This is a genomic window from Neobacillus citreus, assembly GCF_018343545.2.
Classification (GTDB): Bacteria; Bacillota; Bacilli; order Bacillales; family Cytobacillaceae; genus Neobacillus; species Neobacillus citreus.
The window spans coordinates 1-90,681 of sequence record NZ_JAGYPE020000018.1; the positions used below are offsets into that span (position 1 = coordinate 1).

Genomic DNA, 90,681 nt, shown 5'->3' on the forward strand with positions numbered 1-90,681 from the left:
CCGACACTTGCCCACGGGCAAAATAACGGCTCTATTTTTACCCTTCACCCCATCGATACAGGCTCTCAGGCAAAATAGCCATCCCCCCTCTTTATTACAAACAAAAAAGGCCCAATTCACTCCCGAATTGGACCTTAGTTTTCTTTTGGCGACTGTTCTTATAAATACATATAATGTAAAAATCCAAAAAGTTGGTGATAGCATGACCCATATCATAACCGGACCAAACTGGGCAATTTACTCAGGTGTCCATGCACCTATGGTTGGTCCTTGGAACCAACCCATCCACCAGAATCATAATTACATCCACGTTGGACATCACTACTATCATTTGATCCCAACGCTCTACGGATATCCACCGGCATTTCCGTATCTAGGGCCATATGTCCCGTTTCGCAACTAAGCTAATTAAGTCTACATCACACGTTTAAACATTTTCTCCATCTCGTACACAGAGTAATGTACAATAATCGGCCTGCCATGCGGGCAGGTGAACGGATCGGACGCCTTTCGCAGATCGTCGAGAAGTGCTTGGATCTCATCACCCCGCAAATGGCGGTTCGCCTTGATGGAGGCTTTACAGCTCATCATGATTGCCGCTTCCTCGCGGAGTTTTTTAATATCCACTTTTTTCATTAATAGCAGCTGTTCAACCATTTCCTCAATGATTTCCTTCTCCTGCCCCTTTGGCAGCCATTGAGGGTGGGAGCGGACAATGAAACTATTGATACCGAACTCTTCAAGGAAAACACCGACCTTTTCAAGCTCATCCTTATGCTCGGTAATTTTAATATAATCATCAGTTGAATATTCAAAAGTCAACGGGACCAGCATCTCCTGCAGCTCCGGAGCAACCCGACCGACTTTTTCTCGGAAATACTCATACTTAAGCCGTTCTTGCGCAGCATGCTGATCGATGATATATAAGCCATTTTCATTTTGTGCAAAAATATACGTTCCGTGCATTTGCCCGATCGGATACATCCGTGGGACCCTGCTCTCTGTCTCTACAGCTGGCTCCACTTCAGGGTAATCCTCGGGCTCGTGTTGAGGAATTTCCTCATCTTCAAATGAATCATATTCCCTTTCACTAGTCGGTTTAACTTTTTCCATTTCCCTAAAGTAAGGAATTCCAACTTCAGGTTGCGGGACGAATTCCTCTTTCCTATTCGAAAAGTCAGTTTCCCGCACGGGTTCTTCTTTCATTTTTGTAAAAAATGGCTCAGCAACAGCAGTCGGCCGCTCCCCGCCAAAGCCAGAGGAAGAACGTGCAGGAGAAGTCCCCTCATCGAGCGCTAAAGCCGTCTGCTCCGTTTTAGGTTCCTCTCTTTTCGTATAGGCTGTTGGAATCAGTATCTTCGACTTAAACGCATTTTTTATAATAGAAGTGACCAGTTCGTTCATTTCCGCTTCTTTACTAAAGCGGACCTCCATTTTCGATGGGTGAACGTTTACATCGACGAGCAGCGGATCCATCTCAATATTGAGAAGCACGATTGGATACCGGCCAATCGGCAACAGCGTATGATACCCTTCGGTAATCGCCTTAGCCAGCGAATAATTTTTAATAAAACGGCCGTTAATCATTGTCGAGATATAGTTCCTTGAAGCCCTGGTCACCTCAGGCATGGATGCAAATCCACTCACTTTATAATCCAGCGATTTTCCCGAAATCGGCACCAGCTGTTTGGCGATGCTCATGCCGTAAATGGAGGCAAGAACCTGGCGGACATCGCCGTTTCCGTTCGTTTGCAGCAGCTTCCGCTCATTGTGAATCAATCGGAACGCCACCTCGGGATGAGAAAGGGCCAAGCGGTTGACGACATCGGTGATATTCCCTAGCTCTGTGTGAATCGTCTTCATGTATTTCAAGCGCGCAGGCGTGTTGAAAAACAAATCGGTGATGGTAATATCCATTCCCCGTCTGCTTGATGCTTTTTCAAAAATTTCAACCTTGCCGCCCTCAATCACTACGCGATTCCCGGCACCTTCACCGGTTGAGGTTTTCAGCTCAAGTCTCGAAACAGAGGCGATACTCGGCAGGGCCTCACCACGGAAACCTAGTGTCCGTATCCGAAACAGGTCATTTTCATTTTTTATTTTTGACGTGGCATGACGCTGAAAAGCCAGCAAAACGTCATCCTCTTCGATTCCATTACCATTATCGGTGATGCGGATTTTCGCTAGTCCCGCTTCTTCGACCTCAATTTCAACCACCGTACTGCCGGCATCAATGGCGTTTTCAACCAATTCTTTGACAACAGAGGCGGGGCGTTCGACTACTTCACCCGCCGCTATTTTATTAGACAGGGCATCATCTAGCTGGATAATCTTCCCCATGCATTCCGCCTCCTAAAAAAACTACTTTAATTTCTTCTGCAGTTCGAACAACACGTTAATCGCCTGGAGAGGTGTCACATCCAATAAATCCAGTTCCTTAATTTTATCAAGAACCTTCTTTTCTTTGGTAGAAAGCTCTGGTTTCTTCGTTTCCTTCGGTTCATCAAAGAACGAGAGCTGGGTGAGATGGTCTGGAACAACTTGGTCAGCCGCCGCTGTCATTGATTCCTGAACTGCAGCCGGAGCAGCCTCGGCCACTCGTTGTTCCTTCACTTCCCCAGGACCTCCCGGTTGCTGTTCAAAAGCAGTCAAAATCTCTTTTGCCCTTGCAATTAATTCAGCCGGAAGTTCGGCCAGCTGAGCCACATGAATTCCATAGCTCTTATCCGCTGGACCTTCCTTAATTTTGTGTAAAAAGACAACCTTGCCATGATGCTCAATCGCGCTGACATGGATATTTTTCAGTTTGGAAAGCTCTGCTTCCAATACCGTCAATTCGTGATAGTGCGTCGAAAATAGAGTTTTCGCCCCGATACGAGTATGAATATACTCGATGATCGCCTGCGCTAATGCCATCCCGTCATATGTGGACGTCCCGCGGCCGATTTCATCAAACAAAATCAAGCTGTTCTGCGTCGCATTTGCGATGGCATTCTTCGCTTCAAGCATCTCCACCATAAAGGTACTTTGTCCGGAAATCAAATCATCCGCTGCCCCGATGCGGGTAAAGACTTGGTCAAAAATCGGCAGCACTGCTTCTGAAGCCGGTACATAACAGCCGATTTGCGCTAAGATAGCTGTCAACGCAATCTGGCGCATGTACGTACTTTTACCGGACATATTTGGACCGGTAATCAGCAGCACTTCACGGTCGCCGTCCATCAAACAGTCGTTCGGCACATATTCCTGTGTATTTAACACCTTTTCAACCACAGGGTGACGGCCGTCCTTCACGACAACCCGGCGTTCTGATGAAAACTGCGGCTTCACATAGCGGCGATCTTCGCTCACCTGGGCAAAGCATTGCAGCACATCCAGCCCACTCACGGTTTTCGCCAAAGCTTGCAGGCGCGGAATGTATTCCTTCACCGTTTCGCGGATTTCCGTAAACAACTCGTATTCAAGCTCGCCAATTTTTTCTTCCGCTTGCAAAATTAACGCTTCTTTTTCCTTTAATTCAGGTGTAATAAAGCGTTCCGCATTTGTTAAGGTCTGCTTCCGCTCATATCGGCCTTCCTCAAGGAGATGAAGGTTCGCTCTTGTTACTTCTATATAATAGCCAAACACACGGTTGTAACCGACCTTTAAGGATTTGATACCAGTTTTCTCGCGCTCTTCCCGCTCCAGCTGGGCAATCCACGTTTTGCCGTTGCGGCTGGCATCACGATACTGGTCAAGCTGGTCATTATAGCCGTCCTGGATGATATTTCCTTCTTTTAACGAAAGCGGCGGATTCTCGACAATCGCCTGCTCCAATAAATCGGTGACTTCTTCACACGGATCCAATTTTTCAGCGATTTCGTTCACTCTGGAATCCTGCATGTTGAGAAGAATTTCTTTTAAAAATGGTACCTGCAGGAGCGAATACTTTAATTGCACCAAATCACGGGCGTTTACATTACCAAAGGCAACACGGCCCGCCAATCGTTCCAAATCATAAACTTCCTTTAATTTTTCACGAAGCTCCTGACGCTCAAAATAATGGTTCATGAGAACTTCCACCAATGTATGGCGATGCTCTATTTGTTCACGGTTAATCAAGGGCCGGTCAATCCAATGCTTTAATGTCCTGCCGCCCATCGCTGTCATCGTTTCATCCAACAGCCATAATAAGGAGCCTTTCTTCCCTTTCGAGCGAATCGTCTCAGTTAATTCCAAGTTGCGCTTCGAATAGTAATCAATTTTCATAAATTGATGGATTTGATAGGTTGTGACGGGCTGAAGATGGTCAAGGCTTCTCTTTTGCGAGCGGTATAGATAGTGAAACAGCCTTGCTGCCGTCTGCTTCAGTTTATCCTGGTTCAAATCCTCGAGCAGATTGGCAAAATTCATCTCTATTGAACTATTATCCTCAAAAGAAATGGCCAGTACATCGCGTTCGCGCATCTTCTTCTGAAGTTCGCCGTCAAAATTACTTGCAACGACGACTTCCTTCGCACCTAAAACAGCGAGCTCGTTCAGGACCTCGTCAAAATTGGTCAGTAGGGTTACTCTGCTTTCACCTGTGGAAATATCGTTATATGCTAGTCCGAATGTGGTATCGTCGAAAGCGGTAACCGAGGCAATATAGTTATTCTCTTTATCAGTTAACCCTTTGCCGTCCATCACCGTACCAGGGGTGATTAACTGAACCACTTCCCGACGCACGACTCCTTTTGCCTGCTTCGGATCCTCTGTTTGCTCACAAATCGCTACCTTGTAGCCCTTGGCAACTAATTGTTCAATATAATTGGCCGCTGAATGGTAAGGAACGCCGCACATCGGAATCCGTTCCTCTGTACCGCCTTCGCGGCTGGTTAAGGTTATCTCTAATTCCTGGGATGCGTTAATGGCATCCTCGAAAAACATTTCATAAAAGTCGCCTAAACGAAAAAATAAAAAGGCATCCTTGTAATCTGCCTTAACTGCTAAATATTGCTGTATCATCGGCGTGTATGCTGTCATAATTTCCTCCACCGTTTAAAAACTTTCGATTATCTTCGACAAACAATTATACCATAAATGGGGGGATATTTTGTTGGTAGAAAAAACTATCTCTATTGCTGTTAAAAAATTCTTCAGGTTATCGATGGTATATACTTCTAAAAGGTAAAATCTAATCAACCAGAGTCAGGATTGCAGTGACAGTTTGGGCATTATGAGCCTTCATAACGACTGGGGACTTGTTTCCTTGTGCTGTTCGGGCGTTATGAGCCCTTCATAACGACCGGCGACTTGTTTCCTTGTGCTGTTCGGGCGTTAAAAATCGATCATTTATATAACAGACTTCTTCCTAGATATTAGAAGAAACAATAATAAAGAAACCTGAGCTAAATAAAAGCCCAGGTTTCTTTGTTTTTTTATTTTGTACCTTCATTCGTACTATAGAAGAACTTCGCGGTAATGGAACCATCACCATTCTCTTTGATATCGGTTACATGGATACCAGAATCGGCTGGTGTCGCGCTATTGCCCTTCCAGAAATAGTATGAACCTGTGTGAACATTGGACGTAGTTGGCGTAATCTTGGAACCTGTCTTAAAGAAGTCCCCTGCATCACCACGGTTTTTATTTTTCTCTAAGTCATATTTTCCGTCCGCCTGCACGACAGATAATCCGTAGTGAGTAACAACTGTGCCGTCACCGGCTTTCGCTGACTGGTTGTATTGGAAGCGTTTGTTCATCCAGTTTTCCACGTTATTCGGACGGAAACCGGCGGTCTGATAGAGGCTGATGATATTTTCATCAACATGCCATGCTACTAAACCGTGCGAATCAGCACCTTGGCGAATTAGCCCTTTGTTAAAGCCGTCCTGCTGGACATTTTCAAACAAGAAATACTCTGTTCCATTGGAGCCTGGCACTTCCATTTTAACGATGCCATTATTCGCAGCAGATCTACTAATTGCCGGCAAGGTAATTGTTTGTACACCATCCCCAGGTTTAACCTCAATCGGCTCAGCCCATCCTAAGAAAATTTTTGAAAAAGGATCAAAATGGGTCGGTGAGTTACCGGAATACGCGCCGCTGTCCGGATATCGCATCCAAGAGCCACCTGCCATCATGGAATAGTTTCCTACTCCTTCAGATGAGTATGCCGTATCATAGAAATCCGGCAATCCTAAAGCGTGGCCGAATTCATGGGCATAAACCCCGGCAGTAGCAGGATATGGACCCGTTTTCGATGCTTCATCATATCCGCCTGTAGCTTCGTTAAATCCAGCTACGTTCCCGCCGATGGCTGGCTGAATGTTGTAGTTATTGACGATAACTCCGTCGTAGGTCATGTCTTCCGCAATCGTTTTATTAATCCAAGCCCCTTGGCTCATTCCAGCATATACATCAGCCGGTTTACCAGTTTCATAGTATTTGCCATAGTACAACGCACTTAATAGATTCCACTTATGAGACCAGAACTGAGCAGGGTCTGCACTCCACTCCGCACCGGTTCCTTCATGGATGACGAACACATTCGGAACTTCCCCTTTTACAGCGTACTTTGAAAAATCAATTTGGTCATCGGCAGCCTTTAATAAGTCGCGGATGAACTCACCTGTATGGGCATCGCCGTTCACATTACCTAAAACATATTTCCCATTTTCAGCGAACTTACCTTCCTGGTCTAAATAGTAGGAGGCTCCGTGGGGCAACTCTACCCAAACTAATTGTTTACCATCGTGAACAAGATTAATTACACCATTACTAGATTCGGTATAAGCATTTTGCATTGTACGGTCCGTTGGTGCTGGTACGCCTTTATATTCTGCATATTGAGAGAAATATGGTAATTCATACGGATTATACTCTGTTCCAAAAATCAAATCCTCATAGTAATGCGCTGGCACCTGTCCTTTCAGGTCCCCAATCGGCTCGTCACCATCTTTATATTTAGCCAAAATAACAAGTACAGGCACATCACCTTTTGCATCACGGTAAGCAACATGATTGTCTCCGGCCTGCTGGAATTTTGCCCCTTGATTTGCCAGTTTTTCTGCAGGGTCAACCTTTGAAAGATCTTTTCCCAGCTTCTTAGCTTTTTCAGCTAGTTCCGGAGCCGCACCTACATAATGGGCCAAACTTAAACCATATGTACTAGAAGCCTGTTTTGCTTCTCCGCCCGGCTGGAATCCCGCCAATGCAATACTTCCTGCCAACGCCAATGTTAGACCGGTTTTCGATAATACTTTTAACAAGAGCATCCCTCCTAATAAAATCGTACTATTCAAACATATCAAATTTTTCCAGTAGTCAAAAGGTACTTAATTCCCGCAACTTTGGTAACGTTTTCAATTTTTATAAGATGTAAGACCTACGATACAAATTCGGAAACACTATTGTAAAATTTTGTAATAATTTGCAAACCGATAGGTCCTTACAAGCAGAATATAAAACGGTCATAATATACTTAGAAGTATTTAAAATCGAATGGGAAAAGGAGATGGTATCAATGGATTGGTTTGGGGGCAGCTATAAAGACTTTGATTTCGAAATGTTCTCAATCAGTCATTGGATGATCATTGCCATCTTACTAGCAGGATCCACTGCAATTTTTGTAAATCGGAGAAAATTTTTCGACAACAACAAATGGAGAAAGGTAGAGATTGGAGCAGCGGTCTCGTTAATTTTAATAGAACTGACCTATCATTTCTGGATGTATATAAACGGAGACTGGGACGTTAGTCACGCTATTCCATTAGAACTCTGCAGCATCAGCTTAATTTTGACTGTACTTTTGTTACTAACTAGGAAGAAAATCATATATGAAATTTTGTTGTTCACAGCCCTATTAGGCGCGTCACAGGCCATTTTTACCCCAGCCTTAAACTTTGACTTTCCACATTTTCGTTTCTTTCATTTCTTTTACACACATTTGATGGACATCTGGGTAGTGTTCTATTTCACTTGGGTTAAGGGCTACCGCCCAACTATTTGGTCTGTCGTAAAGCTTTTTGTTTTCTTAAATGTGCTGATGCCAATCATCATGTGGATCAATAAACTTGTGGGCGGAAATTATATGTATTTAAGCCACAAACCGAAAACAGCAAGTTTATTAGACGTCTTGGGGCCATATCCATACTATATTTTATCGCTTGAAGGGCTGTTAATCTCGCTAAGTCTTATCGTCTGGTTAATTTTCCGGGAAAAAGGTAACGGAAACACCAAAAAAATAAAAGAACTGCCAATTCGCTAAACTTCATTATTGACCTTTTTCGATGTTCGAATTATAATAATAAACGTTCCTTAATTTTTATTTGTCCCGATAGCTCAGCAGGATAGAGCAACAGTTTCCTAAACTGTAGGTCGGAGGTTCGAATCCTCTTCGGGACGTACATACAAACACCCTTGCCGATGCAAGGGTGTTTTTGATTTGCTCTCTTAGTTTTTCTAAAACACTCGGTTAGTTTGTTCAATATATAAGTAATGAAATTCCTTTCAGAACATAAAAATAAATTATTAGACATGCTTCGGTTGCCGAATTAGGTCAGGAGGATTATTATGATTGAGGTATTTCATAAACTTATCAATATTGAAATCATTATCTGGTTATTCCCTATCATGTTTATGTTCCATGCCTTGGAAGAGATCATAACTATTGAGAGTTTTATAACAAAGTACAAAAAACAGATTCCGGATAGTTTCTTCGCCAAGCTTATACTAACCATTAAAAAAAGGTTGGGTGAGAAATCTGCCAAACTTCCTTGTATTTCTGACTATATTTAATCTGTTTTTTCTCCAGGCATTTTCCCATGTTGGTCAAACAATCATTTTTCGTGATTATACGCCTGGTGTTATAACAGCTTTATTCATCGTAATTCCCTATTCTTTTCTAACCTATTACCGCTTGTTCGAACTAGGTTTCATCGACAAACAGTTACTATTCAAAAGTATTCCGCTCACTGTTTTGATGATACCAATTTTTCTAATAGGGAATCTTCTAGGACAAAAATTAAATCGGTATTCTGTCTAATACAAAATGAAGGTTCCCAACCCTTTTGTAACTTACCATCACTCCGAGCCCCGTCCCGCTTTCCTTTAAGGAATAATACGGGGAGCCAAGGCGGTCGATTTGCTCTTGGCTCATCCCGATTCCTTTGTCCAAATGAATCATCCGTACTTTAAGATTCGGTTATTTCCTGTTTGCCTTTTAACTTATCTAAAATTTTTATTAACCCAATAAACCCTCTAATTGTAAACAGTGTGAAATTAACACTGACAAATGTATGGAAAGGTGACCATTTTTTCCATTTAAATAAACCGGTGTACTTTTCCATAATCCATTGCCCCACACTCATTGGTACACTAAAAATTAAGCTTTTTAACAAAATTTTACCGAAATTATCATTATACGAGATCTTTACCCAGATCACACTTAAAATCGGGAAAAATAACATGTCATAAATAATATTCGTTTTAAAAATTTTTGGAAAAGGACGAACTGGATATTCAAGTTTTTGTCTTCCAACAACATAAGCATCAATTAGAGTAGCAATAACACCTTTTGAGAAAAAAATCAAAAGATTTTCTCTCATTTTTGGTCCCTTGAATAAAAATGGAAAAGAAGCAATACATACTGCTAGTAATAAGTTTAACAACTTTTTCTCCACCTATTAACATCCTCTCATTTTCTGTAATCGTGATAACCTTAAATTGCCCAAAACAAATCTTTAATACAGGTAGTTTTTAGAATTTTTTTTAAAAGAAAACTAACGAAACGTTTCTATGGATTAGGTCGTTGACTCATGATTTTTTTAACCTTTTGAATGGTAATTGAAATCAAAAACAAATGTGTTACATAAATGTGACTTCCATTCCTGCCTAGAACAATATGGGGATATAAATAGTGAGGAAATTTTATTAACAAGAGTAAATCACCCCGTATGGTCTTTATGCATATACTTTGAAGAATTAAATTTTTAGTCCCAAAAACTCTGGAGGAATTAACATGAAACCTGTAGTTTATAGGTGCCCATTTTGTAATAACCATTTTTATGGTATTCCTTCCGGAGTCCCCGGAAGTTCAAAGAGAACGACATCAGGCCGCCAATTCCGGCGTTTGCTTACTCCGACTGACCATATCCTGATGTTAACCGACCATCAACCGCAAATGGTTTTTTCGGTCCAATCACATGATAGTGCACTCCTGCGCAACAATATTGCCGGATTGGCAAAAACCGCGAAATTATTCAGAATCCCTACTATATTGACATCAATAACCGCGGCAACTTTCAGCGGTAAAATTTTATCAGAAATCCAATCAGTCTTTCCTGATCAAATACCTATTGATCGAACAACGATGAATGCATGGGAGGATCCCAGAGTAGTAAGACAAATTAATGAATATAGGAAACGAAAAATAGTAATCGCCGGTCTTTGGACAGAGGTATGTTTGCTTGAACCGGTTTTGAGCGCTATCTCTGACGGATATGAAGTGTATTTTGTCTCGGATGCCTCAGGTGGGGTGAGTAAAGAGACCCACGACATGGCCGTCATACGTATGACACAAGCTGGAGCAACCCCAATTACTTGGCTACAATATTTGCTAGAGTTACAACGTGATTGGGCTCATAAAGAAACCTACAATGGGACACTCGATATTGTTAGACAGCACGGAGGTGCTTACGGATTGGGAGTTATTTATGCTAACGAGATGTTTGGACTTATTACGTAAGAAAAGGGATTAGTGATTTTGCTGAAGACTATTATTAGTTTACAATTTTTAAGATTTTTGGATAAAGACAGAAAAACTAACCGGAGGCCCGATTAGTTTTTATTAAAAAATTATTAATTTGTTTTTTTTACCCATCCTGCTATGGTAACAGTGCGTTTTGCCTGATGTTTCACGGCATCTTGAATGGCACGGACATCTTCAACCATCTTACCTGACTGATCTACTGTTACGCTGGTTCCATACGGATTTCCACCGGCCCCGAAAATGACTTGATTTGTATACCCTGGTGCTGCAATAATGGCTCCCCAATGATGCATCGTCGTATATAATGATAATATTGTGGCTTCCTGACCACCGTGTGAATTTTGTGCAGAGCTCATTGCACTTACCACTTTGTTGATAAGTTTTCCATTAAACCAAAGACCACCTGTTGTATCTAAGAACTGTTTCATTTGAGATGGCATATTACCAAATCGGGTTGGTACACTAAAAATAATGGCATCTGCCCATTCTAAATCACCAAGTGATACAGTCGGAACACATACCGCAACTTCCTCAACATAGTTTTTCCATTCCGGATTAGAATCAATCACAGATTGAGGAGCTAATTCTGGTACTTTTAAGACCTTCACCTCTGCTCCAGACTCCTGTGCTCCCTCTGCAGCCCATTGAGCTAATTGATAATTTGTACCTGTCGAACTATAGTAGATGATGGCAAGCTTTACATTTGACATCGTTCTCATTCTCCTTTTCTTTTATGAAAAAAATGAGCAAATTACCGAATCAGTATTGCTCTACATTAATTTTCATTTTTCCCTACCTATTATTTCCTTCACTCTAAATTGATATCCTAATTAAAGAATACATATTTAGAAACACGTGGACCACGCTTCTAGTGCTTGGCATATTACTGAACAAAATTTCTTTTTTTCAATTATTTACCTTCATTAGCATTGAACATATCACTTGCGTATTGGATACCTTAAGTACATCTACTTACACTTGGAGAGATGAACGATGAGAAATAGGCAAGTGATAAATGATATCACAGAAGTATGTTTACTAGCTGGAAAAATTATGTTGCAAAGTGGGCTGAGACCTATCGTGTAGAAGATACCATGATGCGGATAGCTAGATCCTTCGGCAGCAATGATCCCCAAAGCTATGTAACACCTACAGGAATTATATTTTCTTTACATAGTGCTGAGAAAACAAAATTACAAAGAATAACTAAACGCACAACGAATTTAAACAAAGTTATCAAAGTAAACAATATTTCTAGGAGTATTAGTAGTGGAGATATGTCAGCAGAAGAAGCTTACAAAATTTTAAAATCAATTGAAGAGGGATATCCTCAATATCCCATGTATATAAACATTGCTGCAGCTTCTATAGCAAGCGGCTTTTCCTTAATTATGTTTAATGGCGGATGGAATGACTTTTTACCATCATTCATTATAGGAGGGGCAGGTTTTACTTGCCAAATATTTCTTGATCGTTTGGTTAATATAAAGTTCTTCGCGGAATTTTTAGCCTCTCTTGTAATTGGACTAATGTCATATCTTTTTATAAAAGTTGGTGCAGGACATGATCTATCTAATATTATTATATCTTCCGTGATGCCTCTAGTCCCAGGTCTTCTAATTACCAATGCGGTAAGGGATTTAATGGCAGGACACCTCGTTTCCGGCTTATCAAAAGGTGCCGAAGCATCCTTAACAGCATTTGCAATTTCTTCAGGCATAGCAATCGTCTTTGCACTTTTTTAATGTGAAAGGAATAAATGTATGATTTTACAAGTTTTAACAAACTTTATTGTATCAGGAGCATTTGCTGTAATTTTTAATGTTCCACTAAATTCTTTATTCCAATGTTGCTTGGTTGGTATGATAGGTAGACTGTTACTTGTATTAATGGTAAACAATAATATTAATACAATCCTCGCCACTTTAACCGCAACATTTTTTATTGCTGTAATTAGTCAAATATTTGCAAAGATTTATAAAACCCCCATAATAATATTTACCATTTCAGGTATTATTCCTTTAGTTCCTGGAGGTTTAGCATATGATGCAACAAGAAATTTTGTTGAAAATCATTATAACTTAGCTATTCAGTTTGCCGCGAAAGCATTAATGACTTCTGGTGCAATTGCTTTCGGTCTCGTGTTATCCGAAGCTCTCACCCAAATCTTAAAATTTAGAAAGGTCTAATATCATATCAGTTGCCATGTATAAAAATTTGAGTTCATAATGGTAAAAGCTAACCGAATTATCGATTAGCTTTTTGCTGTATGATGGTAACTTTAGTTTTTATATTTTTTAATCTTCAGGCCTTGGACCTTCATCCATCCCCGAATTTTCAACGGTCATTACTGGTCGCACCTCTAAATCTCCTTCCACACGGATTTGACAGGACAGGCGCAAATGATCATCAAAAATTCCCTTCTCATAAAATGCAACTTTCTCAACATTTGTTAAATCGCAATATTCACCGCCCAAAATTTCTACTCTGCAGGTTGTACATTTTGCCCTCCCACCACATTTGTGCAGTATTTTTACACCGTTGTCTTCTAATGCTAATACCAATTTTTTACCACGTTCAATATCAAAAGTTCCATGTCCCAAAACAGTGATTTTGGGCATTTTTGTACCTCCATATCTATAAATTTGTAATTAATGTTTATGCACATTAAATTCCTCAAGCAGCATTTTTTCTGTTTGAGGCATGGTTAGACCTAAATGCCAGCAGCCCATTCCAGCTAATCCATATTGACGAACAAGACGGAATTTAACAAGCAGGCTTCTTGGGTCCTCAAACCATACTTCATGTAGATTTCCTTTTTTATCAACATAACGGAACCAGGGGGCAGCAGCATTTTCATCGTAATGAACTTGACTTTGGTATCCAGTATATAAATCAATGGCATGTTGGGTGGAATAAGCAGAACCTGATCGCTTATTCGTTCCGATAACCCAATCATAGGCATATTGAGGAATTCCAAGCATCAACTTGGATTTATCAACAACAGATACGGCATAATCAAGGGTTAATTTTACTTTGTCTATTGGAGCAATCGGACCTGAAGGACCTCCTGGCCAATGCCAATCATACGTCATCAAAAACATTCTATCTAAGTATTTCCCTAGTATTCGGTAATCATAGGCAGAAGAATAAGATGGGTTCTGATCCCCTTCTTTTGGTGGTACCGCCATCATAACTTCCATTCCTGCCGGATGTAGCTTGGCAGCTAATTCCTGAATAAACTGGTTAAGGTTTGCCCGATCTTTTGTCTTAACCTGTTCAAAGTCAATTACGACTCCTTTGTAATCATGGCTATCTAAAAGCGAGTAAATATTTTTGACAAATTTCTGTCTTAACCACGGCGTGCTTATTAACTTATGAGTTAGGTTCGGATCAAACCCCTTTTCACTTAAATTTGTAAGTGTTGCAAACGGAGGGAGGTTCTTATTCCATGCAATCTTATGAGCCTGGTTTTCGGGTGTTTCAATGATGTTTCCTTGTTCATCGGACCTATACTCAAACACGAAGATACTAGTAAGTGTACTTTTATAATTTTCCAACATCCAAGCATTAGAATTCTTATCTTTTGGAACAAAATAGGTGCCTGTCCAAATATTCATTTTTGGCGGACGAGGAATACTCAATTTCTGACCTGGAATAATTACACGGCTTTTTAAACCATTTTGCCGCATTAATGTTTCCTCACTAATAGCGTGTCGATTAGCAATTTCCCATACACTTTCACCGGGTTGAACGACATATGTCTCACCAGGTATTAATAAAGACTGTCCAAGCACAAGTTGAGTATTCTTTGCTAAACCATTTAGCTTAGCAAGATCGTCTTTGTTGATTTGGTATTTTCTCGAAATTTTTGACAGGCTGTCACCAGATTTCACTTCATGGATTACTTGGGCATAAGTATAAATGGGAGTCATTAAAACCATGAAAACTGTTAAAAGGAAAAATAATATTTTTTTAGTCATTAGGAAGCCTCCTGGAATAAATTTATCTCAAATGTTTAAACCTAATTACCCTTCAAATTGATGGGCTTAGTGGTATTAATTGGATACAATTTTCCGTTTAAGGCAAATGAAATTCTACCTGTTTCTTCTGAAACAACCAATGCAAGCGCATCGCATTGTTCTGAAATTCCAAGAGCTGCTCGGTGCCGTGTCCCTAGTTTTTTTTCTTCTATTATAGTTGTGGTTAAAGGAAGAACATTTCCTGCCGAAATAAGTTGGTTTCCCCGAATTAAAACAGCCCCATCATGCAAAGGGTTGCCCGGATAAAAAATGGATTCTATTAATTTAGGCGTTACTAATGCTCCAATTGCTGTTCCTATTTGAATATTAGGTTCAACCAAATCACGACGTTCCACAACGATCAGTGCACCATGCCTATGTTTCGAAAGGTGCTGAACAGAGGTGGATAAATCTTTATAAGTGTCCGTAAAAGATGATAAATAGCAATTCAAATAAAAAGAAGCAGCCATTGATTCAATTTCCATTAGATGTTCTTTAACATCTTCGAGACTTCCCAACAAACAATAATTTTCGTTACCAAGTACATTCAAGTTAGATTGGAGCATAAGAATTAGATGTTGAATTCCATCTTCTAAATGTTGTTTCATAGGTGAGAAGTCACAATTATTGCTGTCCATGAATGATCACTCCATATCCATATACCGTATTTCGTTTAGGGGAGCAAATGCAGGAAGAACCTGAAATTAATAAGGCTTGTCCTACAACAAGATGCGCATCTTTTTTTAAGCCATTTAATTTAGCAATAGCTTCTGGTTTAGTTTTGTATTGAATTGCTATATTGGTTAAGGTATCTCCATATTTTGTTTCATAAATGACTTGAGCATATGTTTGGATAGATTGAAAAAAACCAAAAATTCATATTAACAGAAGCGATGCAATTGTTTTAACCATCTTGAATTACCCCTTATTATTTTGCTATAAGGTAGTATTTGTTAGTTGTTTCATTTATATGAGAAGGAATGAAAAAACAGTAATTCTATCACTTTCTAGTCTTCCTTTGTTCAGCTAAATCAATCGATAGCTGTTTCATGTGTTGCTTCGTTAATGGATATAGAAAGACTAATATAAAGAAAATCAATAAATAGATAACTGCAGGTACGATGGTAGCTAGTTGATAAAGTCCATTCAGCGTACCTTGGGTTTGCACTGCACGTGCTGCATCATAGCCAATGGCTGTAATGGCAAAGCCGCCGATACCTCCAGCAATGGCTTGACCAACTTTGCGGGCAAAAGAATAGAAAGAATATACTGTACCATCTTCTCTTAATCCAGTCAGAAATTCATGGTAATCGATTACATCCGTAACAAAAGCCCATATCATGGTATTAAAGAAGGCATATCCAAACATTCCTACAGCTGAAATGGCAATGAATTGAGTTGTTGATAAATTTGGCAGGAGGTATAAAAGCATATATACCGAACCTGCTATTAACATTCCTATTGCTGTAGTCTCCTTTTTACCAAATTTGTTCACTAACGGTTTTACTAAAGGAATAGCAATAAATACAGTGACTGTTTGAATAATCCCGATAATACTTAATGCTGCTGTATTATGGAAGTATTCTTTAAACAAATATACGTTAACTGCACCAATCAGCATCGTACTCATCATGAATATTAGTGATGTTCGAATTTTTATCTTCAATTTAATAATCTCAGTACCGAGATGAAATATAAAAAAATAATTTCTATTTCCTGAATGATCCCCCCTATCAATTTAACCTCATACCATTTTAATTTTTCCTGGTATCTAAATGACTTTTTCATGATTCACTATTCGAATAAAGGTTCAATCGTTTGGTTACTTTGTGTAAACATAATAACTATTTGTAACTAAATTATCAATTTATATGTGTCAATTTTGTGAATGAACCAGGACAAAACCTTTGTTTTGGTAATTAAAATCCAGTAGTTACTTTATTTTATTAACTGACTCTGTTATTATTAAATTATAGTTATTAAAAATAACCTAGGAACCATTAGGGGTGTTTATATATGGATACAGAAAATAAATTATGCAGCAAAGTTGAAGAGTGCTATCATATTATGGGAAAGAAATGGATGGGATTAATTGTCCATACACTAATGGCGGAACCGAAAAGATTTAGTGAAATCCATGCCTTTATACCAGATTTAAGTAAAAGAGTATTAAATGAACGGATGAAAGAGCTTGAGGACAATGGGATTGTGTTAAGAAATGTTATTGCAGACCGTCCTGTACGGACTGAATATTCGCTAACAAAAAAAGGTACAGAGCTTGGACGATCGCTCAAAGCTTTAGAAGAATGGGCAGACAAATGGTTATAAAATAAAAATACTTCCATTTTAATTTTAAGAAAAAACACACTGCAAGTTCACAGTGTGTTTTTTATTGTTATATCAAAAAAGAGAGCCAATCCTCTCTCTCTTTGAATAGCTCTCTTAATTTTATATTTATTCCGTTTATTGATTTGCTTTTTTTACCCATTCTGCCACTGTAACAGTACGCTTTGCTTGATGTTTTACTGCTGCTTGAACATCTTCAATCATTTTTCCATCTTGACCAACAGTAACACTTGTTCCATATGGGTTTCCACCAGCTCCAAATGTAACTGGATCAGTATAACCAGGAGCAGCCACAATTGCACCCCAGTGATACATCGTTGTATATAGTGATAAAATAGTTGCCTCTTGACCGCCGTGAGCATTTTGTGCTGATGACATTGCGCTTACAACTTTATTTACAAGTTTTCCATTAAACCAAAGTCCACCTGTAGTATCTAGGAATTGTTTCATTTGTGATGGCATATTACCAAATCTAGTTGGTACGCTGAATATAATTGCATCTGCCCATTCTAAGTCGTCTAATTTAACCTCTGGTACATCTTTTGTTTTTTCAACTGTAGCTTTCCAAACCGGATTCCCTTCGATAGCTGATTGTGGAGCAAGTTCAGGTACTTTTAATACTTTTACCTCAGCACCTGCCTCTTTAGCACCTTCTTCTGCCCATCTTGCTAACTGGTAGTTTGTTCCGCCCATGCTGTAATAAATAACTGCTAGTTTAACATTTGTCATTTTTTCATTCTCCTTTTCTGATGAATTTCCAAATAATTTGGATAGAAAGCCCATATTGATACACCTCCTATTATTTCTTTTTTTTAATTTTACATTCTAAATTTTAGAAAGCATTTGTAGTCTCTTTTGAATCCTTGTTAAATATCAAGTGGCTTATTGCGAATAGCTTGCTTCCATTAATGATAAGATATACCATTTTCGTAAATCCTCCGGTTTGTTATCTTATTTAGTAATAATAAAATGATCTTGCCCCTTATTAAATATATGTTTCATTAATTATCTCCCTCCAGAACTCGAACCTCTACAGGCGGTAAGGTTTCTTCTAATTCTTCCCTTTTTGACTCTAGCCAAGATGGCAGCATAAGTTTCTGGCCGAGTTTCGCAACTGGTTCATCGACTGAAAAACCGGGCGGGTCAGTTGCTATTTCGAAGAGTATTCCTCCCTGTTCATGAAAATAAATTGCCTTAAAGTAATTCCGATCGAGAATTTCTGTCGGATGATAACCATTTTCCTCAAGAAGCGACTTCCATCTGCGATGATCTTCTTCATTCTTTGCTCTCCAGGCAATATGGTGAACCGTGCCTGCCCCCATTAATCCTCGGACAGATGGGGTAAGCTGAATATCAATCGTATTTCCAAGATGTCCTTCAGCCTTAAATCTTAGATAATCTCCATCTTGTCCGATACATTCTAATCCCATCACATTTTCTAGTACATCTGTTGTTTTATGCGGTTGAGCAGAGTTAAGGATAGCTCCGCTAAACCCTTTAATGGCATTATCCGCTTGAACCCCACCAAAGCTCCACTGGTTAGTTGGTCCCTCATCACTTTCGACAAGTTCAAGCAGCAAACCGTCTGGGTCGTTAAATCGGATATACTTTTCTCCGAAGCGAATGGAAGAAGTAGATTCAATATTGAATTTTTCAAATCGCTTTTTCCAAAATGGAAGCGAGCCCTTTGGGATGATGTAACTCGTTACTCCTACCTGTCCGGTTCCAATTCGCCCTTTTAGCTGTTTTTCCCAGGGGAAAAAGGTAATGACTGTTCCCGGGTTGCCCGTTTCATTTCCAAAGTAAAGGTGATACACCTCTGGACGATCAAAGTTGATTGTTTTCTTAATCAGCCTTAATCCCAGTACACCCGCATAAAAGTCGATATTCCTTTGGGCATCATTTACCATCGCAGAAATATGGTGGATACCTGACGTTTTTTGCATTGTAAGAATCTCCTCGTTTCACCATAGGATTTTTTTGAAGATTTATTTCGGACTTTCAATGGAAAAGAGAAACACTCCTTTTAAAATTATTGTTTATTATTTAATGAAATTATAGACCCTTTAATCCAAGATTCTTTAATTCGAGATATTAAAAAATAAAAAAACTATCCAATTGAAAATCGGCATTATTGAACTTCTTCTAAAAAGCTATCAATTTCATCTAGCAGGAATACTCTCATATTACGCGGCAAGAAACTCCGTATTTTTTCTTCATTAAATCCCACTTGTAATTTTTTTTCATCAAGGATTAATGGTCTTCTTAATAACCCAGGATTTTCTTTAATAATATTAAATAATTCTCGAAGTGATAAAGAATCCATATTTACATTCAGTTTCTGGAAAGCTTTTGAATTTGTCGAGATAATTTCGTCTGTTCCTTCCTCTGTAAACTGAAGGATGTTCTTAATCTCTTCTATCGTAAGCTTTTCAGAAGAAATGTTTCTTTCCTTAAATGGAATTTGATGATCCTCAAACCAAGCTCTTGCTTTTCGACATGAGGTACAACTTGGTGTTAGAAATAAAGTTACCATTTTAAACACTCTCTCCTTATCAAGTTAAATCAATTATTTATTGATTCCCAATTATCTCGAATTTAATTATCTTTAATTAAGGATATTTTTATTATATTTCTTCTTCCCTATTTGTCAACACTATTATTATAAAAAATTATTAATTGACACTCCTAATAAAATCTCATGCAACTTATATTGATTTATTTCCCTTTGTTTACTATAATGTAGTTAGGTTACTTAAAGTATACACGTTACTTTTTATATAAAAATTAGAAGTGAGGTAGTAAAATATGAATATGTTAGAATCAAAAGTAATTCAAACGAGATTTGAAAAAGAAATTTTTATAGATGAAAAATCAAACATTGAAATTAACGGGTTTCGTTCTCTCGATAAGAAATTTCATGAATTTATGATTGGCCTTGATCTAATAACGGATTAGGGATAATAAGTATTATGGAAATAAAAAAAGTTTTGCTCGTATAAGAATTTCGGAGGATTTACAATCTCTTTTCGTTCTAGAACCCGATATTCAAAGTATCTTTGCCGTCAAAAATCAACAAGAAAAAGAAGCAGCAATGGAATTAATTCAATATTTATTAATTGATTCACAAATTTTTAAACAAGTGGTAGCAGATATGATAGGTAACCTAAGAAAAACAAATGTAGTTAGCAGCTTGGAAATCAAGGAATTAAAGGTTAAACTGGCTGTACTTGAGGGATTATTAAATGTAAATGAGGAAAATATTCAATTCACATTGGCTTTTCCTCCTTTGTGTATTTGTAATGTTTCATACTTCACGAAAAAGCAACCTTATTTAAGACAAGGTTGCTTTCATTTACTATTATTTAGTAATGCGTTTTTGTAATTGTTCTCTTTCCGCTTCATATCCTGGTTTTCCTAGAAGCGCGAACATGTTCTTCTTGTATGCCTCTACACCCGGCTGGTCAAAAGGATTTACTCCCATTAACAAGCCGCTGATTCCACATGCTTTCTCAAAGAAATAAACCATTTCACCGAAGGTATATTCATTTAATTGATCCAGCTCTACAGATAGGTTAGGAACTCCTCCGTCCACATGAGCTAGAACCGTACCCTGTGCAGCATTCTTATTTACATAGTCCATTGTCTTCCCAGCTAAATAATTTAATCCATCAAGATCTGCCTCTTCCATCCCTAAAGTAATGTCAACTTTAGGTTCTTTTACAGATACCACGGTTTCAATAAGGTCACGGCGTCCTTCTTGGACATATTGTCCCATGGAGTGAAGATCAGTGGTGAAATCAACAGAAGCAGGATAAAGACCTTTTTGGTCCTTTCCTTCACTCTCTCCAAATAATTGTTTCCACCATTCAGAAACATAATGAAGAGAGGGTTCAAAATTCACTAGCAGTTCTACTGATTTTCCTTTTCGATAAAGAGCATTTCTGACGGCAGCATACTGATAACTATGGTTTTCTGACAAGTTCGGGTTATTATATCTATCCGCAGCAGCTGCGGCGCCTGCCATCATTTTATCAATATCTAATCCTGCAGTTGCAATTGGCAATAGACCTACGGCTGTTAACACAGAGTATCTGCCGCCAACATCATCAGGAATGACAAAGGTTTCATATCCTTCTTCATCGGCAAGTGTTTTTAATGCGCCTTTAGCACGATCGGTTGTTGCATAAATACGTTTTTTTGCTTCTTCTTTTCCATACTTTTTCTCCAAATATTCTCGGAAAATACGAAACGCAATAGCAGGCTCTGTTGTTGTACCTGATTTTGAAATCACATTAACGGAAATATCCTTGTCCTTAAGCACATCAAATAAGTGGGTCAGATAAGTAGCACTGATATTTTGTCCTGCAAAATAAATCTCAGTAGTGCCATCCATTTGATTATGAAACGTATGAGACAATGCTTCAATAGCAGCCCTTGCACCAAGATAAGAGCCTCCGATTCCGATGACAATTAAAGCATCAGAATTACTGCGGATTCTTTCTGCTGCTGCTTTGATACGCGCAAATTCTTCTTTATCATAGTTATGGGGTAAATCTACCCATCCAAGATAATCAGATCCTGGTCCTTTTTTTTCATGGAGCATCTCATGTGCAGTTTTTACAAATTCACTTAAATAGTCCACTTCATGCTGTTGCATGAAAGATAATGCATTTGAATAATCAAAAGTAATTGACATACGCTTGTTCCCCTCACCGGTTTTATTATGTAAGGGCGGTAATTCTCCTCTGACTAACGCCCTTAGCTTTTAAATGTTTTTATACAGTCTTCCAGTCAGCAGCAAATTTTTCAAGTCCTTGATCGGTCAACGGATGTTTTGACAATTGCTCAATGACCTTGAATGGAATCGTTGCAATATGCGCTCCTGCCATCGCTACACGGGTAACATGGTCTGGATGACGCACGGATGCAGCAATGATTTGCGCATCTAGATTTTGAATCCGGAACATCTCTGCGATTTTTGCGACAAGTTGTACACCATCTTCATTAATATCATCTAAACGTCCTAAGAATGGTGAAACATAAGTAGCACCTGCACGTGCTGCCAGCAATGCCTGGTTCACACTAAAAATCAAGGTAACGTTGGTTTTAACACCTTTTTTAGTTAAATAGCGGCAAGCCTCTAGTCCATCAAGGGTCATTGGAAGCTTGATGGTGATATTCTTATCGCCGCCGTTAATTTTAATAAGCTCGTCTGCTTCTGCAATCATTTGGTCAGCAGTTAAAGCATTGGGTGTTACCTCGGCTGAAACGGACTCCACTTCTGGAACGGCATTTAGGATTTCAGCAATTCGGTCTTCAAATTTAACTCCTTCTTTTGCTACCAATGAAGGGTTGGTTGTAACACCTGAAAGAACTCCAATTTTATACGCTTTTTTAATCTCATCTAAGTTTGCAGTATCAATAAAAAATTTCATTTTTGTTTTCCTCCTATTGTTAAAAATTCGGTTATTTTAATTCTTTACGACAGCGTGTCCGCCAAATTCATTTCTTAATGCGGCTACAACTTTACCTGTAAATGTATCATTATCTAAAGAACGGTAACGCATTAATAAAGACATTGCAATAACTGGAGTAGCCGTTTGTAAATCTAAAGCTGTTTCCACAGTCCATTTTCCCTCACCTGAGGAATGCATGATCCCTTTAATTTCATCTAATTTTGCATCTTTTGAAAAGGCATTCTCAGTCAATTCCATTAACCATGAACGAATAACAGAACCATTATTCCAAACTCTGGCGACCTTTTCATAATCGAAATCGAAATCGCTTTTCTCCAGCACTTCAAAGCCTTCGCCTATTGCAGCCATCATCGCATACTCGATACCATTATGAACCATTTTTAAGAAGTGACCGCTGCCAGCTTTTCCGGCATATAAGAAGCCATTTTCCACTGCTGTATCCTTGAAAAGGGGTTCCACTATCTCCCAAGCATCTGGGTCGCCTCCTATCATATAACAAGCTCCATTTCGGGCCCCTTCCATACCGCCAGAAGTACCGGCATCCATATATCTTACGCCTATTTCCTTTAATTCATTGTAGCGTTGAATCGATTCTTTATAGTGAGAATTACCGGCTTCAACGACAATATCGCCTTTTTCCAAATAGGGTAAGATCTCACCAATAACTATATCAACCACTGCGTGAGGAACCATTATCCAGACAATTCTTGGATGTTCCAAGGTCCGGATGAGTTCTTTATAACTTGATACACCAGTTGCTCCATATTTCTTCATATTTTCTACTGCACTTGGATTAACATCAAATGCTACCACTTCGTGATGGTGATCCATTAAATTTTGCCCTAAGTTAAGTCCCATTTTTCCTAAACCAATAAGTCCTACCTTCATTATGTTCTCCTCCAATGTTGGATAATAATTTTTCCATTTCTTTAATGGTCCACTTAAGAATGTTTTAAGATACTTTTCGCAATACTTACAACATTTTCAGGACTAAATCCAAATTGCTTCATAACAGCTGTTCCATCACCTGAAGCACCAAATGTCTCTATGGAAAGAATTTTTCCTTCAAAGCCCACAAACCTCTCCCACCCAAGGGAAATCCCCATTTCAATGGCAATTCGTTTAGAATTTGAAGAAGGGAGGACCTTTTCTTTATATTCCTTTGATTGGTGACTAAACAATTCCCAGCTTGGCATTGCAACAACCCGCACAGAGATATTATCCTTTTCAAGTTCTGTTTTTGCGTTTACGGCCAAGGATACTTCGGAACCGGTAGCAATTAAAATAACATCTGGTGTGGCATTTGTTTCTTCTAATACATAAGCTCCCCTAGAAAGCTTCTCTAGATTTGCTTTTGTTTCATTAAACACCGGTAAATTTTGTCGGCTTAGGATTAATGCAACAGGTCCTTCTGTTTGCTGAAGAGCATATGCCCATGCACTAGCTGTTTCGTTTGCATCTGTTGGTCGAATAACCGTTAACCCTGGTATGGAACGAAGCGCTGCCAGATGTTCAACCGGTTCATGTGTAGGGCCATCCTCACCTACTGCAATCGAATCATGCGTAAATACATAAATCACTGGAAGCTTTGATAGTGCAGCCAAACGGATAGACGGACGAAGATAATCATTAAATACAAAGAATGTACTTACAAAAGGTTTCACTCCGCCGTGATAAGCCATCCCATTCGCTGCTGCACCCATTGCATGTTCACGGACTCCAAAGTAAACATTACGTGCACCATACGATTCAACTGCGTACATTTGTTCACCTTTGATTTCAGTCATGGTGGAATGGGAAAGGTCTGCACTTCCACCAAATATGGCTGGAACAGATTTCACATAATGGTTAATGGCTTCGCCGCTGGCAACCCTTGTGGAAATACTTTTCCCAGATTCAAATGTTAATAAATCTTTTGTATCGATGAGAACTTTTCCATCAATAGCTTTGGTTAATTGATCAGCTAGCTCAGGGTAGGCTTGCTTATATGCATCGAATTGCTGAATCCAAGTTTGTTCAGCATCAATCCCTTTACGCTTTAATTGCGCAAAGTGCTCTTTTACTTCCTCTGGAACATAGAAATCTTCTTCATAGAGCCAGTTATAGGCTTGTTTTGTTGCTTTTCCTTCTTCCGCTCCAAGTGGTGCACCGTGTGCTTTATTGGTACCAGCTACCTTTGGACTGCCATAGCCAATTATCGTTCTGATTTCAATCAAACTTGGCTGATCTATATGATGTTTCGCTGCTTCAATCGCATTCGAAATAGCTTTAATATCATTTCCATCATCCACTCTGAGATAATGCCAGTTGGCTGATTCTGCTCTTTTCTCAATGTTTTCAGAGAACGAAGCGTTTAATTCACCATCCAGTGAAATATCATTTGAATCGTATAGCACGACCAACTTCCCAAGTTTCATGTGACCCGCCATTGACATAGCTTCATAGGAAATACCTTCCATTAGGTCGCCATCTCCGACTAACGCATAGGTGTAATGATCAATAATCGGATGCCCTTCTTTATTAAACTTCGCTGCTAAATGTGCTTCTGCCATCGCCATCCCAACAGTGTTCGCAATACCTTGACCTAATGGTCCTGTAGTCGCTTCTACACCAGCAGTATGACCGAATTCAGGATGCCCCGGCGTTCTGCTATTTAACTTTCTAAAGTTTTTCAAATCATCAATGGTAACATTATAGCCAGCTAAATGAAGCATGCTATACAGCAAACTGGATCCATGTCCCGCAGATAAAACAAATCGATCTCGGTTGAACCATTTCGGGTTTTCAGGGTTATGATGAAGATGCTTCGCCCATAATGCATACGTCATTGGCGCCGCCCCCATTGGTAGACCGGGATGACCAGAATTTGCAGCGTTAATAGCATCGATAGATAATGTTCTAATGGTAGTAACTGCTAAGTTCTCGATGTTTTGTGTCATTTTAATAAACCTCCTGGATACTTATTTCTGAAGTACTTTCTCTTTATTTTCTTCAACTTTTTCATCTAGCCACCATTTAAACCCATTTTCTAACAAGAGGGTATTTGCAGCATCCGGACCATAAGTACCTGATGAATATTCATGTAGTGGGAGTAGATTTTCCTCGAATGCATCAAGAATTGGTTGAACCCATTCCCACGACAATTCTACTTCTTTCCAATGGGCAAAGAAGGTGGAATTTCCGATTAAAAAATCATAAATCAGCCTTTCATAAGCCTCAGGTACTCCTAAGCCATTGCGTGATGAATCCTCACAAGAAAAATTAATTCTGACAGGTTCGATTTTTCCATTATTCATCGGATTTTTACTGTTTAATTGTAGTGAGACATTTTCTCCTGGGCTAATTTCGATGATTAATAAATTAGGTTCGACTTTTTGGTTATCGTTTATATAGTGTAAATCTAATGAATTTTTAAATTCGATTACGATACGAGTAGATTTTTCCTTCATTCTCTTTCCTGTTCGAATATAAAAAGGAACACCAGACCAAAACGGATTATCGATCCAAATTCGAGCAGCTACAAATGTATCAGTGTTGGAAGAAGGGTCCACTCCAGGTTCATCCTTATACCCTGGAACTTTTTGACCATTAATCTCACCAGAAAGGTACTGACCACGAACGATTTGGGTTTGAACATCTTCTTTTGTTACTGGCCTGAGAGCTTCCATTACCTTCCTTTTTTCATTCCTGATTTCAGAAGCATTGATTTTTTTGGGGAGATTCATGGCCGTCATCATTAGCATTTGCAGCATGTGGTTTTGAACCATATCCCGTATGGCTCCTGCTTGATCGTAATATCCTGCTCTTGTCTCAACCCCTACCGTTTCACTCGCAGTAATTTGAACGTTTGCGATATGTTCTCTATTCCATATTGATTGTAAGACTGGATTTGCAAATTCTAATGCCTCTAAATTCTGAACCATTGGCTTACCCAAGTAGTGGTCAATTCGGAATATCTCTTCTTCTTCAAATGCAGAACTTAATTTTTTATTTAGTTGACGGGCAGTTTGAAGATCACGCCCAAATGGTTTTTCAATCATCAAACGTTTCCAACCATTCGTTGCTCCTAAGCCACTATCTCTGATATTCAAAGCAATAATGTCAAAAAATTTTGGTGCAACAGAAAGATAGAACATTCGATTTTCTTTTATTTGCAATTCCGCTTCTCTTTGCTTAACCAACTGAAGTAATTTTTGATAATCTTCTGTATTGTTAACGTCTAAAGTGTTATATCGAAAAGCCTCTAGAAAATCTCCCATTTCGCCAGCGTCATGTTCCAAACGGCGTGAAAAGGTTAATATAGATTCTTTTACTTTTTCTTGAAAATCATTATGAGTGAGGGTACCTCTTCCAAGTCCAATAATAGATATTGGTTGTGGTAATTTTTGATCTAAATACAAATTATAAAGGGCGGGGAAAATTTTTCGCTTCGCTAAATCCCCTGTTGCCCCAAATAAGACAAAGGTCATTGATTCCAATTTAATTCCTCCTAGTATTTGAAAAACATTACCCTAATATAAAGTAAAGTTCAGAAGATCACTTTATCAATTCAACCATTGTTTCTTAATTTGCTCTTGTGCGATATGCAAAATCTGTTTTTCAGATGTGTCCCTTATAACAATTACATTGGTTAAGTAATTTTTCCCTTTGTAACTTAGCTTTACAGTTACTTCTATCATTATTGTCACCCCTATTTTAGGTTATCCTTATTTATTAGGTAACTTTTAATAACCTTAGTTACTTTATGTATTCATGATACATTTTGATTAAATTATCGTCAAGTTAAGTATCTTGAATTTGAGATATTTATTTTTTCAAAATAAAAAACCTATGGTCATTACGACAATAGGTTTTGGCAGTCTATGTAACAAGCACTTAGGTTATCTGAGGCAAAAGAACAATAAATTCGGTCCCCACTCCTTTTTCGCTTTTCACTTGGACCTTACCTTTAAACGAACGGATAATTTGATAGCTTACCATCATTCCGAGTCCAGTTCCGCTTTCCTTTAATGAATAATACGGAGATCCAAGGCGGTCGATTTGCTCTTGGCTCATCCCGATTCCTTGATCCTTAATACTAATTTTTATATAGCCATCTTCATTTGAAGCACACGAAATCCACACCATTCCACCGTTCGGCATCGACTCGATTGCGTTTTTCAAAATATTAATCATGGACTGGTCTAATTTTTGAGGATTAGCATAAACCCAACCGTTTTCAAAAATGTCCGTTTTTATCACAACATTATTGCCAAGGGCGTAACTGTGAATGAGATTAACCACACGATGTAATTGGTTCCCTACATCGACTCTTACTTCGTTATGGTTGGATGGTTTTCCAAAAGATAAGAAATCATTAATAATTTCATTGGCTCGATCTAACTCTTCAATGGATAGTTGAATGTATTCCTTCTTCTTTTGAGCCAAATCGGGCTCGTCCAAAAGCTGCAGGAAACCACGAGTCACCTGCATCGGATTTCTAATTTCATGAGCGAAAACACTTGTTAACTCACTGATTACTCGCAATTTCTCTGAGTCTTGCATCTCTAGCCGCAACTGGTGGAGCTCCCTGATTTTTTCAATTAACAAAGTGAAGGACCAGGTAAATACGACTGCAAAAACCAAATGAATCATCTGTACTTTTAGATGTTCAAATGTAAAACCTCTTAACATCCCAAAAACAGTAAGGCCAATTAAACAGTAGTAAAAGGCTAGGCCCACTGCAATTTTAACCCTTTTATCTTTTTTCGTATTTTTGAAAGACTTTTGAAAAAACAAGATAATAGGAAGTGTTAACAATAAGACAAGAACGGTATTATAGAAACCTATGCTGATGCCGGAATTAAGCCGATACAGTATGATTAGGCCAGAGAGGAAAATACTTGGCCAAAATCCTCCGTATAGGCTTCCTAATAAAAGAGGGATAATTCTTAACTCTAACCTGGCATTTTGACCAAAATTCACGGGAAAGGACATGCATAGTAATATTGACATTCCCCACAGAATGGTCATCGTGACGTGTCTATTTTTTTCACTCTTCACCTTCTCCATAATAAAGGTGGAGTAAATAAATATGGGAATAACCGTAAGTGTTAGCTGCAGTAAAAAATCCTTTATTATACTCATCTTCGTTACCTTTCACAGACCGTCCAAAAATTCTAGTAGTAATATTACATATTATACTTTAAATTTACTATAATTTGTCTACATAGTTTTTTCAAAATAATGTCATTTTTCAGACTGTAAAAAAGCACGGCTTATAATGAAGCCATGCTTTTGATGAATCCTCCATAAATTTAAAAATGAACAAAAAGGTCTGCCGTAGCTGCTTCATTTAAGACCCATTTGATAGGTACTATTAAATTTACAATTGATAATGAAAAAGTCAGCGGTGAATTAGGATTTGGTGAACTACACATTTCCCCAAATGAAAAAACGGTTATAGGCCATTTGAATTATTTGTTTCTTCCTTAGTTGGGTGCAGTGGTACGTTATTACGAAATATTTTAACAAAAAAGCGGATCTCATTTCAGATGATTGAAATGGAGGTAAATGCTGTTCGAAATCCAGCGCATGCCAATCGAATTGAGAAGCTTACTTTTACTGCCAACGTGCAAGCTGATGAACCTTTTAGTTCGCAACAGGCAGAGAAGATTGCAAATTTAGTTGTCAATAATTGCGGAATGATCCAGTCAGTTATTCATTCTATTGAGATTATTTTCACAATAAATTTGGTTCTTAAATGTATGGAAACCATCTGTAACAGAGGGTAACAAAAAAACGTGGAAGAAGATATTTCCGTTAGGAGACGCCCCTGCTGATGTACCTTATGAATTAAAAAGCAGTAAAAATTAATTAATTACCAAAAAACGGGACAAAAAAAGCTCTTGAATCATGGATTCAGGAGCTTCATTAACATATACTTATTTATTTAAATTGGAAATAAATCAGATGATAAATAGCGTTCACCAGTGTCGGGTGCCAGTGCTAAAACATTCGCGTGAGAAGGAAGATTTTTGGCAATTTCTAAAGCGTAGTAAATGGATGCTGCCCCGGAGGCTCCGACTAAAATTCCTTCTTCGGCAGCTACACGGCGTGCAATGTTCTGGGCGTCTTTATCATCAATTAATAAAATCTTATCATAAATGGATTGATTTAGAATTTTAGGAATGAATCCAGGACCTGTACCTGGGATTTTATGCGGCCCTGGACAACCCCCCGATAAAACAGGAGACCCGGCAGGTTCAACGACATAAATCTTTATATTTTGTATTTTTTCTTTTAACACTTCACCAGTGCCAGTAACGGTTCCGCCTGTTCCAGCCGTACAAACAAAGGCATCTAAATTCCCTTGAAATGATTCATAAATTTCAATCGCTGTAGTATCACGATGAGCATCTGAATTGGCAGGGTTTTCAAATTGCATCGGAATAAAGTGGTCAGGAATATTTTCTGCAATTTGATAAGCCTCTTCAATCGCTCCACGCATGCCTTTTTCCGAAGGAGTTAAATGCACTTCTGCACCATATGCTTTTAAAATTTTAATTCTCTCTTCTGTGGCATTACTTGGCATTGTAATAATACAACGATACTTCCTTGCGGCACACACCATGGCTAAACCGATTCCCGTATTACCAGAGGTCGGCTCAATGATGACGGTTTTGCCAGGAGTAATTTTCCCATCTTTTTCTGCTTGCATAATCATGTTAAAAGCAGCACGGTCTTTTACACTTCCTCCTGGGTTAAAGGATTCCAATTTAACATAAACAGAAGCGCCTTCCTGGTCGGGTAAATGATTTAACTTTACAATCGGGGTATGACCAATCAGTTCTAAAATAGAATTGTATAATTTCATATCAATACTCCATTTCATTCAGTTTATTTCTATTGGAATTATATGCTTTAATTCTCCAGAACTCAAATTACATATCTCTTAAATAAGTTTGAGATGGATTCTTATTTTGACTCTTTAAAATATTTTTACCAGCCACTTAAATAAAAAAAGGGCTTTTAGCCCTTTTTAAATTGGATAAGATGATTAACGTCCGTCTATATAAATTTTGTTACTTTTCAGTCGAATCAACATAATTCTGTATCCATTCGGGATGCTTTATTAACCCAGTAGAATCATCTGATTTATATCTCAATTCCTAGCCTCCTTCCCCTCTTTATCGTTTATTTAATATTTTAATAGGACCTCAGCTTATAAAATATTCATCCATGTCTTCACTGCCGTAGCGAATATTAAGATTCCCATAATGATTTGCAGAACTTTCGTATTGATCTTTTTACCAGCATTCGCTCCTAATGGTGAAGCAATTAAGCTGGCAAGTACCATGATGAGTGAAGGGAGGATTTCCACTTGCCCCGTAGAGATTTTTCCCGAAACGGCTCCAATCGATGAAATGAGCGTAATCGCTAAAGAAGAGGCAATAGTCATTCTTGTAGGAATCTTTAGCACCACAAGCATAATCGGAACTAACAGAAAGGCTCCTCCTGCCCCTACAATACCTGCCCCAATCCCTACGATAAAGGCAAATAGTGCTGCCAGCCATTTGTTAAATTTAACTTGTTCCAAAGGAATATTATCAATCCCTTTTTTCGGGACAAACATCATAATTACGGCAATTAGTGCTAAAACCCCATAAACGATATTAATTCCGCTTTCAGGCATATGTGTAGAGCCGAATCCTCCAATAAAACTTCCAATTAATATACTAATACCCATGTAGGCAATCAAAGTTTTATTCAGAAATCCACTTTTACGGTAAGCTAAGACCCCGCCGATGGTCGCGAAGAACACTTGGATTGCGGTAATTCCTGAAACTTCATGTGCTGTAAAATGACCTACTCCTAACATGACAGGAATATATAACAACATAGGAAAGTTGATGATGGCACCGCCTATTCCTAACATTCCAGAAATAAATGATCCTACAAATCCAATTAGGAGTATCGTAATTATAAAACTTATACTCATGTTGACCTCCTCTTTAAAAAAAGGAACCAAAACTGGTTCCTCTTATTTTTAACCCTTTATAATCCAAAACTTTAATACACCGTTCTCTTCTTCATGCCGATTTCCAGTTCTTGAACCTGTATATTTTCAAATAAAAATATTAGAATGTTAGAGTGACATCCGCGTCTTTAGCAAACTCTAAAAACGTTACTGCCCCGCCTACCTCAATTCCATCAACAAAATCTTCTGTCGCTAAACCCATCACATCCATCGTCATTTGGCAGCCAATGAATTTAACACCCATTTCTTGCGCCATAGCAGCCAATTCAGGAATGGTTGGAACATTCGCCTTTGCAAAACCTTCAGCAAAATGTTCCTTTCCTTCCGGCATTGGAAGTTGTTTGTTTGCTTCCTTATGGATTAAATTTAATCCTTCGAATGTAAAGAAAATAGCTACTTCTTGATCGGTTGCAGCGGCTGCCGTTGCGATATTAAACACTTTATAGGCATCAAATAAACCGCCATTACTTGCAATAATTGCTACTTTTTTATTCATTGTTAATTCCTCCTAATTTTTGATTAAACCAGTAGTTTTTCCATTCCATTGGCTCATTCCTGGAACCACATTAAAAACTTTTACAAATCCCTTTTCCGCCAACTTTTGTGCTGCCATATCACTGCGGTTTCCTGTTCTGCAGACGATATAGATTTCACCCTCTTTGTTTAAATCTATTAATCTCTCTTCCAATTCACCCAAAGGGATGGAGATAGCGTTTGGAATATGGTTAAAGGCATATTCTGCCGTTTCTCTGACATCTAGTACCACGATGGTTTCATTCTCAAGCTTTGCCTCTAGCTGATCATTGGTAATCACATGCGGATGTTTATGTTCTATTATTTCATCACCAGATGACTTTCTAAGATAATGTTTTAATACTTCTCCTTCTTCCAATGTGCCTAAATATTGATGCCCTGTGCTTTCAGACCATGCCTTAATATCTGCTTTGGACCCTTTATCTGTTGCCTGAACTTCCAATACTTGACCTGCCTCTAATTCCTGCATTGCTTTCTTGGTTTTAACAATTGGCATGGGACATGCCAAACCTTTAGCGTCCAAGATGATGTTTGCTTTCATGTTCTCCATCTTAAAACCTCCTGATTTATATACCAATACAGGTATTACTATTATTTTAAAAATTTCTCAACTTTCCAGGCCATCATTCTCCCTGTCATATTAAAGGGGAAGATTCCTCCCCTTTCGTTAAATAAACAGGTTCACATTGCCTTCTTCAGCGTCCGCTAGGTACGCAGCAACACCTGCATATTCAATGTTATCCAACAATTCCTCTTGTTGAAGACCTAACAGATCCATTGTCATGGTACAAGCCACTAATTTAACGTCCTGCTCTTGGGCCATTTCAATTAACTGAGGAAGCGGCATTGCATTGTGCTTTTTCATGATATCTTTAATCATTTTAGGACCGAAACCAGCAAAGTTCATTTTGGATAGTCCCATTTTATCTGCTCCTCTAGGCATCATTTTTCCGAACATTTTTTCCATGAACCCTTTTTTCAATGGAATCTGTTCATCTTTACGAAGAGCATTTAGTCCCCAAAACGTATGGAAAATGGTGACCTCGTGATCATAAGCAGCTGCACCATTTGCAATAATATAAGCCGCCATTGCTTTATCATAATCTCCACTAAATAGGACAATCGTTGTTTTTTTCATTTCCGTCATGTAGCAACCTCCTGATTGTAAAATTTTTAATTAAACCATTACGCGTACGGGTATTTTGAAGATCAAAAAAATTATCCTTTTTTAATCCAAAACTTTAATACCTCATTTTCTTCCTCATGTTTCAATAATTCATGTCCAGTCGATTTAGCCCAGGCTGCTAGGTCATTTTTTGCGCCCTTATCAGTTGTATGAATTTCTAATACTTGACCAGATTCAAGTTCATTCATAGCTTTCTTTGTTTTTACAATTGGCATTGGACATGCTAATCCTTTTGCATCTAATACTTTATCTATATTCATATGAAATCCACTCCTCTTGTTTTATCAATTACCCCAATGGGTATAATATTAAATAAAGGTAAAGCAGGTGTCAACCCTTTATATTATCTATTTACAATGAATTTTCTCCATTATTTATCCTTATATATATACCAAAAGGGGTATTTCTCTTGAGAAAATAATATACCCTCCAAGATATTTATTAACATCTTTTTGGGTATGGTATTTTCCTCTTAGGTTAACGGCTTTTTACAAGCAAATCGACCGCTTCTTTTACCATTTCTTCCATACTTCTTTCTCCTTGGTCATTCGCCTTTTGCACACATTCCACTAAATTGGAACTTACAATAACACCAATTGTCCGATCAATGGCCGTTCTCGATGCAGACAACTGAGTGATTACCTCTTTACAATCCTTGTTTTCTTCCATCATTCTCAAAATTCCTCTTAACTGTCCTTCAATACGTTTTACCCTATTTTTAATTTGATCATTATAGTCCATGTTCTTATCTCCTTTAACAACAATTATTTTCTACCTTTAATGATTTTTCCTCTATTGAAATTTTGTTATTGTCAGAAATGGAATATCCGACAACCCTAAAACCTTTATGTCTAAAAAAACGAACGCCAACATTTTTTTCAAGTGAACTCGATGCGATTATATATAAATCACCATCAGGTATTTCGTTTATATTTCTGTTTAGATAGGCAATCGGGATATTAATTGAACCTTTGATAGGATCGTTATTACATTCATTATAGTCTCTAATATCTATTATCATTATATTATCATCTTTAAGATCCTTCAAATTGATAAAATGAACACCAAGAACCGGAAAATATCTTCTATATAAAATAAATGATACAATTATTGTTAACAAAATTAAAACTATCATTTAAAGCCTCCTTCAATGAAACAAATTCATTGGCAAGGTTTATAATATACCCCGTTAGGTATTAATGTCAATAGAATCTAAAAATTTTTTTCAGTATGCAAAAAAAGACCGCAATGAACGTGGCGGTCTAAAGAATGATTTACTATTTACTTTTTTCAATCCAAAACTTGATCATGTTTTTATCGATTTCCGTTCTTAGGATGGTATGACCTGCATTTTTTGACCAAGCTGGCAGATCGTTTAAAGCTCCCTTATCCGTAACATGCAACTCCAATACTTGTCCGCTTTCCAATGAATCAAGACCTTTTTTTAATTTGATGATTGGCATTGGACAAGTTAGGCCACTTACATCTACAACCGAATCCACTTTTATGTTATTTGTATTGTTTACAACTGTTTCCCCAAGGTCGTTTGTGGAGGTTTCAACCTTTTTGTTTATATTGCTTCCAAATACGGAGGAATACGTTTTCCAGCCACCATCCACATTTTTAACCTGATAGCGGTTGTTTTTTAGAATTCTGCTCGCTAAATATCCTCTTAAACCGACCTGGCAACTGACATATATGGTCTGATCTTTAGGAAGCTCTTCTAATCGATTCCTTAAATCATTTAAAGGAATATTGATGGACCCTTCGATAAAACCAAACTCACGCTCCATTGGTTCACGAACGTCGATTAATAACCCTCCGTCTGCCACGATTTTGTCAATTTCATGCCATTGTACCATTTCCAGCTCGCCTTCCATGATGTTGGAAGCCACATAACCAGCCATATTAACTGGGTCTTTTGCAGATGAGTATGGCGGAGCATAAGATAATTCAAGGTTGGTCAAATCTTCTATTGTCAATCCACCTTTAATGGCGGTTGCAATCACGTCGATGCGCTTATCCACACCATCTGCACCGACTGCTTGGGCGCCGAAAATTTTCCCGTTTTCTTTATCAAAGATTAATTTTAAAGCAATTGGTGCTGCTCCCGGATAGTATCCTGCGTGTGAACTTGGGTGGATATGAACAACTTCATATGATACCCCTAAACGTTTTAATGTTTTCTCATTATTTCCAGTAGCTGCAACTGTTAGATCAAATACTTTGGCAATCGAAGTACCCATTGTTCCTTTATACTTCTCTTTTTTCCCCATCATATTATTTGCTGCAATTCGGCCTTGACGGTTTGCTGGCCCTGCGAGCGGAATCATGGCCTTTGTTCCGCTAATATAATCGACAACTTCCACCGCATCGCCAACGGCATAAATATCCTCATTAGAAGTTTGAAGGTATTCATTGGTAATAATACCTCCACGCTCTCCCAGTTCTAACCCTGCAGTCTTGGCTAATTCATTTTCTGGTCTGACTCCGATAGATAGGATCGTCATATCGGTTTCTATTTCTGTTCCATCAGAAAGAATAACCTTCTTCCCTTGATTAGCAAATGATTGCACACCATTTTCTAAAATCAACTTTACGCCTTTTTCTTTTAAATGAGTGTGTAAAATACTGGCCATTTCAAAGTCGATAGGTGCCATAATTTGATTTGCCATTTCAATAATGGTCACTTCGATTCCTCTATCTACCAGGTTTTCTGCCATTTCAATTCCAATAAATCCGCCGCCAACCACAACAGCTTTTTTAGGATTTTGGGAGTCAACGTAGTTTTTGATCTTATCAGTATCCGGTATATTTCTTAAGGTAAATAACGTCTGATTTTCATTTAATCCCGGAATTGGTGGAACGATCGGTCTTGCTCCAGGTGATAATAATAACTTATCGTATGTTTGCTGGTAAACTTCTCCATTTTGCAAATTCTTGATAGTTACTTTCTTATTTTCTGGATCAATGCTCATTACTTCACTTAAATTGCGAATATCAAGCTTGAAACGCTCTGACATTCCTTTTACCGTTTGTACTAATAGCTTGCTTCGGTCTTTAATCGTTTCACCGATATAATAAGGTAATCCACAATTTGCAAACGAAATATGTTCCCCACGCTCTACAAGAATTATATCGACGTCTTCACTTACTCTTCTTAATCTGGCAGCTGCAGTAGCGCCGCCAGCAACTCCGCCTACGATGATTACTTTCTGTGTCATATTTGTTCCCTCCAAGTAATATTTATAAATCTTAACAATTAAGAAATAAAATTAAGCATTATTAGATATACCCCAACGGGTTTTATACCTATATGGGTATTATAGAACGTAATAAAAAAATGTGAAGTTCCTTCATGAGATTTTCACATTTTCTTCACATTTAATTTTCACTATTTATTCACATTTAAATAAAAAAATATAATCATAGACCAAATAGAATTCCCATATTGGCTTAATAAACAAGACCAATAGTCATGGTTAATGCTGCGAATGGTAATAAAAATTTCTTCATTTAGTTTTCCCCCTATTTCTCTATTGCTTTTTACAGCATTGAATTAGACGGAGGAAAGGTCATTATAGTTTCACAAAATGGGAAATTTTTGTATTTTTTTAATAGAAATAACTTATTTTAAACTGGAGAAAATAATGAAGGATTAGCATGGATATGTTAATAAACCACATTTAGGAAAGGAAGGATGAAACCATGTCGATTCAATCCTTTCAACCGGGACAAATAGTATATGTAATTATTCGCAATCCTCATGCACAGGATGTGGCCAATGTCCAAGAAGCAGCGGTTGTCCAAAATCCCGATGCACCAGGTGATTTGGCGCTGTTTGTGTATGAAACCTATTATCCATTAAATGATGAAGTAGCAGTTTTTAGCTCTTCTTCCGAGGCGGAAAATGCCTTTCAGGAAGCATTCGGCTACACAAAAATCGAGGGTTATTATGGTTAAACCCTTTGTCCCTCAACTTGTCTATGTAGAACCCGATGCATTGACCTATCCACTTGGAAAAGAGCTTGTGTCCAAATTTGAAAATATGGGGATTGAGATCAGGCAAACCACCTCCCATAATCAAATTCGGAATTTACCTGGAGAGAATGACTTTCAAAGATATCGTGTCGCCAAATCAACACTCGTGGTCGGAGTAAGAAAAACGCTGAAATTTGATACCTCCAAACCCTCAGCAGAATATGCGATTCCCTTTGTGACTGGCTGCATGGGTCATTGCCATTATTGTTATTTGCAAACGACGATGGGCAGTAAACCCTATATCCGCACCTATGTCAACATTGATGATATTTTTGAAGCAGCCGAGAATTATATGAAGGAACGTGCTCCGGAACCTACACGATTTGAAGCATCCTGTACTTCGGACATCGTCGGTGTGGATCACTTAACTCACACCTTAAAAAAAGCGATTGAGTTTTTTGGTGAATCTGAATATGGAAAGCTTCGGTTTGTCACAAAGTTTGCCCATGTCGACCATTTGCTCGATGCCAAACATAATGGAAAAACCCGCTTTCGGTTCAGTATGAACGATGATTATATCATCAAAAATTTTGAGCCAGGCACCTCCCGCCAACAAGAAAGAATTGAGGCGGCCGGAAAAGTTGCGAATGCAGGATTCCCATTAGGTTTTATAATCGCCCCTATCTATTTACATGACGGTTGGAAGGAAGGCTATAAGGAAATGTTTGAAAAATTAGAGGCCGAACTTCCAAATGCAGCGAAAAAGGACTTAACCTTCGAGCTGATTCAACATCGCTTTACCAAACCGGCAAAAAAGGTCATAGAAAAAAACTATCCAATGACGAAATTGGAATTGGATGAGTCGAAACGGAAATGGAAATGGGGACGCTACGGGATCGGAAAGTACGTGTATACCGACCAAGAGCAAGAGGATATCAAAGATACCTTGGGTTCATATATCCATAATTATTTCCCTGAAGCAAAAATTGAGTACTTCACTTAAAGGAGTAGATTTTAATGACAAATTCAGATTTAAAAGAAAAGGTCCAGAAGGTTATCTCAGACCACAAAACGGGCATTCTATCGACAGTTGAAAATAATAAACCTCATTCCCGGTATATGACTTTTTATAACGACGAATTAACCTTATATACACCAACAAAAAGGGATACTGAAAAAATCGGGGAAATTGAGAAAAATCCGAACGTATCTGTTTTATTAGGCTATGAAAAAAAAGGACAAACTGATTCCTATGTTGAAATATCAGGAACTACCGCTGTTAATGATTCTACTCAGCTGAAACAACAATATTGGGAAGAGTCATTTAATCAATGGTTCAACGGCCCTGACGATCCGAACTATATTTTTCTGGAGATAAAACCAGAAACCGTTCGTATTATGAATCTTAATGGTGAACCATCACAAGAATTGAATTTGTAGATTCTCCCCCTTAAGGATTCAGTCGTGTAACTGAATCCTTTTTGTCTTCACGAACATATACACATATTTGTGACAAATTTAAAATATTTTTTGACAATTTTGTGAACAAAGTTTTGACAATTTTGTGAACTCGGTGAATAATATATAGTATAAGAATTTTGGAAGTGTAAATATCCTATCCCAAGGAGGTCGTAATAATGAATTCACGAATGAAAATATTACATGCAACAAAATGGGCCGGCAGTGTTACCTTACTAACAGGTATCATGATTTTTTTATACGGGATTGTAAGCGGTTTAATGCCGGTCACCGGGATTGGGATTGGTACCATTGTGGGAGCGGTGATGTTCTTTCTGATGGGAATGTTTTTTATCGCGACTGAGGAAATGGTAGAAAAGACGGATAAGGGATTAGAAATCCCGACAATGCCAATGAAACCGAGATTATATTTGGTAAAAAGATAAATGAAAACTCGCCGATTGGCGAGTCCGATAGGACGAAGACAGAGGCGTAGTTGAATTTATGCGTTAAGAAAGTATAAAGCTTTCGACAGAAAGTTTATACTTTTTTATTAGCAAAATGAAAACTCGCCGATTGGCGAGTCCGATAGGACGAAGACAGAGGCGTAGTTGAATTTATGCGTTAGGAAAAAAGAGAGCGTCTGTAAAAGACGCTCCCTTTCTTCATTTATCTACATATCCCAAAGGAAAATGAGTAATGTTCCAAAAACAGTAATCAGGGCCATGGCAATCATAAAAAATACCTTGCCATAAATTACCCACTTATCTTCTGATTCGCCAGCGTGCATAAACACAACAAGCTGCAGAAGAGCCTGAACAAATGCCGTGGCAACTAGGACAACCATTCCTTGTGCAAAGGAGAGTTTCAAGAAATAGACTGCCAGAGCAGCTGCCGTTAGGACTAAGGAAAAGACAAAACCTATTATTTGTTTTCGTGGGAATAATTCGCTCATCTTACATCATTCCTTTCAAATAGATGAAGCTGAAGATGAAGATCCAGACGACATCCAAGAAATGCCAGTAAAGTGAAAAGATAAAGGATTTATTCGCAGTTTCAGGCGTTAAGCCGCGTTTTTTCACTTGCAAAAGGATAGCTGTTCCCCAGAATAATCCGAAGGTAACGTGCAGTCCGTGTGTACCTAATGTAGTCATCAGCATGGCAGTAAACGCGCTAGTCTGCAATGTTGCACCATCATGGACATAGGTGATGAATTCATCAATTTCAAAGCCTAAGAACCCTAGACCAAGAAGAAGTGTAATCACAAAGAAGGTCATCATTGCTTTTTTGCGTCCTAGACGCATTGCGTGAACGCCAAGTCCAATTGTAAAACTACTTGTTAATAACAAAAGTGTTTCTATTATAACCGGAGCTATTTCAAAAATCTCTGTACCACTTGGACCGCTCCCAGTTCTATGCTCTAACGTAAAATAAGAGGTAAACAGTGTCGCAAAAAGCATAATTTCAGCAGCAAGGAAAACCCAAAAGCCAAAAATATTCAATCCATTTTGTTTTGTACCATATTCTAATGGCAGCGAGTGATCGACGTTCATTATTTAGCACCTCGCAGTTTTGTTTCAGTTTCTTCTATTTCTTTAACAGAAATATATCGGCCGTGGTCCTGTTCGAATGAGCGTAGAGCCATACATGCCAAAATTCCAATTAGTGAAAGAATTGCCGGAATCCATAAGGAGAAGACCAGTGAAAAACCTAACACAAAGAAGATCGCGCCCATAATAAATGGAACTCCACTGTTATTTGGCATATGGATTTTTTCCACTTTACCCGGGAACAGCTCATGACCTTTTTTCTTGGAATCCCAGAATGCTTCACTAGAAGCAACCTGAGGCTCGATGGCAAAGTTGTATTCCGGTACAGGAGTATGTGTTGCCCATTCAAGCGAACGTGCATCCCATGGATCTGCACCAACATTTCTTGGTGAATAACGAACACTGTAATAAACGTTATAGACAATCAATGCAAAGCTGATGGCCATAACACCTGCACCAACGAATGAAACCATATTTAATGGTCCATAACCTGTTGCTTCTGAATAAGTGTACATACGGCGTGCCTGACCATCTAAACCAGTAATGTACATTGGGAAGAACGCTAAGCAGAATCCGATCGTAAGCGTCCAGAATGACCATTTCCCAATTCTTTCATTTAACATAAAGCCAAACATTTTTGGCCAATAATAGGTTAGACCAGCAAGCATAGCAAATACTACACCCGGGATAATTGTGTTATGGAAGTGAGCTACTAAGAACATTGTGTTATGGTACTGATAGTCAGCAGCTGACATCGCTAGCATGACCCCTGTCATCCCGCCGATTACAAATAGCGGAATAAACCCTAGAGAGTATAACATTGGAACGGTAAATCGAATTTTCCCTTTCCATAACGTAAATAACCAGTTGAAGATTTTAACACCTGTTGGAACGGCAATCATCATTGTTGTGATGGAGAAGAAGCTGTTTGCAACTGCCCCCTGCCCCATCGTAAAGAAATGGTGCGCCCAAACCATACAGGATAGTGCTGAGATAATAACCATTGATGCAACCATTGATTTATAGCCATAAAGGTTACGTCCGGCAAAGGTTGAGATAACCTCACTGTAAATACCAAATGCAGGTAATATAAGGATATAAACTTCAGGATGTCCCCAAACCCAGAATAGGTTAGCCCAGAGCATATCCATACCGCCATTTGTCGTTGCAAAGAAGTGAGTTCCAAACAATCTGTCCATCGTTCCCATCGCAAGCGCCACTGTAATGACAGGGAAAACCGTTACGATGATAAGGTTTGTTACTAAAACAGACCATGTAAACATCGGCATTTTCATTAAGGTCATGCCCGGTGCTCTCATTTTCATGATTGTTGTAATCATGTTAATACCGGTCATCAGCGACCCGATACCGGATATTTGAATCGCAATCATATAATAGTTCGTTCCGACATGTGGACTGAAATCATTCCCTGCAAGCGGGAAATAAGAAGTCCATCCTGCATCAGGAGATCCGCCGATAACAAACGAGATATTAAACAACATCGCACCAAAGAAGAACAGCCAGAAGCTTAATGCGTTCAATCTTGGGAAGGCTACGTCACGGGCGCCAATTTGTAATGGAACCACATAGTTCATGAAAGCAAAGATGAATGGCATTGCCATAAACATGACCATGATAACCCCGTGTGTTGAGAAAACTTCATTATAATGCTGTGGATCTAGCAGTTTATTATCAGGTACAGCCAACTGGGCACGCAGCATAATCGCGTCCACGCCGCCGCGGAATAACATAATTAAGGCAGAGAGTAAATACATAATTCCAATCCGTTTATGATCAACTGTTGTTAACCATTCGCGCCATAAATATCCCCATTTTTTGAAATAGGTTAGGCCTGCAATAATGGCAACCACTGTTAGGCCAATCGCTACCATAGATGCATAGATTGCAAGACTTGGATTTGGTATGGCAAAACGTTCAAAGAACTCCATCCTTTATTAACTCCTTTCGAGAGATTAATTTTTTCAATAATTCGTTTCATTAACCCGTTCACAATTACTCATGATTTTGGTGATCTGACATATCCATATCCATTTCCATTTTTGAGTGGTCAGTTTGACCTTTCTCTGGTTTTGCGGAAGGACTGTGATCGTGTTCTGGTGCTGGACTAAATTTTAAATGAGTCCCTGTAAAAGTCATTTGTCCAAGGTGTCCTGGCTTTAATAACTCATCAAATTTTTTCTCTGATAAAGGTTTTGCCGTTTTCTTAACGTCTTTTACCCATTTATCGAAATCCTTTTCAGACATTGCTGTAACATTAAACGTATTTTCAGCAGTACCTTTACCGCTGAAGTTCGCATTACGGCCCATCATTTCACCCGGTTCATCTGCAGCTAAGTGCAGTGTCGTCACCATATCGGACATAGCGTATTTTTGACCGCCAAGTTGTGGAATCCAGAAGCTAGTGATTGGTCCGTAGGAATAAAGCTTAAATTCAATCGGCCGGTCTGTTGGAATATACAAATAGTTGACAGTTTCAATATTTTGTTCTGGATAACTAAAATGCCATTTCCAGTCAGATGAGGATGCATAAATGACTAAAGGATCTTTATCCTGATATTTTATTGGTTTTGCTTCGACAATATTGTTACTTTGAACAGAAACGATTGAAAAGTAAGTGACAATAATGACAGGAATACCGACGCAAATTAGCTCAACCCATTTATTTCCTTCAATGTGAGGCGGTTCATAATCTGGGCTTGCCTTTGAGGCACGATACTTAATTAGCACATAAATCAAAATAGCGAAAACTACAATTACAATGAACGACATGATCCCAATGGATAACAAAATATCATGGGCTTGCCTTTCGGCTTGCGGCCCTTTAGGATCAAGAACCATGAGTGGTTCACATCCTGTTAGCACTGTGGCAATAGTTAAAACAAGCAGTAATAATGCCGATTTTACTTTCATGCTAGTACCCCTTTCTTTTATTTAAAAAATATCATGTTAAAAAAATTTTTTGTTTGTGATTTACATCACATCAATTAGTAACTATCTTAATACCAAACATTATTAAAAGACACCCATTCGGAAGATTTGTCACTAAATGTTCAAAAAGAATTCGACATTTTGTAAAAGTAGGGTCTATACATTTGCTTTTTTAATATATTTTTAATATTGGTTAGCGGGTAGTTTGAGGATTATGGAAAAGCACCCTTAAAATCCCTTCACATTTATGTTTCTATTTAAAAAATTCAGATTCACTGTAGTGAAAAAACAAAGAAAAGAAGCGATCACGACCGATCGCTTCTTTTCTTTGTTTTTTATTGATTTAATGCGCTAACCGCATTGATTAATCCAAATCCAGCCTTTTCATCATAACCTGGTTTGAATACATCTTCTGCTGAAGACTGAATGATTTGTTTTACCTGCACAGGTTTAAGAACGTCTTTTCCGTACTTCGCGATGATCACTCCCGCTAAGGCAGCTGTTTTTGGTGCGGCCATTGAAGTGCCGGCATACCAAGCATAGCCATGCTCTAAAAAGTTACCTTGTTTGTCATAAAGTGGTACAGAACTAAAACAAAGGTATGAGTTGTCTCTTCCGGTTTTTGTGGCTGGATCATAATTAGGACCTAAATCTCCGCCAGGTGCCATTACATCAATTTTTCCTACCCCGTAATTAGAATAGAATGTTAGATTTTTTAGAGCTCCACCCGCTGAAACCCGAATCATAGTTTGACTGCTAGGGCTTCTGTGAACAGAACCATTGTCGTCACCAGCTAATTGTCCTGGACTGCTAATATCCACCCCATTATTACCAGCAGAACCAACAACTGTTACCCCTTTTTGGATAGCATATTGGATAGCCCTGTTAAATAATCGAACATCTGCCACAACATCTTTTGTAGCATACTCTGGATCTTGGAACCAGTCATAACCGCCAAGGGACATATTGACAACATCCACATTGTCGTCCGCTGCTGTCATCAGAGCCTCAGCAATATGGGCAGTTTCAGCACCGCCAGTTGGCCCAAAGACACGGTAGGCTGCTACTTTCAGATCAGGTCCTATTCCTAAGATTCTTCCCTTGCCAGCAATCGATCCGGCAACATGCGTGCCATGGCCATCTTCATCCATTGCATCTGTATAACCCGGTACAAATGATTTACCGTAGGCATAATTATCCTTTATATCAGGATGATTATAATCGATTCCAGTATCAACGACAGCTACAACAATATCATTTCCTGAAACAGGTTTACCTGTACCGCCCGGCAAACTCCAAGAGGCGCCATTATTTGTCACTTGCTTGATATCCCATTGATTCTGATTATACAAATCAGCGTTGGAAATATCCCCTGGCTCAACTGCTTCCTGATAAGCTGGTTTTTCCGGATACACAATATTCTCAACCCCTGCATCCAAAACAAGACTCGATTTTTTCACCTTATCTAGAAACGCAGTATTCGTTGAACTTACTTCAACAGCCCCCAGCTTATCCAACTTCCCTGTCACTTTTCCGCCGGCGTCCTTGATCATTTTTTCATATCCTGCAGGAAGCTGGGATTGATCCTTAAAAATTACTATGTACTCCTTGTTCACAGGTGCAGCACTGCTTTTTGAAATCCCTCCGCTAAATATAACGGATGCTCCCAAAGCAACGGATAAAGCGCTTCCAAAAATCTTCTTCTTCATCGTTTCAACCTCTCCCTTTCTCTTTTTCTCAATTTTCATTATATTATTTTAAAGGGACTGTAGACATTCTACTAAAGTCCTTATTACAATCTTTTTATGCACCACTTTGTTCCTATTTTTGAATAATTACCCATATTAATTTCCATTTATACCCAAATTAGTCCAATTGTTTGGATAACCCATGCAGGACAAACACTTTCCCAATAAAATAAATTACAAAACTTTTTAATGCTCCATATTTTAGGGAGTGGTCAAATGGGAGCAATTAACGGAAAAGAATTTATCGAACGTATGGATCGTTTAAACAAGGAAATTTGGCTGGATGGAGAACGGTTGGAAGGGAAAATTTCTGAACATCCTGCATTTAGAGGCCTTCTTCAAAGCAAAGCATCTTTATATGATTTTCAGTTTGATTTGACCCTGAAAGAAAAGCTAACCTTTTTATCCGATGAGACGGAAGAGCGGATTGGGCTATCCTATTTACAGCCACGGACGAAAGAGGATTTAAAAAGAAGGCGGACCATGATCGAAATTTGGGCCAGGCATACCAATGGGCTGATGGGTAGAAGTCCGGATTATATGAATTCAGTCGTTATGGCCTTTGCCTCCTCCGCCTTATTTTTAAAAGGGAGTGAGAATTGCTTTCCGGAAAATATTATTTCCCTCTATGAAAGGGCAAGGAATCAAGATCTCTCGTTTACCCACACCTTCATAACTCCTCAGGTTAACCGGTCGCAAATCAACTTTGAAAAATTGAAAGAACCAATTGCCGCCAAAATCGTCGGGAAAAACGAAAAGGGAATTATTATCAAGGGGGCTCGCCTGTTAGCGACCCAAGGCGGTTTAACTGATGAAGTCCTAGTTTATTCAGCCGGCGGAGTGACAAATGACGCGGATGCCTATGCATTTTCCATCCCTTCTGATACGAAAGGACTTAAATTTCTTTGCAGGGAGTCGTTTGTAGGCGGTGAGTCTGCCTTTGATTATCCGCTCAGCTCGCGTTACGAAGAAATGGATACGATTTTAGTCTTTGATAATGTGGTGGTCCCGTGGGAGAGAGTCTTTTTTTACGAAAATGTCGATGCAGCAAATGAATTCATGGAGAAAAGCTCATTCTACCATCACGCCTACCACCAGGCCATCACTAGACAGGTTGTGAAAACAGAATTTCTATTGGGACTTGCCGAGTCCCTGTCGGATACAATAAATGTTTGCGGTTATCAGCATATCCAGGAAAAACTTTCTGAAATTATCATTGGGCTAGAAACGATGAAGGCCCTTTTATTAAAGTCCGAGGAAGAGGCGGAAATGGATGAATGGGGTTATATGAGGCCTAACCTCATTCCTCTTAAAGTCGCTAGTAATGTTTTTCCAAGAATCTATCCGAGATTCAGTGAAATCATTCAATTAATCGGTGCAAGCGGCATGGTTACCCTGCCGACTGAAAAGGACTTTAATTCCCCTATTAAAAAGGATTTGGAACTTTATCTGCAAGGCTCTAGAAAAAATGCCGAAGAACGCATAAAGCTTTTTCGCTTAGCCTGGGACCTGACAATGAGCTCATTCGGTACAAGGCAAACCCAGTATGAACGGTACTTCTTCGGAGACCCAGTCCGCTTATCGAGCGGTTTGTATCATACCTATCCAAAGGAAGAATATTGCAAGCGAGTTAAAGATTTGCTTGATTTAAAAGAATAGGATATCCCTGCACACGGGATATCCTATTCTTCTAAATATTTTGATGTGTCACCTGCAACTTCGACAGCAATGGTCTTTTATTATCCCAAGAAACCCGAACCGGCAGATTAAAAAATTGGGTAAGGCTCTCGCTCGATAACAGTTCATTGGTGTTTCCGTACGCAAAAACCTGCCCCTCCTTTAGCAACAAGGTTTTATTGAATACAGGCAGAATCTCTTCAACATGATGTGTAACATAAATGATGGCTGGTGCATTTGGATTTTTGGCAATCGTCTCGATTGATTCCAATAGTTTTTCACGGGCAATAAAGTCCAGACCGTTTGTTGGCTCATCGAGAATCAGCAAAGACGGGTCAGCCATTAACGCGCGGGCAATTAACACCCGCTGTTTCTCCCCTTGCGATAAGGTTTCATAATTTCTGTTAGCATAATCGATGCAGCCAAGCTCCTCAAGTAAGGAAATGGCTTTTCTTCGTATTTCGTCTGTGGGAGCTTCATAGAGACCAATGGAAGCGAATGCTCCGCTTAGTACCACTTCAAAGGCATTATCGCCCGGGTGAAATTTTTCCTGAAGTGAGGATGAAACAAAGCCAATTTGCTTGCGCAGCTTTTCAGCAAGATAGGTTTTCCCAAACTCCATTCCTAAAACATTAATTTTTCCCTTTGTCGGGAAATTATAGGCGTTCAGCAAATTTAGGATGGCCGTTTTACCAGAACCGTTTAAACCGAATAAAACCCAATGCTCCCCTTTTTCTATTTGCCAATTGACATTTTTTAAAATCCATTTGTCGCTCCGTTTGAGCGAAACGTCCTCTAGTTGCAGAATCATTATTTTACTCCCCTCTTATGATTGACTTTATACATAATATAGTATCAAAATTTTCCGAAAATAAAAATATTGAGAGTTTTCCACTCTAAAAAAAGCAATTATGAACATTCTTTGAAACTATTCTATTTATAAGTGTTTCCCCAACTTTCGCCGCATAATTCTACAAATTTCTTGGTTTACGATTGCTATATTTTGAACGTAAGGAAAATATTAATTTACTATTGTTCAACATTTCACAATAAATGATTTTAGGGAGGAACAATCAATGGCAGTGGAAGAAAAAATGTTACAGCAAAAGCAAACAGTTTCGATGATTGACCGATTAGCAGCTAATGCCGCTCAGGCAGCTACGGAGTTTCGCAGCTTTACGCAGGAAATGGTCGATGAAATTGTCAAGCAGTTGGCACTTGTTGCACTCGAGAACCACGATAAATTTGCCAGAATGGCTGTTGAGGAAACGAATCGAGGCCTTTACGAAGATAAAATCACGAAAAATATGTTTGCAACAGAGATGATTTATCACACCCTTCGAAATCTGAAAACGGTCGGCATTATCAGTGAAAACGCGCATGAGGGCAGCTATGAAATTGCCGAACCTGTCGGGGTCATCGCCGCGCTGGTGCCTGTGACAAATCCCACATCCACTGTCATTTATAAATCTCTTATTTCTATGAAAACAAGAAATCCTATTGTTTTTTCCTTTCACCCCGTTTCACAGAATTCGGGAAGGTTCACAGCTGAACTTCTAAGAGAAGCCGCTGTCCGTGCAGGCGCTCCTGAAAATTGTATTCAATGGATGGAAACTACCACTCTGGATGGTATCAATATGTTAATGAAGCATCCAAAAGTATCGCTAATTCTTGCGACCGGAGGTTCTAGCATGGTGAAAGCCGCATATAGTTCCGGCAAACCGGCAATTGGTGTCGGACCAGGCAATGTACCTTGTTATTTCGAAAAAACTGCCAATATCAAGAGTTCCGTCCAAGACCTGATTATGTCGAAAACCTATGATAATGGAATGATTTGTGCCTCTGAGCAAGCGTTAATCATCGATAAAGAAATCTATACCGAAGTCATTACGGAAATGATCGCCAACAACTGTTACTTTTTAAATGAGGAGGAAAGGAAACAGTTAGAAAAAGTAGCGATAAAAGAAGAAACCGGATTCCTCAATCCGATGATTGTCGGTCTTCCAGCCTTTAAAATTGCCCAAATGGCCGGAATCGAAGTCCCATTTGATACCAAGGTTTTAGTGGTCGAGTTGGAAGGAGTCGGACCAAAATATCCGCTTTCCTGTGAAAAACTAAGCCCTGTTCTTGCCTGCTATAAGGCAAATAGTACAGAGGAAGCCTTTAACCTGGCAGAAGCCACATTAGAATACGGTGGACTCGGCCACACCGCTTCCATTCATACGGCTAATGACCAGATTGTTGAACAGTACGCGATGAGAATGAGAGCAGGAAGGATCCTAATCAATACTCCTTCCGCCCAAGGGGCAACTGGAAACGTTTATAACGATTTACTGCCGACACTAACCCTTGGCACGGGCACATATGGAGGAAACTCGGTTTCAGTCAATGTCGGTGCCATGCATTTACTTAATATTAAAAAGGTGGCCAAACGCAATAATAACGCCCAAATCCTAAGGACACCGCCACAAATTTATTATCGTAAGAATTCTGTTCAGGCATTGGAAATCATCCCGGATATTAAAAGGGCATTTATTGTCACAAGCCCAAGTTCGGTGAAAAACGGTTATGTCGATAAAGTGCTCCATTTTCTAACGAAACGACCTGATTTTGTCCACTATGAGGTGTTTTCTGAGGTGGAGCCTGACCCTAGCATCGAAACGGTCATGGCGGGTGCTGAATTGATGAGACACGCTAAACCGAATATGATCATTGCCTTAGGAGGCGGTTCTGTCCTTGATGCAGCAAAAGCGATGTGGTTATTTTACGAGGATTCTGAGGCAAACTTTAACACCTTGAAACTGAAGACTCTTAATCCGAGAAAACGAGTTGTGACTTATCCGAAGCTTCGGGAGAAGGCTAAGTTGATCGCGATTCCGACTACTTCCGGAACAGGTTCGGAGGTTACCTCCTTTGCCGTCATCACGGATAAAAAAGCGAATATTAAATACCCGCTTTCCGACCCTGAACTTTTACCAGATGTGGCGATCATCGATCCACAGTTCTCGATGACTGTTCCGAAGGAAAACACAGCAGACACCGGAATGGATGTCTTAACACATGCTCTTGAAGCTTTTGTTTCAGTCGTTGCCAATGATTTTACAGATGGACAGATTATTAAGGCCATTCAGCTAGTATTTGAGTATTTGCCAAGGGCGTACCGTAACGGTTTTGATGAGCTGGCCCGCGAGAAAATGCATTACGCTTCCACGATTGCGGGCCTTGCATTTAATAACGCCTATTTAGGAATTAATCACAGCCTTGCCCATGCGGTTGGCGCCGAGTTCAATATCGCTCACGGCCGCGCAAACGCGATTTTCTTGCCGCTTGTTATTCGCTATAACGCGGTGAAGCCGACGAAATTTACGCCATTTGCCGGTTATGAGTATTATAAGGCTGATAAACGTTATGCTGAGCTGGCAAAAATGCTGGGGCTTCCGGCACGGACAACGGAAGAAGGTATTGAAAGCTTGGTTGAAGCGGTGATTAGTTTGGCAAGAGAGCTCGATATGCCTTTAAGCGTCGAGGAATGCGGTGTGAGCCAACCTGTATATGAAAGTAAGATTGCCGAGATGGCCTTACATGCCTTTCATGATCCTGATACAAACGTCAATCCGAAGCGTCCATTAACTAGAGAACTGATGGAAATCCTGCGTCTAGCTTATAAAGGGGTATAGTTTTAATATATGGGAGGTGCCTCAATCGGGGATTTGAGGCACTTTTTTTGTTTGGGTTTATCCAATATAACGATTCGCAGATAAATTCAGGAATTCGCAGATATATTCGGGGATTCGCAGATATAATTGGAAATTCGCAGATATATTTCAAAATTCGCAGATATCCCTTAAAAATCCGCAGATATTTTTCGGAAGCCGAATCCGAGAATTGGGAATTTACCTATTTTTAATAAAAAATTTAAATTTCTCATAGATTTAATTATATCTTTCCAGTCTCTTCCCCAATATTAGCCCTACTTGATTAAAGAAAACCACTAAGATGACACCAACTGGGATGCTGATCCATATCATTGGCCAATCAATGACCTCAATCTCTAAGGCAAATTGGTAGAAATATAGACAAAATGGAATCAATAAAATAACGGCGGTTACTACACCTGGAGTATATCTTCTAAGAATGATAGCCTGGCCAATGTGGGTAAAGGAATGGATAAACAAAATGGAAACGACCGAAAGAATTCCTATCAAAGTCCAATCCTTTGCTTCCCCGCTCATCGCAACAATAACCACTATCAAAATACCCATATACTCAACCAATACAGCCAAAGCAAAACCGGCTGTATGCCTTGGAAACACCCGGATGAAGTAGTTGTGGAACCTTTGCGGAAGGACCTTTAGGATATCCTTCTCATTCCGCTTTAGCCAGCCTTCCATAACAATAATTTCTTCAAAGTCGTGCACGATAAAAGCACTTGCCACCGCCCAGATCAGAATGGTTAATGTCATCTTCCTCCTCCTCTCACAATAATAAATTATTATGCTAAAACCATGATATCAAATTGGGTAAATTATCCAAAACGAAAAAAAGCCACCCAATCAAACAGTTTTGATTTAGGCTGGCTTAATCCATCTTTTTATATCCTATTCTGCTAGAGACCTGTATTTCCCGCTAAAATAAATAAGCGGTTCGGCGTTTGATTCTTCAATGGAAATTTCAATTACCCTGCCTATAAATAGTGTATGGTCCCCTTCCACATGTGCAGCTGTTACTTCACATGCGACCTGCGCCAGTGCCCCGGCGATAACAGGCACCCCGCCCAGCCGGTCAAACGCCACTTCCCGATGCTCCTTCAGCTGCCCCGCGAAAATCATCGACAACTCCTGCTGTTCAGCCGACAGGATATTGACCGAGAATGTATTGGACTTTTTTATTTTTTCAAGCATAGATGCTTTTTCCGCAATTGATACGACAACCAGTTTTGGGTTGAGCGATACAGACATAAACGCATTTGCCGTCATCCCGTGAGCCTTGCCATCCACCTCTGTTGCCACCACTGTTACCCCTGTTGCAAACTTCCCCATCGCATTTCGAAATAAACGATCATCCATTAGCAGTCCCTCCCAGCTTTCCACATTAATTTATAACTATGTTGCAAAACCAATATAAATGAATGGTAAAAGCAGGTACCTTATAAAAAGCACTTGCTTTTAACATTCTATAAACCACCAAGCCCGGAAATCAGGATTCCAAAACAAGCTGTAAATAATAGAATATTAATCCCGAGACCAATCAATGCCCCCTGGCCCATCCGCTTCCTTCCCTTTGTAAAACAAATGATTGGAATCACAATCATGGCAATGGCGGCTATACATAGATAAGCAAAAAACATCGGGGAGAAAACTAACAAAACCAATAACCCTAGAAGATAAATCCCGATGGTGATGCCAATCCCAATCCATAGGTCTTTTAAACTCCCATCCTTTGAATTGTTCCCTTGATTTTGATTCATGCCTATTCCCCCCTTAAATGCTCAAAACTACTATTTTATAAATGTTCGTTCTTCCAGTTCCTGTTGGATTTTCTTCAATTCTTGTTCCTTTTCATCCCGATAAAATAAATTGTACGTATCAAACGGAATAATCCGGCCATCCGGATGGGCGATATGGACACAGGATTTTTTTACGGAGCGGACATCAAAGTTATGTGCATCTAAGAACTGCATAATAATCACCCGGAAGACGTTGTCATAGCCGATTTCTCCCGGCATTGCCACCTTTGGCAGGCAGCATAACAAGTCCTTCAAGGACAAGGCCGAGGAATCCGGAGAATGGTTCAAGGAGAACAATTTAAATATCATATTTTTAATATTATCGTCCTGTTCAAAAACGATGGTGTTGCGCTCGCCTTCCAGCAAAATATTAGGATCGATTAATCCTGTTAGCGGTGTCACATCCCCATTAAGCTTTAAGGCATAGCCCATTGCCAGGCAATCAGGATGGCATGGGACGGGGATTATATCCTTTGATCCAAACACATTCGATTGGTCAATAATCATTTGCCGTACTTCACTCAGCGTTAAGCGGTTAACAGAAGGGTCATATTCCTCCAATCTACCTGCTGCTTGAATAGGCTGAAAGGTCACCCCGCGGACACACTTCTGCTGCAGACCGTATTGAATGATTTTTCCTACTTCATGGTCGTTTAATCCCTTTTTCAAGGTGACAACAAGTGTAGTAGATATATTAAATTCATTTAAATGGTCAATCGCCTTTTGACGAATCTCTCGTAAATCTACTCCCCTTAATTCCTCCAATGCTTCTATTTCAAAGCTGTCAAATTGAAGATAGATTTCAAAGCCAGGAGAATACGAGGCTAAGCGCTTGACAAATTCCTTGTCATTTGCGATTCGGAGCCCATTTGTATTCACCATTATATGACGGATTGGCCGTGATTTTGCCATGTCCAGGATGTCAAAGAACTGCGGATGAATCGTTGGTTCGCCCCCGCTAATTTGGACGATATCAGGCTCACGCTCATTTTTAATAATGCTATCTAGCATAAATTCTATTTTTTCTATGCTGCGGAAGGTCCCTTTATGCGGCGAGGAATCCGCATAGCAAATCGGGCATTTCAGGTTGCAGCGCTCGGTAATCTCCAATAGTGTTAAACAGCTATGCTGTTCATGGTCCGGACAAAGGCCACAATCATACGGGCAGCCATATTTAATTGGCGTATTCCAGCGATATGGCATTTCCGAGGGCTTAATAAATTCACGGCACCACTTATAATAATCGACGTCTGTTGAAATCAAAACCTTTTCCCTGCCGTGCTGCATACAATGCTTAACCAAATAAACCTTTTCATTTTCAATGATGACCTTGGCTTCCACTTTACGATGACAGGTCGAGCAGATGCTGTTTGTTAATTCATAAAATAAATACGGCCGGTTAGGCATGGATTTCTCTCCTCTTCTCTGTTTGTTTTTTATTAATGAGCCATATGTAATACAAGATCCCCAGCAAGCTTGCCACTTGAATATTGTTTAAAAGCCAATATGGGTGCGGGGTTGGTTTAATAAAATCAATCATGAACCGAAACGTTAAATAACCAAGCATGTACAGCTGAAATAGCAGGCCTTCCCAGCCGATCCTATTTCTCTTTAGCTGAAAAAGTGCGACGGCAAGAGCACCCAAAAAAGCTATTTCATAAAGCTGTGTGGGGTGCCGCTTTATTCCGTCCCCAAAGTCCATCCCGGTGATCCAAGTTGTAGCCGTCCCATAAGTGTGGTCATCTAAGCCGGTTAAAAAACAGCCAATTCGGCCAATCATCATTCCAACAGCCAATGGCAAAACAAAGTCATCGCCGGTCGAGCGCTTCCATCCAATGCATTTTTTGGCTGTTTCAACACCAATCAGCCCGCCTAGTAATCCGCCGACAATTGTTTTTCCTTCCATTAAATAAATAAGATTATGCCAATTTTCCAGCGTTTCCTTTGGGTCTTCAAGCCAATAGAGAAATTTAGAGCCGAAAGCAGCGCCTAAGATTGCCCCAACAATGACCCAAAGGGCTTTATCCATTGGGATTCTATCTTTATTTCGTGTATATAAATAAACGCGGAAGCCGATAAAATAGGCTAATGATTCTAATAATAGATGGGGGTGAATGCCAAAAATATAGAAAGGGAAGTTCACTAAAACGTTATCCTCCTTTAAAGAATACTCCATGTTTTCTTCTTTATCTTATCAGAATCATAGAAAAAAATTATCATATTTTTTAAAATTTTCTAAACGTTATTGTATTTCTTTCTTTTTTTCGATCCTCGATATAAACTGATAGATGAACAAGTTTTAGCCGAGGTGAATCTGTGAACTTTCCAATCCTTGAAACCAAAAGATTACAATTAATCAAACTCACCCATCGCCATGTCGAAAGTTTGTTTGAAATATTTTCGCAAAATGAAGTAACGAGGTTCTATGGAACCGAACGGTTTACCCTGCCGGCCGAGGCCATGAAATTAATTGATTTGTTTCAAAAGAATTATCAAGATAAACGGGGAATCCGCTGGGGAATTAAGCTGAAGGAAAATCAAAAGATTATTGGAACCATCGGTCTTAATAACCTGCAACTGAAAAACAAACGGGCCGAAATTGGCTATGAACTGCATCCTGCTCTTTGGAGAAAAGGGTATGCGACTGAGGCCATTATAGAAGTATTACAGTTTAGTTTTACGCAAATGGAATTGTATCGGATCGGGGCCATCGTTTATCCGGAAAACGCAGCCTCGGTCAACCTGCTTCAAAAAATGGGCTTTACGAAAGAGGGCATTCTACGAGGCTATATGCATCAAAGCAATCATATTCATGATACATATGTATTATCGATACTAAAGCCAGAATGGGAAAAGAGCCAGGAAAATAAGTAACCTGGCTCTTTTCATTCCTCAAAGTAGTCTTTAAATTCCTTCGGATCCTTAGCCTTTTCATTATGATAATAAGGATTATTTTCGGTAACGTTCTTTGGGTCCAAATTTGTTTTAATTACTAACATGGGTCCGGTTGGACTTTCCGCAATGATTCGGTCATTTAACTTATCAAAATCAGTCATATTGCTATTTCCCGGTTGTTTCGTTTCCAAGTGATTACCACCTCCTAGAAATTAGCATGCTGATTTTAACTGGTAAACATGCATTCAAACATTTCTTGAAAAAAAGAAAAACTAGGAAGCAAAAACCTCCTAGTTAAAGTTATTCTTCTTCGCCACCTACTAAGAAATCCGGACTTAATTCTTCGAATTCCTCGTCGTCAACATCCATGCCCCATTCATCATCATTGTCTCTGCATCCTTCAGGATTTACGCGGACACAAACCTTGGTTTCGCCAATGACTTCAACCAAGAACTCCCTTTCGACATGAACGATGATTTTGTTGCCATTTGGGGAAATGACGGCTTCACAGGTGTTTGGCTGCTGCAATACTTTTGCTACAATTTCGCTGTCGTCCATGCAGTCATGGTCACGGTATTTTAACTTAATGACATCTGTGTATTGGACCCGTTCCGTAACCACTTCTGTTTTGGTGTTATCGTTAAAGGAGTACCAAGTATTGATGTCATAAGTGCCGTGTATCTCAACTGTTTTACCAACTTTTTTCGCGTTATATTTATGGTTGATAACCCAACAGCCGAGAACGCTGGATGGATTGTGTGCCGGGCTAATCGTATGATTGGACTTTGTAAACTTCCGTCCCTTCGCTACTACGGCCTTCGCAAATATCTCTCTATATTCTCCCATTTTGCGCGAACCCTCCTCATTCAGTTTCATTTCATCCTATGCGAATGTCTATACTAGTGTGATATCTAAATCTGCGAATACTGGATAAAAGTTTAGTCATGATTCATCTTATGCGGGATGTCTAGGTGTGTGCCTTAAGGGGGTAGTCTTTTGCGGGAGGAATCCATATAAGGAAAAAAATAAGCCAGACTTCAGAAAGTCTGGCTTACATTTTTTAATGCTCGTGATCGCAATCATCGTGTCCTTCACAGGCTCCGCCGCCATTTTTCATGCTGGCGCCGGTTTCCCCAAGCAGCACATCACCACCTGTTGAAATAATGATTTCATCTGTGACAGTATTTGAAATGGTTGTCGCAATTAACTGAAGCAATTCATTTACTTCGATTTGCGATTCCTTGAAATCTTGAACAACTGGAATGTCATCCAGCTCTTGTTCGATAGAAGCGATTTTTTCTTCAACCTTTTTCAATGCTTCCGGTTTGCCATAATGCTGCAGGTTTACAGCTTGCTTTTGCAATCCCTTAATATCAGCAATTAATGTTTTCACCTTTTGATTATCATGAATTTGCGCTTCTGCCCGTTTAAAGAAATCCACTTCCTGAGTATCTGCAATCATGCGAGCCAATTCTTTTGCACGAGCGACGATATCGTCTTTTGTATACTTCGTCACTTTAGTTCACCTCTGCTGGTTCTAGTTCTTCCACCATTTCTCCGTTTAATGACCATGTTTTTGCTTCGTTAATTTTTACTTTTACAATTTTGCCAATCGCTGACTTAGGACCAACAAAATTGACTAATTTGTTCTTGCTTGTATAGCCGGCAAGGACATCCGGATTGTTTTTACTTTCCCCATCCACTAGTACCTCGACAATTTGGCCCTGATATTTTTTCATAGCCTCAGCAGAAAGCTCGTTTACAAGGTTGTTTAAACGCTGTAAACGTTCTTTCTTTACTTCCATTGGGACGTTATCCTCCATCTTGGCCGCTGGAGTGCCTTCACGTGGAGAGTAAATAAATGTATAGGCAATTTCAAAACCTACTTCACGGTAAAGTGACATTGTTTCTTCAAATTGTTCGTCGGTCTCGTTTGGATAGCCGACAATAATATCCGTTGACAATGCGACATCCGGAATGGCGGTTTTGATTTTTCTAACTAGTTCTAAATATTGTTCTCTTGTGTACTTACGAGCCATAATTTTCAATACATCCGTTGAGCCTGATTGTACTGGCAAGTGAATATGATTCATTAAATTGCCGCCCTTTGCTAGGACTTCAATTAAATGGTCATCAAAGTCGCGCGGGTGACTTGTTGTGAAACGAACTCTTGGAATATCAATTTTACGGATTTCATCCATCAGATCTCCAAGTCCATATTTCAAATCCTCAAAGTCTTTTCCGTAAGCATTCACATTTTGACCAAGTAAAGTGATTTCCTTATAGCCCTGCGCTGCTAACTGGCGCACTTCCTGGATGATTTCTTCAGGACGACGGCTGCGTTCTTTACCGCGTGTAAATGGAACGATACAATACGTACAGAATTTATCACAGCCGTACATAATATTTACCCATGCCTTGATATTGCCGCGGCGTTCCTTTGGAAGGTTTTCAATTACGTCGCCTTCCTTGGACCATACTTCTACTACCATTTCCTTAGACATGTATGCTTCATGAAGGATATTAGGCAGTCTGTGAATATTATGAGTACCAAAAATCATATCAACTTGCTGATATGTTTTTAAAATTTTATTAACGACTGACTCTTCCTGTGACATACAGCCGCAGACGCCAAGAAGCAGGTCCGGCTTTTCCATTTTTAATGCCTTCAGATGGCCAAGCTCACCGAATACTTTATTCTCCGCATTTTCGCGAATCGCACAAGTATTCAATAGAATAACATTGGCATCCTCAGTACGGTCAGTCGGCTCATAACCTAAAGCTAAAAAGATACCTGACATTACTTCTGTATCGTGTTCGTTCATCTGGCAACCGTAAGTGCGAATATAAAACTTACGGCCTTTACCCATTCCGCGAAATTCTTCTGGAATAGCAAAATCATTTTGGTACTTTACTTCTTCTTTACCACGCTTTTTTGCATCTTTTAAGGAAGGCCCAGTAATTACTTGTTCGAAGTATTTGCTGTAATCCTTGGCGGATTTTTTGTCCGAAGAATTAGCAGCGTTTACTTGCTGACCTTCTAATCGTTGCTTTTCGTTCATGTGGGTTAATCCCCTTTCTTTAAAAAATTACTTCTATTATTATAAAGAATGCTAATTTTTTACTGTGCATAGAATTAACGGTTAATCTGCACATTATAATAGTATAAAGGTTTACGAACCTGAAAACAATAGAAAATCTAGGCTGCTTTCGATAATCACACTCTATAAAAAAAAATCCCGAGGGAGTGCCTCGGGATTTTCTTCACCATTACATGAATTCAGCAACTAATTTATCAAAATAATTTTGATCAAGCTCAAGGTCTGCTTGAGTTAACGGAGTTTCTTTGTAGCCATGAACTAATTCTTGGTAAGATTTTTGCTCCGTATTTTGATAAATAAGACCAGTTACTAAACCTTTATGCTTCATTAATGTTTGCATCGCTGCTTCGCGGTTATGTGGATCATAACCCTCGATATCGCTAAGCTTAGTAAGATTTTCTTTGAACCAGTCATAAGTGTTTACTTTATTATAAGTTACACATGGGCTGAATACGTTGATTAAAGAGAAGCCCTTGTGATTAATACCAGCTTCAATTAACGCAGTTAAATCTTTCAAATCTGTTGAGAAGCTTTGAGCAACAAAAGTTGCGCCCACAGTCAGTGCCATTTCCATTGGGGAAATCGCTTGTTCGATGGAACCTGCTGGTGTTGACTTTGTTTTAAAGCCAGCAGCTGAGCGCGGAGAAGTTTGACCTTTTGTTAAACCGTAAATTTGGTTGTCCATAACGATATAAGTAACGTCAATGTTACGACGGATTGCATGAATCGTATGACCCATACCAATCGCAAAGCCGTCACCGTCACCGCCGGAAGCGATAACTGTTAAATCGCGGTTAGCCATCTTAACGCCTTGTGCAATTGGCAGTGAACGGCCATGGATTCCGTGGAATCCGTATGAATTGATATAACCGGAAATACGACCAGAACAGCCGATACCGGAAATAACTGCTAAATTTTCAGGTTCTAAACCAACGTTTGCAGCAGCACGTTGAATTGCCGCTTGTACAGAGAAGTCGCCACAGCCAGGGCACCAGTTCGGTTTTACATCATTTCTAAAGTCTTTAAAAGTGGCCATTTAGAACAACTCCTTTGCTTTTGTGTAAACTTCGTGAGGTAAGAATGGATTACCATCATATTTCACATGCTTTACAATCTTGTCTGCATGTCCAACGTTCATTTTGATAATATTAGCCAATTGACCAGTCGCATTATTTTCTAACACGATAACCTTCTTCGCTGATTGAATAAGCGGAAGAACCTCGTCAGTTGGGAATGGGTGAATTAAGCGAATATGGGCATGGTTCACTTTTAAACCGTCATTTTCAAGACGTCCCATTGCTTCTTCAATAACACCGCGAGTCGAGTTAAAGCCAACAAATAAAATATCTGCTTCTTCATGCTTCGCATTTTTATACACAGGTGTATTAAAGCGAATATTATCTAATTTACGCATACGCTTATCCATCTGCGCTAGACGGTTTGCAGCTGATTCGGATGGTTTACCAGTTTCAGCATGCTCAACACCTGTTACGTGGTGAATACCGTTTTTCATACCAGGGATAACACGAGGTGAAACACCATCTTCAGTTACCTCATAACGTTTGAAGTAGCCTTTTCCGTCAATCTCTGGAAGATCGCCATTTAACAGCTTACCACGACGAATTTCAACTTTATCAACGCTTAATGGTTCAACGGTTTGTTTACCCAAGGATAATTGCAAGTCAGTTAATAAAATTACCGGAACTTGATATTCTTCAGCAAGATTGAAAGCTTCTGCTGCATCATAGAAAGCTTCTTCTACTGTACTTGGAGCCATGACGATTTTAGGAATCTCACCATGTGTTCCGTAAATCATGGCCATAAGATCAGATTGCTCTTGTTTTGTTGGTAATCCTGTAGAAGGACCACCGCGCTGTGTATCAACGATTACTAACGGAACTTCAGTCATACCGGAAAGGCCGATTGCTTCCATTTTCAATGAAAGGCCAGGGCCTGCAGAGGCAGTAATTGTACGAACTCCAGCATAGTTAGCACCAATAGCCATTGTAGCTGCAGCAATTTCATCTTCTGTTTGAATAACTGTTCCGCCAAGTGCAGGAAGCTTCTTAATTAAGTATTCCATAATCTCGGAAGCAGGTGTAATAGGGTAAGCAGCCATAAAACGACATCCGCCTGCAATAGCACCAAGGGCAATCGCATCGTTACCGATCATAAACATGCGCTGTTTGCCGTCAGCTTTTTCAAGATGCATTGGCTCGACGCCTTGTCCAAGCTTATCTTTCATATTGTCAAAGCCAGCTTTAATGGCTTCCATATTCTTTGCAACTACCTGGTCGCCTTTTTTGCCAAAAATTTCACGTACAACTACCTCAAATACTTGGATATCCAAATCTAAAACGGCCGCGGTAGCGCCGATTGCAACCATGTTCTTCATTAATGAAGTACCAAGCTCTGTTGCAATTTCCGTAAATGGAACTACAAATAAAGAAGCTTCTGTATCTTCAGGCTTAGTTGGACCAAATTTAGCATCAGCAAGGATTAGTCCTTTGCTGTGAAGTTCTTTGTAGTTTACATCAATTGTTTCTTGGTCAAAAGCGACTAGGATATCAAGATCATCAGAAATAGAACGAACTTCTGTCGTGCTTACTCTTATTTTATTATTCGTATGGCCGCCCTTAATACGTGATGAAAAGTGACGATAACCATACAGGTAATAACCTAAGCGATTCAGTGCGATTGCAAAGATTTCACCGGTACTCTCAATACCTTCACCTTGTTGCCCGCCAACTTTCCATGAAAGTTGCTTAATCATGACTTACACCCCTTTGGATATGTAAAAGATAATTAAATAAACATGTAGATTATAGCACATTTCCGAGTAAACCACTAGAAATTGTGATTTTTAATGCTTTAAACCCCAAAAACTAGAGTCACGGAGATGTACTAAACGCTTACAATTCTAGACCTATAAAGTAAAAAATGCAACCCTTTGGCTCGAAATAATGTCTAAAATATGAATATTTTTTTATTATTTTAAATTACTTGATTTACCTTCTAAAAATATCAAGAATAAATGGGCAATTACAGTATTTTTAAACAGTTTTACTAATTCTTCTGCCTTTACGGTTATGCCCCAGTATTCCATTTTCGAAATATTCTCTCATATATCAGAATAGTATTCTTTAATTATGGTAAGCAAACAATGCATTCACAACGAGAACACAAAAATACCTGCTTGTATAAAACAACCAGGCACATAAAACTTTGAATTTTTTATACCCACGGCTTTTTTCTACCGCGGTTCTACAATTAACTTTATAGCTGTGCGTTCTTCCCCATCGATTAAAATATCTGTAAACGCAGGGACACAAATCAAGTCAACTCCGCTAGGCGCTACAAATCCTCTTGCAATGGCTACTGCCTTAACGGCTTGATTTAATGCACCCGCACCTATTGCCTGTATTTCTGCTGCACCTCTTTCACGCAGAACTCCGGCAAGTGCACCAGCTACAGAATTAGGATTAGATTTTGCTGAAACTTTTAATATTTCCATTCCTAGCTCCCCCTTGTAATAATCCCGATCCCGCATGAGCAGTTTCATGAATCAATCAGGTATAAAACATTCCACTGCTACTATATTCACGAATCAAATAACATATTCCAGCTTGGACAAAAATAAGGCATATAAAAAGAGCAAACGAGAGTGTTTGCTCCTATGAATACCAAGGATGGTCATCATTGATTAAGATTGGTTCAATTTTTTTGGCAAGGCCTGTTTTTTGATCCAGAACCATATGCACTGCGCTTAATTGATTTCTTCCTCCTGTTGGGACTTCAAATCGTACCGGCAGACTTGTAAGAAATCGTTTCAAGACCGCTTCCCTTTCCACGCCAAGAATGCCGTCATACGGGCCCGTCATACCCACATCAGTTAAATAGGCTGTTCCCCCTGGAAGAATGCGGTTATCGGCTGTTTGGACATGTGTGTGGGTCCCTACAACAGCCGATACCCTTCCGTCCAAATACCAGCCCATTGCCTGCTTTTCGCTCGTCACTTCAGCGTGGAAGTCAACGAAAATGAATGGTGTTCGTGTCCGCGCCAATGTGACGAGCTCATCGGCCTTTTGAAACGGGCAATCAATTGGATTCATAAATGTCCTTCCCTGTAAATTGATGACTGCCACTTCAAAGCTGTTTATTTTCAGAAAAATAATTCCTTTACCAGGCGTGTCCTTCGGAAAATTGGCCGGGCGGACTAAATATTTGGCTTGATCGATAAATTCAAATATTTCGCGATTATCCCAGGCATGATTGCCTAATGTTACAGCCTGTGCACCCTGCTCTAAAAATTGCCGGTAAATTTTTTCCGTAATTCCTTTACCGCCTGCGGCATTTTCACCATTAATAATCGTTATTTGCGGACGATATTTTTCTTTTAATCTTGGCAGATATTCTTTCACCATATCCCTGCCTGGAGAACCGACGACATCGCCGATAAAAAGTATGTTCATGTTTTTGCCCTTTCGTAAATAAAATGTGTTATTAGAAGTTTAGCATATTTTTTTATGCAAAAAAATAAAGCGATGCAAAAGCACCGCTTTATTTCGCGTATTCAACAGCCCGAGTTTCACGGATAACTGTTACTTTAATATGACCTGGATAGTCAAGCTCTTCCTCTATTCGCTTCCGGATATCCCGTGCCAGGCGGTGTGCAGCCAAATCATCAATTGCTTCCGGTCTGACCATAATCCGAACCTCACGGCCTGCTTGGATAGCGAAGGATTTCTCAACACCCTCATAGGATTCGGAAATCTCCTCAAGCTTTTCAAGGCGGCGGATGTAGTTTTCGAGAGTTTCACTTCGTGCACCTGGTCTTGCTGCTGACAAGGCATCAGCTGCTGCAACAAGGACCGCAATAATCGATGTTGGTGCGGTATCACCGTGGTGTGAAGCGATACTGTTGATGACTACTGGATGTTCCTTGTATTTGGTCGCTAGCTCAACACCAATTTCGACATGGCTTCCTTCCACTTCATGGTCAATTGCTTTCCCGATATCGTGGAGAAGTCCGGCCCGTCTTGCCAGTGTTTCATCCTGTCCAAGCTCTGCAGCTAATAATCCCGAAAGCTGTGCTACTTCCATTGAGTGTTTTAACACGTTTTGACCGTAGCTTGTACGGAACTTCAGGCGGCCAAGGATTTTGATCAGGTCAGGATGGAGTCCATGAACGCCAACTTCAAAGGTGGTCTGTTCGCCAACCTCACGGATATATTCATCCACTTCACGGCGTGATTTTTCCACCATTTCCTCAATCCGGGCTGGATGGATGCGGCCGTCTTGAACAAGCTTTTCAAGCGCCAAGCGAGCGGTTTCCCGACGAATAGGATCAAAGCCTGATAGAATGACAGCTTCAGGAGTATCATCAATGATTAAATCAATACCTGTTAACGTTTCAAGGGTACGAATGTTTCGTCCTTCACGTCCAATGATACGGCCCTTCATTTCGTCGTTTGGAAGGTTTACGACTGAGACAGTTGTTTCCGCTACATGGTCAGCTGCGCAACGCTGGATAGCCAAGGAAAGTATTTCTTTCGCTTTCTTGTCAGCTTCCTCTTTTGCACGATTTTCGCTTTCCTTAATCATCATCGCGGTTTCATAAGCGAGTTCATTCTCAGTCCGATCTATAATGATCGACTTCGCTTCCTCACGAGTTAAGCCCGAAATTCGTTCGAGTTCTAATTGTTGTGTACGTACCAACTCGTCCACTTTGCTTTCCATCTCTTCAATATGCTGTTGTCTTTGATTTAGAGAATCATCCTTCTTTTCTAGAAGAACTTCACGCTTGTTTAACGTTTCATCCTTCCTGTCTAAATTCTCTTCTCTTTGCAGTAAACGGTTTTCTTGTTTTTGCAGTTCATTTCTTCGTTCACGAACCTCACGTTCTGCTTCGGTACGAAGCTTGTGAATTTCATCCTTTGCCTCTAACAGGGCTTCCTTCTTTAAGGATTCAGCATCGCGTTTTGCATCCTCTAAGATTTGCTCTGCAGCATTTTTAGCTCCTGCTATTTTTGCTTCAGCAATGGATTTACGAATAAAATAGCCAACAACGGCACCGACGATAAGGCCAAGCAAAATGGAGATGATAGTAATTAAATCCAATCGTTACACCTCCTCTTGCTATGAACTTTTCTTACATTTTTTAAGTGTCGGCATGTACATTGTTTAGACTCAACATACAGCAAGCACTACGGCTTTTTCGCAATGTAATATTTCCAAAAATGTAAAATATACATGTTAATTGTAAATGTGGTGCCAATCATTGTCAAGGTTTAGTCCGATTGGCATTTTGAAATATTTCGAATTTAGTATGACGGGACTGGGACATGGGCAGTTTTTACAGAAGTATTTTTCATGTATATTACTGAATAAAAATACATTCCGTTTCAAAAAGAGCAAAACCTTAGAGAAAAGGCTTTGCTCTTTAAATTAATCTAGTAGCTCAATTTGATCATCGTCATCCACTTCAGTGACAGTTTTTTCACCATCCAACCCGTAGTGTTCACGGATTTTTGTTTGGATATCAAGGCGGATATCAGGGTTTTCCTTTAGGAACAATTTTGCATTTTCCCGGCCCTGTCCGATTCTTTGATCGCTATAGGAATACCAGGAACCACTTTTTTGAACAATTTCTAGTTCCGATCCCATGTCGACGATTTCGCCTTCTTTTGAAATGCCTTCTCCATACATAATATCGACTTCAGCCGTACGGAATGGAGGCGCAACTTTGTTCTTTACAACCTTAATTTTTGTTTTGTTACCGACCATTTCAGTGCCTTGCTTAAGGGTTTCAGCACGGCGGACTTCAAGACGGATTGTCGAGTAGAACTTCAGCGCGCGTCCGCCAGGTGTCGTCTCGGGGTTCCCGAACATGACACCCACCTTTTCACGAATTTGGTTTATGAAGACAGCGATTGTTTTAGATTTATTGATTGCACCTGATAGTTTACGAAGTGCTTGGGACATCAAACGAGCTTGTAAGCCTACGTGGGCGTCTCCCATTTCACCTTCGATTTCAGCTTTTGGAACTAGAGCAGCTACTGAGTCGATTACGATGATATCAACTGCACCGCTTCGTACCAATGCTTCGGCGATTTCAAGTGCTTGTTCACCAGTGTCCGGCTGGGATAATAATAGTTCATCAATGTTTACGCCTAGTTTTTGGGCATAAGTTGGGTCCAGGGCATGCTCAGCGTCAATAAACGCCGCTTGTCCGCCTTTTGCCTGCACTTCTGCGATTGCATGAAGGGCTACGGTTGTTTTACCAGATGATTCGGGACCATATATCTCGATAATACGTCCCCTAGGATATCCGCCAACACCAAGTGCTACGTCCAGTGCTAGGGAACCACTTGGTACTGTGGAAATTCTTGTTTCCTGCTGCTCTCCCATTTTCATGATGGAACCTTTACCGAATTGTTTCTCTATTTGTTTTAGCGCCATTTCTAAGGCGGCCTTTCGGTCACTCACAAATAGTTCCTCCTTTTATATATAAAATAATATTATTGCTGGAATCTATTAAACGAAACCTATTATTAATATAACCTCTTTTTGAGTTTTTGTCGAGAAAAAACACGAACATTTATTCTGCCTTTTTCTGAGTAATTAAAGCAGGGAAAATTACAAAAAATCTTGTAGAATTGTATTTTTCGTGAGGGTTTCTGAATAAAAAAGGGGAATTCACTTGTTGTCAGAAAACTAAAAAAGGCGAGAAATCACTATCTTTTACCAATGCATGCTTTCAACCAGCTTACTAGGTAATATTACCTTTCTATTTTTACCGTTGCCCTTCTCCTTCACGTCAAACGGGTAAAATAATCGCTCTATTTTTACCACTAGAGAGATACTCTTCCTTCTCATACATTGTCCTCATGATATTCCCGCTCTTCCCATACCTTCAAAAACAAAAAAACCACAAAACACCTAAACGGTATCCTGTGGTTCAGCTTTTAACAACTTTAATAAAAAATAACATCCAAATTTAACAGCCCTCACCCTGTTGGCGGCCCTTCCACCAGCAAGAGTTAATTTTTCAACGACCGTCGGCTTACCAGCAGCAGCGATTCCAATATAAACGGTCCCAACCGGTTTCCCTTCCAGTTCATCCGGTCCGGCCACACCGGTAAAGCTAATTCCGACATCAGTCCCAAACATTCGAGCTGTATTTTCCGCTAGTTCACGGGCACACTCTTCGCTTACAGCCCCATGCTGATCAAGCGTTTCATGCCTAACCCCGACAACATCCCGCTTAATTTCATTGGCATAACATACAACGCCGCCTTTGAATACAGAGCTAGCTCCGGAAATCGAGGTAATCTCCTGCTGGAACAGCCCGCCTGTTAAACTCTCAGCTGCCGTAATGGTTAATTGCCCAGCCTTTAATGTCTTCGTCAGTTCCTCTAACAATGAGGCATCGCCATACCCATAAATATACTGCCCGACACGCCCGCGAATCTTCGACTCCACTTCATCCAACATAGCCTCTGCAGCAGCAGTATCCACATGCTTAGCGGTCAGACGCAACGTCACTTCCCCATCACCGGCAAGCGGCGCAATCGTCGGGTTGCTTTGAGCATCAATCAAATCAATAATTTCCGTTTCAAGGGCGGCTTCGCCAATCCCAAAAAAGCGCAGTACCCGGGAGACAATTTGTTCCGTCGAGCCGGCTGCCGAAGCAAGCGCCTGTCTGCCATAGCGGGAAAACATCGGTTCCATTTCCTTTGGCGGTCCTGGGAGGAGCATATAAATATGACCGCCCGTTTTCATCACCATACCTGGAGCCATGCCAAAGTCATTCGGCAAAACTTCAGATCCCTTCAAAACCAATGCCTGTTTCCTGTTATTCTCCGTCATTACTCGGTTAGTTCGTTTAAAATAATCCTCAATCGATTCTAGTGCTGTTTCATCATGCGCAAGGTCTGTACCAATATGGCGGGCAATTGTTTCCTTCGTTAAATCATCCTTGGTCGGTCCCAGTCCGCCGGTAAAAATAATGATTTCCGAACGCTTCTCGGCAATGTCAATCGCTGCCTTAAGCCTCTCAGGATTGTCGCCAACCACCGTATGAAAATATACATCCACTCCGAGCTCAGCTAATTGCTGAGATAGAAACCGTGCATTCGTATTCACAATCTGCCCGAGTAAAAGCTCTGAGCCAACTGCAATAATCTCAGCATTCACATCTATCGCCCCTTACAAATCAAATTTTACTTCGAATTCTTCAGCACATGGCTATTTTTTGCAAAATAATCCCATCCTGACCAAATCGTGAAGAACATCGCGACCCACAATGCCAAAATATCAAAGCGGAAAGGGATCAGCGCAAAAATAATGTTATGTAATAGTAATGCAGAAATCGCAATAATTTGTGTCCAGGTTTTAATTTTCCCAAGCATATTGGCTGCGACAACCTCTCCTTCGCCTGCAAGCAGGAGGCGGAGGCCTGTGACAGCAAATTCCCGGCTGATGATGATGATGACAATCCAAGACGGGGCATACCCAAGTTCCACAAGAACAATCAAAGCCGCTGAAACAAGCAACTTATCGGCAAGCGGATCGAGAAATTTTCCCATGTTTGTTACAAGATTATATTTACGGGCATAATGGCCGTCTACCCAGTCAGTCGTGGAGGCTAATATAAAAATCAACGCCCCGACGAAATGCGTAACAGGCATGTCCGCCCCAAGTAAGGACATTTGTCCCCAATCAAAAGGAACCAACATAACAATCATAAATATCGGGATTAAAAATATTCTTGAAACAGTAATTCTATTTGGTATATTCATCAAAATTTCCTCCTAAAAAACCAGCGTGCTTTCATGAGCACTATAAAATACACGCCAAAAATAGCCATCGAAAGGATGACTATTGTTGGACCTTCGGAACATATTGGATCGTAATGTCCTGACGAACCTTCTCAGTTGGTGCGACTGCATACTCAAGCTTTTGATCATTGACATAAATGTCCGCATCTACCGTTTTTCCGACGATAATAACAGCTTCAGTTTCTGCTGATAAATCAATAGTCTGGGTATCAACACCGCCTGCTTGCAGTGTTCCGGAATAGAAAGATTTTCCTTTGCCATTCTTTATACTGACCCAGGATACACCCCTAGAAACAATCTTTACCACGAATTTATCAGCATCACTTAACGAATAAGTCGAATTTCTTCCACTGGTTTGTACTACTGATAAAACTTGCTTCGGAGTTTCTTCAACAGGTGTTGTGGTTTCTTCCTTTTTTGGTTCTTCCTTAACAGTTTCTTTTTTCTTTTTATCTTCCTTTGCCTTTTCTTCGGCTTGTGCTTTTTCAAGCTTCTCGTTCTTGACTAATTTAACCTGCTCATTATCCTTGTTCGTTGATTGATTTGAATCTGTACCCGCATTCGTTGCGAAAAAATAATATAAAAGACTAGCAATACCAATGACAAAAACACCAATTAACACCTTTGGCAGCACATCAAAAATTTTCGAATTTCCTTGTGAAATCTTCTTGTGCGTCGTTACTCTTGATAATTGCTGAGGCAATTCATCGCTATAGGAAGCCGGGATTTCACTTTTATACGTTTCAAATAGCTCTTCGGGATTTAGATGTAAGGCTTCTGCATACTGCTTAATAAATGCCCGCACATAGAAATTTCCGGGCATGGCTGAATAGTTGCCTTCCTCAATTCCAACCAAATAACGCTTTTGGATTTTTGTCATAGACTGCAAATCATCAAGACTCAAACCTTTGGCTAAACGGGCTTCTTTTAATCGATTCCCTAATTCAGTCACCGTTAACACCTTCCAATTTTTTAAAAATCAAAATCTCCAAAATCCGATCCGGAGAACATATTGTGTTGATCAACTACCTCATATGTAATTTCTTCGTCAGCGTGATTCCTTAACTCAATAATATAATCAAAATCATCAAGCGTATACTCGGAGTTTTGGACGAAAATATCCGGATGCTCAATCACCTTTACAGACGGGAGACGCATAATTTCACGGACTAGCTGCCAATGCCGCTCATTTGCCCTGCGGGTCGATACAATCCCATCAAGAATAAACAGATTATTTGCATTGTATTCGTCTTCGATTAGCTGATTGCGGATCGTTTGCTTAAGCAGGGTTGAAGAGACGAACAGCCAGCGCTTATTGGCACAAACGCTTGCGGCGACCAGTGATTCGGTTTTACCGACACGAGGCATGCCGCGAATGCCAATCAGCTTGTGGCCTTCCTCCTTAAATAATTCTGCCATAAAATCCACTAAAACCCCAAGCTCGCTTCTGATGAATCGGAACGTTTTTTTATCATCTGCATCCCGTTGTATATAGCGGCCATGTCTGACAGCAAGACGGTCCCGCAGTTTTGGTTCTCTTAATTTTATTAGTTTTATTGTGTCCATTGTATTTAAAATTGACTCAAGACGTTTAATTTGATCATCATCTTTTGCCAGTATTAGCAAGCCGCGTCTTCCTTCATCGACACCATTAATAGTTACAATATTAATAGCAAGCATTCCTAAGAGGGATGAAATATCACCTAACAAACCCGGACGGTTTTTTGTAATTTCATATTCTAGATACCATTCTTTCTTCATGCTTTAACCCCCATTTAGGATATCAATCATTTTCTATTTCAAAAACGCCCTAAACCTTATCATAAATGATTTTGATAGAAGATGAAAGAAAAAACATGTCCAAATAGTAATTAATATCTATCAAAAAAGAGAGGAGATTTCTCCTCTCTTTACACATTATTGTTTTACAAGCTTAACCATTACGTTGGCAATGGCTTGCTGCTCCTGTGGATCGGCAACTGACCACATATCGGAAAGAACTCTTTCTTGTTCATTCTTTGGGTCAACGTTCCTTGCCAGATAGTCGCCAATTTGGTAAGCAATGGTGTTGATTGCTCCTTCACTCATTCCTTGAGATTGTGCGTTGTTTAGGCGATCCCCAAGGAAGTCCTGCCATTGTTTCCAGTTATCTAAAACAGACATAATTTTGCCTCCTTTTTTAGATGGTACAAGTATATTTTGCAAAACGGAGGCAGTTTCTATACATCCTGAAAATATGAATTTTTAGGTATACCAGCCGCCATTGATGGCAAGCACCTGTCCAGTAATATAACTGGAATCATCAGATAAAAGGAAGGCTGTACCCTTAGCAATTTCTTCGGCCTGCCCCAGCCTGCCCATTGGAATTTCAAAGGCAATTCTTTCGGTTTCTTCCTCCGTAAATCCGGCCATCATCGGCGTATCTACCGCCCCAGGAGCGATGGCATTCACGCGGATTCCATTTAATGCAACTTCCTTGCTTAAGGCCTTTACAAAGGCAATCTGCGCCCCTTTAGCGGCAGAATAGGCCACTTCACAGGCGGCACCAGTTTGCCCCCAAATGGACGTGATCACAACAATATTTCCTGATTTTTTACTGATTAGTTTTGGCAAAAGTTCTTTTGTCAGCATTAAGGGACTTAATACATGGACGTTCATGAGTGCCATCGCTTCGTCAAGCTTTAAATCCATTAACAATCCATATTGCCCCATTCCTCCGCAATGGACAATCGCATCCAGCGAAAAGATTTGCGAGCTAACCTTTAAATAACCTTCAGGCTCTGCCAAATCAGCATGAATCGGTATGTACTCCCCCTTAAAGGGGGAAAGCTTATTCAGCAGCTCTTTAATCGATTCTTCATTTTGATTGTAATGCAAGTAAAGATGATAGCCTTTTTCTGCCAAATGGTAAGCAACCGCCTGGCCGATTCCTCCGCTCGCTCCCGTAATAAGAACATATTTATGCATATTGTTCACTCTCTCTTTATATAAGGAGGCCTGATCCCTAAGGGGCAGGCCTCTGGATTTCTATTGTTTATTTTTAGGCACGACCTGGCAGACTGAAATCCGCTCGTCGGCAATTACTTCCGAAGCCAGTGACTGAACGTCAGCCAGAGTGATTTTTTCAAGTGTTGGCACAACATCAAATAGGTTCATGTCGTTAAAGGCGTAGCGGGTAAATTGGTTTGCGATATATTCAGGAGAGTTAACCGCCCTCAAGAATGCACCAATTTTCTTTTTCTTAGCCCTTTCTAGCTGTTCTTCAGTAAATGTGTGGGCACCCTTTGCATCCAACAGGATTTTTTGAATTCTGTCCGCTAGCTGGTCCGGATTATTCGTATCGCCGCCGATCATCGCAAAGCCAAAGCCCTGCTCCTGCGTGTAATCGAAGGAGAAGGATTCATCAACCAATCCGTCATTATATAGCTCGTAATAGTTTTCAGAGCTCTTCCCAAATAGTAAATCAAGGAGCACATTCATGGTTAACTCGTTTTTTAACATTTCCGGGCCTTGCTGATCCACATGCAGCGCCTTCATGCCAACCAAGCATTTCGAGGTTTGCACATTCATTTGCAATACCTGTTTTTTCTCCGCAGCCTTCAAGGGCTCGTCTTCGAACTTCCGCTTTATTTCAGGCATTTCCTTATAGTCTTTCTTGGCCTGATTATCTTTTACCTGTTTCATGATTTTGTCCGGGTCAACCGCTCCGACAATAAACAAAAGCATGTTGCTTGGGTGATAAAAAGTATTATAGCACTCATACAGCCATTCTTTTGTAATTTCAGAAATGGACTCAATTGTTCCCGCAATGTCAATTTTGACAGGATGGTTTTGGAATAGATTTTCGATGATCCCAAAATATAAGCGCCAATCTGGGTTATCGTCATACATCGTGATTTCTTGCCCAATGATGCCTTTCTCTTTTTCCACTGTTTTGTCAGAGAAATATGGGTCCTGAACAAAATCCACCAATGTTTCTAAGTTTTTTTCAACATCTGAAGTGCTTGAAAACAAATAGGCAGTCCGTGTAAATGATGTAAAGGCGTTGGCCGATGCTCCCTGTTTGCTGAATTGCTGAAAGACATCGCCATCTTCCTTTTCAAATAGCTTATGCTCCAAAAAATGGGCAATCCCATCAGGAACCTTGACAAAATTGTCTTTTCCCAAAGGTACAAATGTATTATCAACCGAACCATACTTAGTTGTAAAGGTTGCATAAGTTTTATTAAAGCCTTTTTTCGGTAAGATATAGACATGTAAGCCGTTTGACATTTTCTCGTGATAAAGCTCTTCTTGAAGCTGGTCAAAGCTGATTTTCTCCATTACTTGCCCGCCTCCGTTCCTGTTAAGAAATAAATGGTATCAAGGTTTATCTTATTAGCCACTGCGATAATTTCTTCTTTAGTTATTTTCAGCATATCTGTAATCCATGATTCGAGCTTAATATCTTGGTTTGCAACGACGTTATGATATAGGAGCTCGAGCAATCCCCTCGATGTATCAATGGTTTCAAGAATTTGGTTGCGAATGACGGCTTTCGTTTGAACTAGCTCATCGTCCGTAAAGTCACCCTTTTGCATTGCTTCCATTTGCTCGCGAATGATTTTAACAGCCTGATCATAATTTTTATTATCGATTCCCGACATGACCATCATTAAGCCCTTATGGCTTTCAAGCCGGCTGGCTGCATAATAGGCTAGACTTGCTTTTTCCCGAACATTGATAAACAGTTTCGAATGGGCAAAGCCGCCAAAAATGCCGTTAAAAACCTGCAATGCAAAATAATCTGGATTGCCAAAGACGATATTTGTCCGGTAGCCCATATTTAATTTTCCTTGTTTGACATCTTGAACTTCCTTAACCTCATTTACTTCTGTTCTGTTTTGAACCTTAGCAGCGGAAGACTTTTGTGGAGTGCGATTTTCAAATTGCAGAAGCCCTTCAGCAATAGTCTTCACTTCTTCTTCCTTTACATCGCCAATCACGTAAAGGTCCATCTCATCCTCTTTAAAGGCTCTCTGGAAATATTCGAATAAGTTTTCTGGAGTAATTGCATCGACAGCTTCAGCCTCGCCATTAACCTCTAGAGCATATGGCTCTCCTTTGCACATTTCCTGAATGAGGCGAACATTGGAGTAGCGCATTTTATCATCATACACTGATTGAATTCTTTGCTTTTGTGTGCGTTTTTCTTTTTCAACTGTTTCCTTATCAAACGCTTGGCCGGAAACATTGGGCTTCGTCAAAATTTCTGACAATAATTCAAATCCCTTTTTCAATAAAGGACTATGGTCAGTCAAGAATTTTTCATTTGCAATTTCTATCAGAAAGCTGACAATATGATACTCGCCCTTTTTTCCTAAATCGACGTAAAGAGTTGCTCCGTATAGGTCATCCAAATAGGAACGGAGCTGTGTCGTCGTTGGATATTTGGCAGAACTGGACTGCAGCACATAGGGCAGAAGTGCTCTTCTCGTGACATCCTCATTTGACAATGGCGCTTTCATTCGCCAGACCAGAGTATTCGTTTTATATTTATCAGTTTCAACAACATGGAGTTTATAGCCTTGCATTTGCGTTATTTTTTCAACGACTGCTTCCATTTATCTTCCTCCTGTCTGTTAAAGGGTCTTAACATATGATATGAAAACATTTTTCTTTATATTTTTTCCTTTCATATAAAACCTATACTATTAAACCTGTACAATTCAAGTTATAAAAAAAGAACCCCCAGAAAATCTGGGAGTCCAAGCAAGTATCTACCTGCTTCCTTTTATATAATGTGTTCCAACTGCCTTTGGGGCATCGGCGCGGCCGATGAATCCAGTTAAGGCTAGAATAGTTAAAACGTATGGAGCAATTAACAAATACACATTTGGTATTTCTTTTAAGAATGGCAAGCTTGAACCGATGATACTAATACTTTGTGCGAATCCAAAGAAAATAGCTGCTCCAAGTGCTCCAAGTGGATGCCATTTTCCAAAAATCATGGCCGCCAGCGCCATGAAGCCCTGTCCGCTGATGGTAGCATGACTGAAATTAGAAGTGATGGACTGTGCATAGACAGCACCGCCGATTCCGCCAAGTGCTCCAGAAAGCATTACACCTAAATAACGCATTTTAGTTACATTGATTCCCATTGTATCTGCCGCCATCGGATGCTCTCCGACAGAACGAAGACGAAGGCCGAACGGTGTTTTATAAACAATATACCAAACGATAATAGCAACGATAATCGCTACAAAGGATGTCCAATAAGTATTTTGGAAAAATATTTCCCCAATAACTGGAATATCCTTTAAAACAGGCACATCAATTTTGCTGAAGCCCTTGGAAATAATCCCAGTTTCACCTTTACCATAAATTTGTTTAACAAGGAACATTGTTAAACCAACTGCCAGTAAGTTAATAGCTACACCGGAAACGGTATGATCAGCTCGAAAAGTGATGGACGCTACTGCATGCAATAACGAGAAAATGGCACCGGCGACCATCGCCACTAAGATGGCAAGCCAAGGGGTTGCATTTCCGAATGTATCAAAAAATGTTAAGTTAAACACGATGGAAGTAAATGCCCCAATAACCATTAATCCTTCGAGACCGATGTTAACGACACCTGAACGTTCTGAAAAAATACCGCCTAACGCAGTGAAGATAAGTGGAGCAGCCCATAAAAGTGTAGATGGAACAACAATTGTTAAAATGTCCATTAAGCTCACTTACTTCACCCCCTTCTTACCGATTCGATCAAGAAATGCTCTAATTATATAGCTGGATGCAACAAAGAAAACAATAAGTGCGATAATAATATCAACTAGTTCATTTGGCACACCCGCTTCAAGCGGCATGTTTAAAGCCCCTACTTTTAAGGCACCGAATAAAATCGCTGAGAAGAATACCCCTAATGCCGTGTTAGAACCAAGCAAGGCAATCGCGATTCCGTCAAACCCTACACCGGTAAATCCGCCTTTAACGGCCGCATATCCGAAGGTTCCAAGTCCCTCCATTGCACCGGCCAATCCAGCAAAAGCGCCGGAAATCACCATTGAAAGGATGATATTTTTATTTACATTCATCCCCGCATAGTGAGCAGCATGCTGGTTAAAACCAACTGCCCGCAATTCAAATCCTCTTGTTGTTTTTTCCAATAAGAACCACATGATAAAACAGCAGGCAATTGCAAGGATAATTCCCCAGTGAAGACGGGAATAATCTGTCAGGCTTTGGAGCCATTCTGAACGCAAGCTTGCAGATTCATGAATCATTTCTGTCTTATCACCGCTCTTAGCAGCTAGAACATTTCTTATAATATAGTTAGTCACATGCAAAGCAACATAGTTCAACATAATGGTGACAATAACTTCATGGACGCGAAAACGCGCCTTCAAAAAGCCAGGGATAAAGGCCCACAGGGCACCTGCAACAATAGCTGCCAAGATGGCAAGCGGCAGATGTATGACTTTTGGAAGGTCAAAAGCAACCCCTACCCAGACCGATGCCAGCCAACCGACAATAAATTGTCCCTCTACCCCGATGTTAAATAGGCCAACACGGAAAGCAAACGCTACCGCTAAACCAGCCAAAATATACGGTGTAAACTGGCGAATAACTTCCCCAACATAGTAAACTTCCCCAAAAGCCCCGTTCCAAAGTGCTGTATAAGCAGCAACCGGGTCATATCCGCTGATTAACATAATAATGGTTCCCACGATGATTCCTAATAACACCGAAATGATCGGTGTTAAGATACCTGTTAAGCGCTTAGACATTTGCACCCGCTTCCTTTCTATTCGATCCTGCCATTAACAATCCAAGTTCTTGTTCGTCTGTATCTTTTGGATTGACAACAGCAACGATCTTCCCCTCATAAATAACAGCAATCCGGTCGCTGACATTCATAATCTCATCTAACTCAAAAGAAACAAGCAAGACGGCCTTGCCATGATCGCGCTGCTCAATGAGGCGTTTGTGGATAAATTCAATCGCACCTACATCCAAACCACGAGTCGGCTGAGCTGCAATCAACAAATCAGGATTCCTGTCCACTTCACGGCCGATGATTGCCTTTTGCTGGTTACCTCCAGAAAGAGCGCGTGCCAACGTATATTCACTTGGTGTGCGGACATCGAATTCACTGATTAACTTCCTTGCCTTATTATAAATTTCTTTAAAATTTAAGACTCCGCTTTTAGAAAAAGGCTTCTGATAATAGGTTTGTAAAACCATATTTTCGGCAATTGGATAATTCAAAACAAGTCCATGTTTATGACGGTCTTGCGGAATGTGAGCTACTCCAGATTCCGTGATTTTTCTAGGGGTGTGGTTAATTAATTCTTTGCCATTTAATTGAATGCTGCCGCTATCCGATTTACGCAATCCTGTAAGCGCTTCAATTAACTCAGACTGTCCATTACCGTCAACCCCGGCAATCCCGACTATTTCACCGGCACGAACTGTTAAATCCAATCCATTTACAACCGTGACACCACGTGAATCCTTCACTACTAGATCTTTAACTAGCAAAACGTCTTGCTTTGGTTCAGCAGGCTTCTTTTCTGTTTTAAAGACAACTTCCCGTCCAACCATAAGGCTTGCAAGTTCATTTGGATTGGTTTCACTGACATTTACCGTACCAATCCCTTTTCCTTTGCGAATGACAGTACAGCGGTCGGCGACCTCCATAATTTCTTTTAACTTGTGGGTAATAAGAATGATAGATTTACCCTCTTTAATAAGAGTTTTCATAATTTGAATTAACTCTTTAATTTCTTGCGGTGTCAGCACAGCAGTCGGTTCGTCAAAAATTAAAATCTCTGCTCCGCGGTATAATGTTTTTAAAATTTCAACCCTTTGCTGCATACCTACAGAGATATCGGAAATTTTCGCCTGCGGGTCAACTGACAATCCGTAACGTTCGGAAATTTGCCGAACTTCCTGTTCTGCCTTTTTAATGTCAATCCGGCCAGCAGATGTAATCTCTCTGCCAAGGATAATGTTTTCCGTTACTGTGAAGGTATCCACTAGCATAAAGTGCTGATGGACCATCCCGATTCCAAGGTCATTGGCAACGTTAGGATCGGTAATTTTAACAGGCTTTCCCTTTACTCTAATTTCTCCAGCTTCTGGTTGGTACAAACCAAAAAGCACGTTCATCAAAGTTGATTTGCCTGCTCCGTTTTCGCCAAGCAAGGCATGAATTTCTCCCTTTTTCAATTGGAGAGTAATGTTATCATTTGCAACAAAGCTGCCGAATTCTTTCCGAATGTTTAGCATCTCGATTACATAATCCATTTTTTCTCACTCCCTGTAATGAAGGTGATGGAAATTCCGACCAATAAAAGTAAGAGGTCAGACCTTTCCAAGATTTAAAAAACAGGGATATCTCCCCATTAAAACCTTAATTGAAAGGCGGAAAATCATTTCTGCACTTCAATTAAGATTCATTAAGAAGGAATAAGCGGATTATCTTAATAATATCCGCTTATTCCCTGTTAGTAGTTTTATTTTGCACTAAAGTTTTTCAATTCATCACGAGTTTGAGGAACTTTTAAGTCACCAGATTTGATTTTTTCAATGTAGTCTTTAACCGCTTTATCAATCGCATCTTTGTTTGGAGCCTTTGCGTTAACTGGTGCTAAACCTACGCCATCTTCATGTAAGCCGTATAATACCACTTCTCCGCCAGGGAAGTTGCCATCCATTGCCTTTTTGGACAAGTCTTGAACTGCTACGTCAACTCGCTTTAATGCAGATGTTAAGACTACGTCTGGACCCATGTCAGCTTGGTCACGGTCAACCCCGATTGCCCAGAAGTCTTTGCTTGGTTCTTTCGCTTTACGGTCAACAGCCTCTTTGAAAAGACCATTACCAGTAGCACCAGCAGCGTGGAAGACAACGTCTGCACCAGAAGAGTACATTTTAGAAGCGATGGATTGCCCTAATTCAGCTTTGTCAAATGCACCAGAATATTGAACGTCAACCTGTACATCAGGTTTAGCAGCCTTTACACCAGCAAGAAAGCCAGACTCAAAGCGCTCGATAACTGGAATTTCCATACCACCGATGAAACCGATATGGTTTGTTTTAGTTGTTAAAGCAGCCGCAACACCCGCAAGGAAAGCTGCTTCCTGCTCTTTAAAGAGGATGCTTGCTACGTTTGGCTGTTTTACTTCAGCGTCAACGATTGCAAAATGATGGTCTTTTTGTTGTTTTGCAATTTCTTCAACGGCTGCCTGCATTAAGAAGCCGATCCCATATACTAAGTCAAAATCTTGGCGAGCAAGAGTATTTAAGTTTGTTGCATAGTCAGCATCTGATTTGGATTGAAGGTAAGAGTAACCGCCTTTTCCTTCTTTCATGCCGTTATCTTTACCGAACTTTTGAAGGCCTTCCCACGCTGATTGGTTAAAGGATTTGTCATCTACACCGCCGACGTCAGTAACCATTGCTACAGAGAATGATTTTCCTTTTTCTCCGCCTTTTGATGTTTCAGTTCCTTTGTTGTCATCACTTTTTCCACAAGCACCTAATAGTGTTCCAGCAGCAAGAACAAGTGATAGCGCCATTCCAACTTTACGCTTTTTCAAGGTATCTTCCCCCTAAGAATGTTGTTAGATAGTAGAAATGGTATAAAACTGGACTGATTGCGTTTTCATTACCATTAAAAATTTTTACACTCGTTTCCTAAGTACATGAAAACTAAATTTGTCCGCCTTAAAATAGTTTACCGAAAAAAGGACAGGTTCATCCGTTTCATCGAAATGCATTTGTTTTAATACCAATAATGCAGTCTCCGGGTCACATTCTAAAATTGGGGAAATTTTTTCATGATAGCCAATCGGCTCGATTTGGGCAACCGCGTATGTAATCCTTCTGTTTGCCTCGTCTCCTAATATGTTGAAGATTGATTCTTCACCATGAGAGAAGGTTTCTGGTAATATGTGTGCTGGAACTTTGTCGATACAATAAACGACTGGTTCTCCATTGGCGGTTCTTACTCTCTCAATCACGACCATTTCCTCATCAGCAGAACATGAGAAACGACGAATATCCTCTTCCGATGGGCTTTGAGTTGATGACCTTAAGAAAATAGTTCCTGGTTTCATGCCAGCTTGTTTGATCATGTCAGTAACACTGCTTAACTGTTCGATCCCCGATGTGAACAATGGCTTTGCGTTAACAAACGTACCAACCCCATGGCGTCTGATAATCACATTTTCCTCTTCAAGAATTCTTAATGCTTCTCGAAGTGTAGCCCTGCTGACACCAAGCTGTTTGGCAAGATCGAATTCTGATGGCAGTTTCTCTTTTTCTTTGTATACACCATCTTCAATATCCTGCTTAAGCCGGTCGATTACTTGTAAATATAAATGCCGGTTATCTGACTTGATGGACATGCTGCTTTCCTCCAGCCTTTTCCTTAGACATCAGACCTCTGATATCATTCCTACTAATCGCAATAATCTTATCATGTTTTCTGCGAGAAATAAATAGAAATCCATGATTTTGTCGAAAAAAGACGAAAAGATAAAAATCATCTTTAACGCCTATTACTATTTTATCAACTTTCCATAAAAGTAGAATAAAAAAAGAGCCATAAGGCCCTTTTTTTAAGAGCTCTTTTCCTCGTTTGGCTTCGTAATTAAGACCGCACGAGGTTTGCTTCCTTCATATGGCCCTACCACTCCGCGGAGCTCCATTTCATCTATCAGTCTTGCCGCTCTTGTATAGCCAATCCGGAAGCGGCGCTGCAGCATCGAAACTGATGCCGTTTGCATGTCAACAATCAATTCAACTGCCTCGTCATATAATTCGTCTTCAACCTCTCCAGCAGCCTCCGGGATATCATCTGGGATCATTTCCTCCTGATATTGAGCCTTTTGCTGGGAGATAACAAATTCAACCGTGTCCTCCACTTCTTGATCGGAGAGGAAGGCACCTTGGACACGTACCGGTTTTGTCGCACCGACTGGCATAAAGAGCATGTCCCCTCTGCCGAGAAGCTTTTCCGCCCCGCCCATGTCTAGGATTGTCCGTGAGTCTGTTCCGCTTGATACTGCGAAGGCGATGCGGGAAGGAATATTGGCCTTGATGACCCCGGTGATGACATCGACGGATGGACGCTGGGTCGCAATAATGAGATGAATCCCTGCCGCACGGGCCATTTGCGCCAGCCGAGTAATCGAATCCTCTACATCTGAAGAGGCAACCATCATTAAATCCGCCAACTCGTCCACTATGACAACAATATACGGCAACAACGGCTGCTTATCATCTTCTTCGAGATTATGTCTTCGAACATGGTCATTATAGCCTTCAATATTCCTTGTTCCGGTATGGGAGAATAACTCATATCGTCTTTCCATCTCGCTGACAACCTTTTTCAACGCTTGTGAGGCCTTTTTGGGTTCTGTCACTACTGGCGCAAGCAGATGGGGAATTCCATTATAAACATTTAACTCGACCATCTTCGGGTCTATCATCATTAATTTTACTTCATGGGGCTTTGCCCGCATTAAAATACTCGTAATTATTCCGTTGATACATACACTTTTTCCGCTTCCTGTTGCACCAGCGACAAGAAGGTGGGGCATTTTATTTAATTCTGCCAGGACGGCCTCGCCCGTGATATCCCTGCCAAGTGCAATCATTAGCTTGGCATCCGGCTTATCATTTTGCGTTGCTTCCAAAACCTCTCTTAGTGAAACCATTGCAACTTCGGAATTTGGAACCTCTATCCCGATCGCTGATTTTCCGGGGATTGGGGCTTCCATTCGAATGTCCTTTGCTGCTAGTGCTAATGCGAGATCGTCGCTGAGGCTGACGATTTTGCTGACTTTAACACCGACATCAGGATGGACTTCATATTTTGTCACTGCAGGTCCCAGGTGCACTTGTGTAACACGTGCTTTGACTCCAAAGCTTTGGAAGGTTCTTTCCAGTTTGGCTGCATTCTTATTAATCAGCTCATATTCACCGCTTTGGTCGGTTTTCTTTGGAAGTTTCAGAAGCCTGAGCGGCGGCAATTCATAGGAGGCATTTTCCACTTCGGCAAATGAGATAGGAGGAGTATTGTCTTCCTCAGGTTCCTCTTGTTTGCTCCGTCTGCTCTTGGCCGGTTCTCGCTGCGGTCTTTCCCTAGGCAGCTCCTCCTGATATGCCCGATCCGCAAAATTGGAGATTAACGGTTCAGGGATGACAGCTTCGTCTATATCAGCCCGTGGTTCGGGAACGTTTACGGCAGTCTGCTGAATCCGCCTGTTTTCTTGTGCCTGCCTTCTTTGATTGCTCCGCTCGGTCCGCCTTTCCTGCTGTTTCTGTTTCCATTCGGCTACATCCGTTTTAAAAGCTTGCCACTGGGTTTTTGAAAAGCCAAAAACCCCCATCAAGATTTTTGCTACAAAATCACCAAATGATTTGCCGGTTAGTAAAATAAACCCTACTAAAATAAAAATAAAGGCAATGATTTTTGTACCGGTTTCTGCAAATAAATAATGAAACAGAGCAAACAATATGGCCCCAAGGATTCCTCCACCGAGATCATGTGTACTGGTTTCCCCCCGGACCTCCATCATGAATAACTCCCATGTATTGTTGATGACACTAGGGTTCTTAAATTTTCCATTATTGCTCAGCAAATCAAACAATGTAACGTGACTCAAAAGAAGAATAGCTGAAACAATAAAATAACTGCCTACAAGCTTAATATGAAAGAAAAATGGAATCTCCCTTTTCCACATTAAATAAATACTTAGTATAACCAGCCCCAGTAAACTAAGCATGTACCATTCACCCATCCAAAAACGGAAGAACAGGACGGTTGCTCTGCCGACGGCCCCAAGCTTTGCAATTGAAATAATCGCTAATGCTAGGATTGCCAGTGCCGATAATTCATATTGGACCGTGCGTTTTAGCTGGGTATCTCGTCTTTTCGGTTGTCGTTTCTTTTTTTTGGCCATGCAATCACCTTTATATTATTGATTTTATTCTAATGATGCCTCGACTTTTTATGATAAAGGCAGAAAAGCAGCCTTATTTTGGCTGCTCTTGTCTCTTTACCCTTATTATACCATAATGTGTTAATAGTTTTCCCTTATCCTTAAAAAGAAATTTTTGCACCAGGGCAAATCTGATCATTCAAAAAATGCTGCGGATCACTACTTAATACACGAATAACTTGATAATTTTGCTGGTCTGTTTGTTCGACCAATAAAGGGATGCCCTGGTAGGAAACCGTTTGCTGATTTTTGAAGGCATCTGCATCATAAGGGAATATTAGCTCCTGCGGCATCATCGTATATAAAATCATTGAATCAGTCCCTTATTTTCATCCTTTTTTAACTCAATCAATTCATTCAGTTTCTTCATCGCATGGCCGAGGCCCCCTACTTCATCTATCAACCCATATTTCACAGCTTCTTCGCCAATCACGTTTGTTCCGATATCCCTCGTTAAATTCCCTTTAGCAAACATTAATTCTTTAAAGGTTTCTTCCGGTATTTTTGAATGCTTGGTTACGAAACTAACAACCCGCTCCTGCATTTTGTCCAGATATTCAAAGGTTGCAGGGACGCCGATGACCAGTCCTGTCAAGCGGATTGGATGGATTGTCATCGTTGCGGTTTCAGCAATAAAGCTGTACGTGCAGGAAACAGCGATCGGAACTCCAATTGAATGGCCGCCGCCAAGGACAATCGAAACGGTTGGTTTCGATAAAGTGGCCAGCATTTCCGAAATGGCGAGTCCTGCCTCAACATCACCGCCTACCGTATTTAAGATAATCAATAATCCTTCAATATTCGGGTTTTGTTCAATCGCTACAAGCTGGGGAATAATATGTTCATATTTTGTCGTTTTGTTTTGCGGTGGAAGCGCCATATGCCCCTCAATTTGTCCCACAATCGTCAAACAGTGAATTTTTGAATCTGGGGATAATTGCGGGACATTCGTTTGTCCAAGCTGCTGTATTTTTTCTACTAAAGGAGAAGCAGGTTTTTCCTCTTTTTGTGGCTCGGTGCTCCCTGGATTCTCCGCGTCATTTTTAATAAAATTGTTATTCATCCCAATACTCCCTTCAAGCATGATATCTTTTAGTATTCGCCTATGAAATAAATTCATGCTTGAAAAATAAACATCAAAAGGGGCCTGTCCCCCGCTGCGTGGATCATGTGCAGCGGGGCCAGGCCCCTATAAGATTATACTTCCATTATAATTGGCAGAATCATCGGCCGTCTTTTTGTTTTTTCAAAGAGGTAACGATTTAAATCATCTCTAATTTCCTGCTTTAAGCTTGACCATTCAAAGCTTTCCTTGGCAATATTTCTTTCAACGATATCACGGACTAATTTAGTGGAGTCATCCATTAACTTTTCAGACTCCCGGACGTAAACAAATCCCCTTGATATAATTTCCGGTCCGGCGGCAATTTTCTTTTCCTTCTTTGTCAGGGTGACGACAACTATTAATATGCCATCCTGAGACAATAATTTACGGTCCCGCAGGACAATGTTCCCTACATCGCCTACGCCAATTCCATCAATCAGGACATTTCCGGATGGCACTTTACCTGTAATGGCAAACTTCCCATCCTTCCATTCCACCACGTCACCGCGATCAGGAATGGAAATCTGCTCATCGCGAAGACCGCATTCCATTGCAATTTTCCGATGTGCTTTCAACATCCGGTATTCGCCGTGAACAGGAATAAAGAATTTAGGCTTCATCAGGTTAATCATAAATTTCAATTCTTCTTGGCTGCCATGGCTTGAAACATGGATGGTCCGTTTCCCGGAAACAACATTAGCACCCGCTCTAAATAACATATCAATTGTTTTAAATAAAAATACTTCGCTGCCCTTTAGCGGCGAGGCAGCTATCAAGACAGTATCACCCGGCTGGATATTGATCAGCTTATGTGTCTGCTTAGCCATTTTTTGCAGCGCCTCAATTGGTTCACCCTGGCTCCCAGTCATCAAGACGGCAATTTCCTTGTCTTGATAATTCTTAATCTCATCAATAGATATGATTAAATCATCCGCCACCTCTAAATAACCCAAATCCATGGCAATGTGGTAAATTCGCTCAAGACTTTTTCCAACTACTGCGACTTTACGTTTGTTCTCCTTGGCTGCATCAAAAATATGCTGAATTCTATTAATATCAGATGCAAAGCAGGCAGCAATAATCCGCCCCGGTGCATTGTAAAAAGCGTTCGATAATTCGCGCTCGACGATTGCTTCAGACGTTGTATAACCCGGTTTTTCCGCTTCGGTACTGTCTGATAGCAAGCATAATACACCCTGTTCACCGATAGCTGCCATTTTTCCAATTTCCGGCTTATAAAGCCTGGTGGCTGCCTGATCAAATTTAAAGTCGCCCGTGTAAACAATGATTCCTTCTGAAGTGTGAATACAAACCCCAACTGAATCTGGAATACTATGATTAGTCCTGAAAAAGCTTACCTGGACAGTATCTAAATCGAGAACCATATTGGAATCTATCTCGATAAAGTCAGCTTTTCCATTAAAGTCCTGCTCCTTTAATTTGGCTCCTGCCAGTGCAAGTGTCAGTTTCATTCCGTAGACAGGCGCATCGATCTGCCGAAGTATGTATGAAAGAGCCCCGATATGATCCTCATGTCCATGCGTTAGAAATATTGCTTTAACCCGGTCCCTATTCTCCTTTAAGTAGGTGATATCAGGTATTACCATATCAATGCCCAGCATTTCTTCCTCGGGGAACATTAGCCCGGCATCAATGACGAATATGTCCTTGTCCACTTCCACCAAATACATATTCTTTCCGATTTCCCCTATTCCACCAAGTCCAATTATCTTGATGGATTGATTTTTTTTCTTTATCAAATCCTTTTCCTCCTAAACCTAAGTTGCTCCGATCGAAATCAGTTAGGTTTATTATACTTGAAATCGGAAAACCTTTACAATGGTAAAAAAGGAAAAAACCAACCGAGCTTTTGGCGGTTGGTTTCTTCGCATTTATTTATGATTTAAAATTTCAATCAAATTAGCACGTTCCTGCTCTGTCAATCCCACTAGCGGCAATCTAACGGATCCAACATCCAAGCCTTTGATTTGCAGAGCTGTTTTCACAGGTGCTGGACTTGGTGCAGCAAATAATCCCTGCATCATCGGGAGCAGACGCTGATGTAATTTGGCTGCCCGTTGATTTTCTCCGTCAAAAAATGCTTTTACCATCTCTTGTAATTCATTGCCAATAACATGTGAGGCGACTGAAACAACCCCTGCACCCCCGATGGACAGCACGGGCAGCGTAACCGCGTCATCGCCGCTGTATAAAGCAAAGTCATCATCGGTATTAGCAATTATGTGCGTCATAGCATTTAAATCCCCACTCGCTTCTTTCACAGCCACGATATTTGGTATTTTTGACAAGCGGATAATCGTATCCGGGTGAATTGTCACAACCGACCTGCTCGGGATATTGTAGACCATTACCGGAAGGGTAGTTGATTCGGCAATTGCTTTAAAATGCTGGTATAGACCCTCTTGATTCGGTTTATTGTAATACGGTGCGACCAGCATAATAGCATCCACACCGACCTGCTCCGCTTTTTTTGTCATCTCGATTGATGCGTACGTATTATTGCTGCCTGTTCCGGCAATAACAGGGATTCGTTTATTTACGGCTTTCACAACATGGCTGAATAACGCCAGTTTTTCTTCTTTCGATAAGGTTGGTGATTCACCTGTTGTACCTGCCACAACAAGTGAATCTGTACCATTATCAATTAAATAATTGATTAGCTTCGTGGTTTTGCCAAAGTCAATATGCCCTTTATTATCAAAAGGCGTTACCATTGCAGTGGATACTCGCCCGAAATGAACCATTTTATTTCTCCTTTCGAAACTTTCGCTCCCCAAATCTGGTGCTTCTAACATCCTATTCAAAAGGTTTTCTTAAAAATCCAAGCTATTTAATTCTAGTGATTCATCTTCAAGGTGAAAGGCACTATGCAAGGCGTTTACTGATTTTACTAAATCCTCCTGCTTGACGAGGACCCAAATCGTCGTATGGCTGTCTGCCGATTGCAGAATCCGGATTCCTTGATTTGAAAGGGCCGTTACAATCTTTGAAGTAACCCCTGGGACTCCCGCGATCCCGGCACCTACTACGGAAACCTTGGCACAATGACGTTCAACCTCTGGCTCATGTCCCAATTCATTTAGTACCCGGATTGCTTTATCTGTCATTTCTTCTGTAACCGTATATACAACTCCGCTTGGAGAAATGTTGATAAAATCCACACTAATCTTCTCATTTGCCATCGCTTTAAATACTTCTGCCTGCAGGTAGTACTGTTCCTTTTTGGCAAAAACCTTTATTTGCGAAACGTTCGAAACATGGGCAATTCCCGTTACCAACCGTTCCTTGATGTCACTGCCGCGATTATTTTTATTTAAAGTAGTCACCAATGTTCCCTCGGATTCTGAATAAGTGGAACGAATCCGAATCGGCACTTTTGCTTGCATTGCGATTTCAACTGCCCTAGGGTGAATGACCTTTGCTCCCTGATAGGCCATATTACAAACCTCTGTATAGGTAACAACTGATAACGGCCGGGCATTTTCGGCAATGCGCGGGTCAGCAGTCATAATTCCTTCTACATCGGTAAAAATATCAATCCACTCAGCATTAAGTGCGGCTCCCAAAGCAGCAGCGGATGTATCGCTGCCACCGCGGCCAATCGTCGTCACATCGCCATTTTTGGCCGCTCCCTGGAATCCGGCAACCACGACGACATCATGGCTTTCCAGTTCCCTAAGTAAGCGATCGCACTTCATTTCAACAATTTTGGCATTGGTATGGTCGTTATTGGTTCTAAACCCTGCTTGAGCCCCAGTTAATCCCGTTGCATTAATACCGCTCTCAAGCAACATATTCGTAAACACAATGCTAGAGATTACTTCTCCACAGGACAGTAATAAATCATGCTCACGTTTAGAGATGTTACTTGTATTGCCGCCAATCAGGGACAGTAACGTATCGGTTGCATATGGATCGCCCTTTCTTCCCATCGCGGATACGACAACGACTACTTTATAGCCCTCAGCCAGCGCTTTTTCGATATGTCCCTGCGCATATTTCCTGCTAGATTCATCTTTGACGGAGGTCCCGCCAAATTTTTGAACAATGATTTTCATGGTAAACACCAAAACCTGCCTTCTCTATTTTACAAGCCCTAATTCTACTAATCTTTGTGCAATTTGGACGGAGTTCCAGGCTGCTCCTTTAAGAAGATTGTCTGAAACTACCCACATGTGAAATCCTTTGCTATTATCGATGTCATTTCTGATTCTTCCGACAAAGACCTCATTCTTGCCAACACAGTCGGCTGGCATCGGGTATACTTGGTTTTCTGGATCGTCTTGCAGAATCACCCCAGGTGCATCTTTAAGAAGCGCTTTGATTTCTGCGGCGCTCACATTATCCTCTTCAATTTCAAAATAAACAGATTCAGAATGTCCTACAGCTACCGGCAGACGAACACAAGTCGCGGAAACCTGAAGCTCCGGAAGATGCATGATCTTTTTCGTTTCATTAATCATTTTCATTTCTTCATAGGTATAGCCATTTTCCTGGAATTTATCAATTTGCGGAATCGCATTAAAAGCAATCTGATAGTGTTTTTTATCAGATTTCACAGGTAAAATTTGTGGTTCATACGATTCTTCATTTAAAATTGCCTTTGTCTGTTGAAGAAGTTCTTCTACCGCTGCAGCACCTGAACCGGAAACAGCTTGGTAGGTGGAAACAATAATTTTTTTCAAGCCAAACTTTTGACGGATTGGTTCTAAAGCAACCACCATCTGGATGGTTGAACAGTTTGGATTAGCAATGATTCCATTATGTTCAAATAAGTCTTTTTCATTAACTTCTGGAACAACTAAAGGAATATCGGTGTCCATACGGAATGCACTGGTGTTGTCAACGCAAATTGCACCGCGTTTTGCTGCCTCAGGAGCCAATTCTTTGGAGACACTTCCGCCCGCACTGAACAATGCGATATTTACACCCTCAAAGCTCTCTGGCTTTGCTTCTTGCACTGTATATTCACGGCCATTTATATCGACCTTTTTTCCTGCCGAACGAGCGGAGGAAAGCAGGGTTAACTCTCTAATTGGAAAATTCTCTTTCATTAAAGTTTGGATCATTTGTTGGCCAACAGCGCCTGTTGCTCCGACAACTGCGACGTGAAATCCATTTTGATGACTCATTCTTGTTCCCCTTCCTATTCACTGGCCGGTTATTCCCTTAAGTTTAAGTTTTCTTGCTGCCAGTATAGTAATATTTTATGATTGTTTTCATCAGCGGATTAACTTATTAACCCACTGATGAAAGATTAATTTATTTTATCATATTATTTGAAAGAAATAACCTTTTTTAATGAAGGGAAAGGAAATTAGTCCTGATCTTTGTATCTTTCAACCAATACCGGCTGAATCTGTCTGCCTTCCATTGCTGCTTCCACTGTTTCCGGAAGCATTGTCATTCTCGCCACCATTGAATTCGGTTTATTTATCGGGTCATCCTGTCCGTAAGGAATAAAGAAAATGTGTTTAGTGGCCATCAGTCTCATCAGGTTTACCCCATTTAACCCTAAAGCGTCATTCGTGGAAATACCTAAGACAACCGGCTTTAAATTTCGAAGCGTTGCTTTTGCCGCCATTAAAACAGGGCTGTCATTCATGGCATTGGCAAACTTGCTCATAGATACTCCTGTTAAAGGAGCAATTACCATACAATCGAGCGGCATTTTCGGTCCTAATGGTTCTGCTTTTACAATGGAATCAATTAGGTTATTGCCAGTTAAATCAACAATTCGCTGGACCCAATCTTCGCCTTTTCCAAAGCGGGTATCAGTGTTTTTAACCGTAAAGGTTACAATTGGAACCACCTCTGCGCCGGCCTGCACCAGTTTTTCAATTTCCGGAAATACAGCGTCATACGTACAATGTGAACCCGTTAATCCAAAACCAATTCTTTTACCTTTTAAACTCATTTTCCATTCCCCTTTCGATCTGGTTCTGTCTCTGAAAGCAGCTGGGATAGGACATCTGCTAAAATTTGCCCCGCTGTTTTGGGAGCGACAATTCCAGGCAGGCTGGGTGCAAGGAGGGCTTTGATTCCTCTCTTTTCTGCGTAACGAAAATCGGTTCCTCCCGGTTTTGAGGCAATGTCGATTACAATGGTATGTGCAGGTAGTTTGGCAATGACTGATGCATTAACAATTGGCTGCGGGATTGTATTGATTAAAATGTCTGTACCCGACACTTCCGTTTCAATATTGCTTAATTGAAACGGTGTCAGTGCCATTTCCGTAATTCTAGCAAGATGTTCGCTTTTTCTTGCCCCGACTTTTACTTTTGCCCCTAATGCATGGAATGCCCTTGCAATACTCATACCGCACCGTCCCAATCCTAGGACAGTTACATTAGAACCATGAATCGTAAAGTCAGTATGCTGGATGGCCATCATAAGTGTTCCTTCAACAGTCGGAATCGAATTATAAATGGCTACATCATCTCTTGAAAACAACTGGACTAGTTTTTTGTTTGTTTGCTCTGTAATCCCGTTTAAATAGGAATTGCTGATTCCTGAATAAATGGTACAATGCTCAGGAGTTTTCGAAAGAATATCCTCTGTTAAGACCACTTTCTCGTTGGAGAAAATCGTCTCTATTTGACCTTCTAAATTTGTGCCAGCGACTGGCAGAATAATGGCATCGATATTCGAAAAGTCAACCTCGGAGATTTTCTCCTTGACTGCACCAGTAAAGGCGTGGTCAAGCTGTTCAAATCCAATTAGCGCTAGTTTAGCATCTAATTCCGTTAACTTTCGGATAATTTCCAGCTGCCTGGCATCACCACCAATAACGGCTATCTGCATCCCTGTCAGCATGAAAACATTCACCTTCTTTTTTAAAGAATCCATTCAATTTTTCCTTTGTTCTTTATCACTTCCCCATCTTATGTAAGAAAGTTTCAATCGGTGAGTTTTCCACGCGGGAATATGCAAAAAAGCCCAAGCAAATTAAATTGCTTGGGCTTCAGGCTATCTTTTTTTCTAATTATTATTGAACGTTTTTTCAACAAGTCTGTTGATTTGCGCTCCAGGTGCTTCGCTTTCCGCGGGCGTGCCGGGGAGCCTCCTCGGCGCTAAAGCGCCTGTGGGGTCCCCAGCCCCGTACTCCCGCAGGAGTCTTCGCACCTTCCGCTCCAATCAACAGGTTTTTCAATTAGGACCTTTCACTTAAAATAAATAATAAAATAAGTGGTGAAATAAATGTTTAAGCAAAAAAAGGTATAGCTAAAGTGAAATAAATTTGTATCAATAGCTGAATTAGTTCCATGCGAGAAAACCGCTAATCGAAGCAGACTGCCTAAATTTAAAAAAGAATGCAACACATTTAGCAAGGATGGAAAATGTGTGTTGCATTCTTTAGGTTGATTTGGCTACCCTGTTGATTGGAGCGGAGGGCACTCGACTCCTGCGGGAAATAGAGGTCACTGGAGACCCCGCAGGCGCAAAAAGCGCCGAGGAGGCTCCAGGACCTCCCCGCGGAAAGCGAGTGCCCGGAGCGGAAATCAACAGGCCCAATAGCAGGCACAATAATT

General features: G+C 40.2%; 88 protein-coding genes, 1 tRNA gene and 2 pseudogenes. 19 read left to right on the plus strand and 72 right to left on the minus strand.

Translation table 11 applies throughout. The features are described 5' to 3' along the window. On the plus strand, positions 1-403 hold a 403-nt coding region (locus tag KHB02_RS11835; RefSeq protein WP_241113829.1), incomplete at its 5' end, for a hypothetical protein. A gap of 11 nt (positions 404-414) precedes the next feature. Here KHB02_RS11835 and mutL read toward each other — a convergent pair. From mutL to KHB02_RS11850, 3 genes are all read right to left on the minus strand, one after another. Next, positions 415-2,340, minus strand: coding sequence for a DNA mismatch repair endonuclease MutL (mutL, locus tag KHB02_RS11840; RefSeq protein ID WP_213140677.1), 1,926 nt, complete (start codon positions 2,338-2,340; stop codon positions 415-417). A 21-nt stretch (positions 2,341-2,361) separates the two neighbouring features. Further along, positions 2,362-5,004, minus strand: coding sequence for a DNA mismatch repair protein MutS (gene mutS / locus KHB02_RS11845; RefSeq protein ID WP_213140678.1), 2,643 nt, complete (start codon positions 5,002-5,004; stop codon positions 2,362-2,364). A 395-nt stretch (positions 5,005-5,399) separates the two neighbouring features. After that, on the minus strand, positions 5,400-7,232 hold the full coding sequence (locus KHB02_RS11850; RefSeq protein WP_213140679.1) for a M6 family metalloprotease domain-containing protein: 1,833 nt from the start codon (positions 7,230-7,232) through the stop codon (positions 5,400-5,402). Between the two features lie 254 nt (positions 7,233-7,486). Here KHB02_RS11850 and KHB02_RS11855 point away from each other — a divergent pair, with 254 nt between their 5' ends. The 4 genes from KHB02_RS11855 (at position 7,487) to KHB02_RS30025 (ending at position 9,007) form a co-directional block, all read left to right on the plus strand. Beyond that, positions 7,487-8,230, plus strand: a complete 744-nt coding sequence (locus KHB02_RS11855) for a YwaF family protein (RefSeq protein WP_213140680.1) — start codon at positions 7,487-7,489, stop codon at positions 8,228-8,230. Positions 8,231-8,293: 63 nt separating this feature from the next. Further along, positions 8,294-8,367: transfer RNA gene (locus tag KHB02_RS11860), tRNA-Arg, on the plus strand. 168 nt (positions 8,368-8,535) lie between these two features. Further along, positions 8,536-8,760 (plus strand): HXXEE domain-containing protein, encoded by a 225-nt coding sequence (locus KHB02_RS11865; RefSeq protein ID WP_213140681.1) that lies wholly within the window; start codon positions 8,536-8,538, stop codon positions 8,758-8,760. Then, on the plus strand, positions 8,717-9,007 hold the full coding sequence (locus KHB02_RS30025) for an HXXEE domain-containing protein (RefSeq protein WP_213140682.1): 291 nt from the start codon (positions 8,717-8,719) through the stop codon (positions 9,005-9,007). The genes KHB02_RS11865 and KHB02_RS30025 overlap by 44 nt, the downstream gene beginning before the upstream one ends. Here KHB02_RS30025 and KHB02_RS11870 read toward each other — a convergent pair. Together KHB02_RS11870 and KHB02_RS11875 are read right to left on the minus strand one after the other, a co-directional pair. Further along, complete coding sequence (locus KHB02_RS11870; RefSeq protein WP_241113831.1) at positions 8,987-9,139, minus strand: hypothetical protein; 153 nt, start codon at positions 9,137-9,139, stop codon at positions 8,987-8,989. The two genes, KHB02_RS30025 and KHB02_RS11870, sit on opposite strands and share 21 nt — an antisense overlap. Before the next feature lie 16 nt (positions 9,140-9,155). Then, on the minus strand, positions 9,156-9,644 hold the full coding sequence (locus KHB02_RS11875; protein WP_213140683.1) for a CBO0543 family protein: 489 nt from the start codon (positions 9,642-9,644) through the stop codon (positions 9,156-9,158). A gap of 476 nt (positions 9,645-10,120) precedes the next feature. Between KHB02_RS11875 and KHB02_RS11880 the strand changes: the two genes are divergently transcribed. Continuing rightward, positions 10,121-10,708: a hydrolase gene (locus KHB02_RS11880; RefSeq protein ID WP_241113833.1), complete on the plus strand. Its 588-nt coding sequence runs from the start codon at positions 10,121-10,123 to the stop codon at positions 10,706-10,708. A gap of 113 nt (positions 10,709-10,821) precedes the next feature. Here KHB02_RS11880 and wrbA (KHB02_RS11885) read toward each other — a convergent pair whose 3' ends face one another. Beyond that, on the minus strand, positions 10,822-11,442 hold the full coding sequence (wrbA, locus tag KHB02_RS11885) for an NAD(P)H:quinone oxidoreductase (RefSeq protein ID WP_213140685.1): 621 nt from the start codon (positions 11,440-11,442) through the stop codon (positions 10,822-10,824). A 283-nt stretch (positions 11,443-11,725) separates the two neighbouring features. On the opposite strand from wrbA (KHB02_RS11885), the pseudogene KHB02_RS11890 reads away from it, so the two are divergent. Further along, positions 11,726-12,477, plus strand: a pseudogene (locus tag KHB02_RS11890) (threonine/serine exporter family protein). Between the two features lie 18 nt (positions 12,478-12,495). Continuing rightward, the gene (locus tag KHB02_RS11895; protein WP_213140686.1) at positions 12,496-12,921 is read left to right on the plus strand and encodes a threonine/serine exporter family protein; all 426 of its coding nucleotides are present in this window, start codon (positions 12,496-12,498) and stop codon (positions 12,919-12,921) included. A 108-nt stretch (positions 12,922-13,029) separates the two neighbouring features. Here the strand turns inward: KHB02_RS11895 and KHB02_RS11900 are convergent, their stop codons facing one another. The 4 genes from KHB02_RS11900 to KHB02_RS11915 all read right to left on the minus strand — a co-directional run bounded on the left by KHB02_RS11900 (position 13,030) and on the right by KHB02_RS11915 (position 16,387). Next, entirely contained in the window at positions 13,030-13,353 is a 324-nt protein-coding gene (locus KHB02_RS11900; protein WP_213140687.1) for a 2Fe-2S iron-sulfur cluster-binding protein, read from the minus strand. 30 nt (positions 13,354-13,383) lie between these two features. Next, a complete protein-coding gene (locus tag KHB02_RS11905) occupies positions 13,384-14,715 on the minus strand; it encodes a glycoside hydrolase family 18 protein (RefSeq protein ID WP_213140688.1) in 1,332 nt (443 codons plus the stop codon). A 41-nt stretch (positions 14,716-14,756) separates the two neighbouring features. Further along, positions 14,757-15,392, minus strand: a complete 636-nt coding sequence (gene cdaS / locus KHB02_RS11910) for a sporulation-specific diadenylate cyclase CdaS (RefSeq protein ID WP_213140689.1) — start codon at positions 15,390-15,392, stop codon at positions 14,757-14,759. 362 nt (positions 15,393-15,754) lie between these two features. Beyond that, entirely contained in the window at positions 15,755-16,387 is a 633-nt protein-coding gene (locus tag KHB02_RS11915) for an MFS transporter (RefSeq protein ID WP_213141297.1), read from the minus strand. Between the two features lie 383 nt (positions 16,388-16,770). Here KHB02_RS11915 and KHB02_RS11920 point away from each other — a divergent pair, with 383 nt between their 5' ends. Continuing rightward, on the plus strand, positions 16,771-17,082 hold the full coding sequence (locus tag KHB02_RS11920) for a winged helix-turn-helix transcriptional regulator (protein WP_213140690.1): 312 nt from the start codon (positions 16,771-16,773) through the stop codon (positions 17,080-17,082). A gap of 135 nt (positions 17,083-17,217) precedes the next feature. On the opposite strand, the gene wrbA (KHB02_RS11925) is transcribed toward KHB02_RS11920, so the two are convergent. From wrbA (KHB02_RS11925) to spxA, 3 genes are all read right to left on the minus strand, one after another. Further along, entirely contained in the window at positions 17,218-17,883 is a 666-nt protein-coding gene (gene wrbA, locus KHB02_RS11925; RefSeq protein ID WP_213140691.1) for an NAD(P)H:quinone oxidoreductase, read from the minus strand. Between the two features lie 218 nt (positions 17,884-18,101). Then, the gene (locus KHB02_RS11930) at positions 18,102-19,046 is read right to left on the minus strand and encodes a ring-cleaving dioxygenase (RefSeq protein ID WP_213140692.1); all 945 of its coding nucleotides are present in this window, start codon (positions 19,044-19,046) and stop codon (positions 18,102-18,104) included. Positions 19,047-19,231: 185 nt separating this feature from the next. Next, on the minus strand, positions 19,232-19,636 hold the full coding sequence (gene spxA, locus KHB02_RS11935; RefSeq protein ID WP_213140693.1) for a transcriptional regulator SpxA: 405 nt from the start codon (positions 19,634-19,636) through the stop codon (positions 19,232-19,234). A gap of 272 nt (positions 19,637-19,908) precedes the next feature. On the opposite strand from spxA, the gene KHB02_RS11940 reads away from it, so the two are divergent. Continuing rightward, complete coding sequence (locus KHB02_RS11940) at positions 19,909-20,058, plus strand: hypothetical protein (protein ID WP_213140694.1); 150 nt, start codon at positions 19,909-19,911, stop codon at positions 20,056-20,058. A 136-nt stretch (positions 20,059-20,194) separates the two neighbouring features. After that, positions 20,195-20,485, plus strand: coding sequence for a hypothetical protein (locus KHB02_RS11945; protein ID WP_213140695.1), 291 nt, complete (start codon positions 20,195-20,197; stop codon positions 20,483-20,485). Here the strand turns inward: KHB02_RS11945 and KHB02_RS11950 are convergent. From KHB02_RS11950 to KHB02_RS11980, 7 genes are all read right to left on the minus strand, one after another. Continuing rightward, positions 20,462-21,799: a glucose-6-phosphate isomerase gene (locus KHB02_RS11950; protein ID WP_213140696.1), complete on the minus strand. Its 1,338-nt coding sequence runs from the start codon at positions 21,797-21,799 to the stop codon at positions 20,462-20,464. The two genes, KHB02_RS11945 and KHB02_RS11950, sit on opposite strands and share 24 nt — an antisense overlap. 79 nt (positions 21,800-21,878) lie before the next feature. Continuing rightward, positions 21,879-22,538, minus strand: a complete 660-nt coding sequence (gene fsa / locus KHB02_RS11955) for a fructose-6-phosphate aldolase (RefSeq protein WP_213140697.1) — start codon at positions 22,536-22,538, stop codon at positions 21,879-21,881. Between the two features lie 36 nt (positions 22,539-22,574). Further along, complete coding sequence (gnd, locus tag KHB02_RS11960) at positions 22,575-23,468, minus strand: phosphogluconate dehydrogenase (NAD(+)-dependent, decarboxylating) (RefSeq protein WP_213140698.1); 894 nt, start codon at positions 23,466-23,468, stop codon at positions 22,575-22,577. 53 nt (positions 23,469-23,521) lie between these two features. Then, positions 23,522-25,519 (minus strand): transketolase, encoded by a 1,998-nt coding sequence (tkt, locus tag KHB02_RS11965; protein WP_213140699.1) that lies wholly within the window; start codon positions 25,517-25,519, stop codon positions 23,522-23,524. Positions 25,520-25,540: 21 nt separating this feature from the next. Next, positions 25,541-27,049, minus strand: a complete 1,509-nt coding sequence (gene zwf / locus KHB02_RS11970; protein ID WP_213141298.1) for a glucose-6-phosphate dehydrogenase — start codon at positions 27,047-27,049, stop codon at positions 25,541-25,543. A gap of 75 nt (positions 27,050-27,124) precedes the next feature. Then, a complete protein-coding gene (locus KHB02_RS11975) occupies positions 27,125-27,259 on the minus strand; it encodes a BA3454 family stress response protein (protein WP_213140700.1) in 135 nt (44 codons plus the stop codon). Positions 27,260-27,455: 196 nt separating this feature from the next. Then, positions 27,456-28,706 (minus strand): ATP-binding protein, encoded by a 1,251-nt coding sequence (locus KHB02_RS11980; protein WP_213140701.1) that lies wholly within the window; start codon positions 28,704-28,706, stop codon positions 27,456-27,458. 368 nt (positions 28,707-29,074) lie between these two features. On the opposite strand from KHB02_RS11980, the pseudogene KHB02_RS11985 reads away from it, so the two are divergent. Then, positions 29,075-29,353 (plus strand): annotated as a pseudogene (locus KHB02_RS11985) (OsmC family protein); the annotation flags it as partial. A 158-nt stretch (positions 29,354-29,511) separates the two neighbouring features. On the opposite strand, the gene cysK reads toward KHB02_RS11985, so the two are convergent. From cysK to KHB02_RS12030, 9 genes are all read right to left on the minus strand, one after another. Then, positions 29,512-30,435 carry a cysteine synthase A gene (gene cysK, locus KHB02_RS11990; protein WP_213140702.1) on the minus strand — a complete coding sequence of 308 codons (924 nt, stop codon included), beginning with the start codon at positions 30,433-30,435 and terminating at the stop codon, positions 29,512-29,514. A gap of 348 nt (positions 30,436-30,783) precedes the next feature. Next, complete coding sequence (locus KHB02_RS11995; RefSeq protein WP_213140703.1) at positions 30,784-31,560, minus strand: sulfite exporter TauE/SafE family protein; 777 nt, start codon at positions 31,558-31,560, stop codon at positions 30,784-30,786. A 139-nt stretch (positions 31,561-31,699) separates the two neighbouring features. Next, complete coding sequence (locus tag KHB02_RS12000) at positions 31,700-32,095, minus strand: DsrE/DsrF/DrsH-like family protein (protein ID WP_213140704.1); 396 nt, start codon at positions 32,093-32,095, stop codon at positions 31,700-31,702. Between the two features lie 12 nt (positions 32,096-32,107). Continuing rightward, complete coding sequence (locus KHB02_RS12005) at positions 32,108-32,683, minus strand: sulfurtransferase TusA family protein (protein ID WP_213140705.1); 576 nt, start codon at positions 32,681-32,683, stop codon at positions 32,108-32,110. Between the two features lie 117 nt (positions 32,684-32,800). Beyond that, positions 32,801-33,280 carry a DsrE/DsrF/DrsH-like family protein gene (locus tag KHB02_RS12010; RefSeq protein ID WP_213140706.1) on the minus strand — a complete coding sequence of 160 codons (480 nt, stop codon included), beginning with the start codon at positions 33,278-33,280 and terminating at the stop codon, positions 32,801-32,803. 71 nt (positions 33,281-33,351) lie between these two features. After that, complete coding sequence (locus KHB02_RS12015; protein WP_213140707.1) at positions 33,352-33,579, minus strand: sulfurtransferase TusA family protein; 228 nt, start codon at positions 33,577-33,579, stop codon at positions 33,352-33,354. A gap of 217 nt (positions 33,580-33,796) precedes the next feature. Beyond that, a complete protein-coding gene (locus KHB02_RS12020; RefSeq protein ID WP_213140708.1) occupies positions 33,797-34,060 on the minus strand; it encodes a metal-sensitive transcriptional regulator in 264 nt (87 codons plus the stop codon). Positions 34,061-34,073: 13 nt separating this feature from the next. After that, positions 34,074-34,454: a rhodanese-like domain-containing protein gene (locus KHB02_RS12025; RefSeq protein WP_213140709.1), complete on the minus strand. Its 381-nt coding sequence runs from the start codon at positions 34,452-34,454 to the stop codon at positions 34,074-34,076. A gap of 142 nt (positions 34,455-34,596) precedes the next feature. After that, positions 34,597-36,543, minus strand: a complete 1,947-nt coding sequence (locus KHB02_RS12030) for a CoA-disulfide reductase (protein ID WP_213140710.1) — start codon at positions 36,541-36,543, stop codon at positions 34,597-34,599. A gap of 484 nt (positions 36,544-37,027) precedes the next feature. Between KHB02_RS12030 and KHB02_RS12035 the strand changes: the two genes are divergently transcribed. From KHB02_RS12035 to KHB02_RS12050, 4 genes are all read left to right on the plus strand, one after another. Then, complete coding sequence (locus tag KHB02_RS12035) at positions 37,028-37,282, plus strand: transcriptional regulator SplA domain-containing protein (protein ID WP_213140711.1); 255 nt, start codon at positions 37,028-37,030, stop codon at positions 37,280-37,282. Next, positions 37,275-38,303: a spore photoproduct lyase gene (gene splB, locus KHB02_RS12040; RefSeq protein WP_213140712.1), complete on the plus strand. Its 1,029-nt coding sequence runs from the start codon at positions 37,275-37,277 to the stop codon at positions 38,301-38,303. The genes KHB02_RS12035 and splB overlap by 8 nt, the downstream gene beginning before the upstream one ends. 14 nt (positions 38,304-38,317) lie before the next feature. After that, positions 38,318-38,740, plus strand: coding sequence for a pyridoxamine 5'-phosphate oxidase family protein (locus tag KHB02_RS12045; RefSeq protein ID WP_213140713.1), 423 nt, complete (start codon positions 38,318-38,320; stop codon positions 38,738-38,740). Positions 38,741-38,937: 197 nt separating this feature from the next. Next, positions 38,938-39,204 (plus strand): hypothetical protein, encoded by a 267-nt coding sequence (locus tag KHB02_RS12050; protein WP_213140714.1) that lies wholly within the window; start codon positions 38,938-38,940, stop codon positions 39,202-39,204. 227 nt (positions 39,205-39,431) lie between these two features. Here KHB02_RS12050 and qoxD read toward each other — a convergent pair whose 3' ends face one another. The 5 genes from qoxD to KHB02_RS12075 all read right to left on the minus strand — a co-directional run bounded on the left by qoxD (position 39,432) and on the right by KHB02_RS12075 (position 44,966). After that, complete coding sequence (gene qoxD, locus KHB02_RS12055; RefSeq protein WP_213140715.1) at positions 39,432-39,713, minus strand: cytochrome aa3 quinol oxidase subunit IV; 282 nt, start codon at positions 39,711-39,713, stop codon at positions 39,432-39,434. 1 nt (position 39,714) lies between these two features. Beyond that, positions 39,715-40,311, minus strand: coding sequence for a cytochrome aa3 quinol oxidase subunit III (gene qoxC, locus KHB02_RS12060; protein ID WP_213140716.1), 597 nt, complete (start codon positions 40,309-40,311; stop codon positions 39,715-39,717). Next, positions 40,311-42,257 (minus strand): cytochrome aa3 quinol oxidase subunit I, encoded by a 1,947-nt coding sequence (gene qoxB, locus KHB02_RS12065; protein WP_213140717.1) that lies wholly within the window; start codon positions 42,255-42,257, stop codon positions 40,311-40,313. The genes qoxC and qoxB overlap by 1 nt, the downstream gene beginning before the upstream one ends. A gap of 64 nt (positions 42,258-42,321) precedes the next feature. Then, the gene (gene qoxA / locus KHB02_RS12070; protein WP_213140718.1) at positions 42,322-43,239 is read right to left on the minus strand and encodes a cytochrome aa3 quinol oxidase subunit II; all 918 of its coding nucleotides are present in this window, start codon (positions 43,237-43,239) and stop codon (positions 42,322-42,324) included. A gap of 353 nt (positions 43,240-43,592) precedes the next feature. Further along, on the minus strand, positions 43,593-44,966 hold the full coding sequence (locus tag KHB02_RS12075; RefSeq protein ID WP_213140719.1) for a S8 family peptidase: 1,374 nt from the start codon (positions 44,964-44,966) through the stop codon (positions 43,593-43,595). Between the two features lie 255 nt (positions 44,967-45,221). On the opposite strand from KHB02_RS12075, the gene hpaB reads away from it, so the two are divergent. Beyond that, positions 45,222-46,664, plus strand: coding sequence for a 4-hydroxyphenylacetate 3-monooxygenase, oxygenase component (gene hpaB / locus KHB02_RS12080; protein ID WP_213140720.1), 1,443 nt, complete (start codon positions 45,222-45,224; stop codon positions 46,662-46,664). A 31-nt stretch (positions 46,665-46,695) separates the two neighbouring features. Here hpaB and KHB02_RS12085 read toward each other — a convergent pair whose 3' ends face one another. Next, positions 46,696-47,493, minus strand: coding sequence for an ABC transporter ATP-binding protein (locus KHB02_RS12085; protein ID WP_213140721.1), 798 nt, complete (start codon positions 47,491-47,493; stop codon positions 46,696-46,698). 265 nt (positions 47,494-47,758) lie between these two features. On the opposite strand from KHB02_RS12085, the gene adhE reads away from it, so the two are divergent. Next, complete coding sequence (adhE, locus tag KHB02_RS12090) at positions 47,759-50,359, plus strand: bifunctional acetaldehyde-CoA/alcohol dehydrogenase (RefSeq protein WP_213140722.1); 2,601 nt, start codon at positions 47,759-47,761, stop codon at positions 50,357-50,359. A gap of 255 nt (positions 50,360-50,614) precedes the next feature. Here the strand turns inward: adhE and KHB02_RS12095 are convergent, their stop codons facing one another. The 5 genes from KHB02_RS12095 to KHB02_RS12115 all read right to left on the minus strand — a co-directional run bounded on the left by KHB02_RS12095 (position 50,615) and on the right by KHB02_RS12115 (position 54,331). Further along, entirely contained in the window at positions 50,615-51,145 is a 531-nt protein-coding gene (locus KHB02_RS12095) for an HXXEE domain-containing protein (protein WP_213140723.1), read from the minus strand. A gap of 135 nt (positions 51,146-51,280) precedes the next feature. Then, complete coding sequence (locus KHB02_RS12100; RefSeq protein ID WP_213140724.1) at positions 51,281-51,748, minus strand: flavin reductase family protein; 468 nt, start codon at positions 51,746-51,748, stop codon at positions 51,281-51,283. Between the two features lie 107 nt (positions 51,749-51,855). Further along, positions 51,856-52,149 carry a hypothetical protein gene (locus KHB02_RS12105; RefSeq protein WP_213140725.1) on the minus strand — a complete coding sequence of 98 codons (294 nt, stop codon included), beginning with the start codon at positions 52,147-52,149 and terminating at the stop codon, positions 51,856-51,858. Between the two features lie 30 nt (positions 52,150-52,179). Then, positions 52,180-53,595, minus strand: a complete 1,416-nt coding sequence (locus tag KHB02_RS12110; protein WP_213140726.1) for a radical SAM protein — start codon at positions 53,593-53,595, stop codon at positions 52,180-52,182. Continuing rightward, on the minus strand, positions 53,588-54,331 hold the full coding sequence (locus KHB02_RS12115; RefSeq protein ID WP_241113832.1) for a prolipoprotein diacylglyceryl transferase: 744 nt from the start codon (positions 54,329-54,331) through the stop codon (positions 53,588-53,590). Before KHB02_RS12115 ends, KHB02_RS12110 begins: the two co-directional genes overlap by 8 nt. Positions 54,332-54,504: 173 nt before the next feature. Between KHB02_RS12115 and KHB02_RS12120 the strand changes: the two genes are divergently transcribed. After that, complete coding sequence (locus KHB02_RS12120; RefSeq protein ID WP_213140728.1) at positions 54,505-55,062, plus strand: GNAT family N-acetyltransferase; 558 nt, start codon at positions 54,505-54,507, stop codon at positions 55,060-55,062. 11 nt (positions 55,063-55,073) lie between these two features. On the opposite strand, the gene KHB02_RS12125 is transcribed toward KHB02_RS12120, so the two are convergent. The 32 genes from KHB02_RS12125 to dpaA form a co-directional block, all read right to left on the minus strand. Beyond that, complete coding sequence (locus tag KHB02_RS12125; RefSeq protein ID WP_213141341.1) at positions 55,074-55,274, minus strand: hypothetical protein; 201 nt, start codon at positions 55,272-55,274, stop codon at positions 55,074-55,076. A gap of 109 nt (positions 55,275-55,383) precedes the next feature. Beyond that, positions 55,384-55,929, minus strand: a complete 546-nt coding sequence (locus tag KHB02_RS12130) for an outer spore coat protein CotE (RefSeq protein WP_213140729.1) — start codon at positions 55,927-55,929, stop codon at positions 55,384-55,386. A 214-nt stretch (positions 55,930-56,143) separates the two neighbouring features. After that, positions 56,144-56,599 carry a YlbF/YmcA family competence regulator gene (locus tag KHB02_RS12135; RefSeq protein WP_213140730.1) on the minus strand — a complete coding sequence of 152 codons (456 nt, stop codon included), beginning with the start codon at positions 56,597-56,599 and terminating at the stop codon, positions 56,144-56,146. Position 56,600: 1 nt separating this feature from the next. Next, on the minus strand, positions 56,601-58,145 hold the full coding sequence (gene miaB / locus KHB02_RS12140; RefSeq protein ID WP_213140731.1) for a tRNA (N6-isopentenyl adenosine(37)-C2)-methylthiotransferase MiaB: 1,545 nt from the start codon (positions 58,143-58,145) through the stop codon (positions 56,601-56,603). A 208-nt stretch (positions 58,146-58,353) separates the two neighbouring features. Further along, positions 58,354-59,220 carry a 2-oxoacid:ferredoxin oxidoreductase subunit beta gene (locus tag KHB02_RS12145; RefSeq protein WP_213140732.1) on the minus strand — a complete coding sequence of 289 codons (867 nt, stop codon included), beginning with the start codon at positions 59,218-59,220 and terminating at the stop codon, positions 58,354-58,356. Continuing rightward, positions 59,221-60,957 (minus strand): 2-oxoacid:acceptor oxidoreductase subunit alpha, encoded by a 1,737-nt coding sequence (locus tag KHB02_RS12150; RefSeq protein ID WP_213140733.1) that lies wholly within the window; start codon positions 60,955-60,957, stop codon positions 59,221-59,223. 480 nt (positions 60,958-61,437) lie between these two features. Continuing rightward, complete coding sequence (gene spoVS / locus KHB02_RS12155) at positions 61,438-61,698, minus strand: stage V sporulation protein SpoVS (protein ID WP_038541258.1); 261 nt, start codon at positions 61,696-61,698, stop codon at positions 61,438-61,440. Between the two features lie 160 nt (positions 61,699-61,858). Beyond that, positions 61,859-62,656: a TIGR00282 family metallophosphoesterase gene (locus KHB02_RS12160; protein WP_213140734.1), complete on the minus strand. Its 798-nt coding sequence runs from the start codon at positions 62,654-62,656 to the stop codon at positions 61,859-61,861. Positions 62,657-62,744: 88 nt separating this feature from the next. Beyond that, positions 62,745-64,304 (minus strand): ribonuclease Y, encoded by a 1,560-nt coding sequence (gene rny / locus KHB02_RS12165; protein WP_213140735.1) that lies wholly within the window; start codon positions 64,302-64,304, stop codon positions 62,745-62,747. A 327-nt stretch (positions 64,305-64,631) separates the two neighbouring features. Next, entirely contained in the window at positions 64,632-65,672 is a 1,041-nt protein-coding gene (gene recA, locus KHB02_RS12170; protein WP_213140736.1) for a recombinase RecA, read from the minus strand. A gap of 453 nt (positions 65,673-66,125) precedes the next feature. Beyond that, complete coding sequence (locus KHB02_RS12175) at positions 66,126-67,382, minus strand: competence/damage-inducible protein A (protein WP_213140737.1); 1,257 nt, start codon at positions 67,380-67,382, stop codon at positions 66,126-66,128. A gap of 26 nt (positions 67,383-67,408) precedes the next feature. After that, entirely contained in the window at positions 67,409-67,987 is a 579-nt protein-coding gene (gene pgsA / locus KHB02_RS12180) for a CDP-diacylglycerol--glycerol-3-phosphate 3-phosphatidyltransferase (RefSeq protein WP_213140738.1), read from the minus strand. A 79-nt stretch (positions 67,988-68,066) separates the two neighbouring features. Further along, positions 68,067-68,978 carry a RodZ domain-containing protein gene (locus KHB02_RS12185; protein WP_213140739.1) on the minus strand — a complete coding sequence of 304 codons (912 nt, stop codon included), beginning with the start codon at positions 68,976-68,978 and terminating at the stop codon, positions 68,067-68,069. A 20-nt stretch (positions 68,979-68,998) separates the two neighbouring features. Then, positions 68,999-69,787 (minus strand): DUF3388 domain-containing protein, encoded by a 789-nt coding sequence (locus KHB02_RS12190; RefSeq protein WP_213140740.1) that lies wholly within the window; start codon positions 69,785-69,787, stop codon positions 68,999-69,001. Between the two features lie 156 nt (positions 69,788-69,943). Continuing rightward, entirely contained in the window at positions 69,944-70,189 is a 246-nt protein-coding gene (locus KHB02_RS12195; protein ID WP_213116299.1) for a DUF3243 domain-containing protein, read from the minus strand. 81 nt (positions 70,190-70,270) lie between these two features. After that, on the minus strand, positions 70,271-70,993 hold the full coding sequence (gene ymfI / locus KHB02_RS12200; protein ID WP_213140741.1) for an elongation factor P 5-aminopentanone reductase: 723 nt from the start codon (positions 70,991-70,993) through the stop codon (positions 70,271-70,273). A gap of 60 nt (positions 70,994-71,053) precedes the next feature. Then, complete coding sequence (yfmH, locus tag KHB02_RS12205) at positions 71,054-72,349, minus strand: EF-P 5-aminopentanol modification-associated protein YfmH (protein WP_213140742.1); 1,296 nt, start codon at positions 72,347-72,349, stop codon at positions 71,054-71,056. Beyond that, on the minus strand, positions 72,349-73,629 hold the full coding sequence (gene yfmF / locus KHB02_RS12210; protein ID WP_213140743.1) for an EF-P 5-aminopentanol modification-associated protein YfmF: 1,281 nt from the start codon (positions 73,627-73,629) through the stop codon (positions 72,349-72,351). Before yfmF ends, yfmH begins: the two co-directional genes overlap by 1 nt. A 156-nt stretch (positions 73,630-73,785) precedes the next feature. Beyond that, positions 73,786-74,745, minus strand: a complete 960-nt coding sequence (locus KHB02_RS12215) for an ABC transporter permease (RefSeq protein ID WP_213140744.1) — start codon at positions 74,743-74,745, stop codon at positions 73,786-73,788. Then, positions 74,746-75,795, minus strand: coding sequence for an ABC transporter permease (locus KHB02_RS12220; protein WP_213140745.1), 1,050 nt, complete (start codon positions 75,793-75,795; stop codon positions 74,746-74,748). Further along, a complete protein-coding gene (locus KHB02_RS12225) occupies positions 75,788-77,317 on the minus strand; it encodes an ABC transporter ATP-binding protein (RefSeq protein WP_213140746.1) in 1,530 nt (509 codons plus the stop codon). The genes KHB02_RS12220 and KHB02_RS12225 overlap by 8 nt, the downstream gene beginning before the upstream one ends. Positions 77,318-77,526: 209 nt before the next feature. After that, a complete protein-coding gene (locus tag KHB02_RS12230; protein WP_213140747.1) occupies positions 77,527-78,612 on the minus strand; it encodes a BMP family lipoprotein in 1,086 nt (361 codons plus the stop codon). Between the two features lie 84 nt (positions 78,613-78,696). Continuing rightward, entirely contained in the window at positions 78,697-79,422 is a 726-nt protein-coding gene (locus KHB02_RS12235) for a GntR family transcriptional regulator (protein ID WP_213140748.1), read from the minus strand. A 213-nt stretch (positions 79,423-79,635) separates the two neighbouring features. Then, complete coding sequence (locus tag KHB02_RS12240) at positions 79,636-81,984, minus strand: FtsK/SpoIIIE family DNA translocase (RefSeq protein WP_213140749.1); 2,349 nt, start codon at positions 81,982-81,984, stop codon at positions 79,636-79,638. Positions 81,985-82,124: 140 nt separating this feature from the next. Then, on the minus strand, positions 82,125-82,334 hold the full coding sequence (locus tag KHB02_RS12245; protein ID WP_213140750.1) for a YlzJ-like family protein: 210 nt from the start codon (positions 82,332-82,334) through the stop codon (positions 82,125-82,127). Beyond that, positions 82,331-83,086 (minus strand): ClpP family protease, encoded by a 756-nt coding sequence (locus KHB02_RS12250; protein WP_213140751.1) that lies wholly within the window; start codon positions 83,084-83,086, stop codon positions 82,331-82,333. The genes KHB02_RS12245 and KHB02_RS12250 overlap by 4 nt, the downstream gene beginning before the upstream one ends. A gap of 134 nt (positions 83,087-83,220) precedes the next feature. Continuing rightward, on the minus strand, positions 83,221-84,888 hold the full coding sequence (locus KHB02_RS12255) for a ribonuclease J (RefSeq protein ID WP_277398235.1): 1,668 nt from the start codon (positions 84,886-84,888) through the stop codon (positions 83,221-83,223). Positions 84,889-85,020: 132 nt separating this feature from the next. Then, complete coding sequence (dapA, locus tag KHB02_RS12260; protein ID WP_213140752.1) at positions 85,021-85,893, minus strand: 4-hydroxy-tetrahydrodipicolinate synthase; 873 nt, start codon at positions 85,891-85,893, stop codon at positions 85,021-85,023. A gap of 69 nt (positions 85,894-85,962) precedes the next feature. Further along, positions 85,963-87,207, minus strand: coding sequence for an aspartate kinase (gene dapG, locus KHB02_RS12265; protein WP_213141300.1), 1,245 nt, complete (start codon positions 87,205-87,207; stop codon positions 85,963-85,965). Between the two features lie 24 nt (positions 87,208-87,231). Further along, entirely contained in the window at positions 87,232-88,281 is a 1,050-nt protein-coding gene (gene asd / locus KHB02_RS12270; RefSeq protein ID WP_213140753.1) for an aspartate-semialdehyde dehydrogenase, read from the minus strand. Between the two features lie 185 nt (positions 88,282-88,466). After that, complete coding sequence (gene dpaB, locus KHB02_RS12275) at positions 88,467-89,066, minus strand: dipicolinate synthase subunit B (protein ID WP_213140754.1); 600 nt, start codon at positions 89,064-89,066, stop codon at positions 88,467-88,469. Further along, entirely contained in the window at positions 89,063-89,965 is a 903-nt protein-coding gene (dpaA, locus tag KHB02_RS12280; protein WP_213141301.1) for a dipicolinic acid synthetase subunit A, read from the minus strand. Before dpaA ends, dpaB begins: the two co-directional genes overlap by 4 nt. Between the last annotated feature and the right edge of the window lie 716 nt (positions 89,966-90,681).

Bases quoted from the DNA above. Each gene is read 5' to 3' on its own strand.
- mutL (WP_213140677.1), bottom strand. From the start codon at position 2,340: ATGGGGAAGATTATCCAGCTAGATGATGCCCTGTCTAATAAAATAGCG.
- mutS (WP_213140678.1), bottom strand. From the start codon at position 5,004: ATGACAGCATACACGCCGATGATACAGCAATATTTAGCAGTTAAGGCA.
- KHB02_RS11855 (WP_213140680.1), top strand. From the start codon at position 7,487: ATGGATTGGTTTGGGGGCAGCTATAAAGACTTTGATTTCGAAATGTTC.
- KHB02_RS11865 (WP_213140681.1), top strand. From the start codon at position 8,536: ATGATTGAGGTATTTCATAAACTTATCAATATTGAAATCATTATCTGG.
- KHB02_RS11880 (WP_241113833.1), top strand. From the start codon at position 10,121: ATGTTAACCGACCATCAACCGCAAATGGTTTTTTCGGTCCAATCACAT.
- wrbA (WP_213140685.1), bottom strand. From the start codon at position 11,442: ATGTCAAATGTAAAGCTTGCCATCATCTACTATAGTTCGACAGGTACA.
- KHB02_RS11895 (WP_213140686.1), top strand. From the start codon at position 12,496: ATGATTTTACAAGTTTTAACAAACTTTATTGTATCAGGAGCATTTGCT.
- KHB02_RS11900 (WP_213140687.1), bottom strand. From the start codon at position 13,353: ATGCCCAAAATCACTGTTTTGGGACATGGAACTTTTGATATTGAACGT.
- KHB02_RS11905 (WP_213140688.1), bottom strand. From the start codon at position 14,715: ATGACTAAAAAAATATTATTTTTCCTTTTAACAGTTTTCATGGTTTTA.
- cdaS (WP_213140689.1), bottom strand. From the start codon at position 15,392: ATGGACAGCAATAATTGTGACTTCTCACCTATGAAACAACATTTAGAA.
- KHB02_RS11915 (WP_213141297.1), bottom strand. From the start codon at position 16,387: ATGATGAGTACGATGCTGATTGGTGCAGTTAACGTATATTTGTTTAAA.
- KHB02_RS11920 (WP_213140690.1), top strand. From the start codon at position 16,771: ATGGATACAGAAAATAAATTATGCAGCAAAGTTGAAGAGTGCTATCAT.
- wrbA (WP_213140691.1), bottom strand. From the start codon at position 17,883: ATGGGCTTTCTATCCAAATTATTTGGAAATTCATCAGAAAAGGAGAAT.
- KHB02_RS11930 (WP_213140692.1), bottom strand. From the start codon at position 19,046: ATGCAAAAAACGTCAGGTATCCACCATATTTCTGCGATGGTAAATGAT.
- spxA (WP_213140693.1), bottom strand. From the start codon at position 19,636: ATGGTAACTTTATTTCTAACACCAAGTTGTACCTCATGTCGAAAAGCA.
- KHB02_RS11940 (WP_213140694.1), top strand. From the start codon at position 19,909: ATGAATATGTTAGAATCAAAAGTAATTCAAACGAGATTTGAAAAAGAA.
- KHB02_RS11945 (WP_213140695.1), top strand. From the start codon at position 20,195: ATGGAATTAATTCAATATTTATTAATTGATTCACAAATTTTTAAACAA.
- KHB02_RS11950 (WP_213140696.1), bottom strand. From the start codon at position 21,799: ATGTCAATTACTTTTGATTATTCAAATGCATTATCTTTCATGCAACAG.
- fsa (WP_213140697.1), bottom strand. From the start codon at position 22,538: ATGAAATTTTTTATTGATACTGCAAACTTAGATGAGATTAAAAAAGCG.
- gnd (WP_213140698.1), bottom strand. From the start codon at position 23,468: ATGAAGGTAGGACTTATTGGTTTAGGAAAAATGGGACTTAACTTAGGG.
- tkt (WP_213140699.1), bottom strand. From the start codon at position 25,519: ATGACACAAAACATCGAGAACTTAGCAGTTACTACCATTAGAACATTA.
- zwf (WP_213141298.1), bottom strand. From the start codon at position 27,049: ATGACCTTTGTCTTATTTGGGGCAACAGGGGATTTAGCGAAGCGAAAA.
- KHB02_RS11975 (WP_213140700.1), bottom strand. From the start codon at position 27,259: ATGATAGAAGTAACTGTAAAGCTAAGTTACAAAGGGAAAAATTACTTA.
- KHB02_RS11980 (WP_213140701.1), bottom strand. From the start codon at position 28,706: ATGAGTATAATAAAGGATTTTTTACTGCAGCTAACACTTACGGTTATT.
- cysK (WP_213140702.1), bottom strand. From the start codon at position 30,435: ATGAAATTATACAATTCTATTTTAGAACTGATTGGTCATACCCCGATT.
- KHB02_RS11995 (WP_213140703.1), bottom strand. From the start codon at position 31,560: ATGAGTATAAGTTTTATAATTACGATACTCCTAATTGGATTTGTAGGA.
- KHB02_RS12000 (WP_213140704.1), bottom strand. From the start codon at position 32,095: ATGAATAAAAAAGTAGCAATTATTGCAAGTAATGGCGGTTTATTTGAT.
- KHB02_RS12005 (WP_213140705.1), bottom strand. From the start codon at position 32,683: ATGGAGAACATGAAAGCAAACATCATCTTGGACGCTAAAGGTTTGGCA.
- KHB02_RS12010 (WP_213140706.1), bottom strand. From the start codon at position 33,280: ATGACGGAAATGAAAAAAACAACGATTGTCCTATTTAGTGGAGATTAT.
- KHB02_RS12015 (WP_213140707.1), bottom strand. From the start codon at position 33,579: ATGAATATAGATAAAGTATTAGATGCAAAAGGATTAGCATGTCCAATG.
- KHB02_RS12020 (WP_213140708.1), bottom strand. From the start codon at position 34,060: ATGGACTATAATGATCAAATTAAAAATAGGGTAAAACGTATTGAAGGA.
- KHB02_RS12025 (WP_213140709.1), bottom strand. From the start codon at position 34,454: ATGATAGTTTTAATTTTGTTAACAATAATTGTATCATTTATTTTATAT.
- KHB02_RS12030 (WP_213140710.1), bottom strand. From the start codon at position 36,543: ATGACACAGAAAGTAATCATCGTAGGCGGAGTTGCTGGCGGCGCTACT.
- KHB02_RS12035 (WP_213140711.1), top strand. From the start codon at position 37,028: ATGTCGATTCAATCCTTTCAACCGGGACAAATAGTATATGTAATTATT.
- splB (WP_213140712.1), top strand. From the start codon at position 37,275: ATGGTTAAACCCTTTGTCCCTCAACTTGTCTATGTAGAACCCGATGCA.
- KHB02_RS12045 (WP_213140713.1), top strand. From the start codon at position 38,318: ATGACAAATTCAGATTTAAAAGAAAAGGTCCAGAAGGTTATCTCAGAC.
- KHB02_RS12050 (WP_213140714.1), top strand. From the start codon at position 38,938: ATGAATTCACGAATGAAAATATTACATGCAACAAAATGGGCCGGCAGT.
- qoxD (WP_213140715.1), bottom strand. From the start codon at position 39,713: ATGAGCGAATTATTCCCACGAAAACAAATAATAGGTTTTGTCTTTTCC.
- qoxC (WP_213140716.1), bottom strand. From the start codon at position 40,311: ATGAACGTCGATCACTCGCTGCCATTAGAATATGGTACAAAACAAAAT.
- qoxB (WP_213140717.1), bottom strand. From the start codon at position 42,257: ATGGAGTTCTTTGAACGTTTTGCCATACCAAATCCAAGTCTTGCAATC.
- qoxA (WP_213140718.1), bottom strand. From the start codon at position 43,239: ATGAAAGTAAAATCGGCATTATTACTGCTTGTTTTAACTATTGCCACA.
- KHB02_RS12075 (WP_213140719.1), bottom strand. From the start codon at position 44,966: ATGAAGAAGAAGATTTTTGGAAGCGCTTTATCCGTTGCTTTGGGAGCA.
- hpaB (WP_213140720.1), top strand. From the start codon at position 45,222: ATGGGAGCAATTAACGGAAAAGAATTTATCGAACGTATGGATCGTTTA.
- KHB02_RS12085 (WP_213140721.1), bottom strand. From the start codon at position 47,493: ATGATTCTGCAACTAGAGGACGTTTCGCTCAAACGGAGCGACAAATGG.
- adhE (WP_213140722.1), top strand. From the start codon at position 47,759: ATGGCAGTGGAAGAAAAAATGTTACAGCAAAAGCAAACAGTTTCGATG.
- KHB02_RS12095 (WP_213140723.1), bottom strand. From the start codon at position 51,145: ATGACATTAACCATTCTGATCTGGGCGGTGGCAAGTGCTTTTATCGTG.
- KHB02_RS12100 (WP_213140724.1), bottom strand. From the start codon at position 51,748: ATGGATGATCGTTTATTTCGAAATGCGATGGGGAAGTTTGCAACAGGG.
- KHB02_RS12105 (WP_213140725.1), bottom strand. From the start codon at position 52,149: ATGAATCAAAATCAAGGGAACAATTCAAAGGATGGGAGTTTAAAAGAC.
- KHB02_RS12110 (WP_213140726.1), bottom strand. From the start codon at position 53,595: ATGCCTAACCGGCCGTATTTATTTTATGAATTAACAAACAGCATCTGC.
- KHB02_RS12130 (WP_213140729.1), bottom strand. From the start codon at position 55,929: ATGGGAGAATATAGAGAGATATTTGCGAAGGCCGTAGTAGCGAAGGGA.
- miaB (WP_213140731.1), bottom strand. From the start codon at position 58,145: ATGAACGAAAAGCAACGATTAGAAGGTCAGCAAGTAAACGCTGCTAAT.
- KHB02_RS12145 (WP_213140732.1), bottom strand. From the start codon at position 59,220: ATGGCCACTTTTAAAGACTTTAGAAATGATGTAAAACCGAACTGGTGC.
- KHB02_RS12150 (WP_213140733.1), bottom strand. From the start codon at position 60,957: ATGATTAAGCAACTTTCATGGAAAGTTGGCGGGCAACAAGGTGAAGGT.
- spoVS (WP_038541258.1), bottom strand. From the start codon at position 61,698: ATGGAAATATTAAAAGTTTCAGCAAAATCTAATCCTAATTCTGTAGCT.
- KHB02_RS12160 (WP_213140734.1), bottom strand. From the start codon at position 62,656: ATGAACATACTTTTTATCGGCGATGTCGTCGGTTCTCCAGGCAGGGAT.
- pgsA (WP_213140738.1), bottom strand. From the start codon at position 67,987: ATGAATATACCAAATAGAATTACTGTTTCAAGAATATTTTTAATCCCG.
- KHB02_RS12190 (WP_213140740.1), bottom strand. From the start codon at position 69,787: ATGAAGAAAGAATGGTATCTAGAATATGAAATTACAAAAAACCGTCCG.
- KHB02_RS12195 (WP_213116299.1), bottom strand. From the start codon at position 70,189: ATGTCTGTTTTAGATAACTGGAAACAATGGCAGGACTTCCTTGGGGAT.
- ymfI (WP_213140741.1), bottom strand. From the start codon at position 70,993: ATGCATAAATATGTTCTTATTACGGGAGCGAGCGGAGGAATCGGCCAG.
- yfmH (WP_213140742.1), bottom strand. From the start codon at position 72,349: ATGGAGAAAATCAGCTTTGACCAGCTTCAAGAAGAGCTTTATCACGAG.
- yfmF (WP_213140743.1), bottom strand. From the start codon at position 73,629: ATGGAAGCAGTCGTTGAAAAAATAACGCAAATGCAAGGCTATAAACTC.
- KHB02_RS12220 (WP_213140745.1), bottom strand. From the start codon at position 75,795: ATGTCTAAGCGCTTAACAGGTATCTTAACACCGATCATTTCGGTGTTA.
- KHB02_RS12225 (WP_213140746.1), bottom strand. From the start codon at position 77,317: ATGGATTATGTAATCGAGATGCTAAACATTCGGAAAGAATTCGGCAGC.
- KHB02_RS12235 (WP_213140748.1), bottom strand. From the start codon at position 79,422: ATGTCCATCAAGTCAGATAACCGGCATTTATATTTACAAGTAATCGAC.
- KHB02_RS12240 (WP_213140749.1), bottom strand. From the start codon at position 81,984: ATGGCCAAAAAAAAGAAACGACAACCGAAAAGACGAGATACCCAGCTA.
- KHB02_RS12245 (WP_213140750.1), bottom strand. From the start codon at position 82,334: ATGATTTTATATACGATGATGCCGCAGGAGCTAATATTCCCTTATGAT.
- KHB02_RS12250 (WP_213140751.1), bottom strand. From the start codon at position 83,086: ATGAATAACAATTTTATTAAAAATGACGCGGAGAATCCAGGGAGCACC.
- dapA (WP_213140752.1), bottom strand. From the start codon at position 85,893: ATGGTTCATTTCGGGCGAGTATCCACTGCAATGGTAACGCCTTTTGAT.
- dapG (WP_213141300.1), bottom strand. From the start codon at position 87,207: ATGAAAATCATTGTTCAAAAATTTGGCGGGACCTCCGTCAAAGATGAA.
- asd (WP_213140753.1), bottom strand. From the start codon at position 88,281: ATGAGTCATCAAAATGGATTTCACGTCGCAGTTGTCGGAGCAACAGGC.
- dpaB (WP_213140754.1), bottom strand. From the start codon at position 89,066: ATGAGTTTAAAAGGTAAAAGAATTGGTTTTGGATTAACGGGTTCACAT.
- dpaA (WP_213141301.1), bottom strand. From the start codon at position 89,965: ATGCTGACAGGGATGCAGATAGCCGTTATTGGTGGTGATGCCAGGCAG.